We start from the raw sequence: 115,343 nt of genomic DNA on the forward strand, positions 1-115,343 counted from the left end.
AACCTGCACTGGGTGCGCGTGGTGAGAAACGTGTTCCGATGACCCGTCTGCGTAAACGCGTGGCCGAGCGTCTGCTGGAAGCGAAAAACTCCACCGCGATGCTGACGACCTTCAACGAAGTCAACATGAAGCCAATCATGGATCTGCGTAAGCAGTACGGTGATGCGTTTGAAAAACGTCACGGTATCCGTCTGGGCTTTATGTCGTTCTACGTGAAAGCCGTGGTTGAAGCGCTGAAACGCTTCCCGGAAGTCAACGCCTCTATCGATGGCGATGACGTGGTGTATCACAACTACTTTGATGTCAGCATGGCGGTCTCTACGCCGCGCGGCCTGGTGACTCCGGTTCTGCGTAATGTTGACCTGCTGGGTATGGCTGACATCGAGAAAAATATCAAAGAACTGGCAGTGAAAGGTCGCGACGGCAAGTTGACGGTCGAGGATCTGACGGGCGGGAACTTCACTATCACTAACGGTGGTGTGTTCGGTTCCTTGATGTCTACGCCGATCATCAACCCGCCGCAGAGCGCCATCCTGGGTATGCATGCCATCAAAGACAGGCCGATGGCGGTAGACGGCAAGGTTGAAATCCTGCCGATGATGTATCTGGCGCTGTCTTATGACCACCGCCTGATCGATGGTCGTGAGTCAGTGGGCTTCCTGGTGACCATTAAAGAGTTGCTGGAAGATCCAACGCGTCTGCTGTTAGACGTGTAACTATAAAGAGTATCACCTGCCCCGTAGGTCTGCGGTCTTATCAGGCCTACGGGTTATAAGATAACGATTACCTGAAGGATGGACAGAACACATGAACTTACATGAATATCAGGCAAAACAACTTTTTGCCCGCTATGGCTTACCGGCACCGGTGGGTTATGCCTGTACTACTCCGCGTGAAGCCGAAGAAGCTGCCTCTAAAATCGGCGCAGGTCCATGGGTAGTAAAATGTCAGGTTCACGCTGGTGGCCGCGGTAAAGCGGGCGGTGTGAAGGTCGTTAACAGCAAAGAAGACATTCGCGCTTTTGCTGAACACTGGCTGGGTAAACGTCTGGTCACTTACCAGACGGACGCCAATGGCCAACCGGTAAATCAGATTCTGGTTGAAGCTGCGACCGATATTGGTAAAGAACTTTACCTCGGCGCTGTGGTTGACCGTAGCTCCCGTCGCGTGGTCTTTATGGCCTCTACCGAAGGCGGCGTGGAAATCGAAAAAGTCGCGGAAGAAACCCCGCACCTGATCCACAAAGTCGCACTGGATCCGCTGGCGGGCCCAATGCCGTATCAGGGACGTGAGCTGGCATTCAAACTGGGTCTGGAAGGTAAACAGGTTCAGCAGTTCACCAAAATCTTTATGGGTCTGGCGACCATCTTCCTTGAGCGTGACCTGGCGCTGATCGAAATCAACCCGTTGGTTGTCACCAAGCAAGGCGACCTGATTTGCCTCGACGGCAAACTGGGTGCTGACGGCAACGCACTGTTCCGCCAGGCTGACCTGCGCGAAATGCGCGACCAGTCTCAGGAAGATCCGCGTGAAGCGCAGGCAGCACAGTGGGAGCTGAACTACGTTGCGCTGGATGGCAACATCGGTTGCATGGTTAACGGCGCGGGCCTGGCGATGGGCACCATGGACATCGTTAAGCTGCACGGCGGCGAACCGGCTAACTTCCTCGACGTTGGCGGCGGCGCGACCAAAGAGCGCGTGACCGAAGCGTTCAAAATCATCCTTTCTGACGACAATGTTAAAGCCGTTCTGGTTAACATCTTCGGCGGTATCGTACGTTGCGACCTGATCGCTGACGGTATCATCGGCGCGGTAGCGGAAGTGGGCGTTAACGTACCTGTTGTTGTCCGTCTGGAAGGCAACAATGCCGAACTCGGCGCGAAAAAATTGGCTGACAGCGGCCTGAATATTATTGCAGCGAAAAGTCTGACGGATGCAGCTCAGCAGGTTGTTGCCGCAGTGGAGGGGAAATAATGTCCGTTTTAATTAATAAAGATACCAAGGTAATCTGCCAGGGCTTCACCGGCAGCCAGGGGACATTCCACTCAGAACAAGCGATTGCTTACGGTACACAAATGGTCGGCGGCGTTACGCCGGGCAAAGGCGGCACCACCCATCTGGGTCTGCCGGTGTTCAACACCGTACGTGAAGCGGTAGAAGCGACCGGCGCGACTGCGTCAGTTATCTACGTACCGGCACCGTTCTGCAAAGACTCCATTCTGGAAGCTGTCAACGCGGGCATCAAACTGATCATCACCATCACCGAAGGTATTCCGACGCTGGATATGCTGACCGTGAAAGTGGCGCTGGATGAAGCAGGCGTGCGTATGATTGGCCCGAACTGCCCAGGCGTTATCACCCCGGGCGAATGCAAAATCGGTATCATGCCGGGTCACATTCACAAACCGGGCAAAGTGGGCATCGTTTCCCGTTCCGGTACGCTGACCTATGAAGCGGTTAAGCAGACCACTGACTACGGTTTCGGCCAGTCCACCTGTGTGGGCATCGGTGGGGATCCAATCCCTGGTTCTAACTTTATCGACATTCTGAAGCTGTTCCAGGAAGATCCGCAAACCGAAGCGATTGTCATGATCGGTGAGATCGGCGGCAGCGCGGAAGAGGAAGCCGCAGCCTACATTAAAGATCATGTGACCAAACCGGTTGTCGGCTACATCGCTGGCGTGACCGCGCCGAAAGGCAAACGTATGGGCCATGCGGGCGCGATTATCTCTGGTGGTAAAGGGACAGCGGATGAGAAGTTCGCTGCACTGGAAGCCGCTGGTGTGAAAACCGTACGCAGCCTGGCCGATATCGGCGAAGCGCTGAAGACCGTGATTAAGTAATAAGTAAAAAAACAGCCCTGACTATCAATATGGTCAAGGGCTGTTCCCGTTTCGACATGGTTGGCCATCTGATGATGGCCTTTTTTATTTTCTGCAATCCACTATCTTGAAATTTGATCACAATCATCTTCACAAATGAGATTATTTTTTGCGGTCAGCATCATTCTTTCTTTAGACTAAATTCTGCATATTACCGGCTTTAATATCAACATTGCCGGAGGATGGCGTGCCGCTGAAAATTAAGGATGACGACTTACAGTGTTTTTTCTCCATCGCCGATGTTTTTGCCAGAGCGACAGGATTAGCGACGGTAGTGATTGATGTTACAGGCAAGGTGATATCGGATTGCCATAATTTTAACGCATTCTGTACACTCATGCGTACCAATGAACAGTACCGAGCGAGTTGTCAAAAGTGTGATAAGTATTGCGCTTTTGAAGGGTTAAAACAGCTAAAACCAAGAATACTCTGCTGTTATGCAGGATTAAGCCTCTTCTCAATGCCACTCATTAATGAAGGGAATCTTTGCGGTTTTATTATCTGTGGCCAAGTACGAGCCAAATATCAGGAATATAAAACGATAGTTATAGATGAGCAATCACAATGGATGAACGACCCTGAAATAAAGGCTGCATGGGATCGCGTGATTGTTGTAGATAATAATATATTGACCGCGTCGGCAAACTTACTGAACTTTATTGTTAATAATTATGAACGAAAGAATACGGTAGATGAAATGGTTAATACCCCTAAAGTAAGCGCCCCGCAGATTTATTTTACTGAGCTTTCCCGGCATGAAAAGAAACTCATGGAAGCGCTACGTTATATTGATGAGAATTTATATAGTGAGCTATCTCTTGAATCCGTGGCAGCACATGTTTGTTTGAGCGCTAACTATTTTAGCCGCTTCTTTAAGAAACGTCAGGGAGTGAATTTTAAAACATGGGTGAATCAGAAGAAAATGCAAAAAGCGGGCGAATTATTGCATGATCCTGTGCATTCAATAGACAGCATTGCCCGGAAACTTCAGTACGCGCAAACCAGTTACTTTTGCCGTGTTTTCCGGGCGGCGCATCAAACGTCACCCCAGTCTTTTCGTCACGCGAGACTTTCGCAGTAGAAGCTTTCCGGTAGCGTGAGGGCTTCAGGAATAAAAGACAGTCTGTCGCTTAGGGTCACAACCTCACCGATAACGATCAGCGCGGGTGGCACGATGTTCGCTTCCTGCGCTTTGTTCAGTAATGACCCCAATGTACAAGTCAGTCGGCGCTGATTCTCCCGCGTAGCGGACATGATAATAGCGGCGGGGGTGTCGGCAGATTTTCCCCCCATGAGCAACTCTTCACAAATAAACGCCAGATTGGCGATCCCCATCACGATAACCAGCGTACCGTTGAGTTTGGCCAGCTGACGCCAGTCCTGCTGCTGATTTCCTTCACGCGTATGACCGGTGACCACGTGAAATCCTGAAGCATAATCGCGATGCGTGACTGGAATACCGGCGCAGGTCAGGCCGCCAATAGTGGAACTGATGCCGGGTACGACTTCAAAAGGTATGCCGATTTCCACGAGATCCTCAACTTCTTCAGCCCCCCGGCCAAACACGTAAGGATCGCCGCCTTTTAAGCGCACGATGTGGTGATGGGTTTCAGCATACTGGACCAGCAACGCGTTGATTTCATCCTGTGGCACACAATGAAAGCCCGGATTTTTGCCGACATTGATGAGCTGGCAATCAGGTGCCGCCCATTCCAAAATTTTAGGATTGACCAGCCTGTCGTAAATAATGACATCGGCCTGCTTAATGCACATCATTGCTTTGAGGGTGAGTAACGATATATCACCGGGACCGGCGCCAACGAGCCAGACCTTTCCGAAAGTTTTCACATTGTGTCCTTTATCACGTCTAACATTAGAATGGCAGAAACTACATCAAGGAATGATTAAAAGCAGTCGTTTGCCGGGTGGTTATAACACTAAATTATCCTAAAATATCGCAGCAATAATATTGATTAAACTCGCATAGTTTTTTCTGCAATAAACAAGATCATTTGAAAAATTATTAAGAACTTATAAGCACTATTTGTCCATGTTTAACCTTATTTAAATTGTGTTTATTGCCCGGCTTGCGTATTATTGGTTAATATTTATCCGCCTCAGTGTGAGTAAATCATGGATTGGATCAATGACATCAATGGACAAAATAAAATATAACTTTCGATGCTTGTCTGGGTGTAATGAAATTTATTTTATAAATTAAACTTATTTTGTACGCTGCATATGGAAGAGGTTATGAGAGGAAAAATACCGAAGACGGAGTTGCTGGTAACTTTTGAAGTGGTTGCGCGTCACGAAAGTTATACCCGGGCAGCAGAAGAGCTTGCGTTGACACAAAGTGCTGTTTTTCGCCAGGTGAATGCGCTGGAGGACTTTCTAAATACAGCGCTATTTAATCATGCCAAAAAGCGAATTTTCTTAAATGCGGCAGGGAAGCATTATTTAACTATCGTCAAGGAAACGCTTAACAAACTGGAACGTGACACCACCACCATAATGACCTGGCAACCGACCGTGCAGGTTATTGAGTTGGCGGTTAATCCTACGTTTAGTACGCACTGGCTGATTCCTAACTTACGTGAGTTCAATAAACTTAACCCTGATATTATCGTTAATATTCACTCTTTGGCGAATATCGGCGATTTTCTCAATCGTGAATACGACGCGGCAATCATGCGGGAAGATTTTTACTCGCCATGGTCTGGGGTGGAGTACCTTTTCGAAGAGGAAATTTTACCTGTATGCAGCAGATGTTTGCTGAACGAAGCCGATCGCAAGCTGGCGGTAACCGATCTGCTGAATGAGTTTCCTCTGTTGCACCAAAGTACGCGTATCAAAGGCTGGCAGGAATGGTTTGCGTTGTCTGATGTCAGCAGTCCGTTAGTCAATAAAGGTCCGCGCTTTGATTTGCTCTCGATGCTGATCGCGGCGGTACGCTCGAATTTGGGCGTCGCGTTGTTACCCCGATTTGCTATTCAGCACGATCTGGACTGCGGTGATATGGTGATTCCCTGCGATGTCCCGATGCGTACCGGCAACCGGTTCATTATGACGTGGCGTGAAGAGAAGGCGGAATCTCCGCATTTACAGACTTTCCGTAACTGGTTACTCGGTAAATCTGTGGTGTCAGTGACGTGATGACAACGCCGGCCTACAATATTGTAGGCCAGCGTGTTTTTCCTACCAGTCAATCCCAACTTGTGCCTGAATACCGCTATCAAACGCGTGCTTGACCGGACGCATCTCACTGACCGTATCGGCAAGTTCCAGTAAAAGCGTGTGGCATCCGCGGCCCGTGACAATTACGCTCTGTTCGGCTGGACGATTCTCGATGGCAGCGATCACTTCCTGAGTATCCAGATAGTGATACGCCAACATATACGTCAGTTCATCCAGTACGACCAGATCGTAGTGCGCATCGGCGAGCATGCGCTTACTTTCCTGCCAGACCACCGTTGCTGCCGCAATGTCCGCTTCCTTGTTCTGGGTTTCCCAGGTGAAGCCGGTGCCCATAATATGGAATTCAACGCCGAGCGGTTGTAACGTGTTGTATTCGCCATTATCCCACTGGCCTTTAATAAACTGCGCGACGCCAACGGTTTTTCCATGGCCGACCGCGCGCGTCGCGGTACCAAAGGCGGCAGTGGATTTTCCTTTACCGTTGCCGGTGAAGACAATCAAAATCCCTTTCTTTTCCGTTGCCGCCGCCACGCGGGTATCAACCTGATCTTTCAGTTTCTGCTGACGCTGGCGGTGCCTGTCGTCATTGGCTCGCACTTCCATTGTTGCTCCTTAATGTCCTGCAGGGCAGGTTGTGCAGCGATGCTGCTGCTCAAACTGACTAAAGAAGTTGTTGCCTTTGTCATCCACTAATACAAAGGCGGGCATATTTTTCACTTCCATCATCCACACCGCTTCCATACCCAGTTCAGGATATTCAAGACAATGCAGGCTCTTCACATACTGCTGGGCCAGCAGGGCCGCTGCGCCGCCGATGCTGCCAAGGTTAAATCCACCATGCTTCTGACAAGCATCGGTCACCTGCTTGCTGCGATTGCCTTTTGACAACATGATCAAACTGCCGCCTGCTGCCTGGAAAGCATCGACATAACCGTCCATGCGCCCGCCGGTAGTGGGGCCCATTGAACCGCAGGCCAGATTGTTAGGCGTTTTGGCGGGACCGGCGTAATACACAATGTGATTTTTCATGTATTCCGGCATCGGTTCGCCGTTATCCAGACGTTCTTTGATCTTGGCATGGGCGATATCGCGGGCAACGACAATTGGGCCGCTGAGTGACAGTCGGGTGCCAATCGGCAGTGCGGACAGATCCTGCATGATCTCGCGCAGCGGACGATCCAGATTCAGTTGTACGGTCTGACCGCTGTTTTCTACGCGCTGAGAATCGGGAATAAATTTTCCCGGATTATGTTCAAGTTTCTCCAGCCAGATACCGTGCTTATTAATTTTGGCTTTAATATTGCGGTCTGCAGAGCAGGAGAGGGCCATAGCGATAGGGCAGGAGCCACCGTGGCGTGGCAGGCGAATGACGCGAATGTCGTGCGCGAAGTATTTACCGCCAAACTGTGCGCCAATACCAAACTCGCGGCTGGCATTGAGCAACGCCGTCTCCAGTGCGGTATCGCGGAACGCCTGACCCAGTTCGTTGCCGCTGGTTGGCAGGTTATCGTAATATTTTGTTGAAGCCAGCTTCGCCACTTTCAGCGATTGATCGGCAGAGAGCCCGCCCACGACGAACGCAATGTGATACGGCGGACAGGCAGCGGTGCCCAGTGATTTCATTTTCTCGATCAGGAAGGCGGTGAGTTTTTCTGGCTGCAGAATGGACTTGGTTTCTTGATACAGCGCCGCTTTGTTGGCCGAGCCGCCGCCTTTATTGACGAACAGGAAGCGGTATTCGTTACCCGGAGTTGCACTGATGTCGATTTGCGCAGGCAGGTTCGTTTGGGTGTTGACCTCGGTGTACATATCCAACGGGGCATTTTGCGAATAGCGCAGGTTATTTTCCGTGAAGGTGGTATACACGCCTTTGCTTAATGCTTCCGCGTCATCGCCGCCGGTCCAGACCTGCTGTCCTTTGCTGGCAACAATCGTTGCGGTGCCGGTATCCTGGCAGTTGGGCAGTACGCCTTTGGCGGAAACTTCCGCATTGCGCAGCAGTTGGAGTGCGACATATTTATCGTTACTGCTGGCCTGCGGGTCGTGCAAAATGCTGGCTACCTGCTTCAAATGTCCGGCGCGCAGGAAAAAGGACGCTTCATAAAATGCCTGCTGTGCCATCAAGGTTAACGCCTCAGGCGCCACCTTGATCACTTCCTCTCCGTCTAACTCAGTTACCGTAACGTATTGGTTAGTGAGTAATTCATATTCTGTATTATCTTTACTCTGAACAAAGAGTTCCTGCCAGACAAATGGTTTAGACATTTTTACTTCTCACCTTTAGGTTTTTAGGTAACGTCGGTTCCGGCCAACAAAAAAGTAAACTTTGCTGGCCGGAGAAGTTTTAGCGAGGAGGCCGGATACGCGTTAGCGCTATCCGGCACGGGCTTATTTCGCTAAAAAGATGTTGGCTTTTGTCGCTTCGGCGACATATTCGATAGTTTTCTGGGCACGAACGCTGTTACCGGCTTCATCCAGCGGCGGAGAATAAACAGCTATCGCATATTCACCCGGGACGACAGCAACCATTCCGCCGCCAACGCCGCTTTTCGCCGGCAGGCCGACGGTATACAGCCACTTGCCACTGCCGTCGTACAACCCGGCAATCGCCATTTCAGCCAATACTTGCGGCACATATTTTTCGTTCAACAGCTGCTTGCCGTTAAACGGAGACTTTCCTTTGTTGGCGAGGACAGCACCCATTTTGGCCAGTTGCTCAACGGTGATATCGACTGAGCATTGACGGGTATAAATTTCAACGGCTTCGTCGGTGTTGCCATAGAAGCTGTTGTAGGATTCCATCAGCTTCGCCAGCGCCTGGTTGTGCTGGTTGGTATCCATTTCAGATTTGAACACCGGTTCGTTCACGGTCAGTTTGGCATCTGCCCAGACGTTCAGGTTATCGAGGATTTTGTTCCAGCGATCGGTTTTGTCTTTGGCTTCAATCAGGCTAACGGTGCTCATTGCGCCGGCGTTAACCAGCGGGTTTTCCGGTGCGCCTTTGGTCAGTTCAACGGCTAAGCCTGAGTTGAATGGCATGCCGGTGGCATTGGCGCCGAGTTTATCCAGAACCACCTGTGGGCCATGCTGCTCCATAGCCAATGCCATGGTGAAAACTTTGCTCAGGGATTCCATCGGGAAGGGTTTGTTGACATCGCCAACCTGGTAGATTTTGCCGTCAACGGTGGCAATGGTGATGGCAAAATTTTTCGGGCTATAGGTCGCCAGAGCAGGGATATAGTCGGCGACTTTTCCGTCATTGTTACTTTTAAATTTCTGGTGTGCCTGTTCGATCAATTTGGCGTAATCCGGCGTGGTTTGCGCGAACGTGGTTGCGCTAAACAAGACGCTGAAAGAAAAGAGACTTACGCCGAGAAGTGTTTTATTCATTGTGTTTTCCTGGTGGTGTTGTGAAAAAAGATCCGTAGACCGGAAAAACCTTATCGACCTGGTAAGACGCTTCGCGTCGCCATCAGGTGTGGCTCTCTTGTCGGATAGCGGCGTAAACGCCTTACCCGGTCTACAGATCGCAGTTATCAAATGATTAAGACAAAGCAACTTCCGTTTCAGTAACCGGACGATCCTGTTCCGGGGTTTTCACTGGTGCAGTTCCGCGACAACCCTGGCCGTAGTGTTCACCTTCCCAACGACCCACGATGGCAGCACCCATGGCATTACTCATTACGTTAGTGGCAGAACGACCCATATCGAGGAACGGATCGACGCCCATCAGCAGGATCAGACCGGCTTCCGGAATGTTGAATTGGTTCAGCGTAGCGGCGATAACTACCATGGACGCACGCGGTACACCCGCCATCCCTTTAGAGGTCAGCATCAGGATCAACAGCATGGTGATTTGCTCACCCATGCTCAGTTCGATGTTGCACGCCTGGGCAATAAAGACGGTGGCAAAGGAGCAGTAGGCCATGGAGCCGACCAGGTTAAACGAGTAACCGATAGGCAGTACGAAGCTGGCAATTTTGGAAGAGACGCCAAACTTCTCCAGTTTATCCAGCGTGCCTGGGAAGGCCGCTTCAGAACTGGAGGTGGTAAAGGCCAGCAGAGCCGGTTCGAGAATGGATTTGGTCAGACGGCTGATGCAAGGACCAATCAGCAGCGTTGACAGACCAATCAGGATGGCCCACAGCATACCCAGCGTCAGGTAGAACTCACCCATGAAGATCCCGGCGCTCACCATCACACCCAGACCACGTTCGGCAATCAGACCGGAAATCGCAGCAAAAACGGTCAGCGGTGCGAACAGCATGACGTAGCCAGTCAGCTTCAGCATCACGTGTACCAGCGAGTCCAGTACCTTCACGATAGGATCGGCTTTTTCGCCAATGGCGGCCAGGCTGCAACCGAGGAAAATTGAGAACACCACGATCTGCAGGATTTCGTTACGTGCCATCGCGTCAACGATACTGGTCGGTACCGCGTGCGAGATAAATACTTTCAGCGTGAACGGCTCTGACTTAACGGCTGCGACAGCACCGACGTCATGCGGAACAAAGTTGATGCCCGCACCTGGCTGGAAGATGTTAACGATAACCAGACCCAGCGCAATTGACACCAGAGAGGCGCAAATAAACAGGAAAAAGGTTTTAGAAAATATACGTCCCAGCGTTTTGGCATCGCCCATTTTGGCAATACCAACAACCAGTGTGGAGATAACCAATGGCGCGATAATCATTTTCACCATACGTAAGAATATAGTGGTGAAAATAGAAATATCCGCTGCATAAGATTTTGCTGTTTCAGCCGCGGCCATATTATTTATGGCCACCCCGGCAATCATGCCGAGTATCAGGCCTAATATGATCATCTTCGTTAAACTAATTTTCTTCATGTGTACTCCATCGGATAAAGGCTGGTAATGAAAATTGTGTAGGGTGGCGGGCACCTGAGCTGGAACAGTAGCTCAGGCGCACGCCTGTTGTGACCAACCGCATGAATACTTCGAAGCACTGTGATACTGCTGAATTCTGTGCTCCAATGGTTGTTATTTTGTTTTTTATTACAAATCGAACTCAATACTTAATAATGGAGCATGTTGCTGCGCGCCATAAACATCATTGTCACCGACGTTGCCGGAAATAATATCGCGAGGCATGACGATCTTTACCGCATTTGCCGGGTCAAACCAGACAATGTTATGAATAAAGTCAGGCTCGACATTATATAATCCAGCAATCAGTTGCGGTGTTAATTGCTCGGACGCTTTTACTCGTTGATAGTCTTCCTTGGTTTTAAATAAAATATCTAAAACCAGTTCGTACGGTCCGGCATTTTTGGAACGGATGACCTGCGCCAGTGAACAAATTGAGTGTTTCATGCCTGAACTCCTTCTGGCGTGACCTGTTCAATGTGGAAATCAAAACGCAGTGCATCGCTTGCTTCAATCAGGTGATAGATTGAGAACTCATACACCGGACCACTCTGAATATCAGATGGCGAGAACGGGAAAGCGAGGTTGCCCGCAGTCGCAATGCGATTTTCATAGCCGTAGTGCAGCAGGGTAGAGCGCACCAGCGAGCAGACGCTGTTGGCGATATCCTGCGTCGGTGCGACCACGTCCAGTAAAATCCCCAGTTCGTGACCGGCGGTTTTAATCGGCTCATGATTGCCCATCACACCGTTCTTCCCGTACAGGTGGAACGTCATGCGGATACTGTCATCATTCAGTGAAAGGTTACGTGCTACGCTTGCCTGTACCTCTTCAAGAATGGTGTCAATTCCGGCAATCATAATCGGGTCGCGTGTCCCGGCGATGGTCAGGCAGCGGAAGCCAACCTGACGTGCACCTTCCAGTTTCAGCGCATACGGCGTCTCTTCATGACGTGAGCCGCTGACATACACTTCGCCGTCGTTTACCTGCGTGAAGGTACACGCCTTCAGGTTCAGCACGCCGCCCGGTCCCGGCAGGAAGTACGGATCGGACTTCTCATACAGAGTGTGCGCTGCGGCGGACGTTTCAGTGAACTTACGCTTTGGATTGAACGCTTTCAGCGTAAAGCCGTTGTCGTCAATGATCCCCATCGCACAATCTGAGCCGGAGCCCGGGGTGGCGGCAATAGCAGCACACTCAAGGATCTTACCGCAGTGAAGCGCCAGACCTTCATCAAAGCCCTGCATAATCGGCAGTGCGGCGAAGCAGGCCGGATCGTAGGCTCGTCCGCCCAGTACCACCTGCGCACCGGCTTCCAGCGCACGCTGGAAAGGCTCGACGCCCATCTGTGCGACGATGTAGGTGCTCTCTTCAATCGCCTCGTGAGTCAGTTCAGGGACAAAATCCAGGGCGGTGATTTTGCCGTTATCCAGCGCCTGATGAACGACCTCTTTGTCGACATCAGACGGGATCAGCGCCATAGAGAAGGACAGTTTTTCTTCCTGCGCAATCTCATGGATAATCTGGCGACACCACTCCAGATGCGGAGCAGCACCTGAACCACCGGCTGTGCCGATGACCACCGGGATGTTGTTCTTAACGCCTGCTACGATCATATAGCGCAGATCGCGTTTTACGCCGGCCCTGTCGGTAAACGGTTTACCTGCCCCGAGGTAGTGGGGGCCAGGATCGGAGGAACCCGCGTCAACAGCAATAAGATCCGGTGACTCTTCCATGGCTTTACGAAAACTTTCTTCCGGGAAGCCATAACCCAGGATAGCCGTAGGCGATAAGATCTTAAATGTGCGTGCCATCTCTTAATCCTTAGTCTGCAACAGCGCGATGGTGCGGTTCATTTCGTTAAACACGATGTTGAGACCTTCATCGAAACCCATACCCGGTTTGATCAGCATGCGCATTGGACGCGCGGCCAGCGCGACGTGTACGCAGGTACGTGCACTGATCTCGGTTTCGTTACAGGTGCCGCCCTGATAGGCTTCCATTCCGTGTTTGTTGCAATACAGCACTGCATCAACGATGTTGTGAACACCACCCAGATCCGGGGTCTTGATTTGCACCATGTGGCAACTGCCCGCATCGGTGAAGTCGACGATATCCTGATAGGTGTTACACCATTCATCGGCCACGATTTTCACGCCGGAGCCCAGACGAGCCAGCTCGTTGGTGATCTCAGTCAGCATGCGGATCTGATCCGGTTTGTTACCGGCATCAACCGGACCTTCGATGTACAGCGGCAGGCCCTGTGCTTCAACTTCCAGGCTGGCGATGTATTCGGCGCAACGAACCGGATCCATATCGAAAATCAGACCGATGGTGCCGTACACATCAATGTGCAGCGTAGGCTGATACGCTTCGTTGGTGCGCAGGGTTAAGATGCGGTTGGATAACCAGCGCACATACTCACGCAGTTTTTCACCTTTAAAGCCCAGCTTCTGCTCGACGTTGTTGATCAGCGCGTGCGGCAGAACGTCCACACCTTTGAGGATCATTTTGTCTACGGCGATATAACGGTCGTCGCCGCTCTGGCCGAATAAAGGTATCGCTTCCGGAACACATGGCAACTGCCATTCGTCACAAACGACTTCTGCTTTCAGACTACCGGTCGCCAGCGCAGCGGCATCCAGCAGCGCCTGAGACAGGCCGTAGCGAACGGCGGTATGCAGCAGACGACCGTCAATGCTCAGTTCGTCGAAGAAACGGGCGTTTGGCAGGAACGCATCGACATCGCGACCTTCCAGCAGCGGTTTGATGTGATCGTTGAGGAACGGAATGAAGTTCTCTGCCAGGAACAGCGGGTCACGACCGCCCGCACCGGAATACTGTACGGCTGCACAATCACCGACCGCTACCGCGCCGTTTTCCAGAATCAGCTGAACCGAAACGCATTCACCCGCCTGGCGAACAGAAGTAAATCCAGGCGTTACCGGCGTGCCGGTATAGATGAACCCATCGTGACCTGCGCCGTCTTTAATGGCCTGCTGGTCGTCAAAATAAAATGAGGAGTAGCCAGCTGTGAAAAGGGCCTGTTTAATTTTCATTATGGTCTTCCTATTAATTTACTGTGGGATACGGCGTTGATGTCATCAATGACCATCTGGAAAGAAGGCTTGCGGCCTTCAAAGTGGGCGCGCTCTGCGACGTAGTCGTGGTGCAGGGCGAGAATATCTTTCGGCAACGGTACGGAGCCGGCTTCAAGAATACGGATTGCGCCTGAGTTATCGCGAACCGGCAGGATTTTGCCAGCATTACAGGCTGCAGGTGCGAAAGGCACATCCAGTACGCCTGCTTCAAAGGCCAGCACGGTACCGCGTGCAATGTCGCCATTACCCAGTTCGAAGACTTTCTTCAGCACTGCGTGGACTTCGCTCTTAATCAGTTCTACTTCCTGCTCCACGGCTGCGCACTGCGGGAATTTCTGGTCGCTAACCATGTTCAGCATCTGACGTGACGCTTTGAGGCCTTGGGCGTTTGCTGCCGCAGTCGGGATACCAAATGCTTCATGGGGGCTCTTGGTGATCACTTTCGTTGCGCCAGACATGCCAGCCACTGCCGCACCCCAGGCGATGACGGAGAAAGCTTTCGCTTCATCTTCCGGGAATCCGCCCATCCACTGGTGGAATACGGTGCTCAGCTCATAGTCGTCGAAGCCGTAGTTATGGAAGTATTCGTGTGACAGTTCACGCAGCGCTTGAATCGCAGCAATGTCCTGCGTCAGGCTACCGACCTGGCCGTAGCCCACGGTAATGGACTTCACGCCTTGCTCCAGCGCCAGCAGACCTTCGATGATCGCGACGGAGTGAGACATGAATGGCGGGATCAGGGTGCCGGTCAGCGGACCAAAGGGTTCACGGTTAATGCGAATCCCGTTTTCTTCGTACAGTCCCATCAGACGGTCGCAGTACTGCCAGTCACGGATGGATTTTTCCAGGGTGACGCGCTTGGCGTAAGGGATGTTGTAAGAGATACCGCCACCTTCGTAGCTGGTAAAACCACTGGCCATGGCAATTTCTGCCAGCAAGCGCGCATCTGGCGTACCGTGGCGAACCTGGATAGGTTTCTCCAGGGATTCCGTCATCCGGCGGCAGGCAGCAACCCCGTGGTTGACGACCGGTAAACCATTCAGCTTGGACGTACCCGCTTCGATAGATTTCTGGATCCCGACGGCGGCTTCTTCATAACGGTTCAGACGGGTATAAGCATCGATGGTGCTGGGCAGCAGGTCGCACTCTTGCTGCAATGTTTTGAGCAGCGCAATGTGCTCATCCATTAATGCAACGCCTGCACGCGGCTGGCTCAGGGTTTTACCTTCCTGATCGGCCTTCAACAGCGCGAGGGAGAAGCGCTTCTGGTCTGGAATTGTTTGTTGGTACTTCACGCCATCTTCGAAGTTCTCAACGTCTTTGCCGGTTTCCCAGGTTTGTAACACCTGCAGCCTTTCGGTCATAAATTCGTCATGGGTCAGTTTTTTATTTCGAAGTTCCATTCGTAGCTGCCTTAAGTTTTATAGGGTTAAACACTGAATGCTGGTGCGAGCAGCGGCTTGCGGGTACAGCCTGGCGACGTTTGCCAGTAGAGGGAGCAGGCCATGTGAATCGCGGTAATACTCAAACTGATTCGGTAACAGAATTCTTTTACCCTGGTCGTCCAACTCCCGATATTTGAGCCAGTTATGAATATCAAACTGGCTGGCGCGCGAGAGCCATCCCCCTGAACCGACAACTTTGCGTACGGTGGTGAGATCGCGACCCATCTGTAAATCCACGTTACCTACGCAGGTGCAAACCTGCTTTTTAGTGCCCGCGTGGCGCTCAGTGGCATAGCCCACGCACAAACCTGCCAGCAGGGTGTCGAAATATTTCTCTTCCTCGCTGAGTGGCAGGTAATCCGGTTGCCCAACCAGATGGCGCAGATAGCGGTAAAACGCCTCTTCGCGCTGTGGCTGTTGGGCAAAGATAACTTTCACCATTTCCTGCGTGCTTTCTCCGACGACAACGGCGGAAACTCGCATCCCCAGATCGCCTTCAACAGTACGTTTGACGAAGGGTTCTGGGACGCCGTGCAGAACGGTGTCAGGGGAGAGGGTATTCGCGCTGGCTGAATAGACATCCGTGGTGGCGCCGCCCATGTCGATCAGCATGAATTCCTTCCATGCGCTGTCGTAGTCGCTAATCGCTTTTACCAGTTCATACACCGTCCACGGCGTGGGCATCGGCTCTTCGCCGGTTTCACCGACAATAACGTCCAGTCCTTTGCCTTTGACGATACGGGACAAAAACACATCGCAAATGGCCTGACGAGCAGCAAACGGATTAGGGTGGTCGAGATCGGGCAGGATGTTATCTACCGTAGTCAGATCTTTATGTCCCAGGAGAGTTTGCACATCGTCCTGAATGTCGCGGTTACCAGCGTAGATAATGGCGCAATCAAGCTTTGACTCGGCCAGTGCACGCGCATTAGCCAGACCGTAGCTTTCTTCACCGCCATCCGTGCCGCCGGTAAACAACAGGATGTCTGGTGGTGATGATTCCAGCTCCTGAATGTCATGGCGGTTAAGTTTGTACGAATAATATTGCGCGATTTTTGCGCCAGCCGAATGGGCGGTTACTTTGGCCGATTCCAGCGTAATGGAAGGCACCAGCCCCATTGCTGCAACGGCGAGTCCACCTTTGGCTGACGAGGAGTATTTCAACTGCACTTCACCGCTTTTCAGTAACGGGCGAGCATCGGCAACATTTAGCACCTGATTCAGGCTGGCAAAAAAACCGTCTGCCAGATGATGTGTGGTGGTTGGGGTCAGGACATGGTTTACCAGCGTTAATTCTTCACCTTCATGTGCGAAGAGGGCTGCCTTGGTCCATGTCGAGCCGATATCGACAGAAACTGTTTGCATCAGATAGCCTCTTCCAGGCAACGCTGCTCGAGGCCATTGTGTTGGTGAATGTCATTGGTGATAAGCGCACAAACATCTTCCAGGTCGTGGCTTGGTGCAAAGACGCGGTTAAAGCCCATTTCTTTAAACTTCACTTCGACGTCTGCAAAGTCATGTTTACCCACAACCAGGTTGCCGCCGACATAGAGCAGAATATCGCCGAGGCCACGTTCGATGCAGCGCTCACGCAAGCCGAGGCAGTCGATATCACCGTGGCCATAGATAGATGACACCACGATGGCATCCGCGCCTGTTTCAATCGCGGCATCAATATATTCATCCTGACTCACCATCACCCCGAGGTTGATTACGTGAAAATCGTGGGAGGTAAAAACGCGATCCAGAACTTTATTGCCTACTGCATGGCAGTCAGCACCGATAACGCCAATAACAAGTGTAGATTTCTTCATGGGGAATCCTCTGTAGGGCTGATGGTCAATAAGTAAAAATTATTTTTTAATATTTAGAACATGGATTGTGACAACCTCTTAATAGAGTCGGAGTTTCTGTGGAAGCTGAAAAGGAAGCAATTGATCTATTTTCAAAATATCCTGATTAAAATGATTGTTATAATTGCATTTAGCTAAATCTGTGATGATTCAATGAGTTGTGTTGTTGTTTTTGTCGCATTGTCATTTTGTTAGTAATTTCACTAATAAATGACTTGCCATCTTTGTGATCAAAATCTTATTTTGTTATGCGAGGTTTTAATGTGTGATTTTTAATAATATAAAAAGGTAGGTTCACTAAATAACTTGTGAACGACATAACGTTTTTTTATTTATATATCTTATATGGCAGAAATATTTTTTGTTAAATTTAAGATAAAAATGATAATAGATTGTTCGGAACATATTTAATCTTTGCCGCATAAGCATAGAGAAGGAATGACCTATAACTTATAATGATGATTCGGGCGATGATGTTTGGGTTTCGGCGCGCGGCGGTGATCCCGCTTCGTAGAGTCACTGAATGCAGCCGCATTTCACTTCTGATTGAGATAGTTACATCTCGGTGTTAATTATAAGTGAAAATAAAATGAATTATTTGTATAAAATAACAATGTTATGGCTTGCTAAAAAAAAACTGTGAGCTACCCAGCAAGAGTGACTCTTTATCTACCTCCTGACCGTTGCCATCTTGATGGCTTAAAAGATCGTGTGGATTTTAATTAATAATCTATCATTTATGGTAACTATGATTACTTATTGTAAAACAAGAAATTAACATGAAATTCACTAGTCATGTTATCGGTAAACATCATTAACATTAAATCTGTAAATTGATTTAAATCAATGTTTAAAACTTGGTAAACCTCATCAAATGAGGTTAAATTGCTGCAGATCAAATTGGTCTGAAAGTGGTAAATTAGCTATAAATTGATCACTATCGAAAAATGCAAATTTGTCTCGATAAAAACCTGTTTATTGTAAGGATTTTACGGCGTAATATAATTGCGGGATCAATTTGAGTGTTTTATTAACATGTTTGTAACTTTTCATCATTGTCCTTTCTTCAAATGAGAAGAAAGAGCGACGGTGGAAGGACGCAAATAAATTTGTATTGGGGCATGCGTGTGACCCTTTCTAACGGGGTTCACTCTCGGAGTCTTCATGCGATGAGCAAGGAGTCATGATGTTAGATATAGTCGAACTGTCGCGCTTACAGTTTGCCTTGACCGCGATGTACCACTTCCTTTTTGTGCCACTAACGCTGGGTATGGCGTTTTTGTTGGCCATCATGGAAACGGTCTACGTCCTTTCCGGCAAACAGATTTATAAAGATATGACCAAGTTCTGGGGCAAGTTGTTTGGTATCAACTTCGCTCTGGGTGTGGCTACCGGTCTGACCATGGAGTTCCAGTTCGGGACTAACTGGTCTTACTATTCCCACTATGTCGGGGATATTTTCGGTGCGCCGCTGGCGATCGAAGGTTTGATGGCCTTCTTCCTCGAATCCACCTTTGTAGGTCTGTTCTTCTTTGGCTGGGACCGTCTGAGTAAAGTCCAGCATATGTGCGTCACCTGGTTGGTGGCATTGGGTTCTAACCTGTCTGCGCTGTGGATCCTCGTGGCGAACGGCTGGATGCAAAACCCAATTGCAGCGGATTTCAACTTCGAAACCATGCGCATGGAGATGCTGAGCTTCTCTGAACTGGTGCTTAACCCGGTTGCACAGGTGAAATTTGTTCACACTGTAGCGTCTGGTTATGTCTGCGGCGCGATGTTCGTTCTGGGTATCAGCTCTTACTATATGCTGCGCGGTCGTGACTTCGCATTTGCTAAGCGTTCTTTTGCCATCGCTGCCAGCTTCGGTATGGCTGCCATTCTGTCTGTTATCGTTCTGGGTGATGAGTCCGGTTACGAAATGGGCGACGTGCAGAAAACCAAACTTGCCGCGATTGAAGCAGAGTGGGAAACCCAGCCTGCACCGGCATCCTTTACGCTGTTCGGTATTCCGGACCAGGATGCGCAGGAAAACCATTTTGCGATTCAAATCCCTTACGCGCTGGGCATCATTGCCACCCGCTCTGTTGATACGCCGGTCATTGGTCTGAAAGACCTGATGGTGCAGCACGAAGAGCGTATCCGTAACGGGATGAAAGCGTATCAGCTGCTGGAAGAACTGCGTGCGGGTTCCACCGATCAGGCCGTTCGTGACCAGTTCAACAGCATGAAGAAAGACCTGGGATATGGTCTGCTGCTGAAACGCTATACCGACAAAGTGACCGACGCGACCGAAGCACAAATTCAGCAGGCAACGAAAGATTCTATTCCTCGTGTCGCTCCGCTGTACTTTGCGTTCCGTATCATGGTGGCGTGCGGCATTCTGATGCTGGCTATCATCGCGGTTTCCTTCTGGACAGTGATTCGTAACCGTATCGGTGAGAAAAAATGGCTGCTGCGCACGGCGCTGTATGCGCTTCCGCTGCCATGGATTGCGATTGAGTCCGGTTGGTTTGTTGCAGAGTACGGGCGTCAGCCGTGGGCGATAGGTGAAGTGCTACCGACAGCCGTGGCGAACTCGTCACTGACTGCGGGCGACCTGATCTTCTCGATGCTGTTGATTTGCGGCCTGTATACCCTGTTCCTGGTGGCTGAACTGTACCTGATGTTCAAGTTCGCACGCCTTGGCCCGAGCAGCCTGAAAACCGGTCGTTATCACTACGAGCAGTCCACTGTGACTTCTCAGCCGGCACGCTAAGACAGGAGTCGTCAAATGATCGATTATGAAGTATTGCGTTTTATCTGGTGGCTGCTGGTTGGCATTCTGCTGATTGGTTTTGCAGTCACTGATGGTTTCGACATGGGGGTGGGCATGCTCACCCGTTTCCTCGGTCGTAATGATACCGAGCGTCGAATTATGATTAACTCCATCGCCCCACACTGGGACGGTAACCAGGTTTGGCTCATCACCGCGGGCGGCGCATTATTTGCTGCCTGGCCGATGGTGTATGCCGCTGCGTTCTCCGGCTTCTATGTGGCGATGATTCTGGTACTGGCGTCCTTGTTCTTCCGTCCGGTCGGTTTTGATTACCGCTCTAAGATTGAAGACATGCGCTGGCGCAACATGTGGGACTGGGGCATCTTCATTGGTAGCTTCGTACCGCCGCTGGTCATTGGTGTGGCGTTCGGTAACCTGCTGCAAGGGGTTCCGTTCCATATGGATGAGTACATGCGTTTGTACTACACCGGTAACTTCTTCCAGTTACTGAATCCGTTTGGTCTGCTGGCCGGTGTAGTAAGCGTGGGCATGATCATCACTCAGGGCGCGACCTATCTGCAGATGCGTACTGTAGGTGAACTGCACCTGCGTGCACGTGCTACTTCACAGGTTGCCGCGCTGGTTACTCTGGTGTGCTTCGCGCTGGCCGGTGTCTGGGTGATGTACGGTATTGACGGTTATGTTGTGACCTCTGCACTGGATCACCACGCTGCCTCTAACCCGATGACCAAAGAAGTCGCGCGAGTTGCGGGCGCATGGATGGTGAACTTTAACAATGCACCTATCCTGTGGCTGGTTCCGGCTCTGGGTGTAGCCCTGCCGCTGCTGACCATCCTGACGTCTCGTATGGAGAAAGGGGCCTGGGCGTTCGTCTTCTCTTCACTGACGTTGGCCTGCATCATCCTGACTGCGGGTATCGCAATGTTCCCATTTGTGATGCCATCCAGCACCATGATGAATGCCAGCCTGACCATGTGGGATGCTACCTCCAGCCAGAGAACATTGAACCTGATGACCTGGGTTGCGGCGGTGTTTGTACCGATCATTCTGCTCTACACCAGCTGGTGTTACTGGAAAATGTTCGGTCGTATCACCAAAGAAGATATTGAAAACAACACCCACACTCTGTACTAAGTAAGGAGCTTAAAATGTGGTATTTCGCATGGATTTTGGGAACGCTTCTTGCCTGTGCATTTGGGATAATCACAGCGCTGGCGCTTGAGCATGTCGAAGCAGGCAAAGCAGGGCCAGAAGAAAGCTAATGACCAACGTTATCGCGATGTTATATAACGCGATGGATAAGCGCCCCTTGCGGGCGCTTTCTTTAGTCATGGCGTTAGTGTTGGCAGGATGTATTTTTTGGGATCCCTCACGCTTCGCAGCAAAAACCAGCGAGCTTGAAATCTGGCATGGCCTTCTGCTGATGTGGGCGGTCTGCGCTGGCATTATCCATGGCGTCGGGTTTCGTCCTCGCGCGGTGCACTGGCAGGGTATCTTCTGCCCGCTGATAGCCGACATCGTGCTGGTGGTTGGTCTGATTTTCTTCTTCTTTTGAATAAGAAACATCCTTAAATATTTATGGGCTTGCATAAGCCCATAATTTTTTACTCTCCGTTTACTTTCCCCCATTCCAAAGCATCATTCCCGCGCGTATAGTAGCACCGGTTAAAAGCTCTAACTTTTGTTGCATTACCGGGATGTAAAGTGAATACAACGCGATATACAAACGACATTCTTGAAGCATCGCGGCGGCAAGAACGCGAGTCACCTGGCGCTTACAAAAGTAAGTAACCGGTGTGAGTGGGCGAAGCCAACAAAGAGGCAGTAAGAATGAATAAGTATATTTTTCGATGGCCGGTTCGTGTCTATTATGAAGACACCGACGCCGGTGGGGTGGTTTACCACGCCAGTTACGTCGCTTTTTATGAACGAGCACGCACAGAGATGCTGCGTCATCATCACTTTAGTCAGCAAGTGCTGCTGGCCGAACGTGTAGCCTTTGTGGTGCGCAAGATGACCCTGGAATATTTTGCGCCAGCCAGGCTCGACGACATGCTCGAAGTCCAAACCGAAATTACGTCAATGCGTGGCACCTCATTGGTTTTCACGCAACGCATTGTCAACGCAGAGAACACCGTGCTGAATGAAGCCGAAGTTCTGATTGTTTGCGTTGATCCACTCAAGATGAAGCCTCGTGCGCTTCCCAAGTCTATTGTCGCGGAGTTTAAGCAGTGACTGACATGAATATCCTTGATTTGTTCCTGAAGGCAAGCCTTCTGGTTAAACTTATCATGTTGATTTTGATTGGTTTCTCAATCGCATCCTGGGCCATTATTATCCAGCGGACCCGTATACTGAATGCGGCTTCACGTGAAGCAGAAGCGTTTGAAGACAAGTTTTGGTCCGGCATCGAATTATCGCGCCTGTATCAGGAAAGTCAGGGGCGTCGTGATAACCTGACGGGTTCTGAACAAATTTTCTACAGCGGATTCAAAGAATTTGCGCGATTGCATCGGGCTAATAGCCATGCACCGGAAGCGGTGGTTGAGGGGGCATCCCGTGCGATGCGTATCTCCATGAACCGTGAGCTGGAAACACTGGAAACGCATATTCCGTTCCTCGGCACCGTCGGTTCCATCAGTCCGTATATCGGTCTGTTCGGTACCGTTTGGGGGATCATGCATGCGTTTATCGCCCTCGGAGCGGTAAAACAGGCAACCCTGCAAATGGTTGCTCCGGGTATCGCAGAAGCACTGATTGCCACCGCAATCGGTCTGTTTGCGGCAATCCCGGCGGTAATGGCGTACAACCGACTGAATCAGCGTGTGAATAAGCTGGAACTGAATTACGACAACTTCATGGAAGAGTTCACCGCGATTCTGCACCGCCAGGCGTTTACCGTTAGCGAGAGCAACAAGGGGTAAACCATGGCCAGAACGCGTGGACGAGGTCGTCGCGAACTTAAGTCCGAAATCAATATTGTACCGCTGCTCGATGTACTGCTGGTGCTGCTGCTGATCTTTATGGCAACGGCGCCGATCATTACCCAGAGCGTGGAAGTCGATCTGCCGGATGCGACCGAATCGCAGGCCGTCAGCAGTAACGACGAACCACCGGTCATTATTGAAGTTTCCGGTGTTGGACAGTACAGCGTGGTGGTTGAGAAAGACAGAATGGATCAACTGCCGCCGGAGCAGGTTATCGCGGAAGCGAAAAGCCGCCTGCAGACCAATCCGAAAACGGTCTTCTTAATCGGTGGTGCGAAAGACGTGCCTTATGATGAAATAATTAAAGCGCTGAATCTGTTACACAGCGCAGGCGTGAAATCGGTTGGCTTGATGACGCAGCCAATCTGATGTCTGCGTATTCCTGGCTTGAAAGATAGCGCGTAACAGGCGAACAGTTTTTTGGGAACCCAGAGTGTCAAAGGCAACCGAACAAAACGACAAGCTCAAACGGGCGATAATTATTTCAGCGGTGCTGCATGTCATTTTATTTGCGGTACTGATCTGGAGTTCGTTCGATGAGCACATTGATGCTTCAGGCGGCGGTGGCGGTTCGTCTATTGACGCCGTCATGGTCGATCCTGGTGCCGTTGTTCAACAGTACGACAGGCAGCAGCAGCAGCAGGCAAGTGCGAAACGCGCAGAAGAACAGCGTGAAAAGCAGGCGCAGCAGCAGGCCGAGGAACTTCGTGAGAAGCAGGCGGCCGAGCAGGAACGACTGAAGCAGTTAGAGAAAGAACGTTTAGCCGCGCAGGAAAAAGTGCGCGAACAGACGGAACAGCAAAAACAGGCTGAAGCTGCGGCCGCGAAAGCGCAGGAGCAACAGAAGCAGGCTGAAGAAGCGGCGGCGAAGGCTGCTGCAGACGCCAAAGCCAAGGCGGACGCTCAGGCGAAACAAGCTGCAGATTCTGCGAAGAAAGCCGCTGCTGACGCGGCGAAAAAAGCAGAGGCTGACGCCGCAGCAAAAGCCGCCGCTGATGCGAAGAAAGTTGCCGAGGCGCAAGCCGCCAAGGCTGCTGCAGATGCAGCGAAAAAAGCACAAGCAGAAGCCGCTAAGCAAGCTGCTGCCGAGAAGGCCGCAGCAGAGAAGGCCGCTGCAGCTGCAGAGAAAGCTGCAGCCGCGAAAGCTGCCGCCGCTGAAAAGGCCGCTGCTGATAAGAAAGCAGCAGCCGAAAAAGCGGCAGCAGACAAGAAAGCCGCCGCTGCAGAAAAGGCCGCCGCAGACAAGAAAGCGGCTGCTGATAAAGCTGCAGCTGCTAAAAAAGCCGCGGCGGAGAAAGCTGCTGCCGCCTCTGGCGTTGACGATCTGTTAGGTGATTTAAGCTCCGGTAAGAATGCACCGAAATCAGGTGGTGGCGCGAAAGGTAGCGGACAACCGTCGAAAGACAGTGGTACAAGTGGTGCGAATGGTGGCGCAACAGGTGCTGATATCAGCGCTTACGCGAAGCAAATTCAGGTCGCGATTCAGAGCCGTCTGTTTGATGCGGGCCTCTACCAGGGTAAACAATGCGTACTGCACATTAACCTGGCACCAGATGGACGATTAAAGAGTGTGACATCTGAAGGTGGAGATCCTGCACTATGCCAGGCCGCGTTAGCGGCGGCGAGATCGGCAAGTATTCCTAAACCGCCTAACCAGGCTGTTTACGAAAAGATAAAAGACGCCAAACTGGATTTTAAACTGTAACCGTTTTTCCGTATTTTCGGACGAAAACAGTCTAAGGTTGAGACAGAGTTCTGGTAGTTTTGTGTATTTGAGTTTGTTAACATTCTGCTAAATTATCGTGGGCTTTTGGTCCAGATAAGGGAGATATGATGAAGCAGGCATTACGAGTAGCATTTGGTTTTCTGATGCTGTGGGCAGCGGTGCTGCATGCAGAAGTACGTATCGAGATCACCCAAGGGGTGGACTCGGCGCGCCCGATTGGTGTTGTCCCGTTCCAGTGGGCAGGGCCGGGTGCTGCACCTGAAGATATCGGTGGTATCGTGGGCGCTGACCTGCGTAACAGCGGTAAATTCAACCCATTAGACCGGTCTCGTCTGCCTCAGCAGCCGGGCACTGCGGCAGAAGTTCAGCCTGCGGCATGGTCTGCGCTGGGTATTGATGCCGTAGTAGTCGGTAAGGTTACGCCGAATCCGGACGGTTCCTACAGCGTGGCTTATCAGCTGGTGGATACCGGTGGTGCACCGGGTACCGTACTGGCACAGAACACCTACAAAGTGAACAAGCAGTGGCTGCGTTACGCGGGCCATACTGCCAGTGACGAAGTGTTTGAAAAACTGACCGGTATTAAGGGCGCATTCCGTACCCGTATCGCGTACGTTGTTCAGACTAACGGTGGCCAGTTCCCGTATGAATTACGCGTGTCTGACTACGATGGCTACAACCAGTTTGTGGTTCACCGCTCTCCGCAGCCGTTGATGTCTCCGGCATGGTCTCCGGACGGGTCTAAACTGGCCTACGTAACCTTTGAAAGCGGTCGTTCTGCACTGGTTATCCAGACGCTGTCTAACGGCGCAGTGCGTCAGGTTGCGTCGTTCCCGCGTCACAACGGTGCGCCAGCATTCTCTCCGGATGGCAGCAAACTGGCATTTGCCCTGTCTAAAACCGGTAGTCTGAATCTGTATGTGATGGACATTGGCTCTGGCCAAATCCGTCAGGTCACTGATGGTCGCAGCAACAACACGGAACCAACCTGGTTCCCGGACAGCCAAAACCTGGCCTTCACGTCTGACCAGGCCGGGCGTCCGCAGGTATACAAAGTTAATGTCAACGGCGGTGCTCCGCAGCGCATAACCTGGGAAGGTTCGCAAAACCAGGATGCGGATGTCAGCAGCGACGGTAAATTTATGGTAATGGTAAGCTCAAACAGTGGGCAGCAACACATTGCCAAACAAGATCTGGTAGCGGGTGGCGTACAAGTTCTGTCGTCAACGTTCCTGGATGAAACGCCAAGTCTGGCACCTAACGGCACTATGGTAATCTACAGCTCTTCTCAGGGGATGGGATCCGTGCTGAATTTGGTTTCTACAGATGGGCGTTTCAAGGCGCGTCTTCCGGCAACCGATGGTCAGGTTAAATTCCCTGCCTGGTCGCCGTATCTGTGATAATAAATAATTGATTAATAAAGGAATCATTGAAATGCAACTGAACAAAGTGCTGAAAGGGCTGATGATTGCTCTGCCTGTTATGGCTATTGCGGCATGTTCTTCTAACAAGAACGCCAGCAATGACGGCAGCGAAGGCATGCTGGGTGCCGGCACTGGTATGGATGCAAACGGCAGCGGCAACATGTCCTCCGAAGAGCAAGCGCGTCTGCAGATGCAACAGCTGCAGCAGAACAACATCGTTTACTTTGATCTGGACAAGTACGATATCCGTTCTGACTTCGCTGCAATGCTGGATGCGCACGCTAACTTCCTGCGTAGCAACCCGTCTTACAAAGTCACCGTAGAAGGTCATGCGGACGAACGTGGTACTCCTGAGTACAACATTTCCCTGGGTGAGCGTCGTGCGAACGCCGTTAAGATGTACCTGCAGGGTAAAGGCGTTTCTGCTGACCAGATCTCCATCGTTTCTTACGGTAAAGAAAAACCTGCAGTACTGGGTCATGACGAAGCGGCTTACTCCAAAAACCGTCGTGCCGTACTGGTTTACTAAGAGAATTGCATGAGCAGTAACTTCAGACATCACCTGTTGAGTCTGTCGTTACTGGTTGGCATAGCGGCCCCTTGGGCCGCTTTTGCACAGGCGCCAATCAGTAGTGTCGGCTCAGGCTCGGTCGAAGACCGTGTCACTCAACTCGAGCGTATTTCTAACGCTCACAGTCAGCTTTTAACCCAACTCCAGCAACAACTCTCCGATAACCAGTCCGATATTGATTCCCTGCGTGGTCAAATTCAGGAAAGTCAGTATCAACTGAATCAGGTTGTTGAGCGCCAGAAGCAGATTTTGACGCAGATGGACAGTCTTAGCAGCGGTGGTACGCCAGCGGCGCAGCCAGCAGCGGGCGACCAGAGCGGGGCTGCGGCCCCTGCGTCGGGTGCAGGCGCAGCAGCGACGTCAGGCGTTCCAGCAAGCTCTGGCGATGCGAATACCGATTACAATGCGGCAATTGCGCTGGTGCAGGATAAATCCCGCCAGGATGACGCGATTGAAGCATTTCAGAACTTCATCAAAAATTACCCTGATTCCACCTACCTGCCGAACGCGAATTACTGGCTGGGACAGTTGAATTACAACAAGGGTAAAAAAGATGATGCGGCGTTCTATTTTGCATCGGTAGTTAAAAACTTCCCGAAATCACCGAAGGCTGCAGACGCGATGTACAAAGTTGGCGTCATCATGCAGGACAAAGGTGATAAAGAAAAAGCCAAAGCGGTTTATCAACAGGTTATCACTAAATACCCTGGTACTGATGGCGCGAAACAAGCGCAAAAACGCCTCGGCGCGATGTAATGCGCACCATGCGACCAGAAATCGTGTTATTTCTGGTCGCGTCGTGTGATTCCTAAGCAGTTGAGTTATTTACATCGAAATTTTTGTTGCGCTAAAATCTGAAATCAGTAATATATGCCGCCGTTGCCAAGGGATATCAAACAGCCCGAAAGCGGCAAAAAAAGTGGGGCGTTAGCTCAGTTGGTAGAGCAGTTGACTTTTAATCAATTGGTCGCAGGTTCGAATCCTGCACGCCCCACCAATTATTTTTGGTGGTTCCGAGTAAAAAATATTTCAGGCAACACCCGTATGGGGCGTTAGCTCAGTTGGTAGAGCAGTTGACTTTTAATCAATTGGTCGCAGGTTCGAATCCTGCACGCCCCACCAATATTGCGGTGGGTTCCTGAAAAGAGTAAAGCAGTAAACCCCATATGGGGGCGTTAGCTCAGTTGGTAGAGCAGTTGACTTTTAATCAATTGGTCGCAGGTTCGAATCCTGCACGCCCCACCACTAACTTAGCAGTAAGCAGTATCCAGCGTAGTATCGGGTGATTAGCTCAGCTGGGAGAGCACCTCCCTTACAAGGAGGGGGTCGGCGGTTCGATCCCGTCATCACCCACCACTTCGGGGCGTTAGCTCAGTTGGTAGAGCAGTTGACTTTTAATCAATTGGTCGCAGGTTCGAATCCTGCACGCCCCACCAATGTAAAAAGGCGCCCTAAAGGCGCCTTTTTGCTATGTACGGAATTCAAAGATTCGAACCTGCAGCAGGTTCGGGTCGAACGCAGTGAGACAACGGAGCCGTTAACGGCGACGGCCCGGAGGGCGAGCGAAGCGAGTCATCCTGCACGCCCCACCAGTGTAAAAAGGCGCCCTAAAGGCGCCTTTTTGCTATCTGCGATTTATAAGATTCGAACCTACTTTCCTGATGGTGCCGCGCTTATCAGATCTACGAAGCTACAAATCGACACCGTACCTGTAGGCCGGATAAGACGCCAGTCGCCATCCGGCATTGTCCAACGCAATTATTGTGACTTTTTTACGCCAATCCGCTATCTTGTTTAGCATATAAAACAAATCTAACCGATTATGGCGTACGTCACGCTTTTACTCGGTTATTTCGTTAAGCCAGTAAAACGAGAAAGCATGATGAGCGTGATGTTTGACCCTGAAGCCGCAATTTATCCGTTTCCGCCTAAGCCGCTGCCGCTGAGCGAAGATGAAAAACAATTTTATCGCGAGAAAATCAAACGCCTGCTAAAAGAGCGCGATGCTGTGATGGTGGCGCACTATTATACCGACCCAGAGATCCAACAGCTGGCTGAGGAAACCGGTGGATGCATTTCTGACTCGCTGGAGATGGCGCGGTTTGGCTCAAAGCATTCGGCCTCTACGCTGCTGGTGGCTGGGGTCCGATTTATGGGCGAAACGGCTAAAATCCTCAGCCCGGAAAAGACCATTTTGATGCCAACGCTGCAGGCGGAATGTTCCTTAGACCTGGGCTGTCCAATCGACGCATTCAGTGCATTTTGCGATTCGCATCCTGACCGTACCGTCGTGGTGTATGCCAACACGTCGGCGGCAGTGAAAGCGCGTGCGGACTGGGTGGTGACATCCAGCATTGCGGTTGAACTTATTGAGCACCTGGATAGTTTAGGTGAAAAAATCATCTGGGCTCCGGACAAGCATCTGGGCAACTACGTGCAAAAACAGACCGGAGCCGATGTTCTTTGTTGGCAAGGGGCCTGTATCGTCCATGACGAATTCAAAACACAGGCATTAACGCGCATGAAAGGGTTATATCCCGACGCAGCCGTGCTGGTACACCCTGAATCGCCTCAATCAATAGTCGATATGGCCGATGCCGTGGGGTCGACGAGTCAGCTCATCAACGCGGCAAAAACGTTACCGCATAAGCAGCTTATCGTGGCGACTGACCGGGGTATTTTTTACAAAATGCAGCAGGCTGTGCCGGACAAAGAGTTGCTTGAAGCCCCGACTGCCGGCGAAGGGGCAACCTGTCGCAGCTGTGCGCATTGCCCGTGGATGGCGATGAACGGCCTCAAAGCGATTGCAGAGGGCCTTGAGCAAGGTGGGGCAGCCCATGAGATACAGGTTGATGACGCGCTGCGAGAAGGGGCACTATTGCCGTTAAACCGCATGCTGGAATTTGCGGCTACACTACGAGCTTAAATAAATTATTGCTCTGGGGGAAAAGATGGATTTTTTTAGCACGCAGAATATTTTGGTTCATATCCCGATTGGCGCGGGGGGATACGACCTGTCATGGATTGAAGCGGTGGGGACCGTTGCCGGTTTACTGTGCATTGGTTTGGCAAGCCTTGAGAAAATCAGCAACTACGTCTTTGGTCTGATAAACGTCACACTGTTTGCGATCATCTTTTTTCAGATCCAGCTCTACGCCAGCCTGTTATTACAGGTGTTCTTTTTTGCCGCCAATATCTACGGCTGGTATGCCTGGTCCCGACAAACCAGCCAACATGAGGCTGAGCTGAAAATTCGCTGGCTGCCGCTGCCGAAAGCGCTAAGTTGGCTGGCGGCTTGCGTGGTGGCGATTGGTCTGATGACGGTATTTATCGATCCGGTCTTCGCGTTTCTGACCCGTATGGCCGTGAACATTATGCAAGGGCTGGGATTACAGGTTGCCGCACCTGAGTTGCAACCCGATGCATTCCCGTTCTGGGACTCCTGCATGATGGTGCTGTCGATTGCGGCGATGATCCTGATGACGCGGAAATACGTCGAAAACTGGTTGCTGTGGGTGATCATTAACGTCATCAGCGTGGTGATCTTCGCCCTGCAAGGTGTGTATGCGATGTCGCTGGAATACATGATCCTCACCGTTATTGCGCTTAACGGCAGCAGGATGTGGATGAACAGCGCGCGCGAACGTGGCTCACGCGCGCTCTCCCATTAGTGATGGTGATGTGAATGGCCGGACAGTCCCTGATACAGGTGGCAGTCCGGTCCGTTGCATGGCTGATATTCCATCTGGATCGTTGCGTGTTCAATCTGATAATGATGCGTCAGGAAATGTTGAATGCGTTCCAGCAATGCGTCGTGATCGTGCGGGGGAACCACCTGCACATGTAGCGTCATCACCGGTTTCTCACCCACCATCCAGACGTGCACATGGTGCACGTTGCGAACTTCAGGAATATCCCGGCTGAGGTGGCGCTGTAGCGCGGGAATATCCAGTGACAGCGGTGCGCCTTCGAGTAATTCGTTCACGCTATCTTTCAATAACCGCCAGGCGCTACGCAGTACCAGCACGGAAACCAGAATCGACAGGATCGGATCCGCTGGCGTCCAGCCGGTCCAGATGATGATCAACGCCGCGATGATCGCGCCAACCGACCCCAGTAAATCGCCCATTACGTGCAAGGCCGCGGCGCGAACATTGAGGTTCTTCTCCTCGCTCCCGCGATGCAGCACCCAAAAGGCAAGAACGTTAGCCAGTAAACCTGCCACGGCAATCACCATCATCATGCCGCCAGCTACCGGCCGTGGGGTATAGAAGCGCTCTATCGCCTCCCAGACGATTAAAATGGTGATCACCACTAGCGCGATAGCGTTCACAAACGCGGCCAGCGTCGTGAGCCTCAGCCAGCCGAACGTGTGTCGGATGGTCGGCGGTCGGCGAGCAAACCTGACAGCCAGCAGTGCAAAAAGCAGAGCGGCTGCATCTGTCAGCATATGGCCGGCGTCCGCCAGCAGCGCCAGCGAGCCTGACAGGATCCCGCCGACCACCTCCACGAACATAAATCCCGCCGTAATGCAGAAGGCGAACAGCAGTCGACGGGCGTTATTATCTTTGGGCAGGTCAGGGGAAGTGGGGGTATGTGAGTGCGCCATAATGTCATCCCTTTGTTATTCTCATCATTACTGTATGACATCATACCGGGTTTGGGCTGACAAAATTAAAAAGGAGAGCTTTTGCTCTCCCGTTATTAGCCATATTTTTAGCTTTACTGGGTGGTGCCGTCGGTTTTGGTGTCTACGTCATTGTTGATACCGTTTCCGGTCTCTACCTTCTTGTTGATATCCGGACAACGACCGTCTTTGCACATTGAGTTTTTGTGCATCTCGTCTTTGGTCATCCCTTCATGATTCATTGATGAACCGTTCGGATGGAGCATGGTGCCGCCCGAATTAACGTTGTTGTTGTCGACATTATTCGGTGCCACGTTCTCGCGTGCGTCCGGTGCGGTTTGCCCGGCATCCGCCGAAGAATTCGCCTGACCGTTATTTGACTGCGTGTTTGCGTCTGCAGCCAACGCCGCGCCGCTGGCGAGGCTAAGAGTGGCAGTAAGAAAGAGTGAGGCCAGCTTTGTCATTTGCATAATATGCTCCTGTTATGGTCGATATGTCGGATAACCTCTTCCAACAGTGCATGTGCCAGTTAAATCCTCAGAAGGTAGTTAACTATTTCAGTATGAAAATTAAAACCAGCATAGAATATTGAAATTAATAAAAAAATAAGCTGTTGCAGTTATAAATTGTAGTTTGGATCTCGTTTATCGCTACTTTATTGCGTTTTTTTGGCTTATTCCAGGATTAATCCGTCCAAAGTGTAAAACCCCGTTTACACTTTAGAACTGAAGATATAGATTGGAGGGATTGCATTCATTTATATAAGTATGGCAACGCTGGAATAATCATGAATTATCAGAACGACGATTTACGCATTAAAGAGATCAACGAGTTACTCCCCCCGGTCGCACTGCTGGAAAAATTCCCTGCTACTGAAAATGCCGCAAATACGGTTGCTCACGCCCGCAAAGCGATTCATAAAATTCTGAAAGGCAGCGACGATCGCTTACTGGTTGTGATCGGGCCGTGCTCGATTCATGATCCGGCAGCCGCCAAAGACTATGCCGCTCGCCTGCTGGCGCTGCGTGATGAGCTTAAAGACGAGCTTGAAATCGTCATGCGCGTCTATTTTGAAAAGCCGCGTACCACCGTAGGCTGGAAGGGGCTGATCAACGATCCGCATATGGATAACAGCTTCCAGATCAACGATGGCCTGCGCATTGCGCGTAAGTTGCTGCTGGATATTAACGACAGCGGCTTGCCAGCAGCGGGTGAATTCCTTGATATGATCACCCCACAGTACCTGGCCGATCTGATGAGCTGGGGGGCGATCGGCGCACGTACGACGGAGTCCCAGGTTCACCGTGAGCTGGCGTCCGGTCTTTCCTGCCCGGTTGGCTTTAAAAACGGGACCGACGGTACGATCAAAGTGGCCATTGATGCCATCAACGCCGCTGGCGCGCCGCACTGTTTCCTGTCGGTGACCAAATGGGGTCATTCAGCCATTGTGAATACCAGTGGTAATGGCGACTGCCATATCATTCTGCGCGGTGGTAAAGAGCCAAACTACAGTGCTCAGCACGTTGCAGACGTGAAGGAAGGGCTGGTTAAAGCAGGTCTGTCCCCGCAGGTGATGATTGACTTTAGCCATGCAAACTCCAGCAAGCAGTTTAAAAAGCAGATGGATGTCGCGAAAGACGTTTGCGGACAGGTTGCTGGCGGTGAGAAAGCGATTATTGGCGTGATGATTGAAAGTCATCTGGTGGAAGGTAATCAGAATCCGGATAGCGGCGAGCCGCTGACCTACGGTAAGAGCATTACTGATGCCTGCATTGGCTGGGAAGATACTGATGCGGTGTTACGCCAGTTGGCAAACGCGGTCAAAACGCGTCGCGGCTAACCGAGTCTCGTAGGCCTGATAAGCGTAGCGCCATCAGGCTTTTCTGCGCAGACTGCCGGGTAGCGGCGAAATAAAAAAAGCGCGGATAATCCGCGCTTTTTTATATTCAGCGAAGAAATTACTTTGCTTTACCCTGGTTGGCAACGGCGGCCGCTTTTGCCGCGATCTCGTCAGCATTACCCAGATAGTAACGTTTGATCGGCTTGAAGTTTTCGTCGAACTCATACACCAGCGGTACGCCGGTCGGAATGTTCAGTTCCAGAATTTCATCTTCGCCCATGTTATCCAGGTATTTCACCAGCGCACGCAGGGAGTTACCGTGAGCGGCGATAATCACGCGCTCACCGCTTTTCATGCGCGGCAGAATGGTTTCGTTCCAGTAAGGGATAACACGCTCGATGGTCAGCGCCAGGCTTTCGGTAACCGGCAGCTCTTTGTCAGTGAGTTGAGCATAACGCGGATCGTGCCCCGGATAGCGTTCGTCATCTTTGGTCAGTTCCGGCGGTGTTACCGCGAAGCCACGACGCCATTGTTTAACCTGCTCGTCACCGTATTTTTCAGCGGTTTCGGCTTTGTTCAGACCCTGCAGAGCGCCGTAATGACGTTCGTTCAGCTTCCAGGATTTTTCAACCGGAAGCCACGCTTGATCCAGTTCATCCAGTACGTTCCACAGGGTGTGGATGGCACGTTTTAGCACAGAAGTGTAAGCAAAATCGAAGCTGTAGCCTTCCTCTCGCAGCAGTTTGCCCGCCGCTTTTGCTTCGCCTACGCCTTTCTCGGACAGATCAACATCGTACCAACCGGTAAAGCGGTTTTCGTTGTTCCACTGACTTTCACCGTGACGTACCAGAACCAGCTTAGTTACAGCCATACACTCACTCCTATAAACCACATTGAATGATAATAGTTCTCATTATATTGCCGTAATGCGTCAGCGGCAATGCTTACGCATAACCATAGCGAAAATAGCTGCACAGTGTAAGGTTCTTGTGAACTCAAGGTTGCGATTTTGGCTTTTGGTGGTGAGGCTTTGAGCAGATTGGGGGAGGGCAATAAACGACGAGCCCGATACTGGACTCGTCATGGTTAGTCGTCAGGCCGGAATAAACCGGTATTCCGTCACGCTGGCGTACTCTTCGCCCGGGCGCAGGAAGCAGTCCGGTTGCGGCCATTCCGGATGGTTCGGGCTGTCCGGCAGAAACTCGCTTTCCAGCGCCAGACCTTGCCAGTCGGCGTACGCCTCTGGGCCACGGGACGGCGTGCCGCCGAGGAAATTCCCGGAGTAGAACTGCAAAGCCGGGGCCGAGGTGTAGACCTCCATCTGCAATTTTTCATCCTGCGACCACAGCAGCGCGACCGGCTTACGGGCATCACCTTGTGCCTGTAGCAGGAAGGCGTGATCGTAACCTTTTACGTGGCGCTGATCGTCATCGGCCAGAAATTCGCTGGCGATAACTTTTGGCGTACGGAAGTCAAAAGAAGTGCCCGCCACCGGCTTTAGGCCCTCGTGTGGGATACCCATCGCATCAACCGGCAGATACGTGTCGGCGAGGATCTGCAGCTTATGCTGGCGGACATCGGTTTTATCACCGTCGAGGTTGAAATAAACGTGGTTGGTCAGATTCACCGGGCAGGGCTTATCGACCGTCGCGCGATAGGTGATTGAAATGCGATTGTCGTCGGTCAGGCGATACTGCGCTGTCGCGCAAAGGTGGCCAGGGAAACCCTGGTCGCCATCGTCAGAGGTCAGTGCGAACAGCACCTGACGATCATTCTGATTCACTATCTGCCAGCGACGTTTATCGAAACCGTCCGGCCCGCCGTGCAGCTGGTTTTCACCCTGGCTTGGCAGTAATTCAATGGTTTCACCAGCGAAGGTGTAACGGCTGTTGGCGATACGGTTCGCGTAGCGGCCAATCGATGCCCCCAGAAACGCAGCCTGATCAGGATATTGCTCCGGGCTGGCGCAGCCGAGCAATGCTTCACGCACGCTACCATCGCTCAGAGGAATGCGGGCCGACAACAGCGTTGCGCCCCAGTCCATCAGGTTGACCACCATCCCTGCGTCATTACGCAGGGTCAGCAGACGAAACGGCTGGCCATCGGGGGCCATGACGGGAATTTCGTTTAGCACTGTCCGGCTCCTTGTGAAGGTTTACACACATAGAAGGTTTCTTTGATACCGGTTTTCACTTCGTACTGCGCAGCGACAGCCTGCTGTACCGCAGGAACCAACTCTTCAGGGATCAGCGCCACAATGCAGCCGCCGAAGCCGCCGCCGGTCATGCGCACGCCGCCCTGGGAGCCGATGGTCGCTTTGACGATCTCCACCAGGGTATCAATTTGCGGCACGGTAATTTCAAAGTCATCGCGCATGGAGGCGTGAGATTCCGCCATCAACTGGCCCATGCGCAGCAGGTCACCTTTTGCCAGGGCATCAGCGGCTTCCACGGTACGGGCATTTTCGGTGATCACGTGGCGGACGCGTTTGGCGACTATCGGGTCCAACTCATGGGCGACGGCGTTGAATGCCTCAAGGCTGACATCACGCAGCGCGGGCTGCTGGAAGAAGCGCGCGCCGGTTTCGCACTGCTCGCGACGGGTGTTGTACTCACTGCCGACCAGCGTACGCTTAAAGTTACTGTTAATGATCACCACGGCGACGCCTTCAGGCATGGAGACCGCTTTGGTACCCAGCGTACGGCAGTCAATCAGTAGCGCATGATCTTTCTTGCCCAGCGCGGAAATCAGCTGATCCATGATGCCGCAGTTGCAACCGACGAACTGGTTTTCGGCTTCCTGACCGTTCAGGGCAATCTGCGCGCCGTCGAGCGGCAGGTGATAAAGCTGCTGGAACACGGTGCCGACCGCTACTTCCAGCGACGCTGAGGAGCTTAAGCCAGCGCCCTGCGGTACATTGCCGCTGATCACCAGATCGGCACCGCCAAAGGCGTTATTACGCTTTTGCAGGTGTTTTACCACGCCGCGGACATAGTTCGACCACTGCTGGCTGTCATGGGCGATAATCGGCGCGTCGAGAGAAAACTCATCAACCTGATTCTCGTAGTCAGCGGCAATCACGCGCACGATGCGATCGTCACGCGTCGCACAGCTGATCACGGTTTGGTAGTCGATGGCGCAAGGCAGAACGAAGCCGTCGTTATAGTCGGTATGTTCGCCAATCAGGTTGACGCGACCGGGCGCCTGAATCGTATGGGTGGCAGGGTAGCCAAATGTTTCAGCAAACAGAGATTGTGTTTTTTCTTTCAGACTCATTTTTTAAACTCCGGATTCGCGAAAATGGATGTCACTGACCGCACGCAAACGCTCGGCGGCTTGTTCTGCCGTCAGGTCGCGCTGGGTTTCCGCCAGCATTTCATAACCGACCATAAATTTACGCACGGTCGCGGAACGCAGCAGGGGCGGATAAAAATGCGCGTGCAGCTGCCAGTGTTGATTCTCTTCGCCATTAAACGGTGCGCCGTGCCAGCCCATGGAATAAGGGAAAGAACACTGGAACAGATTGTCGTAACGGCTGGTCAGTTTCTTCAGCGCCAGCGCCAGGTCGGCACGCTGCGCGTCGGTTAAATCAGTAATACGCAGCACATGTGCTTTAGGCAGTAGCAGCGTTTCAAACGGCCATGCCGCCCAGTAAGGCACGACCGCCAGCCAGTGCTCGGTTTCCACCACCGTGCGGCTGCCGTCTGCCTGTTCACGCTGGACGTAATCGACCAGCATCGGTTTGCCTTGCTCAGCGAAATACTCTTTTTGCAGGCGGTCTTCACGCTCTGCTTCATTGGGCAGGAAGCTATTGGCCCAAATCTGACCGTGCGGATGTGGGTTCGAGCACCCCATCGCTGCGCCTTTATTTTCAAACACTTGTACCCAGGGATAGGTTTTCCCCAGATCGGCCGTTTGCATCTGCCACGTTTTCACAATCTCCGTCAGCGCAGGCACGCTGAGTTCCGGCAGCGTTTTGCTGTGATCGGGTGAGAAGCAAATGACACGGCTGGTTCCACGTGCGCTCTGACAGCGCATCAACGGATCGTGACTGTCCGGTGCGTCCGGGGTGTCGGACATCAGCGCGGCAAAATCATTGGTAAAGACGTAGGTGCCGGTGTAATCCGGGTTTTTATCACCGGTTACGCGCGTGTTACCTGCACACAGGAAGCAGTCCGGGTCATGTGCAGGGAGAACCTGCTTAGACGGTGTCTCCTGCGCCCCTTGCCAGGGGCGTTTGGCGCGATGTGGTGAGACGAGGATCCACTGCCCGGTAAGCGGGTTAAAGCGGCGGTGTGGATGATCGACAGGATTGAATTGCGTCATGACGTGTCCTTAATCCGAATATCCTTGCGGATGGCGTGACTGCCAGTGCCAGGTGTCTTGTGCCATTTCGTCCAGCGTGCGGGTTACGCGCCAGTTTAATTCGCGATCGGCTTTGCTGGCATCTGCCCAGTAGGCGGGAAGATCGCCGTCACGACGCGGTGCAAAATGGTAGTTAATCGGTTTACCACAGGCTTTACTGAAGGCGTTGACCACGTCCAGTACGCTGCTGCCGACGCCCGCGCCGAGGTTATAAATATGCACACCTTGTTTACCCGCCAGTTTTTCCATAGCGACAACGTGCCCGTCGGCGAGATCCATCACGTGGATGTAATCGCGAACGCCGGTACCATCTTCGGTAGGGTAGTCGTTGCCAAATACCGCAAGCGACTCGCGGCGGCCAACGGCAACTTGAGCAATGTAAGGCATCAGGTTGTTGGGAATGCCCTGCGGATCTTCGCCCATATCGCCTGACGGATGTGCGCCAACCGGGTTGAAGTAGCGCAGCAGCGCGATGCTCCACTCTGGCTGGGCTTTTTGCAGATCGGTTAGGATCTGCTCGACCATCAGTTTGCTTTTGCCGTACGGGCTTTGCGGGGTTCCGGTTGGGAAGCTTTCAACGTAAGGAATTTGCGGCTGATCGCCATAGACTGTGGCTGAGGAGCTGAAGATGAAGTTCTTGACGTTGGCGGCGCGCATCGCGTTTACCAGACGCAGGGTACCGTTGACGTTGTTGTCATAGTATTCCAGCGGTTTGGCAACAGACTCACCCACGGCCTTCAGACCGGCAAAGTGAATGACCGTATCAATGGCGTGATCGTGGAGAATTTCGGTGATCAGCGCTTCGTTGCGGATATCCCCTTCAATGAAGGTCGGATGCTTCGTGCCTAAACGCTCGATAACGGGCAGTACGCTGCGCTTACTGTTGCAGAGGTTATCAAGGATCACTACGTCGTGACCGTTTTTCAGTAACTGCACGCACGTGTGGCTTCCGATGTAACCGCTACCACCTGTAACCAATACTCTCATAATTCGCTCCGTTAAGCCTATGGTATGGAATGATCCTAGCATAACAAAGATGCGAAAAGTGTGACATGGAATAAATTAGTGGAATCGTTTACACTTCAGTGTTTTCACCGTTTAGCGTCTTTTTTTTAATTGTAAATCATAGGTTTTGTTCACGACTGCGCCATTTATCCGAAAAAGCAGGTAAAAAAATGGGCGTCCAATGCGTACAGCACGTCAGTTAGACATGTATGGAAAATGTATTAGCCCGAAGCAGGATGTCGCTTCAGCGCTCTGACTTTCAGTCAAATTAATTTCTCTGTTCAGGTAAGTTCAAATAACAACACCGGTGGTTAGGTGTGGGCTGGTCCGGCTGAAAATTGCCGACGAGTTTCCGTAAGGCCGGGAGAACCCGCAGGGATGCGGGTTCAGGGCGCGTTTTGCATGGACGCTTCCTCGCGCCCGGCCCGGTAGCCTGGAGGAATTAGCGGAGGGGACCACGAAGTGGCAATTTTCCCGCCGGGAGCCGGGATTGTAAAGGGCGTGGCGGAGAACGCCCTTTACCCGTTCACGGGTAGTGTGGCATCGGAGAAGCTATATACATGAGGTGAACGGAACAGCTTGCCTGAAATAACATGTTTATTATTCCAGGGACGTTTGTCGATAGCCATAGATCTCGCCGTCAGGCACAAACTCCAGTCGATGCGTAATACAGGCTGGCGCATCCTCGGCGTGGTGAGAAACGAACAGCAGCTGGGTATCACCTTCGCCGATCAGCACATCAACAAAACGGCGGATCAACTGGCGATTCAGCGGATCCAGCCCCTGCAAGGGTTCATCGAGGATTAACAGAGTAGGGTGCTTAACCAGCGCGCGAACAATCAGCGCCAGTCGCTGCTGACCCCAGGAAAGGCTGTGAAACGGCGCGTCGGCAGTACGCTTATCGATGCCCAGAATGTCTAACCACTGCTGTACCAGCTTACGCTGCCGGTCAGAAACCGCCTGGTAGATACCGATCGAATCAAAATAACCAGAGAGGATCACGTTGCGTACCGTGGTACTGACGCGGTACTCGAGGTGCAGGCTGCTGCTGACATAGCCAATGTGTTTTTTAATATCCCAGATGGTTTCACCGCTGCCGCGACGACGACCAAACAGCGTCAGTGCGTTGCTGTAACCCTGTGGGTGATCGCCGGTGATTAAGCTGAGCAGGGTGGATTTCCCCGCGCCATTTGGGCCGACAATTTGCCAGTGTTCGCCTGGATTCACCTGCCAGCTCAAGTGATGCAGAATAGGGCGATCGTTATACGAGACCACGCCATCGTTGAGCACAATACGCGGCTCGTGATCGGCCAACGTACGGCGAACAGAGGGTTCATCGGGTTCGGGTAATGTAATCCCGGCCAGTTGTTCGCTATGCGCAAGCTGGGCTATCAATGCCTGTTGCAGTAAACCGGCTTTCTCGCCGGTTTCAGTCAGGGTGCAATCCGCGAGGACGCCAGCAAACTGCACGAATTCTGGAATCTCATCAAAGCGGTTGAGGACCAGCACCAGCGTAATACCTGCCTGATGCAACGTGGCGAGCAAATCCGCTAACTGATGACGTGACGCAACGTCCAGTCCGTCAAACGGTTCATCCAGGATCAGCAATTCCGGTTCCGACATCAGCGCCTGACAAAGCAGGGTTTTACGTGTTTCGCCGGTAGAGAGGTATTTGAAACGCCTGTCGAGCAGATGCGTAATGCCAAACTGCTGCGCCAGCGCTTTGCATCGCGCTGGATTTTTGATTTCATCGAGAATGATTTCTGCCGTCGTGCGTCCGGTGTCGTCTTCGCCGGGGCTGAGGAGATCGGTGTTATTACGCTGCCATTCGTCGCTGACCAGTTGTTGCAACTGCTCAAAGGAGAGTCGGGTGATACGCGTGAACTGACAGCGGCGCTCGCCTTTTAACGGCGGCAACTCCCCCGCCAGCGCACGCGCTAACGCGGATTTCCCACTGCCGTTAGAACCGACAAACGCCCAGCTATCCCCCGCGTTCAACGTCAACGTATTCAACTGGAGCGTTTTTGTGTCGCTCAGACGAAACGTGCCTTGCGAAATTTGCAACGATGACATTTTATATCCCATGTTTTGCAGCAATGAACAACAGGGATACGTGTTCTGCGAGCCGATGTCAATCGACTCAACACAACGTGGCGATAATCACTCTGTCGGCGTTGAAATACGCGGTGACGTTAGCACCTTCTTGCAGCGTCGCGACGTCTTCCGACGGAACCGTGGCGCACAGCGTCTGGCCATCGGGCAGCGCCATTAACACTTCGCACTGTTCGGCGCCGCGCTCAATATGGCTGATGGTCCCCTGTAGTTGGTTATCAGCCGCCTGGGCGATAGCGTCGTCCTGGGTGATCCCCGCCCATGGTGCCTTCAGCAGGACCAGCACTTCTTTACCCTCATCCAGCCCTAAACGTTCGCCACTTTGCGCCGTCAACGCGACTTTCAGCCGCGTTTCGCCATCGGCCAGCAGGACATCAACATGCTGCTGAACCTGAGAGTGGTCGCGTGCGGTAATGGTGCCAAACCACTGGTTACGGGCGCTGGTTTGCAGTGAAAAACGGGAGATGGCTGCCAGCAAACTGTTCAGCGGCAGGGCGTCGTCGTCGCTCAGGACATCAAACGCTTTCTGCTGAATTTGTGCCAGCAAATCGTAAAGTTGGATTAGGCGCTGGCCATAGCGGGTTAATACCGCGCCGCCGCCGCCTTTGCCGCCGGTGGCGCGCTCTACCAGCGTTTGCTCACTGAGCTGGTTCATCTCATTGATGGCATCCCAGGCGCTTTTATAACTGATGCCCGCATCCTTCGCGCCCTGACTAATAGAGCCGGAAAGCGCAATGTGCTTAAGCAGCGAAATGCGGCGGGGATCGGCAAACAGCTTTTGCTGAAGTTTCAGGGTAAGAAGGATTTCGGCCTGCATATCAAGCTCCTGGCAAAAGGGATATTGTGACGGAAAACCGCGCGCGCGCAAAGTCGACCGCACAAAAGGGGAGTGCAATTCTGCGTTATGGGGTTAAAATACAGCTAAGGACTATATCTGGAGTTGATCATGTTAGAGTTATTGAAAAGTCTGGTATTCGCCGTAATCATGGTTCCTGTGGTGATGGCCATCATTCTGGGGCTGATTTACGGACTGGGTGAAGTGTTCAACATTTTCTCCGGTATCGGTCAGAAAGATCAGTCCAAACAGAACCATTGATTCCCCAAACGCCCGCTCAGTCGGGCGTTTATATTTCTCGCCTCCCAGCTCGCTTTCTGTACCTATAGTTTCTCAAGATCCTGCTTTTCCTGCCGATAATTTCTTTATATAACCTTTGATGGGTACGAATAACCACTGGGAAAATCCTGAATTAATCGTTATATTGCTGCGTACATAACGAAACGCAAAGGAGTTACAGATGGCACGTACATGGTTACGCTTGTTTGCAGGGGCAACACTCTCTCTTTCTGTTGCCGGGCATGCATTGGCGGATGAAGGCAAAATTACGGTGTTCGCCGCGGCGTCGCTGACAAATGCGATGCAGGACATTGCAGCCCAGTATAAAAAAGAGAAGAACGTGGACGTCGTCTCCTCTTTTGCCTCGTCTTCTACGTTGGCGCGCCAAATTGAAGCCGGTGCACCCGCCGATCTGTTTATTTCTGCCGACCAGAAATGGATGGATTATGCGGTAGACAAAAAGTCTATCGACACCGCATCACGTAAAACGCTGCTCGGTAACAGCCTGGTGGTCGTGGCGCCAAAAGCGAGCGAGCAGAAAGCGTTTGCCATCGACAGTAAAACCAACTGGACCAACCTGTTGAACGGCGGGCGTCTGGCGGTCGGTGACCCGGAACATGTTCCGGCGGGCATTTATGCCAAAGAAGCGCTGCAAAAACTGGGCGCATGGGATACTCTGGCGCCGAAACTGGCCCCAGCTGAAGACGTACGCGGCGCACTGGCGCTGGTCGAACGTAACGAAGCGCCGCTGGGGATTGTTTACGGTTCCGATGCCGTCGCCAGCAAAGGCGTCAAAGTGGTCGCCACGTTCCCGGAAGATTCACACAAAAAAGTCGAATACCCTATCGCGATTGTTGATGGGCATTCTAACGCCACGGTCAGCGCGTTCTATGATTACCTGAAAGGACCGCAGGCTGCTGAAATCTTTAAACGTTATGGATTTACGACCAAGTAATGATACTCAGCGATCCTGAATGGCAGGCCGTTATACTGAGCCTGAAAGTTTCTTCCCTGGCCGTGCTGTTCAGCCTGCCGTTTGGGATCTTCTTTGCCTGGCTGCTGGTGCGCTGCACGTTTCCAGGTAAAGCTCTGCTCGACAGCGTGCTGCACTTGCCACTGGTACTGCCACCGGTGGTGGTCGGTTATCTGCTGTTAGTGGCCATGGGGCGACGCGGATTTATCGGCGAGCGGCTGTACGACTGGTTTGGTATTACGTTTGCCTTCAGCTGGCGCGGCGCGGTGCTGGCGGCGGCGGTGATGTCTTTCCCGCTGATGGTGCGGGCCATCCGTCTGGCGCTTGAAGGCGTGGACGTCAAGCTGGAACAGGCCGCCCGTACGCTGGGGGCCGGTCGCTGGCGCGTATTCCTGACCATCACCTTGCCGCTGATGCTACCGGGCATTATTGTCGGCACGGTGCTGGCATTTGCCCGCTCGCTCGGCGAGTTCGGCGCGACGATCACCTTTGTTTCCAATATTCCTGGCGAAACCCGCACTATCCCTTCGGCGATGTACACCCTGATCCAGACTCCTGGCGGTGAAAGCGCGGCGGCGAGACTTTGCATGATTTCTATTGTGCTGGCGTTAATTTCGCTACTGATTTCTGAGTGGCTGGCGCGCATCAGCCGCGAACGGACGGGGCGATAATCATGCTGGAACTGAATTTCACCCAGACGTTAGGCACGCACTGTCTGACGCTCAACGAAACGTTACCCGCCACTGGCATTACCGCGATTTTTGGCGTGTCCGGGGCGGGCAAAACCTCGCTGATTAACGCCATTAGCGGACTGACGAAGCCGCAGTCCGGGCGCATTGTGCTCAACGGTCGGGTGTTGAACGATGTAGAAAATGGCATCTGCTTAACCCCTGAAAAACGCCGGGTCGGCTACGTTTTTCAGGATGCGCGCCTGTTCCCGCATTATAAAGTGCGCGGTAACCTGCGCTACGGCATGGCGAAAAGCATGGCCGGGCAGTTTGATAAGCTGGTGACGTTGTTAGGGATTGAACCGCTACTCGAGCGCCTGCCTGGTAGCCTTTCCGGCGGTGAAAAACAGCGCGTGGCCATTGGTCGGGCGCTGCTGACCGCGCCTGAGTTGCTGCTGCTTGACGAGCCGCTGGCGTCACTGGATATTCCGCGTAAGCGTGAACTGCTACCCTACCTGCAACGCCTGGCGCGCGAAATCAACATCCCGATGCTGTATGTCAGCCATTCGCTGGATGAGATTTTGCATCTGGCCGATAAAGTGATGGTGCTGGAGAACGGCCAGGTAAAAGCGTTTGGCTCGCTGGAGGATGTCTGGGGCAGCAGCGTGATGCACCCCTGGCTACCGAAAGAACAGCAAAGCAGCATCCTCAAAGTCAGCGTGCTGGAACATCATCCGCATTATTCAATGACCGCGCTGGCGCTGGGCGATCAGCATCTGTGGGTTAATAAACTGGAGCAGCCGCTGCAAACCGCGCTGCGTATTCGTATTCAGGCCTCGGATGTATCACTGGTATTACAACCGCCGCAGCAGACCAGTATTCGCAACGTGTTGCGCGCCAAGGTCGCGCAGTGCTATGACGACAATGGGCAGGTGGAAGTGCAGCTTGAGGTCGGCGGTAAAACGCTGTGGGCGAGGATCAGCCCGTGGGCCAGGGATGAACTGGGCATCAAACCTGGCCTGTGGCTGTACGCGCAAATTAAGAGCGTGTCGATAACCGCCTGATTACAGCAGGTGAGAATAAATAAATTTGGCGATGCTGTCGGTGGTGTTGTCACCAATCACGATATTGGCGCGGGCTTTGACCGCGTCGTCTGCATTGCCCATCGCCACGCCGGTGCCTGCGGCTTCCAGCATACTGATATCGTTAAAGTTGTCGCCAAAGGCGATGACATTCTCCATTGACCCGCCCTGCGCTTCAATCCACTGGGTCAGGCGTTTTCCTTTGCTGTTGCCTTTGCGGGCCACGTCGACCTGATCGTGCCATGACCATTCGCACTCCAGCCCCAGCTGTTGCTCAACGTGCTTGCCAAACTGCTGCAGCTTAGGAATATCTTCGTCGGTAAGGGCAAATTTCCAGACGGCGTTAACGTCCTGTGCGGCCTGCGCCAGTGAGGGGACCTGGGTAAAGGTGGGACGCTGCTCCGGCGGCAGGGTTTGCGCCCAGTTTGCGGTACGTACCACATGCCCGGTCGGGCGCTCATACAGCATGGCATCGTCTACATACATCAGACCGTGGATCTGATGTGCCTCCAGCAGATCGATCAGTTGCAGCGCCTGATCAACGGGAAGGGGATCGGATTGCAGAACCTTTTTTGCCTGATAATCATACAAGTAAGTGCCATTACAGCAAATTGCAGGTGTATCCAGCGCCAGTGCCTGATAAAAAGGATGAATAGCAACGTGATGGCGACCTGTGACAATGATAAGTTGGTAGCCGGCTTCTCTGGCGCGCGAGAGCGCTTCGAGAGAAGAGGGCAGTAAGGTTTTTTTCGGGGTCAGCAACGTACCGTCTAAATCCAGGGCAATCACGCGAGTGGTCATCAGTTATTCCAGATTAAGGTTGAGAATTGTGTCTTTGGGCATGGTACACCGAGTCGGCAACCGGACAAAATTCTGAGTCTTAATTAAGCATTCACCGTTAAAAGCGTCTACCTTAGGCGTGTGTCAGGCAATTGCAGCCACTTGCCAAAAAGTAAAAGGAGCATTCATGAAGCAAACCGTTTATACCGCCAGCCCTGAAAGTCAGCAGATCCACGTCTGGAGCCTGAACCACGACGGTTCACTGACGCTGACGCAGGTGGTTGATGTACCGGGTCAGGTGCAGCCGATGGTCGTCAGCCCGGATAAGCGCTATCTGTATGTTGGCGTGCGTCCTGAGTTTCGCGTGCTGGCCTACCGTATTGCGCCGGATGACGGTGCGCTGACCTTTGCCGCAGAATCTGCGCTGCCGGGCAGCCCGACGCATATTTCGACCGATCATCAAGGTCGTTTTGTGTTTGTCGGATCGTACAACGCAGGCAGCGTGAGCGTGACGCGTCTGGAGGATGGCCTACCGGTTGAGCTGGTGGACGTAGTAGAAGGTATGGACGGGTGCCACTCGGCCAATATCTCTCCGGATAACCGCACGCTGTGGGTTCCCGCACTGAAGCAGGATCGTATCTGTCTATTTGGCCTCAGTGATGATGGCAAGCTGATCGCACAGGATCCGGCGGAGGTGACGACCGTAGAGGGCGCGGGACCGCGTCATATGGCGTTCCATCCGAATCATCAGTACGCCTATTGCGTCAATGAGCTGAACAGTTCGGTTGATGTCTGGGAACTGAACGATCCGCACGGCAAAATTGAGTGCGTACAAACGCTGGATATGATGCCAGCTGATTTCTCCGACACCCGCTGGGCGGCAGATATTCATATCACGCCTGATGGTCGTCATCTGTATGCCTGTGACCGTACCGCCAGCCTGATTACGGTGTTTAGCGTGTCAGAAGACGGCAGCGTGCTGACCAAAGAGGGCTTCCAGCCTACCGAAACCCAGCCGCGTGGTTTTAATATCGACAGCCGCGGAAAATACCTGATTGCCGCCGGGCAGAAATCGCACCACATTGCGGTGTATGACATTGCGGGTGAGCAGGGACTGCTGACCGAGAAAGGTCGCTATGCGGTCGGACAAGGCCCGATGTGGGTCGTGATCAACGCATACTAAGACTTTATGCCAAATGGCCTACGATAAGCACACGCTTCGTAGGCCTGATAAGGCATTAGCCGCCATCAGGCACTCTGTTTCCCTTGGAGATCGGAAATCGGTCGCCACAAGTTGTCCTTCTCTTCGGCCCACAGATTTAACAGCAGAGAAAAAAAGCGTTCAGCGGGAGGAGAGAGCACCGCATCTTTACGCCGAATAACGCCTAACGTGCGCCTAATCACGGGCTCAACCAGCGGGATGCCGATCAGCGTTGGATGCGACGTGTGCGGCATGGCCAACCCTGGCAACGCGGAAACCCCCAGCCCAGCCTCCACCAGGCCAAGCGAGGTGGATAAATGGCGAACCTCGTAAAACCAATCCAGCTTCCACGGTTTGTCTGCCAGGTGTTGCTCAATCAGCAATCGGTTACCGCTCGACGAACGCACGCCTATTAATTTGCAATTCACCAGTTCTTGCCATTCGACCAGCTGTTTATGGGCGAGCGGATGATCGCGCCGACATGCCAGAACAAAGGGTTCGTTAACCAGCGGGGTGAATTCAATGGAAGAATTTGTGATGTTGTTCATGTTTATGCCAAAATCAGCCTCGTTGCAAAGTACGGATTCCATACAATTATTCGTACCTTGTTCAATAATTCGCACCTTAATATTGGGATATAGCTCATTAAATTTGCCGATCGCCAACGGTAAAAAATAGAAAACGGCGGTAGGGATACAGGATAACGTTACCATCCCGTGATAATGTGTATTCATTTTGCTGATATTAAAGATTGTTTCATCTAGGGTTCTAATTAATTCACGGGCTTCTGGTAATAACAACTGGCCTGCTTTTGTTAATGTGACTTTGCGGGTTGTTCTCTCAAATAGTTGAGTGTGTAAATACTCTTCCATTTTCTTTATTCTACGTGTTAATGCAGGTTGCGTAATATTAAGTAACTTAGCCGCATTGTTAAAAGAATTGGACTCTGCCAGCGTGACAAATGCTTTCATGCTCGATAATTCATGTTTCATTCCGACTCCAGACAAGGTTAAGGGACGTTCTGTCCTGATAGAGCGACCAGTTTACCTGCCATTGTTAATCTTGAATTAATAAAAAAAAGTCACTAATCACGACAACAAAGTCATTAGCCAGCGTATTTCACGCATGTAATCCTGTCTTTAATATGAATAATATAGTTGAGGGCATTGGCGTGAAAAAAATACCTTGCGTTATGATGCGTGGAGGAACCTCCAGAGGCGCATTTTTATTAGCAGAACATCTACCACAAGAGAAAACGCAGCGTGATGATGTATTGATTAAAATTATGGGTTCCGGGAATGCGCTGGAAATCGACGGTATTGGTGGGGGCAATCCGCTAACCAGTAAAGTGGCGATTATCAGTCGTTCAACCGACCCGCAGGCAGATATTGATTATTTATTTGCTCAGGTTTTGGTGCATGAACAACGTGTCGATACCTCGCCAAATTGCGGAAATATGCTTTCCGCCGTCGGGGGATTCGCCATCGAAAATGGGCTGATTGCCGCCACAGCGCCGACGACGCGCGTACGGATTCGCAATATAAACACCAATACATTTATTGAAGCCGATGTGCAGACGCCGCAAGGTGTTGTTGAATATGAAGGCCCGGTAAAAATAGACGGCGTACCGGGTACGTCAGCGCCTGTGGCACTCACGTTCCTGAATGCTGCGGGATCCAAAACAGGACGTATTTTCCCAACGGGGAACCATCGTGATTATTTTGATACCGTTCCGGTGACCTGTATAGATATGGCGACACCGGTGGTGATTATTCCCGCTGAATATCTGGGCAAAACCGGTTATGAATCACCGGAAGAACTGGATGCTGACTCAGAATTATTAGCACGTATGGAATCTATTCGCTGTCAGGCAGGGCTGGCTATGGGGTTAGGGGATGTTTCCAATATGGTCATTCCTAAACCTATCCTTATTTCAGCGCCGCAGCAGAGTGGTGCAATTACTGTGCGCTATTTTATGCCTCACGCTTGCCATAAAGCGCTGGCGATCACTGGCGCTATTGCCATTGCCAGCAGTTGCGTGATTGCTGGGACGGTAACTCAGCAGGTAGCACCGGGGGTAGGGTATGGAAATATCAGCATTGAACACCCCGGTGGCTCACTGGATATTTATTTGAGTAATGAAAGTGATGATGCTACGGCTATTCGCGCCTCGGTGATTCGCACCGCCCGGAAAATATTTTCTGGTGAGGTTTACCTTCCCGCATAACGTTAATTAAAACGGTTATGCATCGCGGATACTGGATTTATTTCGCGAGATTGCCTGTACGTATAAATCAGGAATACCACATGAATGTGAAATCATTATGGAAGCTAATCGTTATATTGGCGATCCCCTGTATTATTGGCATTATTCCTGCACCAGCAGGATTAACGGAACTTGCCTGGGTTCTTTTCGGTATTTATCTTGCCGCTATTGTCGGGTTGGTGATCAAACCTTTTCCTGAGCCGGTAGTGTTGTTGATTGCCGTCGCGGCATCAATGGTCGTTGTCGGTAATTTAGGTCACGGCGTACTAAAAACCAGCAGCGTTCTCAGCGGTTATGCGTCAGGCACCACGTGGCTGGTTTTCTCTGCATTTACGCTAAGTGCCGCGTTTGTGACTACCGGTCTGGGCAAGCGAATTGCCTATATTTTGATCGGCAAAATCGGGAATACCACACTGGGGCTAGGCTACGTCACTGTTTTTCTGGACCTGGTTTTGGCGCCAGCAACACCATCTAACACCGCGCGAGCGGGAGGGATTGTGCTGCCAATCATCAATAGCGTGGCGGTGGCATTGGGGTCTGAACCAGACAGAAGCCCACGCCGTGTTGGCCACTACCTGATGATGACGGTCTATATGGTCACCAAAACCACCAGCTATATGTTTTTTACCGCCATGGCAGGCAACATCCTGGCATTGAAAATGATTAACGATATCTGTCACCTGCAGTTAAGTTGGGGCGGATGGGCGCTGGCGGCGAGTTTACCTGGTATTGTGATGTTGCTCCTGACTCCGTTAGTTATCTACTTTATGTATCCGCCTGAAATTACCAAAGTGGATAACAAAACCATCGCCAAAGCTGGACTCCAGGAACTGGGGCCGATGAAAGGGCGAGAAAAAATGCTGTTGGGCATTTTTGTTCTTGCACTATTAGGGTGGATCTTCAGTAAAAGCCTCGGCGTTGATGAATCAACGGTGGCCATTGTAGTGATGGGCGCGATGCTCCTCTTGGGCGTAGTGACCTGGGATGATGTGGTAAAAAATAAAGGGGGCTGGAATACCTTAATTTGGTACGGCGGAATTATTGGCCTGAGTTCTTTATTATCGAAAGTGAAGTTTTTTGACTGGTTAGCTGAACTGTTCAAAAATAACCTCTCTTTTGACAATCATAGCAATGTAGCCTTCTTCGTTATTTTGTTCCTGAGTATTATTGTCCGCTATTTCTTCGCTTCCGGTAGCGCTTATATTGTGGCGATGATGCCCGTCTTTGCCATGTTAGCGAATGTCTCTGGTGCACCACTGATGTTAACGGCTCTGGCATTACTGTTCTCTAACTCATATGGCGGAATGGTAACCCATTATGGCGGCGCGGCGGGTCCGGTTATTTTCGGTGTGGGCTATAACGACATTAAATCGTGGTGGCTGGTTGGCGGTATGCTGACATTCTTAACTTTTATTGTGCATATCACCCTGGGCGTATGGTGGTGGAGCATGTTGATTGACTGGAATATGTTGTAAATAACACGTCAATCTTCAGTCTATTAAATTTATTGATTAACAATGCCTTTGTGCACGGTATTTGTGCGGGCGTTGTACCATGGAGTATGTGATGATTAAATTATATGAGAAAGGCGTCTTTCTCTCCGAAAACAATGAACTGTTAACCGAGGAACATTGTTCCGGGCATATCGAAAAAGATCACGCGAAAAAAGGGACTATCGCCTGGTCGATTCTGTCGGCACACAATACGTCGGGAGATATGGACAAGCTTAAAATTAAGTTTGACTCATTAGCGTCACACGATATTACCTTTGTCGGCATTATTCAGACAGCGAAAGCTTCAGGCATGGAGCGTTTCCCGTTGCCTTACGTGTTGACCAACTGCCATAACGCATTATGTGCGGTAGGCGGGACCATTAACGGTGACGATCATCTGTTCGGGCTGTCCGCGGCGCAACGCTATGGGGGCATTTTTGTGCCTCCACATATTGCGGTGATCCATCAATATATGCGTGAGATGATGGCCGGCGGCGGAAAAATGATCCTCGGCTCAGACAGCCATACGCGCTATGGCGCACTGGGCACAATGGCAGTCGGTGAAGGTGGCGGCGAGCTGGTCAAGCAACTGTTAAACGATACCTGGGATGTTGATTATCCTGACGTTGTTGCGGTCTATCTGACCGGAAAACCGGCACCTGGCGTGGGGCCGCAGGATGTCGCGCTAGCTATTATCGGCGCGGTGTTTAAAAACGGCTACGTCAAAAATAAAGTGATGGAGTTTGTCGGTCCGGGTATTAAGTCTCTCTCCACAGATTTTCGCAACAGCGTTGATGTGATGACGACAGAAACCACCTGTCTGAGCTCCGTCTGGCAAACGGATGACGAAACCCGCAGTTGGCTGGCGCTACATGGCCGTGAGCAAGACTATCGCCCGCTGAACCCGCAGCCGATGGCGTATTACGATGGCTGTATTTATGTTGATCTGAGCGCCATCAAGCCGATGATCGCGCTGCCTTTCCACCCCAGCAATGTCTATGAAATTGACACCCTCAATGAGAATCTCACCGATATTCTTCGCGGGATCGAAATTGAATCTGCGCGTATCGCGCAAGGGAAAGCCAGCCTCTCACTGCTCGACAAAGTTGAGAATGGGCGTTTAAAAGTACAGCAGGGGATCATTGCCGGGTGCTCGGGCGGCAACTACGAAAACGTGATTGCCGCCGCCAGTGCGCTACGCGGTCAATCCTGCGGTAGCGACACCTTCTCGCTGGCGGTCTACCCCTCATCACAGCCGGTGTTTATGGACTTAGCGAAGAAAGGCGTGGTGGCGGATTTGATGGGCGCGGGTGCCATTATCCGAACTGCGTTCTGTGGCCCTTGCTTCGGCGCGGGTGACACACCAGTCAATAACGGGCTGAGCATTCGCCATACCACACGTAATTTCCCTAACCGCGAAGGCTCGAAGCCGGGCAACGGGCAAATGTCAGCCGTGGCGCTGATGGACGCGCGTTCCATAGCCGCAACAGCGGTAAACGGCGGATTCCTGACCCCGGCAACCGACCTGGACTGTTGGGACGAAATTCCGGCCTATGCATTTGACCCTGCGCCTTATAAAAGTCGTGTGTATCAGGGCTTTGTGAAAGGTGCCACGCAGCAGGCGTTAATCTATGGTCCCAATATTAAAGACTGGCCGGAGCTTGGCGCACTGACTGACAATATTTTGTTGAAGGTCGCCTCGAAAATTCTTGATGAAGTGACGACGACCGACGAGCTGATCCCATCCGGGGAGACGTCGTCCTATCGCTCAAATCCTTTAGGATTGGCGGAATTTACGCTTTCACGGCGGGATCCCGGTTATGTGGGGAGGAGTAAAGCTACTGCTGAGCTGGAAAAACAGCGACGGGCTGGTGGTGTGAACAGCGCATTGTCACCCATCTTCGACCGTATTCGTCAGATTGCCGGTCAGGAAGATGTTGTGCCACTGGAAACGGGGATTGGCAGCATGATTTATGCCGTCAAACCGGGAGATGGTTCCGCGCGTGAGCAGGCGGCAAGCTGCCAGCGCGTGATTGGTGGGCTGGCGAATATCACCGAGGAATATGCCACCAAGCGTTACCGTTCCAACGTCATCAACTGGGGGATGCTGCCGCTGCAAATGAGCGGGAAGCCGTCTTTCGAGGTGGGTGATTATATTTACATTCCCGGTATTCGCCGCGCGCTGGACGCATGCAGTCGCGAGATTACCGCATACGTACTGTATGAGAATGGGTCGGTCAGTGAAATTAGCCTGTATATGGAAAGTCTGACGGCGGAAGAGCGTGAAATCATCAAGGCAGGAAGTTTGATTAACGCGAATAAAGCGCGTTTGATGTAAGGCTTACTGTAGGCCGGATGGCGGTTTTCGTCGCCATCCGGCACATTGCCCGGTGGCGCATGCGCTTACCGGGCCTACATAAGAGAATGACGTTTACTGCTTCGGCTCGGCAACCACTTTGCTACCCACACCGCGGTTGTTGTATTCCCACATGCGGTTAAAGTTGGTGTCGTTCAGGTTACGCTGGATTTCACCTTTGTCGTCTTCCGCACCGGTGTTGCCGGTAAACGGATGCTTACCGATTACGCTGTCACCCCATGGCTTCGCCATGTTAAAGCCTTCGTTGATCACGCTGTCGCGGATCACCACCTGACCGTTGGTGTTAGCATCGACATCCAGTGAGCGGCCTAACTGCGCCACGCCATCACCGGCAGCCGTAAAGCGGCTGTTGACGGCAAGGAAACCGTAATAAATGTTCGACAGCGTGGCAGGTGCGAACACGTAGGCTTCCTGCTGGGTGCGAGAATTGACGACGCGGAAATCGGTGTTTTCGAATACCACCGCGCCGCGACCAGAAACAATATCCACATCGCCTTCAATGTAGCTGTTTGTCACCAGCGTACGCGGTTGACGATCGTTTTCCAGACGGTTTTGTACACCGCTGTTGGTTACGAAGAAGGTGTTCTGACGACCCAGAATGTTGACGTTGTTGATCTGTACTTTATCGCCATCGGTACGCAGAGCAACGGCCGGATGGTTACCTGCATCCACGCTGTCGCCGAGGTTGTTTTCGATGGTCAGGTTCTGTAACTGCAGACCGTTGTTTTGTGACCAGACGACTGCAGAACACAGTACGCCAATGTTGGTACCGCGCTTGCTCTGGCAATTATCAAACATATACCACGCAGGTTTACCCGGCATATATTTGCCGCCTGGGTTGACCGTACGACGCCAGTCAGCGGTGCTCATCTCTCCGTCAATTGCCTGGCCAATTTTCACATCAAGCGGTTTTTCGCCCATGCCGTACAGCGTCAGGCTGCCCGTTGCTGCCGGGATATAAACCGTGCCCTGATATTCACCCGGCATGATCGCAATATATTGACGCTTGTTGGTGCGTTTAATGATTGCTGCATCCACCGCCGCCTGAATGGTGGTGTGGGTGACGCCCTGAGTCCCTGCCGGGCCGACAACAAAATCAGGCTGTGCGGGCAGAGAAATCGCAGAAGGGGACCACGGCGCGGTGTTTGGCGTCAGTGCAGAAAAATAATGAGCCGCGACAAAATTGCTGGCTTCATTTGCCGACAGAATCGGGCGCGAGGAGGTGCCTGGCGCGGTCTGGTCGGAAGGAATTTGATCGGGCGAGGTTGCGCTACAGGCGGTCAGCGTCACGCCAAAAGCCATTACCAGCGCCAGACGGGAAACTGATGAAATGTTCACAGGTTGCTCCGGGCTTTGAAATTTATCCATTGAAGCCTGCTTTTTTATACTAAGTTGAGCGAAACGGAAAGGCGAAAAGGTAAAAAGTTGTTTTTTATAGCAGCAATGTCGGATGCAGAACGTCCTGATATCACAATTAAATAACAATTATCGCCCTTCAGGTTGACAACATCCGCAGGATCTCAATAAATGTCTATACAACCTATGACAAGTGGTGAGTGGAATGCAGCAATTTTTCCCTGATGATGCCATCTGGCGTAACGTCCGCCTGGCGACCATGGATCCTGAACGTAATACCCCGTATGGGCTGGTGGACGGTCACGCGCTGATTATTCGACAGGGCAAGATTCGCGCCATCGTGCCTGAATCCTCGTTATACCGCACACATGACAATACCTTTGATATGCAGGGTCGGCTGGTTACGCCAGGTTTGATTGATTGCCACACGCATCTGGTTTTTGGCGGAAATCGTGCAGGCGAGTGGGAGCAGCGGCTGAATGGTGTGTCTTACCAGCAAATCAGCGCCCAGGGTGGGGGCATAAACGCCACCGTGTCGGCGACCCGCCGCGCATCTGACGATCAGCTCCTTGCCGTGGCGCGCGCGCGCATGGAACGGCTGATAAAAGAAGGCGTCACGTTGCTGGAAGTGAAATCAGGCTATGGTCTGGATTTGGCGACAGAAGAGAAAATTTTGCGCGTGGTCTCTGCGCTGGCGGCGGAAAATACCCTTGAAATCAGCCCCACGCTGCTGGCCGCGCACGCGACACCGGCGGAATACCGTGACGATCCTGACGGCTATATTACGCTGGTGTGCGAGACCATTTTGCCGCAGCTGTGGGAACAGGGACTGTTTGAGACTGTCGACCTGTTTTGTGAAAGCGTTGGGTTTAGCCTGGCACAAAGTGAACGGGTATTTCAGGCCGCTCAGGCGTTGGGCATTCCGGTTAAGGGCCACGTTGAACAGCTGTCGTTGCTCGGTGGCGCGCAGTTGGTGAGTCGCTATCACGGATTATCGGCCGATCATATTGAATATCTTGATGAAGCGGGCGTGGCGGCGATGAGCCACAGCGGCACGGTAGGGGTCCTGCTACCCGGTGCCTTTTATTTTCTTAAAGAGAAACAGCGCCCGCCGGTGGAGTGGCTACGTCAATATAACGTGCCAATGGCGGTGGCGACGGATTTCAACCCTGGTACCAGTCCGTTTATCAGTTTGCACTGGGCGATGAACATGGCCTGCGTGCAGTTTGGCTTAACGCCGGAAGAAGCGTGGGCGGGCGTCACGCGTCATGCGGCGCAAGCCCTTGGTCGTCAGGCGACCCATGGGCAATTGAGGGCCGGGTTCGTGGCGGACTTTGTGGTGTGGGACGCCCACCTTCCGGTTGAGATCCTGTATGAACCTGGCCGCAACCCGCTGTATCAACGCGTATTCCGAGGACAACCATCATGAGTCACTGGCATCCCGCATCTCCCGCGCTTTGGCAAGGTCGCGATGATCGCGCTGAGTCACCCAACGCGCTGCGCCTGTTTCAGACCATCACGCTCAGTGCAGCGTTTAGCCCGGAAAACTATCGTGAACAGATAGCGCTGCTGGGATTCGCCTGCGATGAAGGCGTAAAGCGTAATCAGGGACGCACGGGGTCGGCTGGCGCACCTGATGCACTGCGTAAAGCGCTGGCGAATTTAGCCAGCCACCAAGGCCATGACCGGCTGGTGGATCTGGGCAACATTGTGGCGCAAGCCCCCGATCTCGAAGGGGCGCAGCAGGCGTTACGCCATGCGGTACAGCGTTGTCAGCAGGCTGAGATGCGCACTTTCGTGCTGGGGGGCGGGCACGAAACCGCCTTTGCCCACGGTGCAGGTGTGCTGGATGCGTTCCCACGCTTAACCGTGGGCATCGTCAATCTCGATGCCCACCTCGACTTACGCCATGCCGATCGGGCCACCTCCGGTACGCCGTTTCGCCAGTTGGCGCAGCTTTGCGACGTGCAGCAGCGTGAATTTCATTACGCCTGCTTTGGTGTTAACCGGGCGGCTAACACCCAGGCGCTGTGGGATGAAGCGCAGCGGCTTGGGGTTACAGTGGTGGAGGATCTGCACTGTCAAAACGCGCAGGCACAGATGGCGCAGTTTATTTCCAGCGTAGACGTCATCTATCTGACCATCGACCTCGACGTTCTACCGGTCTGGGAAATGCCCGCTGTGTCCGCACCCGCCGCGCTGGGCGTGCCGTTGTCGACGCTGCTGAGGCTGATTGAGCCCCTGTGCCGCTGCGGTAAGCTGCAGGCGGTAGACATGGTTGAATTTAATCCCCGTTTTGACGATGATGGCAACGCGGCGCGCGTTGCGGCGCGTCTTGGCTGGCAAATCGCACACTGGTGGCACTGACGTGTCGAATAGCGTTACGCCGCCATTTTTCCACTCTCATTTTTCAGCGTAAGGAAGGCTAACGCATGCTCCCATCCCACTCCCGTTCTGCCCCGGCACCTTTTTACGAAAAGGTAAAACAGGAGATCAGTGAAAAGATTGCCAGCGGTATCTGGCAACCTCACGATCGCATCCCGTCGGAAGCGGAGTTGGTCGCGCAGTATGGTTTTAGCCGTATGACTATTAATCGGGCGCTGCGTGAGCTTACTGACGAGGGGCTGCTGGTGCGTTTGCAGGGCGTCGGTACGTTTGTCGCCGAGCCGAAAGGTCAGTCCGCGTTGTTTGAAATTCGCAGCATTGCCGATGAAATTATCGCCCGCCAGCATCAGCATCGGTGCGAGGTGCTGAAGCTGGAAAGCACACGCGCGAACGCGCAGCAGGCCACGGCGCTGAACGTTAAAGAAGGTACCTTTATTTATCACTCGATCATGGTGCACTTTGAAAACTCCCTACCTGTACAAATTGAAGATCGCTGCGTCAATGCGGAGATTGTGCCGGAGTACCTGACACAGGATTACAGTCAGACCACGCCGCACGCCTATCTGTCGCTGATCGCCCCGTTGACCGAAGGCGAGCATATTGTCGAAGCGGTTCGCGCCAGCGCGGAAGAGTGCGCGCTGCTGAACATTAAAGAACACGATCCCTGCCTGCTGATCCGTCGCAAGACCTGGTCCGCGTCATCCATTGTCTCTCATGCTCGTTTGCTTTTTCCGGGTTCCCGCTATCGTCTGCAAGGGCGCTTCATGTCCTGAAAATCGTGATTGCTGCCGCAGTATGACGAAAATGTAGATTACTTGTTAACTATAATCTTGCGTTTGATTGTATAGACAAGTATATACTTTTAACCAATGTGACCGTTCATCGTAGGCCTGATTAGACGCGTTAGCGTCGCCATCAGGCGCTGTGCCGGATGGCGGCGTATACGCCTGATCCGGCCTACATTCAGTCTGAGGAGTTTCCGTCATGTCTCACAGCAAGTATCGTCAGCAGGATATTCGTGCCCCACGCGGCACCACCTTAACGGCCAAAAGCTGGCTGACCGAAGCGCCGCTGCGCATGTTAATGAACAATCTCGATCCTGATGTGGCGGAAAATCCCCATGAGCTGGTGGTGTACGGCGGGATCGGTCGCGCCGCGCGTGACTGGGAATGCTATGACGCCATCGTCAAGGCGCTGACCAAACTGGAGGCCGATGAAACGCTGCTGGTCCAGTCGGGTAAACCAGTCGGCGTCTTCAAAACCCACGACAATGCGCCACGCGTGCTGATTGCCAACTCCAACCTGGTCCCGCACTGGGCGACCTGGGAACACTTCAACGAACTGGATGCGAAAGGGTTGGCGATGTACGGCCAGATGACCGCCGGGAGCTGGATTTATATCGGCAGTCAGGGCATTGTGCAGGGGACGTATGAAACCTTCGTTGAAGCCGGACGTCAACATTATCAGGGTAGCCTGAGTGGACGCTGGGTACTGACCGCTGGTCTTGGCGGAATGGGCGGGGCGCAGCCGTTAGCCGCGACGCTGGCGGGCGCGTGTTCGCTGAACATTGAATGTCAGCAAAGCCGTATCGATTTCCGTCTGCGTACCCGCTATGTGGATGAGCAGGCCACAACGCTGGATGACGCGCTGGCGCGTATCGACAAATACACCCGTGAGGGTAAAGCCGTTTCTATTGCGCTGTGCGCGAACGCGGCCGACGTTGTTCCGGAACTGGTGAAGCGTGGTGTGCGTCCGGATATGGTCACCGATCAGACCAGCGCGCATGACCCGCTACACGGTTATCTGCCGTCCGGCTGGAGCTGGGAAGAGTACCAGGCAAAAGCGGTATCCGATCCGCAGGGTACGGTGCAGGCGGCGAAACGTTCCATGGCCACACACGTACAGGCAATGCTGGACTTTAGCAAAATGGGTGTGCCGACGTTTGATTACGGTAATAACATTCGCCAGATGGCCAAAGAGATGGGCGTGGAAAATGCCTTTGATTTCCCTGGCTTTGTACCCGCCTATATTCGTCCACTGTTCTGTCGCGGCATTGGTCCCTTCCGCTGGGTGGCGCTTTCCGGCGATCCGCAGGATATTTATAAGACCGATGCCAAAGTAAAAGAAATTGTTGCCGACGATAAACACCTGCACCACTGGCTGGATATGGCACGTGAGCGGATTAACTTCCAGGGCTTGCCAGCCCGTATCTGCTGGGTTGGTCTGGAGTGGCGGCAAAAACTGGGGCTGGCGTTTAACGAAATGGTGCGCAGCGGTGAAGTCTCCGCGCCTATCGTCATTGGACGTGACCATCTGGACTCTGGCTCTGTTGCCAGCCCAAACCGTGAAACCGAAGCCATGCGCGACGGTTCTGACGCCGTGTCCGACTGGCCGCTGCTGAACGCGCTGCTCAATACCGCCAGCGGGGCAACCTGGGTGTCGCTGCACCACGGCGGCGGGGTCGGCATGGGCTTCTCGCAACATGCGGGGATGGTGATTGTGTGTGACGGCACCGATGAAGCTGCCGCACGTATTGCTCGGGTTTTGCATAACGATCCGGCCACGGGCGTCATGCGTCACGCAGACGCCGGGTATGACATCGCGGTGGAATGTGCCGTTGAGCAAGGATTGAATTTACCGATGATTGCTGGGACGCAGGGGAAAGACTGAAATGACTAAGCTTACGTTAACACCAGGTCATCTGAGTTTTACGCAGCTACGGGAGATCTGGCAGCAGCCGGTACAACTGAGTCTGGACCCCAGCGCGGTTGATGCCATCAACGCCAGCGTGGCCTGCGTGAATAATATTGTTGCCGAAGGGCGAACGGCCTACGGCATCAATACGGGATTTGGCCTGCTGGCCCAGACCCGTATCGCCACGGAAGATCTGCAAAATCTTCAGCGCTCACTGGTGCTTTCACATGCTGCTGGCGTTGGCAACGCGCTGGATGATGCCATGGTACGTCTGATCATGGTGCTGAAAATCAACAGCCTGGCGCGCGGTTTCTCCGGTATTCGCCTGAGCGTGATTGAAGCGTTAATTGCGCTGGTGAACGCCGAAGTTTACCCGCTGATCCCAGCGAAAGGTTCTGTCGGCGCATCGGGCGATCTGGCCCCGCTGGCGCACATGTCGCTGACTTTGCTAGGTGAGGGGAAAGCACGCTGGCAGGGGGAATGGCTCCCGGCGACGCAGGCATTGAAAAAAGCCGGACTGGAGCCGATTACGCTGGAGGCAAAAGAGGGGCTGGCGCTGCTGAACGGGACTCAGGCGTCCACCGCCTTTGCTCTGCGTGGGGTGATTGAAGCCCAGGAGCTGTTTGCTTCAGCGACGGTGTGCGGCGCGCTGACGACCGAAGCGGTGCTGGGCTCACGTCGTCCGTTTGACCCTCGCATTCATGCCGCGCGCGGACAGCGCGGGCAGATTGACGCCGCTATGTTGTATCGTCATGTGCTGACCGACGCCAGTGCGCTGTCGCAATCCCATCATAACTGTGAAAAAGTGCAGGATCCGTATTCCCTGCGCTGTCAGCCGCAGGTGATGGGCGCGTGCCTGACGCAAATGCGCCAGGTGATGGACGTACTGTTAGTTGAAGCCAACGCTGTGTCGGACAACCCGCTGGTGTTTGCCGAAGAAGGGGATGTGATTTCCGGCGGTAACTTCCATGCCGAGCCGGTGGCGATGGCGGCGGATAATCTGGCGCTGGCGATCGCGGAAATTGGTGCGCTATCAGAGCGGCGTATTGCGCTGATGATGGATAAACACATGTCGCAGTTGCCGCCATTCCTGGTCAAAAATGGTGGGGTTAACTCTGGCTTTATGATTGCGCAGGTCACTGCCGCCGCGCTGGCCAGTGAAAACAAAGCGCTGGCACACCCGCACAGCGTAGACAGCCTGCCCACGTCGGCCAACCAGGAAGATCATGTTTCCATGGCACCTGCGGCTGGTCGCCGACTGTGGGAGATGGCGGCAAATACGCGCGGTGTGATAGCCGTGGAGTGGCTGGCGGCCTGTCAGGGGATCGATTTACGTGAAGGACTGACCTCAAGCCCGCTGCTGGAACAGGCGCGTCAGGCCTTGCGCGAACAGGTTTCACATTATACCCAGGACCGTTTTTTCGCTCCGGATATCGAGTGTGCGACCGAGCTGTTAGCGCAAGGAACGCTGTTGAAATTGTTGCCTGAATTTCTGTAGCAAATTGCCTGATGGCGACGCTGATGCGTCTTATCAGGCCTACGGTCTGCCTGGTAGGCCGGATGAGGCGAAGCCGACATCCGGCACTGCGCTTAACTGAACATCGCGGTAATTGACGCGCTGGCGAGCGAATGGAAATGGACGTTAAATCCGACCATCGCGCCGCTGGCGCCCTCATCGACATCAAGACGCTCCACATCCAGCGCGTGAAGCGTAAAGATATAGCGATGCGTTTCCCCTTTTGGCGGTGCCGCGCCGCCGTAGCCAGCTTTACCAAAGTCCGTGCGCGTTTGCAGCACGCCCTCCGGCAACGCAACCAATCCGGAGCCGTACCCTTGCGGCAGAACCCGGGTATCTGCAGGTAGGTTAACCACCACCCAGTGCCACCAGCCGGAGCCGGTTGGTGCATCAGGATCGTAACAGGTCACGACAAAACTTTTGGTCCCGGCGGGCACATCGTCCCACGCCAGATGCGGGGAAATATTGTCCCCGTCATACCCCATGCCGTTTAAAACGTGGCGATGCGGAAGTTTGTCCCCGTCGCGCAGATCGTTACTGATAAGTTTCATGCCGACTCCTCTCGTTAGCCAAAAAGTGTAGCCAGAAAACGCACAGTTTACCGCCGATTAATCGCTAAAAAATGTTGCATTGCGCACGGCGTCGTTCACCGCCTGGGTCAGACGACGCAGTTGTTCGGGCTGGATAATATACGGTGGCATCAGGTAGATAAGCTTGCCAAACGGTCTGACCCATACGCCCTGATCGACAAAGAACTTCTGCAACGCCGCCATCTTCACCGGGTGGGTGGTTTCTATCACGCCGATGGCACCGAGAACGCGCACGTCGGCGACATACGTCGAATCCGCCGCCGGTGCCAGTTCGCGGCGCAGTTGCGCTTCGATTGCAGCCACCTGTGAGCGCCACTCGCCCGACTCCAGCAGAGACAAACTGGCGGAGGCGACGGCACAGGCCAGCGGATTGCCCATAAACGTCGGACCGTGCATAAAGCAGCCCGCTTCGCCGTTACTGATGGTTTCCGCTACCTGGCGAGTGGTCAGGGTGGCAGAAAGGGTCATTGTCCCGCCGGTTAACGCTTTGCCGAGACATAAAATATCCGGCGTAATGTCGGCGTGTTCACAGGCAAATAGCTTACCGGTGCGGCCAAAGCCGGTGGCGATTTCGTCGGCAATCAGCAGAATACCTTCGCGATCGCACATCTTACGGATGCGCTTTAACCACTCGGGATGGTACATGCGCATGCCGCCTGCACCCTGAACGACAGGCTCCAGGATCACTGCCGCAATCTCGTGGCGATGGGCCGCCATCAGACGGGCAAAGGGCACCATATCCAGCTCATCCCACTCGCCGCCCATCCGGCTTTGCGGGGCTGGGGCGAACAGGTTTTCCGGCAGATACCCTTTCCACAGACTGTGCATTGAGTTGTCAGGATCGCAGACCGACATCGCCCCGAAGGTGTCACCGTGATACCCGTTACGGAACGTCAGGAAACGCTGGCGAGATTCGCCTTTTGCCTGCCAGTACTGCAGCGCCATTTTCATCGCTACTTCCACGGCAACGGAGCCTGAGTCCGCGAGGAAAACGCATTCCAGTGGTTCTGGCGTCATGGCAACCAGCTGGCGGCACAGTGCAATGGCCGGGGCATGGGTAATACCGCCAAACATCACGTGTGACATGGCGTCGATTTGCGTTTTCATCGCGGCGTTCAGCTGCGGGTGATTGTAACCGTGGATCGCCGCCCACCAGGACGACATCCCGTCAATCAGTCTCTCGCCGCTGGCTAAAATCAGTTCACAACCTTCAGCGCGCGCTACCGGATACACCGGCAGCGGGGAGGTCATCGAGGTGTAAGGGTGCCAGATATGGCGTTGGTCAAAGGCAAGATCGTCCGTTGTCATAATCGACTTGTAAACCAAATTAAAAAGATTTAGGTTTACGAGTCTACACGAAACTCAAAATGAAACGAACACCAATATGGCTCATTCTTCTCGCTGGACAATGTCGCAAGTTACCGAATTATTTGAAAAACCACTGCTGGATCTGCTGTTTGAAGCGCAACAGATCCACCGTCAGCACTTTGACCCGCAGCAGGTACAGGTCAGTACGTTGTTGTCGATAAAAACCGGCGCTTGTCCGGAAGACTGCAAATATTGCCCACAAAGTTCCCGCTATAAAACCGGTCTGGAAACCGAGCGTTTAATGGAAGTTGAGCAGGTACTGGACTCTGCGCGTAAGGCCAAACAAGCCGGTTCAACGCGTTTCTGCATGGGCGCTGCGTGGAAGAATCCACACGAGCGCGATATGCCTTACCTGGAACAAATGGTGCAGGGCGTGAAAGAACTGGGGCTGGAAGCCTGTATGACGCTGGGTACGCTGGATGAAACGCAGGCGCAGCGTCTGGCCAGCGCGGGTCTCGACTACTACAACCACAACCTCGACACCTCGCCGGAGTTTTACGGCAATATCATCACTACCCGTTCATATCAGGAACGCCTGGATACGCTGGATAAAGTGCGTGAAGCCGGAATTAAAGTCTGCTCTGGCGGCATTGTCGGCTTAGGCGAAACGGTCACTGACCGCGCCGGGTTGCTGCTGCAGCTGGCAAACCTGCCCACTCCGCCGGAAAGCGTCCCCATCAATATGCTGGTGAAGGTGAAGGGCACGCCGCTGGCGGATAATGACGATGTGGATGCGTTTGATTTTATCCGCACCATCGCCGTGGCGCGCATCATGATGCCGACCTCGTATGTCCGTCTGTCTGCAGGACGCGAACAAATGAACGAACAGACCCAGGCCATGTGCTTTATGGCCGGGGCTAACTCGATTTTCTACGGCTGTAAACTGCTGACCACGCCGAACCCGAACGAAGATAAAGACCTGCTGCTGTTCCGCAAGCTGGGCCTGAATCCCCAGCAAACGGCGGTGCTGGCGGGCGATAACGAACAGCAGCAGCGTCTGGAACAGGCCCTGCGCACTCCAGACACTGACGATTACTACAACGCGGCAACTGTATGACCTGGCAGCAAAAAATTGACGATGCGCTTGCGGCGCGTCGTTCTGCCGATGCTCTGCGCCGTCGTCATGCGGTGACGCAGGGCGCCGGGCGTTGGTTGCAGGCAGATGGTCGTCAATATCTGAATTTTTCCAGTAACGATTACCTTGGGCTAAGCCACCATCCGCAGATCGTCTGTGCGTGGCAGCAAGGGGCCGACCGATTTGGCGTCGGCAGCGGCGGATCAGGGCATGTCAGCGGTTATTCCATAGCGCATCAGGCGCTGGAAGACGAACTGGCACAATGGCTGGGTTATTCACGCGCGCTGCTGTTTACCTCCGGGTTTGCCGCCAATCAAGCGGTGATTGCCGCGCTGATGGGTAAACAGGATCGCATTGTTGCAGACCGACTCAGCCACGCTTCGCTGCTGGAGGCCGCCAGTCTGAGCCCGGCCATGCTGCGCCGCTTTACCCATAACGACACTCAGCATTTAGCTCGTCTGCTGGCGGCTCCCTGTCCGGGGCAACAGCTGGTGGTCACCGAAGGTGTATTCAGCATGGACGGCGACAGCGCGCCGCTGGCGCAAATCCACGCCGAGGCGCAGCGCCAGGAGGCGTGGCTGCTGGTGGATGATGCTCACGGTATTGGCGTCACTGGTGAGGAAGGACGCGGTTCGTGCTGGCAGCAGCAGGTCAAGCCCGAGCTGCTGGTGGTGACCTTCGGCAAAGGCTTTGGCGTCAGCGGGGCGGCCATTCTCTGCTCTGACAGCGTGGCCGATTATCTGCTGCAGTTTGCTCGCCATCTGATTTACAGCACCAGTATGCCCCCGGCACAGGCTCAGGCGTTGCGCGCCGCACTGGCGGTGATCCGCAGCCCTGAAGGCGACGAGCGCCGGGAAAAGCTGGCGATGCTTATCCAGCGTTTTCGTGCCGGTATGACGAACCCTGATTTGCTGCTGGCACAGTCAGACAGCGCCATTCAGCCACTGATCGTCGGCGATAACCAAAAAGCGTTGCAGCTGGCGCAGACGTTACGCGATCGGGGTTGCTGGGTGACGGCAATCCGGCCACCTACCGTGCCGGTTGGTACTGCCAGACTGCGACTAACGCTGACTCAGGCGCATGAAGCTCAGGATATCGACCGCTTGCTGGAGGTGCTGCATGACGCAGGTTGATAAGCAGGCCATTGCCGCCGCGTTCGGACGCGCTGCCTCCCACTACGAACAACACGCTGAATTACAGCGTCAAAGCGCCGATGCGTTACTGGCGCGGCTGGCGGGGCGGCAGTATGCCCGCGTGCTGGATGCCGGCTGCGGGCCAGGTCGCATGAGTCGCTACTGGCGAGAGCAGGGGAGCGAGGTCAGCGCCCTGGATTTGTCTGCGCCTATGCTGGCGCAAGCCCAGCGGCACGATGCGGCGCACCATTATCTGCTGGCCGATATTGAGGCCATTCCGCAAGATACCGCGACGTTTGACCTGGCCTGGAGCAATCTTGCCGTGCAATGGTGTGGCGATTTACGCCACGCATTAGGCGAACTCTACCGCGTCGTGCGCCCCGGCGGGACGGTGGCCTTCAGCACCCTGGCGCATGGCTCGATGCCGGAACTGCGTCAGGCGTGGCAGGCGGTGGATAACCGGGCGCACGCCAACCGTTTTTTATCCGTCGAACAGCTGGAAAACGCGCTGCACGGCTGGGAGGTTGAGTATCAGATGCAGGCCGTCACGCTGTGGTTTGACGATGCGCTGAGCGCCATGCGTTCGCTCAAAGGCATTGGCGCGACGCATTTGCATGAAGGTCGCGAACAGCGCGTGCTGACCCGCTCACAGCTGCAACAGTTACAGTTAGCCTGGCCCCAGAAACAGGGGAAATACCCGCTGACGTACCATCTTTTTTGGGGAGTGATTCAACGTGACTAAAACGTATTTTGTCACCGGGACGGACACCGAGGTCGGTAAAACCATCGCCAGCTGTGCATTGTTACAGGCGGCAGGACAGTTGGGCTACCGGACCGTGGGCTACAAGCCGGTCGCCTCGGGCAGTGAAATGACGGCAGACGGCCTGCGTAACAGCGATGCCCTGGCGTTGCAGCGGAACAGTACGTTGGCAGTGGACTATGCGGCCATCAATCCGTATACCTTCGCCGAACCCACGTCACCGCATATTATCAGCGCCGATGAAGGGCGACCGATTCAGGCCCCGGTGATGTCTGCCGGTTTACGCGCCCTGGAGAAACAGGCCGACTGGGTGCTGGTCGAAGGGACCGGGGGATGGTTGACCCCGCTTTCGCCGACGCTGAGCTTTGCCGACTGGGTGCAAACGGAACAATTGCCGGTGATTCTGGTGGTGGGCGTGAAGCTCGGCTGTATCAATCATGCCCTCCTGACCGCGCAGGCGATACGCCAGGCCGGGCTGACGCTGGTCGGCTGGGTTGCCAATGACGTAACCCCGCCAGGGAAGCGTCACGCTGAATACATGGCGACGCTGAGGCGCACACTTGCGGCACCGCTGCTGGGCGAGATCCCGTGGCTGTCAGCGACGCCGGAGCGGGCAGAGACCGGACGCTATATCGATCTGAGCACGCTGCCTTAGGCGCCATTTTGGTGCGGATAGGCTGCTGTGGCCTGCCCGTGTTAACGCCCTGGGCAGGCAAAAAAATGATGAAAATGCGAGCAGGATCTCGACTGCTCCAGCCCGCTTCGTTAGCTGATAAATATCAAAATTTAGCGATAATTTTTTTTTATTCGACCAAAAAAGGACATCGATACGTTTCTGCCAGGCGGCAGTCAGCACGGGCTGGAGACAGTTATCCACTATTCCTGTGGATAACCTTGTGCATTAGAGTTAGAAAACACTATGTAAGCGAGAGAAGACGCGGCCTGCGACTAAATTGCTGCGAAAGACGGCTTGAGAAAATAGTTATTCAAATACAGATTGTTAGATAAAAGCAATGGCTGTCGCGGAAGTGTCATCTGTTGCCATAAAACTTTCATCTCCTGGCTTGACAAATGTTAAAAAAGTCATAGGTCTGGGGATAACACATTTTTGCTGGTGTTTTATCTTGCCTGCGGTCAAATTTTAGCCCGCCGTGATGGGGGTTAAGGGGGCGTAACAGAAATATTGTGGTGTGTTACTGTTTTTTCATCCAGTATATTTTACTGGCAAAATCTACTGCTGCGAGTAAAATTAGACACCTGCCCGCCCATTGCTTCAGGTAGCTGCTCATGAGTAAACCGTTCAAACTGAATTCCGCTTTTAAACCCTCTGGCGATCAGCCTGAGGCGATTCGTCGCCTGGAAGAAGGGCTGGAGGATGGTCTGGCGCATCAGACGCTGCTGGGCGTAACGGGTTCGGGGAAAACGTTCACCATCGCCAACGTCATTGCGGACCTCCAGCGGCCAACCATGGTGCTGGCACCCAACAAGACGCTGGCGGCCCAGCTTTATGGCGAGATGAAAGAATTCTTCCCGGATAACGCGGTAGAGTATTTTGTCTCCTACTACGACTATTACCAGCCGGAAGCGTACGTACCGAGTTCTGATACATTCATCGAGAAAGATGCGTCGGTCAACGAACACATCGAGCAAATGCGACTATCGGCGACCAAGGCGCTGCTGGAGCGTCGGGATGTCATTGTGGTGGCCTCGGTTTCCGCGATCTATGGTCTGGGCGACCCGGACCTGTATTTGAAAATGATGCTGCACCTGACGGTCGGCATGATCATCGACCAGCGCGCCATTTTGCGGCGGCTGGCGGAGCTGCAATATACCCGCAACGATCAGGCATTTCAGCGCGGGACGTTCCGTGTGCGCGGTGAAGTGATAGACATCTTCCCGGCAGAATCTGACGACATTGCGCTGCGCGTGGAGCTGTTTGATGAAGAAGTGGAGCGTTTGTCACTGTTTGACCCGCTGACCGGGCAGGTTGAATCCAGCATTCCACGCTTTACCGTCTACCCTAAAACGCACTACGTTACGCCACGCGAACGCATTGTGCAGGCGATGGAAGACATTAAGGTCGAGCTTGCCGAGCGGCGTAAAAACCTGCTGGCGAACAACAAGTTGCTGGAAGAACAGCGCTTAAGCCAGCGTACGCAGTTCGATCTGGAGATGATGAACGAGCTGGGCTACTGTTCGGGCATTGAAAACTATTCCCGCTATCTCTCCGGGCGCGGGCCTGGCGAGCCGCCGCCGACGCTGTTTGACTATCTGCCAGCCGATGGCCTGCTGGTGGTCGATGAATCCCACGTGACTATTCCGCAAATCGGCGGTATGTATCGCGGCGACCGGGCGCGAAAAGAGACGCTGGTCGAGTACGGTTTTCGTCTGCCGTCAGCACTGGATAACCGCCCGTTGAAGTTTGAAGAGTTTGAGGCGCTGGCCCCGCAAACCATCTATGTTTCCGCCACGCCGGGCAACTATGAGCTGGAGAAATCCGGCGATGACGTCGTTGATCAGGTAGTACGACCGACCGGCCTGCTGGATCCAGTGATTGAAGTGCGCCCGGTGGCAACACAGGTCGATGACCTGCTGTCTGAAATTCGTATCCGCGCGGCGATCAACGAACGTGTACTGGTGACGACGCTAACCAAGCGGATGGCGGAAGACCTCACGGAATACCTCGAAGAGCACGGCGAGCGGGTGCGCTATCTGCACTCGGACATCGACACCGTGGAACGTATGGAAATCATTCGTGACCTGCGTCTGGGCGAGTTTGACGTGCTGGTGGGTATCAACCTGTTACGAGAAGGTCTGGACATGCCAGAGGTCTCTCTGGTGGCGATTCTGGACGCCGACAAAGAAGGGTTCCTGCGTTCTGAGCGATCGCTGATCCAGACTATCGGCCGTGCGGCACGTAACATCAACGGTAAAGCGATCCTCTACGGCGATAAAATTACGGCCTCAATGGCAAAGGCGATCGGCGAAACCGAACGGCGTCGTGAGAAGCAGCATCAGTACAACGAAGAGCATGGTATTACGCCGCAGGGGCTGAACAAGAAGGTGGTCGACATTCTGGCGCTGGGGCAAAATATTGCCAAGACCAAAGCCAAGGGCCGAGGCAAGTCGCGTTCCGGCGCGAAGTCCGAGGTGGTTGAATTGGATATGACGCCGAAGGCGCTGCAGCAGAAAATCCATGAACTGGAAGGGCAGATGATGAAGCACGCGCAGAACCTGGAGTTTGAAGAAGCTGCTCAAATCCGCGATCAGCTGCACCAGCTGCGCGAGCTGTTTATCGCGGCATCGTAAGTGGGTGCCGGATGCGGGATAAATCCCTTATCCGGCCTACGGGATAGAGCGCGTTGGTAGGCCTGATAAGCGCAGCACATCAGGCAGTGTTTGGTGCCGGATGGCGGAACAGAACGCTTCGGTAGGCCTGATAAGCGTAGCGCCATCAGGCAATTCCACCTAGCCTAACGCTTGCACCGCTTTTTCCAGCGCGTCGTGCAACAGCTGACGGTCGTGGCGATACGGAATATCGCTGGCTTCCAGCACGTCCTGAATCACAATGCGGTCACTCACGGCTGAAGCATTCACTTTTGGCCCGACAACCACCGCATCAATCACTTTTTTCCCGACATATTGTTCGATGATAGTCAGCTTATCGTTAAGCGTCAGACTGGCGGCAGGGAGGCTTAGTTCACGCCCCAGATTGCCGATGTAGACCATCGGAGCCGGTGTGCGACGTAAGGCCTGCGCCAGTTCGTCGAGCAGCAGGATAGGCATCAGGCTGGTGTAAAAACTGCCCGGCCCAATCAGAATCAAATCGGCTTCAGCGATAGCCTCTACCGCTTCGCGCGTGGTCGGCACCTTTGGCGACAGCATCAGTTCCTGAGGCGGGATAGTGAGCTGATCGATATTCACCTCGCCATAAATCTCATGTCCCTGATCGTCGATAGCCATTAAATCGACCGGCAGCTCGGACATCGGAATTAAATGCGCGTCAACTTTCAACAGGCTGCGAATTAAATTGATCGCTTCCAGAGGCCGTACGCTGAGGTGATCTAATGCCTTTAACATCAGATTTCCGAGGTTATGCCCGGAAAGTTCGCCATTACCGCCAAAACGATACTCAAACATCGCGGATGCGACGCTGGGCTGGGTAATTAACTGGTTCAGACAGTTACGCATATCTCCCCAGGCAATACCTCCCTCGGAGCGGCGAATTCGACCGGTAGAGCCGCCGTTATCGGTGGTGGTGACAATGCCCGTCAGGCGTGAACCTAAAGGAGAAAGTGAAGAGAGGACGCGTCCCAATCCATGCCCTCCGCCGAGAGCGACAACGCGATCCAGATCCGCCAACGTGCGAGTGCGCATAGTTATTCCTGATATCAATTGATCGCCGTTACAGTAGCGTAAATTGCAGGTTTTCAGCAATTATCTGGTGGGGGGGTGTGAAAATAAATTTAGGCGATCTACCTCTTTTTGACGACATCCACCTGATAGCAAGATGATGTATATCAATGCAAAACTGTGATTTTTGCTTATTCTGTAGCGAAATTGCACGATCATGTCGCTATGTATAGGATTATATAGCGAAAGTGTACATGGCAAAACTGTTATTTACACGCTAGTATCGGCATAACCAACATGTACTCGACGTATGACGAGTATAAACACTCTAGCCTCTGCACCTGGGTCAAATGATACGGTGCTTTGGCCGTGACAAGGCTTACATCAGATTGTCACCAGGGCGCAGGAAGAAATGACTCCGCCTCCCGTATTTGGAAAGGTGTACATGGGCTCTCAACTTACCGATGCTTTCGCACGTAAGTTTTACTACTTACGTTTGTCGATTACCGATGTGTGTAACTTTCGTTGCACCTACTGCCTGCCGGATGGCTACAAGCCCGGTGGGGTCACCAATAACGGTTTTTTGACCGTTGATGAAATTCGTCGTGTCACGCGTGCGTTCGCCAATCTGGGAACGGAAAAAGTGCGTCTGACCGGGGGCGAACCGTCATTGCGTCGCGACTTTACCGACATCATCGCCGCCGTGCGAGAAAATGACGCCATCCGCCAGATAGCGGTGACCACCAACGGTTATCGTTTGGCACGGGATGCCGCCACCTGGCGTGAGGCGGGGCTCACGGCGCTGAACGTCAGCGTCGACAGCCTTGACGCCCGTCAGTTTCATGCCATTACCGGGCAGGATAAATTTCAACAGGTGATGGCGGGCATTGATGCCGCCTTTGATGCCGGTTTTGAGAAAGTCAAAGTGAACACCGTGCTGATGCGCGATGTAAACCACCATCAACTGGACACCTTTCTCGCCTGGATCCAGCCACGTCCGATTCAATTACGCTTTATTGAGCTGATGGAAACCGGCGAAGGCAGTTCTCTCTTCCGTAAACACCATATCTCCGGCCAGGTACTGCGCGATGAACTGCTGCGTCGCGGCTGGATCCATCAGCTACGCCAGCGCAGCGACGGTCCGGCGCAGGTTTTCTGTCATCCCGATTATGCGGGTGAAATCGGTCTGATCATGCCGTATGAGAAAGACTTCTGCGCCACCTGCAACCGTCTGCGCGTCTCTTCTGTCGGCAAACTGCATCTGTGCTTATTCGGTGAAGGCGGGGTCAGCCTGCGTGATTTGCTGGAAGATGACGCTCAGCAGTCTGCGCTGGAAGAACGTATCTCAAGCGCGTTGCTGGAGAAAAAGCAGACCCACTTCCTGCATCAGAACAATACCGGTATTACGCAAAACTTATCTTACATTGGCGGCTGATCGCTAAAAGGAGTTTTTCATGAGTCAGGTAAGCGCTGAATTTATCCCGACACGCATTGCTATTCTTACTGTTTCTAGCCGTCGTGGCGAAGAGGACGATACCTCCGGCCATTATCTGCGCGACAGTGCGCTGGAGGCGGGTCATCAGATTGTAGACAAGGCGATTGTTAAAGAGAACCGCTATGCCATCCGCGCCCAGGTTTCCGCCTGGATTGCCAGTGACGATGTGCAAGTGGTGCTGATTACCGGCGGTACCGGTTTGACCGAAGGCGACCAGGCACCAGAAGCGCTGTTGCCGCTGTTCGACCGTGAAGTCGAAGGGTTTGGCGAAGTGTTCCGCATGCTCTCCTTTGAAGAGATTGGCACCGCGACGTTGCAATCACGCGCGATTGCCGGTGTAGCCAATAAAACGCTGATTTTTGCCATGCCGGGGTCGACCAAAGCGTGTCGCACTGCCTGGGAAAATATCATTGCGCCGCAGCTCGATGCCCGTACGCGTCCGTGTAACTTCCACCCCCATTTGAAGAAATAAGTATGTCGCAACTGACTCATATTAACGCCGCTGGCGAAGCGCACATGGTGGATGTTTCCGCCAAAGCCGAAACCGTACGTGAAGCGCGCGCCGAAGCCTTCGTCACTATGCGTAGCGAAACCCTGGCGATGATTATCGACGGCAGCCACCATAAAGGCGATGTTTTCGCGACCGCACGTATTGCCGGTATCCAGGCCGCCAAGCGTACCTGGGATCTTATCCCGCTATGTCACCCGCTGATGCTCAGCAAGGTTGAAGTTAATCTGCGCGCCGAGCCGGAACACAACCGTGTGCGCATTGAATCGCTGTGCCGACTGACCGGGAAAACCGGCGTCGAAATGGAAGCGTTAACCGCAGCATCGGTGGCGGCGCTGACCATCTACGACATGTGCAAAGCGGTTCAAAAGGATATGGTGATTGGTCCGGTACGTCTGCTGGCGAAAAGCGGCGGCAAGTCGGGTGATTTTAAGGTGGATGCAGATGATTAAGGTGCTTTTCTTTGCCCAGGTGCGAGAACTGGTGAACGCAGATACGTTAGAAGTCGCGGCAGATTTTCCCACGGTGGAAGCCTTGCGCCAGCATCTGGCTGCGCAAAGCGATCGTTGGGCGCTGGCTTTAGAAGATGGCAAGCTGCTGGCGGCCGTCAACCAAACGCTGGTGAGCTTCGACCATCCCCTCAACGCAGGTGATGAAGTGGCCTTCTTCCCACCGGTAACCGGAGGCTGAGATGGCTGAAACGCGAATTGTTGTTGGGCCTGCGCCGTTTAGCGTTGGGGAAGAATATCCCTGGCTGGCAGAGCGCGATGAAGACGGCGCGGTGGTCACGTTTACCGGTAAAGTGCGTAATCACAATCTCGGGGACAGCGTGCAGGCATTGACGCTGGAACATTACCCGGGCATGACCGAAAAAGCGCTGGCGGAAATCGTCGATGAGGCGCGTGAACGCTGGCCGCTGGGCCGCGTGACGGTTATCCACCGTATTGGTGAGCTGTGGCCGGGAGATGAGATAGTCTTCGTTGGCGTGACCAGCGCGCATCGCAGCAGTGCCTTTGACGCCGGACAGTTTATTATGGATTATCTTAAGACCCGCGCGCCGTTCTGGAAACGCGAGGCCACGCCGGAAGGCGACCGTTGGGTTGATGCCCGCGACAGCGATAAGCAAGCAGCAAAACGCTGGTAGAGTACAATTGGTTTAGGTACATACTGACTCAGGAGATTGTCATGGACCGATTCCCACGAACCGATTCTATTGTGCAGGCCCGTTCCGGTCTGCAAACCTATATGGCGCAAGTCTACGGCTGGATGACCTGCGGGTTGTTACTGACGGCGTTTATTGCCTGGTATGCGGCGAACACGCCGGCGGTGATGATGTTTGTCTTTTCCAGCAAAATCACCTTCTTTGGGCTGATCATCGCCCAACTGGCGCTGGTGTTTGTCCTTTCCGGCATGGTGCAGAGGCTCAGCGCCGGTATGGCCACCACGCTGTTTATGCTCTATTCGGCATTAACCGGGCTGACGCTGTCGAGCATCTTTATCGTCTATACCTACTCGTCTATCGCCAGCACGTTTGTGGTCACTGGCGGGATGTTCGGTATCATGAGCCTGTACGGGTACACCACCAAGCGCGATCTCAGTGGTTTTGGCAACATGCTGTTTATGGCGTTGATCGGCATCGTGCTGGCTTCGCTGGTTAACTTCTGGCTGAAGAGCGAAGCGCTGATGTGGGCGGTGACCTACATTGGGGTGATTGTGTTTGTCGGCCTGACCGCTTATGACACGCAGAAGCTGAAAAACATCGGCGAGCAAATCGATCTGCGCGACAGTTCTAACCTGCGTAAATACGCGATCCTTGGGGCGTTAACGCTGTATCTGGACTTTATCAACCTGTTCCTGATGCTGCTGCGTATTTTCGGCAATCGTCGTTAATTTCTGCTGCCGGATGGCGCTGCGCTAATCCGGCCTACCGTGTTGCGTAGAAAGTAGGCCGGATAAGGCGTTACGCCGCATCCGGCAATAACCTTCACGGTTATTTCGCCATTGCCTTCTCGTTTTTTGCCCGCAGTTTTTTCGCCCGGCTCTCCAGCAGCAAATAGCACATCAACGCCAGCAGCAGCGGGATAAAATAATACAGTACGCGATACGCGAGCAGGGCGGCGATGATCGTGCCTTGCGAGGTATTTTCGCCCGCCAGCAGTGCCATGAATACCGCTTCCAGCACGCCGATACCCGCCGGAATATGTACGATAACCCCGGCGATACTGCTGACCAGTAGCACGCCCAGCACGAAGAAATAATGGATATCCTGGCCTAATAACAGCCAGATAATCGCTCCCATCACCATCCAGTTTGCTCCGGAGATGGCCATCTGCGCCAGCGCGAATTTCCACGATGGCAGCACCAGTTTTTGCCCTTTAATCGTGATATGCCGATGTTTAGCGAAGGCGCAACACCACAGATAAATGACAATAATCAGCAGCAGTACGATACCCAGAATGCGCAGTGTGGCCTCGTCGATATACCAGTGTGCGGGCAGTTGAACGACGCCGAAGGTAAAAATAAACCCGCCGAGCAGAATATAGCCCAGCCAGTTGGTGGTAATGCTGAGTGAGAAAATGCGCGTGATCGTGCTGCCCGGTAATCCGAGGCGGGAATAGAGTCGATAGCGCATGCCAATGCCGCCCACCCAGGTGCTTAACGTCAGGTTGAAGGCGTAGCAGATAAACGACACCAGCATCACCTGACGTTTTGCCAGCTTGTGTCCGCAATAATAGCGTCCGAGCAGGTCATAACAGCCGTACAGCAGATAGCTGACGATGACCAGACCAATGGCGCTGAGCAGGGCGAGGCGGTTGTAATCCCGGATAACCGACCAGACCTCTTCCCAGTTGACCTTGCTGGCATACACCACCAGCAGTACGATCACCGCGATAAAAAACAGCCAGGTGAGGATCTTTTTTGCTAACCGCCAGCGGGGAGATGCTTTCGCCATCAGGGTTCCCCTCCTGCATCTTCAGCCTGAATGCGGTCCTGCGTTTCCAGAGTCGGCTGCGCGGGAGGCGCGACTTCGGTAAGGTGCGGCGTGTGCGCCGGTAGCCAGCCGACCAGCGCCGGAAAGTGGCGTAAAAAGTGGAACGCCAGCACGCTCTTGGTCAGGTTCCACCAGGTGCGTCTGGGCAGCATCGATTCATCTACCTGCTGGCAATCCTCGGTAATAATGGGATGCAGATTGTCCCGCAGGACCTGGTTAAATGCGCGATCATGGATAATGATGTTGGCCTCCAGATTCAGCGACAGGCTGAGCGGGTCGAGGTTGCTGGAGCCCACCGTCGCCCAGTGATCGTCCATTAGCGCGACTTTGCCGTGCAGGGGTCTGCGACGGTATTCATACACCTGGACGCCGCCTTTCACCAGATAGTTGTACAGCAGGCGAGCGCCGACTTTCACAATCGGCATATCCGGTTCACCCTGCACTATCAGTTTGACCCGCACGCCGCGTCGCGCCGCTTTGCGCAGCGCATGCAGCAGGCGATAGCCGGGAAAGAAATAGGCGTTGGCAATGATCACTTCGCGTTTGGCCTGGGTGAGCATTTTCAAATAATGGCGTTCAATATCATCACGATGTTCTTCGTTATCGCGCCAGACAAACAGCGCCTGCGCCTCGCCGGGCTGGCGATTTTCGATTGCCCGATGATGACGTCGCCACCAGCGGCGCACGGCGCTTTGCCCCGGCAGGTTTTCCAGCACGAAGGTCAGGATGTCTGCCACGATGGGACCTTCAATTCGCACGGCGTAGTCCTGCTTGGCCTCTGGGCCGTAATCGGACATATGCTCGGCGGAATAGTTAATCCCGCCGACGAAAGCGACACGGTCGTCAATCACCACAATTTTGCGGTGCATGCGGCGAAAAAGGTTGGTCCGCATGCCGAACAACCGCGGGCGTGGGTCGTAATAGCGGAAAACCACGCCCGCGGTGGTGAGTTCGCTGACAAACTCCTCGCTGAGATCCGGTGACCCGTAGCCGTCGAGCAGCACTTCGGCTTTAACACCACGCTGTGCCGCACTGAGCAGTGCCGCATGCAATTGTTTCCCGACAGCATCTTCAAACCAGATAAAAGTCTCAAGGATGATTTTTTGCTGCGCCTGTTCAATGGCCTTAAACACGGCAGGGTAGTACTGGTCGCCGTTTTCCAGCAGCTGAATTTGATTGCCTTCACGCCAGCCATATTTCATAAATGAATCTCCGCGCTCAGGGGGGCATGGTCGGACAAATGTCGCCAGTGACGTAGCGCCAGCGCCGTCGGAATACTGGCATTGGCGTTTTTCACATAGATCCTGTCGAGGCGCAGCAGCGGCAAACGTACCGGAAAGGTACGCGCCGGGCGTCCGTGGGCGCGGGTAAAAATCTCGTCAAGACCGGCCTGCGTTTTCAAAGGATGATTGGCCTTTTGCCGCCAGTCGTTGAAATCCCCGGCCACCACCACGGGTTCCGTTTCAGGCAGGGCATTGACCCAATCCGCCAGCATGGTCAATTGCGCCTGGCGGTGGGCTTCACGCAAACCAAGATGTACACACATCACATGGATGGGGTGAGGGAGCATCGGCGGCACGATGCGGCAGTAAAGCACACCGCGCTTTTCACTGCTGCCGACGGATACATCACGATTCTCATAATGTTCAATGGGATAGCGCGACAGCACCGCGTTACCGTGATGCCCCTGCGGATACACGGCATTGCGTCCGTAGGCGAAGTCGCTCCACATGGTATCTGCGAGAAATTCATAGTGCGTGGTATCTGGCCAGTTCTCCACGTGCAGAGGGTGAACCTCGTGCGCACCCATCACTTCCTGCAGGCACACAATGTCCGCACCGACCGTTCTGACGGCATCGCGTAGCTCAGGCAAAATAAATCGCTTATTAAAGGCGGTAAAACCTTTGTGAGTATTAATTGTGAGCACATTGAATGAAAATCGAACTGTTTGTCCGCTCATGATTCTCCTGTCGGCGTCATTTTTCCTTTAAATAGTGTAGTCGGCGTCACAAAAGGATGCGGTGTTACGGAATTTTCCGTAAAGTCCGGTACTCTGAACAATTAGTTAAAGATCCTTCAGGAGAAAAGCCATGAGGTGGCAACAACGTGTTCGTGTCGCAACAGGTCTTAGTTGCTGGCAGATTGTGTTGCATTTACTGGTAGTGGCATTGCTGGTAATGGGCTGGATGAGCGGCACGCTGGTGCGCGTCGGCCTGGGATTATGCGTCGTTTATGGCGTCACGGTTTTATTAATGCTGGCGCTGCAGCGTCATCATGAACAGCGCTGGCGTGATGTCGCCGACGTACTGGAAGAGCTGACCACCACGTGGTATTTCGGTGCGGCGATGATCGTACTGTGGCTGCTGTCCCGCGTGCTGCAAAACAACGTCTTACTGGCGTTAGCGGGACTGGCGATCCTTGCCGGACCCGCAGTGATTTCGCTGCTGGCGAAAGACAAAAAACTACATCACTTTGCGTCTAAACATCGCATACGCCGCTGATCCGGTCGTGGCCGCTATCACCAACAGTGGCCACAAACTTCCCCAGACAATCTTCAGGCTCGCATCCTTCAGGTAAATCTGTTTCGTGATGTCCGTAAAGTGACGGATTGGGTTTATCCACGTCAGATTCTGCAGCCAGACCGGCATGTTTTCGACCGGAGAAACGTACCCTGACAGTAAAATTGCCGGCATCATAAAGACGAACACGCCGATAAACGCCTGCTGCTGGGTTGAACACAGCGATGAAATCAGCAGACCAAAGCCCACCAACGACAACCCGTAAATCACCATCGTGAAGTAAAACAAGCCCAGCGAACCGGCAAACGGAATGTGATAGGCCCAGATGCCAATAGCCAGCACGATAGTAGCCTGAAAGGTAGCCACGATCAGCGCAGGCACCGCTTTGCCAATGAAAATTTGCCAGGTGGTGAGCGGAGAGACCAGCAGCTGATCCAGCGTGCCCTGCTCACGTTCACGGGCTACCGACAGCGAGGTGACGATCATCACACCGATGGTGGTGATCATGGCGATCAGCGACGGAACGACAAACCATTTGTAATCCAGATTCGGGTTATACCAGTTACGCACCATCAGTTCGCTGTTGTTCGGCTTCGCTTTGCCGTCCATCAACTCCTGCTGGTATTCCTTAACGATCTGTTGCAGATAATTCGCTGCGATCTGCGCGCTGTTTGAGTTGCGCCCGTCAAGGATCAGCTGCATAGGTGCTTGTTGGAAGGTATCCAGATTACGCGAAAAGTCGGCCGGGAAGCGCACCAGCAAAAGGGCTTTTTGCGTGTCGATGGTCGGTTGGATCTCCTGCGGGCTTTTCAGCAGCAGGATATGGGTAAAGGCGCTGGCGCGGGCAAAGCGCTGTGTTAATTCCACTGAATGCTTGCCGTTGTCTTCGTTATAGATGGCGATAGTGGCGTTGGTCACTTCTAACGTGGCTGCAAACGGAAACAGGATCACCTGAATCAGCACCGGTAAAATCAGGATCGCCCGCGTCTGCGGCTCGCGTAACAGCGACTGCAGCTCTTTGCGAATTAATGTCCATAAACGATGAAACATGGCTGTCCCCTCAATCCAGCCGACGTTTGGTTTTAAGCCACGTCAGACCAATAAACATCACCGCCGAAGCGATTAAAAACAGCACGTTGATGATCAACACTACCGGAATATTTCCCGCCAGAAACAGGCTTTGCAGGGTGCTGACGAAATAACGTGCGGGAATGATATACGTCACCGCGCGAATAATGGCGGGCATGCTGTCTATCTGGAAGATAAAGCCCGACAGCATAATAGATGGCAGGAAAGCGGCGTTGAGCGCCACCTGCGCGGCGTTAAACTGGTTGCGGGTGATGGTGGAGATCAGCAATCCCATGCCAAGCGTACTGAGCAGAAACAGGCTGGTGATAAAAAACAGGATCAGCAGAGAACCGCGATAGGGCACGCCAAGAATAAACACCGACACCAGCATACACAGCAGCATCGCCAGCATGCCGAGAAAATAATAGGGGATCAGTTTACACAGCAGCAATTCGACGCGGGTGACTTCGGTCGACAGCAGCGCTTCCATGGTACCGCGCTCCCATTCACGTGCGACCACTAATGAGGTCAGGATCGCGCCGATGACCGTCATAATAATGGTCACCGCTCCTGGAATAATAAAATGCTGGCTGATCGCCGCCGGGTTGAACCAGTAGCGGGTCTGCACGTCGATCAGCGGTTCGAACGATTCGCCGCGGTCTTCTGCCCGCTGCTTTTGCCAAATCTGCCAGATGCCTTCCACATAGCCTTGCACAAAGTTGGCGGTGTTCGGTTCGCTGCCATCGGTGATCACCTGAATGGGCGCAATATCGTTTGGCCGCGCCATCTGCTGGGCAAAATCCACCGGGATCACCACCAGTCCGCGAATACGCCCGGCCTGCATTTTCTCAACTAACTCCTGGCGGTTGTCGCTGATGGTGGCGTCAATATACGGCGAGCCGGTCATGGTATGGGTAAAATCCAGCGCCTCTTCGCTCTGTTGCTCGAGCAAAATCCCCACCCGCAGCTTGCTGGAATCGAGGTTAATCCCGTAGCCGAAGATAAACAGCAACAGTAATGGGATCACCACGGCAATCAGCCAGCTACTGGGATCGCGCACGATCTGCCGCGTTTCTTTAATGCACAGCGCGCGCACGCGTCGCCATGAAAGCGCGTGATTACTCATGTGCGTGCTCCTTATCCCAGTCATTGATAAGCGTGATAAACGCCTGCTCCATAGTCGGGTCCGGCGTGTCGTTATCGGCCGCCTGCGCTTTCAGGTCGTCCGGCGTGCCGCTGGCGATTAGCTTACCGCGGTACACCAGCCCGATACGGTCGCAATATTCCGCCTCGTCCATAAAGTGGGTCGTGACCATTACCGTCACACCTTTTTCTACCATGCTGTTGATATGCAGCCAGAACTCGCGACGGGTGAGGGGATCAACCCCGGAGGTCGGTTCATCGAGGAACAGGATGTCGGGTTCATGCATCAGCGAACAGGCCAGCGCCAGACGCTGCTTAAAGCCTAGCGGCAGTTCGTCGGTGGCATGAGAGGCTATGCTCTTCAGGCCGAACGCCTCGCTCATACGATCGATTTTTTCTTTCTGTGCGCGTCCGCGCAGGCCGTAGACGCCGGAGAAAAAGCGCAGATTCTGCTCCACCGTCAGGTTACCGTACAGGGAGAATTTCTGCGCCATATAACCCAGATGCTGGCGTGCTTTTCCGGAACTGACCTTCAGGTCCATGTCCAGCACCAGCGCTTTACCTGAGGTGGGAACCAGCAGGCCGCACATCATTTTAAACGTGGTCGATTTACCCGCCCCGTTGGGGCCTAACAGGCCAAAAATCTCACCGCGTTGGACGGCAAAGTCCACATGGTCGGTGGCGGCAAAATCACCGAATTTTTTGGTCAGCGCTTTGGCTTCAATCACCGTTTCACCGGCGGTACCTTCTACGGTGTGCAGGATAGCGCCCAGCGGCGATTCAGAGGTTCCCGCGCCGCCGAGTAAATCGATAAACGCATCTTCAAAGCGCGGGGCTGTACTGGTGATGGTGATTTCCGGCATGCCTTCAGCTTTGCGAATATCGTCCGCCGTGGCCGCTTTTTTCAGAATCAGGCGCACGGATTTCCCCTGAATCATGCCGTCGCTGACCTGCGGTAACTTGAGCGCGCGTTGTAGCAGTTTGCGGTTATTTTCCTGCGGGCTGCTCATTAAAAAACTGCGTCCGGCCATGGTTTGCGTCAGCTGAGTCGGATCGCCTTGATAGAGCAATTCACCTTCGTTCATCAGCAGCACATCGCGGCACTGCTCGGCCTCGTCCAGATACGAGGTGCTCCAGAGGATCAACATGCCATCCCCGGCCAGTTCATGCACCATTTGCCACAATTCGCGGCGGGATATTGGGTCTACGCCCACGCCGGGCTCATCCAGCAGCAGCACTTTGGGTTCGCCGACCAGCGTACAGGCAAGGCCCAGTTTCTGCTTCATGCCGCCGGAGAGTTTCCCCGCCAGACGTCCGGTAAACGGCCCCAGCGAGGTAAACTCCAGCAGACGGGCAAAGGTTTTCTCCCGCGCTTCACCGGTAACGCTGCGTAAATCGGCATAGAGATTGAGGTTCTCCATGACGGTCAAATCTTCATACAGGCCGAATTTCTGTGGCATATAGCCCAGCACCGCATGCAGGGCGCTGTCGTTGATGATGGGGTCAAAGCCAATCACCGTCGCGCTGCCGCCATCCGGCTTCAACAGGCCCGCCAGCATCCGCATCAGCGTGGTTTTCCCTGCGCCGTCGGGACCTACCAGACCGGTGACATAACCTGCGTGAATCGTGCAGTCGAGCGGGGCGACCGCCGGTTTTTCCATCCCGGCAAAGCGCTTAACCAGCCCGTTGAGGGTAATGACTGCGTCATTCATGCCGCGCCTCGTCACCGAACTTCACCGTCACCGGCATTCCCTGACGCAGCGCATCGTCGGCATCGGTCACGACAATACGCAGGCGGTAGACCAGGTCGGTACGCAGGTCCGGGGTCTCTACCGTTTTCGGTGTAAACTCTGCTGTTGGCGACACAAAGCCGATTTTGCCGTGGTACGGTTTATCCGGGCGGCCATCGGTATAAAGCAGAATTTCACGTCCTGGCTGCGCCTGGCTCAGATTGCGTTCGTCCACATAGGCGCGGACCCACACCGGCCGGGTAAGCGACAGCGTCAGCACCGTGCCGCCCGCGTTCAGCATACTGCCGGGCTCGACCGCACGGGTAAGCAGTGTGCCGTCAGACGGGGAGGTCAGCGTGGTGTCATGCAAATCGAGTTCAGCCTGCGCCAGCTGCGCCTGAGCCTGTTCGAGCGTCGCTTTCGCCTGGGCGATATCCTGCGGACGATTACCGCTGCGGTATTGACTGAGTTTATCCTGCGCGGATTTCAGCGTTGCCAGCGCCTGGTCGCGTGAAGAACGGGCGTTTTCCAGATCGTTGGCTGAGATAGTGCGGCTTTTCCATAATCCGAGCTGGCGATTATAAAAGTTCTGCGCGTAGTCATACGCTGCCTGGGCCTGCTTCACGGCCGCCGCGGTTTGTGCGATTTCTTCTTCCCGATACCCGGCCAGCATCAGGTCGTACTGCGCCTGCGCGGCGGCAACGTTAGCCTTCGCCTGCATCAGCGCGTTTTCGTAGGGGGCGTGGTCCAGTTCGCCCAGTACCTGACCGGCAGTAATCGCATCACCTTCGTCAACCGCCAGCGAGGCCAGCCTGCCGCCTACGCGAAAACTTAAATTGACGCTGCGGATATCGACGTTGCCGTACAGGGTCAGGCCGTTATCTTGTTGGCTTTGATACCACCACGTTCCACCAGCAATCACGGCAACGAGGGCCGCGATAACCAGCCCGAGAACGACAGGTTTTTTCATAACTCCAGACTCCTTTGCGTTAAACCTTGCAGAATAAGATCGATGTGACAGGTGATCGTATGTTCAATTAGCGCGGTTTTATCCGCATCAAATTGTGACCAACCCGTGCGCAACAGAATAGTTTCTTTACCCAAACGGAAGGCCAGCACTTCACCCAATATGGCGTGGGTATGCAGGATCATTTGGGTGTCATTGGCATCGCGACCCGTATAAGCGGCAATTAAGCGGGTCAGGTGGCTATGCAGCGGGTTGATCACCTGGTCATGCACCAACTGATAGGCTGCAGTGGGGGAGAGCTGTTCGCGCGAAATAAATTTGCTCAGGTTAACCGTGTCATCCTGGGTTAACAGCATGATCATGTTTTTGCAGGCACGCAGGATCAGTTCGCGCATGGCGGCCCGATCCGGCTCGGGTTGGGTAAACAGACGCTCGGCTTCTTCAGCATGAGGGCGAAACTGTGAACCGATAAAATCCGCGATCCACTGGGCGCAGGCGAGATATAAATCCTCTTTTGAACCAAAATAGTAGGTAATTGCGGCGATGTTTTGTCCAGCCTGAGCGGCAATATCGCGCGTAGTGGCATGCAGTCCGTACTCACCAAATTGTGCGAGCGCGGCGGCAATCAGCTGGTTCTTTGCCTGTTCACCTTTAATTGTCATGGTGGATGTATTCATGGCATGCCTAAATTATTAATCAATCGATTGATTAAGATTATGACTGATTTCTGCACTTGTCTAGTCTGGTGGTTTATTTTGTTTTTCGCGGCTGGCGGGATAATTTATGCGGTACATCACAAAAACTGCTACACTCCGCCCCTTCATGACATTGTGGTTTTTGTCATCTCTTTTGCGAGTATCGTCCTGAAAACGACACCGGTAACGGTCAGGGCGGTTCGGAGTAGTTATGTCTTTTGATTCCCTTGGTTTAGATCCTGAAATCTTGCGCGCCGTTGCCGAGCAGGGTTACCGTGAACCTACCCCTATTCAGCAGCAGGCAATCCCCGCCGTGCTGGAAGGCCGTGATCTGATGGCCAGCGCCCAGACCGGCACGGGGAAAACGGCAGGTTTTACCCTGCCGCTGTTACAACACCTCATTACCCATCAGCCGCATGGCAAAAGCCGTCGTCCGGTGCGTGCGCTGATCCTGACGCCAACCCGCGAGCTGGCAGCACAAATTGGTGAAAACGTCCGCGATTACAGCAAGTATCTGAACGTTCGCTCGCTGGTGGTTTTCGGCGGCGTGAGCATTAACCCGCAGATGATGAAACTGCGCAGTGGCGTAGATGTGCTGGTGGCAACGCCGGGCCGTTTGCTCGATCTGGAACATCAAAACGCGGTGAAACTGGATCAGGTTGAGATCCTGGTACTGGATGAAGCGGACCGTATGCTGGATATGGGCTTTATCCATGATATTCGTCGTGTACTGGCTAAACTGCCCGCTAAACGTCAAAACCTGCTGTTCTCCGCAACGTTTTCTGACGACATTAAGTCGCTGGCAGAAAAACTGCTGCATAACCCGCTGGAAATTGAAGTTGCGCGTCGTAATACCGCGTCTGAGCAGGTCAGCCAGCTCGTTCACTTTGTGGATAAAAAACGTAAACGTGAATTGCTGTCACAGATGATTGGCCAGGGTAACTGGCAGCAGGTGCTGGTCTTTACCCGTACCAAACATGGTGCCAACCACTTGGCAGAACAGCTGAATAAAGACGGTATTCGCAGCGCGGCGATCCACGGTAATAAATCGCAGGGTGCGCGTACGCGTGCGCTGGCCGATTTTAAATCCGGCGATATTCGCGTGCTGGTGGCGACCGACATCGCGGCTCGCGGGCTCGACATTGAAGAGCTGCCGCACGTGGTGAACTATGAGCTGCCAAACGTCCCGGAAGACTATGTTCACCGCATCGGACGTACCGGTCGTGCTGCGGCTACCGGTGAAGCGCTGTCTCTGGTGTGTGTTGATGAGCACAAGCTGCTGCATGACATCGAAAAACTGCTGAAAAAAGAGATCCCGCGTATTGCGGTTGATGGCTATGCGCCGGACCCGTCGATTAAAGCCGAGCCAATCCAGAACGGACGCCAGCAGCGTGGCGGCGGCGGTGGTCGTGGGCAAGGTGGAGCAGGCCGTGGTCAGCAGCCGCGTCGCCAGGACGGTGGTGCGCCAAAAGCGAAACCACGTAACAGTGAAGGCAAACCGGCAGGCGACAAACCGCGTCCACCGCGTCGTCCTCGCAGACCGTCTTCTGCACAGTAATTGCGAGCCCGGCCGAATAGCCGGGCTTTTTTTTTGCGACGCGTATCAGAAAGTGCCACAATAGTGGCTGTTTATACAGTATTTCAGGTTTTCTCATGGCATTAACCGCAGCGTTGAAAGCGCAAATTGCCGCCTGGTATAAGGCGCTTCAGGAACAGATCCCCGACTTTATCCCCCGTGCACCGCAGCGGCAGATGATTGCTGATGTCGCGAAAACGCTGGCTGGGGAAGACGGGCGACATCTGGCTATCGAAGCGCCGACCGGCGTCGGGAAAACGCTGTCCTATTTAATTCCGGGGATTGCCATTGCCCGTGAAGAACAAAAAACGCTGGTGGTCAGTACCGCCAACGTCGCGTTGCAGGATCAGATCTATAGTAAAGACCTGCCGCTGCTGCGCAAAATTATCCCTGATCTGCGATTTACCGCCGCGTTTGGGCGAGGGCGCTATGTCTGCCCGCGTAATTTAGCGGCCTTGGCCAGTACCGAACCCAATCAGCAGGATTTGCTGGCGTTTCTCGACGATGATCTGACGCCCAACAACCAGGAAGAACAAAAACGTTGCGCCAGGCTCAAAGGCGACCTCGACACTTACAAATGGGATGGGTTGCGCGATCACACCGATATCGCCATTGATGACGGGCTCTGGCAGCGTCTGAGCACTGATAAAGCCAGCTGTCTGAACCGTAACTGTCATTACTACCGTGAATGCCCATTTTTTGTTGCCCGCCGTGAGATCCAGGAAGCCGAAGTGGTGGTGGCAAACCACGCGTTAGTTATGGCGGCCATGGAGAGCGAAGCGGTGTTACCGGAACCGAAAAATTTGCTGCTGGTGCTTGATGAAGGCCACCATCTGCCGGACGTCGCGCGCGATGCGCTGGAAATGAGCGCCGAGATTACCGCGCCCTGGTATCGGCTGCAGCTGGATTTATTCAGCAAACTCGTGGCGACCTGCCTGGAGCAGTTTCGCCCGAAAACCACGCCGCCGCTGGCTAATCCAGAGCGCCTGAACGCCCACTGTGAAGAGCTGTATGAGCTGATCGCCTCACTAAACAACATCCTCAATCTGTACCTGCCCGCCACGCAGGAAGCCGAACACCGCTTTGCAATGGGCGAGCTGCCTGCGGAAGTGATGGAGATTTGTCAGCGTCTGGCGAAGCTCACCGAGATGCTACGCGGTCTGGCGGAACTGTTCCTCAACGATCTCAGCGAAAAAACCGGCAGCCACGATATCGTTCGTCTGCATCGGGTTATTTTGCAGATGAACCGGGCGCTGGGTATGTTTGAAGCGCAAAGTAAACTGTGGCGGCTGGCTTCACTGGCGCAGTCATCAGGCGCGCCGGTGACCAAATGGGTGACGCGTGACGTGCGTGACGGACAGATGCATGTCTGGTTTCACTGCGTGGGGATCCGCGTCAGCGATCAGCTTGAACGCCTGCTGTGGCGCAGCGTGCCGCATATTATCGTCACCTCTGCCACCTTACGCTCGCTCAACAGTTTCTCGCGCCTGCAGGAGATGAGCGGCCTGAAAGAAAAAGCAGGGGACCGTTTTGTTGCGCTGGACTCGCCGTTTAATCATGTCGAGCAAGGCAAAATTGTCATTCCGCAGATGCGTTACGAACCGTTGATGGAGAACGAAGAGCAGCATATTGCCGAAATGGCGGCTTATTTCCGCGAACAGGTGGAAAGTAAAAAACATCAGGGCATGCTGGTGCTCTTTGCCAGCGGTCGGGCAATGCAGCGTTTTCTTGAGCACGTAACCGATCTGCGTCTGCTGTTGCTGGTGCAGGGCGATCAGCCGCGCTACCGACTGGTGGAACTGCACCGCAAGCGGGTGCAAAACGGTGAGCGTAGCGTGCTGGTTGGGCTGCAGTCTTTTGCCGAAGGCCTCGATTTGAAAGGCGACCTGTTGACTCAGGTTCATATTCACAAAATTGCGTTTCCGCCCATCGACAGCCCGGTGGTGGTGACTGAGGGCGAATGGCTGAAAAGCCTGAATCGCTATCCCTTTGAGGTGCAGAGTTTACCTGCGGCATCGTTCAATTTGATTCAGCAGGTTGGGCGACTCATTCGTAGTCACGGTTGCTGGGGCGAAGTGGTGATTTACGATAAGCGTTTATTGACCAAAAACTATGGTCAGCGTTTACTGAATGCGTTACCCATATTTCCGATAGAGCAACCTGGTGTGCCAGACGTTATAGTAAAACCAAAAGAAAAAGCGAAACCCACACGCCGCCGTCGGCGTTAACGATGTGAGCAACAGGCAAGGAGTTATCGATGGATTACCGCAAAATCATCAAAGAGATTGGGCGAGGTAAAAATCACGCGCGTGACCTGGACCAGGATACCGCTCGTGGACTGTATACCCACATGTTAAACGGCGACGTGCCTGACCTTGAGATGGGCGGCGTACTGATTGCGCTGCGTATTAAAGGGGAAGGTGAGGCAGAAATGCTGGGCTTTTATGAGGCGATGCAAAACCATACCCTTCGCCTGACGCCGCCCGTTGCCAAACCGATGCCTATCGTCATTCCCAGCTACAACGGTGCGCGCAAGCAGGCTAACCTGACGCCGCTGCTGGCTATTTTGCTGCATAAGCTGGGTTTCCCGGTCGTGGTGCACGGGGTGAGCGAAGATCCAACCCGCGTGCTGACGGAAACCATTTTTGACCTGATGGGGATTGCACCTACCCTGCATGCCGGACAGGCACAGGCGAAACTTGAGGGACATGAGCCGGTGTTTATCCCAGTGAGCGCGCTGTGCCCGCCGCTGGAGAAACAGCTGGCGATGCGCTGGCGGATGGGCGTACGCAACAGTGCGCATACGCTCGCGAAATTAGCCACGCCGTTTGCTGAAGATGCCGCACTGCGTCTTGCCAGCGTTTCGCACCCGGAGTACGTGTCGCGGGTAGCGAAATTCTTTGGTGATATCGGCGGGCGCGGCCTGCTGATGCACGGCACGGAAGGGGAGGTGTACGCCAACCCACAGCGTTGCCCGCAGATCAGCCTGATAGACCATTCTGGTGTACGAGTGCTGCAGGACCGCCAGAGCGAGATGCCTGACGAGCCAGTGCCGCTGCCGGTGGCAAAAGATCCGGAAACCACCGCGCGCTGGATAGAGCGTTGTCTGGCCGGAAGTGAGCCGGTACCGGCCTCGTTGAGGATTCAGATGGCCTGCTGCCTGGTGGCAACCGGCGAAGTCGCTACGCTGGCTGAAGGATTTACCCGCGTCGACCAGTGCTTCTGATGTACTCATCTCCCCGGCGGGCCTGATTTACAGGTCTGCCCGTTCCCGCCTTTCTGCTATTCCTGCTATTTCTGCAATGTGAAATTTCTGCACGTTTATTGACCTCCTGAGCGTCGTGGCGCAGCATAGTTTGTTGAAAAATAAGAAACACAACAAACACGCAACATAACAGGAGATAACCATGAACAGTGGACACCGCTTTCATGCGCCTACGCTGCACGCCTTTATTCAGGCCGTTTTTCGTCAGATGGGCAGCGAAGAACAGGAAGCGCGCTTAGTTGCCGATCATCTGATCGCCGCGAACCTTGCCGGGCACGATTCTCACGGCATTGGCATGATCCCAAGCTATGTTCGTTCCTTTTCGCAGGGACATTTGCAGCTAAACCGCCACGCGAAAGTGGTGAAAGACGCAGGGGCGGTGGTAACGCTTGACGGTGACAGTGCGTTTGGTCAGGTTGCGGCACATGAAGCTATCACGCTGGGAATCGAGAAAGCCCGTCAGTTCGGTATTGCCGCGGTGGCGCTACACAATTCCCATCACATCGGACGCATTGGCTATTGGGCAGAGCAATGTGCAGCCGCAGGCTTTGTTTCCGTTCACTTTGTGAATGTGGTCGGCATCCCGATGGTTGCGCCTTTTCAGGGGCGTGACAGCCGGTTTGGCACTAACCCTTTCTGCGCCGTGTTTCCGCGTAAGAATGATTTCCCCCTGCTGCTGGACTATGCGACCAGCGCCATTGCTTTTGGCAAAACGCGCGTTGCGTGGCATAAGGGTGAGCCAGTGGCGCCAGGATGTCTGATTGATGCTGACGGCGTTCCGACTACCGATCCCGCCGTGATGCAGGTGTCTCCGCTGGGCTCGCTGCTTACCTTCGCTCAGCATAAAGGCTATGCGCTGGCGGCAATGTGCGAAATTCTGGGCGGTGCGCTTTCCGGGGGGAAAACTACGCACGAAGACAGTTTGCAGGACAGCGCTGACGCCATCATTAACTGCATGACGACGATCATTCTAAACCCGGAATTATTTGGCGCGCCGGATTGTGACCATCAGGTTGCCGCATTTGCGAAATGGGTCAAAGCGTCGCCGCATGGCGAGGACGCCCCGGTTCTGCTACCGGGTGAGTGGGAAGTGAATACGCGTGAGGCGCGACTGGCGCAGGGCATCCCGCTGGATATAGGAAGCTGGCAGGCAATTTGTGAGGCGGCGCAGTTCGTGGGGATGCCGGAGACGGTGTTGCAAGAATTCCGTCATCGGTTGGAACAGTAAGCAAAAAAAAGCCCGTCCAGTGAACGGGCAAACAAAGGGTAACAAACAGGGTCAATGAGGGTTGGAGCATTGGGTCTTGCAGGTAATTCGTCGGTTATTTGTAGATAACCGCAGTGCCGCTCATTTTGTCTTTGCCGACAGCGGACGTAATGCTGTAGCCACTTGCACCTGCAGCGGCAGCTTTTTCAGCCAGTTTGGCTTCCAGTCCGTCCAGCGTGCTGGCGCCATCAGCAGATACCACGCCCACTTTATTCATGCTCTGTGCCTGAGTGGAAGTAACAGGCTCGGCAGCGAAAGCGCCAAATGACAGGGTAGACAGGGCGATGGCAGCAACAGCATATTTGATATTTTTCATGATTAATCTCTCGCAGGTTATTCTGTTAGTCAGTGTTTTGTTCGGTAGACGTTGTTTTGTCGATGTGAGAAGTATCACGTTTTTTTAGGTGAGAGAAAATCGAATAGAATTGACGACATCAATCAAAAAAATTGAATGACAAATAACTTATTGAATATTAATAAATTCGGAAGGCGGATTTACAGTTCTTGTCATTGCGATTTACAGAGCCAGCGACAACGGCACATTTTGCTACACTCATTGCAAAAAACCGTGCTCGTAAAGGAAATCGTATGCGCTGAAACTTTTGGTAAAGAAGGGTCAACGTAGCTGGCTGTCTTTCGATCCTCTACGATTATATCCTGAGTATGCGGTGTTATGTGAATCTTTATCCTGCTGGCAGGCGATGCATAAACGTACCCCAGGTACCGCTTCGCGCCGGGCCTGAGGGATAGGATTGCCACATTCTTCGCATTCATACAGACTTTCACCCGTGGGTAACTCACCACGGGCGCGGGCGACAGCATCTTCAATAGTATTGTTGATCTGTTCGTTCACCGCGTCGTCATTTGCCCATCCGGATGCCATAGCCCCTCCGTACATTCAGTTTGTATAATAATTATAGTGAATGATATGGATGAAAAACGAACGCACAAGCGCACCGTCAGATTTCAGACCATTCGCGCAGCAGATTATGGTAGAGATTGAGCAGCGATGGGATCTCGGCGTTTTCACCGTGGCGTGCCTTCAGGGACTGGATGTTCTTATCCAATTCAAAGAGCATGGCGCGTTTTTTATCGTCGCGGATCATCGACTGGATCCACATAAACGACGCTATACGAACGCCGCGCGTCACCGGTGTAACGCAATGCAGACTGCTGGAAGGGTAGAGCACCAGGTCGCCAGCCGGGAGTTTGACCGCATGCTGACCGTAAGTGTCATTGACCCGCAACTCTCCCCCCTCATAGCTGTCGGGGTCACTTAAGAATAATGTGGCGGAAAGGTCGGTACGCATCCAGCCGCTTTCCGGGTGGCTACGCACCGCGCCATCAACGTGAAAGCCGTAGGTCTCTGCGTTCTGATAACGATTGAACAACGGCGCGGAGATTGTTTTTGGCAATGCTGCAGCAAAGAACAGCGCGCTGCTGTTCACGGCGGCCAGCACCTCTTTATGTAACGCAACATAGCGCTCGCTCTGCGTATCAACCTGCTGGTTATTTTTGACCTGAGCGCCCTGAGCGCCAGTGGTAGCACGGCCATCTATCCACTCGGCTGAATCCAACTGTTCGCGAAACCAGGCAACGTCCTGCGGCGATAAGACGCCAGGAATGTGGTACATCATCAGTGTTTCTCCTGAAAGTGGGGCTTGCGCCCCACGTGATACATCAGAAATGCATATTGGCGGTGAGCAGGAAGGTTCTCGGCTCACCCGGATGGTAACGGTATCCGCTCTTGTTGATCGAGGAGACATAATCGGTGTCAAACAGGTTATAGACGTTAAGCTGGAAATCGAGGTTGCGGTTTACGCGATATCCCAGTTTGGCATCCGCGACCCAGTAGCTTTCAGTAAAGGATGGCGTGCCCACCGCGCCGTCCGCGCCGCGATGCATACTGCCCACGTAGCGTGCGCCTGCGCCAACGGAGATATCATCCGTTGCCTGATACTGACTCCACAGGGTGAATGCATGTTCCGGTGTATACGGCAGGGAGGATGAACCATCCTGAGCGACGTCTTTACCGTTATGGACCGTGGCGCGCTGCTGGGTGTATCCGCCAATCACCTGCCATGCCGGGGTAATGTTGCCGGCTACCGACAGTTCGTACCCTTCAACGCGTTTCTCCCCATACTGGGACCAGGTACCGTCATCGTTCTGCTCGACCTCGTTCTCAATGTCGGTGCGGAAAATCGCAGCGGTTAACAGCAGGCGCTTATCCAGTACTTCCCATTTGGTGCCAATTTCGCTGGTCTTTGCTTTTTGCGGTTTAAAATCAGTACGGTTGGCGCTGTTGCCGGTACCGCTCTGGGCGAGGGCAAAATTGCTGCCACCCGGCGGTTGCTGAGAGACCGCATAGTTAATGTAAATGTTGCCGTTATCTGTCAGATGATAAAGCGCACCCGCTTTCCAGTTCACCAGATTACCAGACTTAGCGGTATCGACGGTGGTGACCGGCGATCCTTTGGCTACGCCTGCCGGGCAGGCGACAGCACCGCGCCCGGATGCACCGCATGCAGTGGCGCTGTCATACTCGGTGCGATAGTTATCGAGACGAATGCCGCCGTTCAGCTCAAACTCACGGGTAATTTGCAAGGTGTCAAATGCATAAATGCCGAAGGTGTCGGTCTGGCCGTTGGCGTTGGCACCGTTACGGTTTAATCCACCCACGCTGACGTTGCTGTTGGGATGGTAAATATTCACCGGCGGTGGCGTGATCGGCACTACGCCGTAGTTGGTCTGCGTTTCACGCGTAAACTCTACGCCGGTGCTGATGTCATGGCCAATGGCGCCGGTATAAAATTTTGAGGTCAGGTTGGTCTGGTTGGTGAGGATTTTGTTGCTGACATCTTTGGTATTGGCCAGACGCGACCAGGTCCAGGTGTCTACGCTGCTGGTTGGCTGCGTGATATTTGACGCGCCGCCCATCACCGCCGTCATCAGGTAATCTTGTTTGACTCGTGACCAGCGCGTGGTATTGCGCACGGTGGTGCTGTCGCTCAGATCATGCTCAAAGCGCATCGTCGCGGTATCGGTCGTCGAGTCGTCGTAATCCGAATCGGTGCCATAGAAATTATGCGTATCCACTTTCCCTGAATGATTCAGGGCAGAAGTCCCCGCAGAAGGTGCAGAGTACCCCGGCAGGCCGATGGTGGGAACACCGCCGTCCGGCGTGTTGTGCTGGGTGACATGCAAGTAGTTCAGATACAGACGATTTTCAGTGCCTAAACCAAAGGCGATGGACGGGGCCACGCCGTAACGTTCATTTTTAACGCTATCGCGTCCGGCATCGTGCGTCTTTTCGCCCATCAGGTTTAATCGTGCGGCGGTGGTCTCGCCAATTACCTGATTGATGTCCAGCGTACCGCGGCGGAACCAGGCGCTGCCGACGCTGGCAGAGGCATCAATGCCGGAGTCAGTGCGCGGTTGCTTGCTGATCATGTTGATAGAGCCGGTCGGCGCGCTGCGGCCATAATCGGTACCGGAAGGACCTTTAATTACTTCAACTTGTTCTGTATTGAAGGTATCGCGCGTCACGCTGCCAATATCGCGAACGCCGTCGATGTAAATGCTGTTCGACGTATCGGCCCCACGCATATAAATCGCGTCACCGGTGGTGGAGTTGCCGTTTTCACCGGCGAAAAATGCGCCTACGCCCGGCACGTTCTTTAGGGCATCGGTCAGATTTGTTGCCCCTTGATCCTTAATGACCTGCTCAGAAATCACCGTCATGGTGCGCGTCGTATCAGCAACAGGACGGGAGAATTTCGGATCGGCAGAGTGGGTGGGGGCGTACAGCGACGGTTTGGCGGCTTCTACGACCAGCGTATCTTCTTGTTTCTTATCCTGATCGCCTGCAGCGACTGCCTGAGCGACCGGAGACAGGCCGATGCACAGACCGGCAAAAAAGGTGAGTGAATGGAAACTACTGGACGGCAGGTTGCGATTTTTATCCATGTTAATGAGTAGCTTATTATTTTTTGAGTAGAAGGTTTCACTCGTGCGAAGGGACATCTCTTTGGATGTTACGCCTGCAGGTCTCGCCGTAATGAAATGCGTAATTGATAATGATTTTGATAAGCATTATTAATCAGTGCGACTTTTTAGCATTCATTAATTCAAAAATAAATACATTTATTTACATTGGATTCAAAATTCCAACATGATGGTTACAAATTGTGCAGGGAGTACGGAGAGCAAAAAAGAAAACTGCATTCAGGACGAATGCAGTTAGGCTGAGGGAGATTACTTGTAGATAGTTGCGGTACCGTACATCTGATTTTTACCGCCAGCAGCATTAACCACAAAGCCTTTTGCGCCTTGCTCTTTCGCTTTTTCCGCCAGCTTGTCTTCAAGATCGGTCAGGCTTGACGCGCCGGTAGCCGACACGGTTCCGGAAGCCTGTAGCGGGCCGGTGGCAGGACTGGTGTTAGGCGGTGCAGCAAAAGACGCAAATGTCATGCCGGTGAGTACGGTAGCGGCAAGGAGTGTGAGGCATTTCTTCATAATGATATCCTCTGAGAAACAACGGGTAGTGCCTGATAAGTTTAGGACGTCATTGCCGGACGTTTACCGCAAAAAATTGATGGACAACCGAGTGTTTTTTGAACGATTTGTTTTGTGGAAATCCAGCACAAATTATCGATTTTCCGTGCCATGCGTGTTTACCGCGTGGCGTTATGCGGGTATCTTACGCCGCTGTTAATAGGAGAATGTTATGCCCCCCCAGAAACCGGGATTACACCCACGCAACCGCCACAATGGCCGTTACGATCTTGCCACGTTATGCCAGGTTACGCCCGAATTGACGCAATTCCTCACCATTACGCCAGGCGGCGAGCAGAGCGTTGATTTTGCTAACCCATTGGCTGTGAAGGCGCTGAATAAAGCCCTGCTGGCGCATTACTATGCGGTGGCTAATTGGGATATTCCGCAAGGTTACCTGTGCCCACCGGTACCGGGTCGGGCGGATTACATTCATCATCTGGCCGATCTGTTGGGCGAAACGACGGGAACTATCCCGGCGAATGCGAGCGTGCTGGACGTCGGCGTTGGGGCAAACTGTATTTATCCGCTGATTGGCGTGCACGAATATGGCTGGCGGTTTACCGGCAGTGAGACCAGCCAGGAAGCATTGAGCAGCGCACTGGCGATCGTTAACGGTAATCCTGGGTTAACCCGTGCTATTCGCCTGCGCCGTCAGAAAGATTTGTCGTCTATCTTCAACGGAATTATTCATAAGAATGAACAGTTCGAAGCGACACTGTGCAATCCGCCGTTCCATGATTCAGCGGCTTCTGCCCGCGCCGGAAGTGAGCGTAAACGTCGTAACCTGGGACAGGACAAAGACGATGCGCTGAACTTTGGTGGGAAACAGGAGGAGCTCTGGTGTGAAGGTGGCGAAGTGGCGTTTATCAAAAAAATGATCGCCGAAAGCCAGGCCTTTGGTCGCCAGGTGATGTGGTTCACCACGCTGGTTTCACGCGGTGAAAATCTGCCACCGCTGTACCACGCCCTGACGGATGTGGGGGCGGTGAAAGTGGTCAAAAAAGAGATGGCCCAGGGGCAAAAGCACAGCCGCTTTATTGCCTGGACCTTTATGGATAACGATCAGCGTCGCCGTTTTATGGCGCGTCAGCGCTAAATCGTCGGTTCTGTCGGCGGCAGCGGATCGGCTGCTGCCGTGGGGCCATTCACCGGTGCGGGCAAAACCTGGTAGGTCTGTACCGGCGCGCGCACGTTGGCCAAATCAAAGTATTTTTTCACCTGACTGTCGAGTGCAAAGCGTACCGCCCACTGCTTCAGCGGTAAGGTGGTGAACGACACCCGCAGCGTAAACGCCGTATTGGTTAACCCGACAATGCCCGCGAATGACGGCTCGCCAATAATGAATCCGCGAATATCTTCTCGTTCCATCACCGCCGTAACGGCATCCTTCAACGCCTGATTGGCTTTATCGGCATCCTCATGGCGGTCCACGTCGTAATTGGCGACGACCGATCCAATGCCCCGTACAAAGTTGGCGAAGGTGGTTATCGATGACCACGGGATAATATGGTACGCCCCGGTGTCCTGGCGCACACCGACTGAGCGAATCGACATGCGCTCAACCGTGCCGGTTAGCGGACCGATGGTAACCAAATCACCGGTGTTCATGCCATTTTCAAACTGGATAAAGATCCCGGTAATAATATCTTTTACCAGCGTCTGCGAGCCGAAGGAGATAGCCAGCCCCAGCGCGCCCGCGCCTGCCAGTAACGGGGCAATATTGACCCCAATTTCCGACAACACGATCATGATAGTGATGGTGCTGATAATCACCGCCAGCGCGTTGCGAAACAGTGTCAACAGTGTACGGGTACGTGCGCTGGGCAGGGGCCGGCCGTGGATATCCGAGGTCAGGCGGTTTTCAATCAGGCTGGCGAGCAGGGTCCAGCCGATAGCGGAGAAGAATAAAATCAGCGCGATACGGATCAGAATATCCACCGTTTTTTCTCCCGCGCCGTAATGCAGCCAGTTCCAGAAGTCGAACAGCCCCCAGGCGTTGAGCAGCAACATGATGGCGACACAGACCGTCAGGATCCGCGCGATGCTTAACGCCGTCGACAGCCAACCATTCAGGCGTTTTTGCAATTCCGGATAAATGCGCTGGGTGTGTGGTGAAAGCGTAATGGTTTTGGCGATCCAGCGGGAAAACATGCCAGAAATAAAGGCGGCGATGCCGATAATCACCAGGCTGCGCAGCGTTGCCCCCATCATAAACTTCAGGCTGTTGCCCGGATCAAACAGCGAGAAGAAAAACAGCACGATGAAATAGGCGCTGGCCAGCCAATGCCAAACCAGCGCAAAGGCGCGGATAAACAGGCTGAAAAAAGCCAGCGACCTTTCTGCCAGACTTTGCAAATGCTCGGTGATCTCTTTCTTGTTCCTGAAGATCAGATACAGCGCCCACAACGTAATGCACAGCATGATGATAACGTTAGCCATGGCGCCAACCTGTACATTGACCTGATTCGAGACGATGGGCACCACCACGATCAGCCCGTAGCCAATCAGGCTGCTGAGTGAGCTCAGGCGACGATTCCAGTAGCGTGCGCTTGCAGTCTGAATGTTGAACGGACGCAACTCGGCCACCGTCGGGCAAAATATCAGGCGTAAAATGGCCTTAAAGAACTCAATCAACGCGAAGGCATTAAGAAACAAACTTTGCTGGAAAGCGATGGTGCGGCTGCCGGCGTTCATGCGATCGCTTAAGATCTGCCCAACAAACAGCGTCAGGGCCAGCAGCAATAAATCGATGATGAATGCGCCAATAATCATGGCGGGAAGCTGTAACCAGTTGCTGCGGTCACGATTTTTTTGCCGCGCCCATTGCCCCATTTTGCGATACAGCGGCAGCGCATATAAGCGTACCAACCAGTAAAATCCGAACACGGATACCGCCAGCATAAAAAAGTGAGTCAGGGCATTGGTGAACGATTGCGGATTAAAGGTTTTGTGCGGAGCATCGGTGATATTACGATAAAGCTGGGCGAATCGGCTGGAGAGAGCTTCCCCGTAGTGGCGACTGACATCGGTCACGTTCTCGAGTACCGTTTTTTCTTCCGTCAGCGTGGGAGGGACGATAGTGGGGACCGGTGCAGGAGGCGGCGTTGCCGCTACTTTACGCAGTTGACCTATCAACTCCTGGCGTGAGGCATTATTCTCCAGCACGTCTGCCAGGGCACCGTAGGCGGCTTTTTTTTGCTCAACGTCAGGTTCAGCAGCGGGCTCCGCTGGTGGGCTGGCGGAGGCGGTGGACGTTACGCCGGGTATCGTGACCGCCTGAACGGGGACGCTCAGTAGAAAAAAACAGATGAATAAGATCCACCGCATGACTCCTCCCATGAGAAACAAACACAAAAGGATAAGTATAGATGCCCGGACGGGAGGGGCATGAAATCAGAACATTCTGGGGGAGAACCTCCCTTCGGGGAGAAGGGAGGTGTCAGCATCAGGAAACGTGCTGTAAAAATTCCTGCAGACGCTGGCTGGGCGGATTTTCAATCAAGGTTTGCGGATTACCGTCTTCGGCAATACGGCCCTTATCAATGAAGATCAGGCGTGAGGCCACTTTTTCGGCAAAGCCGATTTCGTGGGTCACAATCACCATCGTCATACCTTCTTCCGCCAGATCCTGCATGACTTTCAGCACTTCGTGACGCAGTTCCGGGTCAAGGGCTGAGGTCGGCTCATCAAACAGCATCATTTTTGGCTTCACCGCCAGCGCACGGGCGATCGCCACACGCTGTTGCTGGCCGCCTGAAAGCTCAGAAGGGTAGTGATGCGCACGCTCGGCGAGGCCCACTTTAGCCAGTAACTCTTTGGCCTGTTTCTCAGCCTGATCTTTCTTCGCCCCGCGCACGCGCAGCGGCCCAAACATGACATTCTCCAGCGCGGTCAGGTGTGGGAACAGATAGAACTGCTGGAATACCATCCCGGCTTCCTGGCGTATTAACCGCTCGTCGACCTTCGGATCGTTGACCTTCAGACCATCGACAATCAGTTCGCCGGAGGTTATCTCTTCCAGCTTGTTAATGCAGCGCAGCAGGGTCGACTTACCGGAGCCGGAAGGCCCGATAATCACCACGACTTCGCCCTGACCAATATTCAGATCGATGTTATGCAGCACCTGGGTAGGACCAAAATGCTTAGAGACGTTTTTAAATTCAATCACAGGATTTTCATCCTTCTTTCCAGACGACGCAGAACGAAGCTCAGCACCAGCGTAATAATCAGATAGAACACCGCAACGGCGCTCCAGATTTCCAGTGCGCGGAAGTTACCGGCAATGATTTCCTGACCCTGACGGGTCAGTTCAGCGACGCCAATGACAATAAACAGTGAGGTATCTTTAATGCTGATGATCCACTGGTTACCCAGCGGTGGCAGCATACGACGCAGCGCGAGCGGTAAAATGACGTGACGAATAGTCTCTGTGCGTGAGAGACCCAGCGCCAGCCCGGCTTCGCTGAAACCTTTATGAATTGAGAGCACTGCGCCACGGGTGATTTCCGCGATGTAGGCACCGGAGTTAATCATGATGGTGACGACGGCGGCGCTGAAAGGATCAATGCGTAAGTCGTTAAACGCCATCGGCAGGGCGAAGTAAATAAACATCACCTGCACAACAATGGGGGTGCCGCGGATGACTTCGATAAATACCAGCGCAACGTGGTTGGCTATCCAACCGCCGAAGGTACGTGCAAAACCTGCTGCCAGCCCGATTACCAGGCCGCCAGCCAGACCGAGGACCGAAATCCACAGGGTCATTTTGGCGCCTTCAATCAAGAGCGGAATGGCGGGCCAAATGGCACTCCAGTCAAACTGCATATGTCGTTCCTGTTACCGTGGTGTAAATATTCAAATGCCTGTTTTGCCGGATGCGCCAGGCTTATCCGGCCTACAGGTCTCAAATCTGCTGGTGTAGGCCCGGTAAGCTTCGCGCTACCGGGCAACATCGCGAGTTATTATTTAGGTTCAGTACCGAACCATTTTTTGTAGATTTCGTTGTATGTGCCGTTCTCTTTCAGCGTTTTCAGCGCGCCGTTCACTTTCTCACGCAGTTCGTCGCTGCCTTTCGGGAAGGCAATACCGTACTGTTGGGCTTCCAGAGAATCGCCTACGGCTTTGAACTGGCCGTTGCCCGCAGTTTTGATGAAGTAAAGAATGTTTGGTGTGTCGTGCAGGACGGCATCTGCGCGGTTAGTGCCCAGTTCCATATACGCGTTATCGATGTTCGGGAACTGACGCAGATCTTTGGTTTTGATGTTTGCTTTCGCGTAATCGACAGAACCGGTTCCGCCTTTAACCGCAACCACTTTGCCATCCAGATCTTTCACGCTTTTCACGTCGTTATTGTTGGCTTTAACCATCACTAACAGGCCGCTTTTGTAGTAGCCGTCAGAGAAGTCGATCGCTTTTTTACGTTCTTCGGTGATGGTGATACCTGCCAGCGCCAAATCGATATTTTTGGTTTGTAGCGCAGGGATGATGCCGCTGAAATCCATCGGTTTCAGTTCATAATCCAGCTTCAGCTCTTTGGCCACGGCAGCCCACAGATCCACATCAAAACCGACGTATTTGTCACCCTGCTTGAATTCAAACGGAACAAAAGCGGTGTCAGTTGCGACAACGAGTTTCTTATCCGCGGCATGAGAAGACACCGCAAAAGCCAGGGTAAGTGCAGCCAGTGAAACTTTTAATACAGACTTCATAGGATTTCCTTTTATATCCACGGGGCGATCCCCTGCGAGAACATATGTCTTAATGAAATAATCGTGCCAATTTTGCAACTTATTGTTTTAACAAGAAGGTGTTACGTTTTGCTGCACAATAAGTAGGGCAAAGTGGGCAGCCTGCACCGTTTCGGGGCACTCATTTGGTGCGTGAAGGGGGCGGCACAAACGATATGACTATTTAGCGTAAAAATTGTTGATAAAACAATCTTTCGTTAACGATTGTGTGAGGTGATTATTACAAATATTTTACTTTACAGTGATAATCGATCAATGTTATGCACTAAAAAAGTGCAAAACCCCCGCCGGAGCGAGGGTTATATAGGAATTTCTTATCATGACCGTTATTCGATGTTGGCTTCGATAAACCACAAGAATTTGTCGAGATCGCGTGACGCAGCGGTGAAAATATCGGCGGTATCTTCATCTTTGGCTTCACTAATAGCTTTACGCACGCTGTTAGCGACCACGGCATAGCGTTCAGCCAGCTCTTTTAAGTGATCCTGCACGCTGTGAATATCCAGCGGGTAACTTTTCAGCGACGTTTTGCTGTTAATAACCTGCGTTGTCCCCAGCGCTACGCCACCTAACTGCACGGCGCGCTCGGCCATGGTGTCGAGGTGGTCGGTTAACGCGGTACGAAAGCCATCCAGCATTTCATGTACGGCAATAAAATTAGCGCCGCGCATGTTCCAGTGCGCTTGTTTGGTGATGAGTGACAGGTCGATGAACTGGATCACCTGCTGATTCAACAGCTCCACGGTCGCTTTCTTATCACTGTCGGATACATCGTTACGGGTATAAAGAAGGGGGGATGCTTTTGCTTTTACCAGTTTTGCGGTACTCATAATCTCATATCCTCTTGATATCTATGTTCCAGGTCATTCAACGAGAGTAAGTATAGACCTAAAATTAGTTTTAATTTTCTGGCCTTACCTATCACTTTAATAGTGAACAGGATGCGAAATATAAATATTCAATTGGATCATATGCATAAGTGCAATTGTAATCTGTTGTCAGCTATTTTTTCTGGATGTTTATATTCGTAGGAAATAGGAATTGAGAAACAATGGCGCTATAAGAATAATAATCACTGAGATAAACAAAAGGCTATTCTGCATGATTATGCAAACCATGCAGAATAACGGCAGGTTAATTCACGTCAAGTTGCTTAATTTGCGGCTCTTTACGGATGGTGAGCGTAGAGCCCATTGACGCGGCAATAATGGCTCCCAGCGCCAGCATTTGTACCATCGTCAGCGTTTCTCCGAGGAAGATCATGCCCGAAACAGCCGCCAGCGCAGGCTCCATGCTCATCAGCGTGCCAAAAGTGCGCGTAGGCAGGCGCGTTAAGGCGATCATTTCCAGCGAATAGGGCAGCGCCGTAGAGAGGACGGCGACCGCTAAGCCCAATGGCAGAATCGACCAGTGCCACAGCGCATCTCCGGCCTGAATCGCGCCCAGCGGCACGAAAATGATCGCTGCAATCAGCGACCCTACCGCCACGGTTGCCGGGCCATGCTCTTCACCAGCACGCTGGCCGGTAAGAATATAGACTGCCCAGCAGGCACCTGCGCCCAGCGCCAATGCGGCTCCGGTTAAGTCGACGTGCGACACGTCCTGACCCAACGGCAGCAGGAACCAGAGCCCGAGTACGGCCAGTGCGACCCAAATGAAATCCACTGGGCGTCGGGAAGAGAACAGCGCGACTGCCAGCGGTCCGGTGAACTCCAGCGCCACGGCAATACCGAGCGGGACGGTCTGAATCGACAGGTAGAAGAGATAGTTCATCCCACCCAGCGACAGACCATAAAACAGCAGAGGAAGACGCTGCTCTTTGGCAAAGCGTAACCGCCAGGGTTTAAAGAATGCGATGAGGATTAGCGTTCCCAGTGCCAGACGTAGCGCGGTAACGCCTGGTGCGCCGACAACAGGGAATAGCGACTTCGCCAGTGATGCTCCGCTTTGTATAGAGGACATTGCAATCAGCAGAACCAAAATAGGTAACCAGACTGGCGTTTTACGTGACGACCCCAGCATCCTTTCTCCTGTCAATTTAAGTAAAAGAGCGAGTGTACTGGAAATACACGCAGGTGGTTGAGTATTCGTTGAAAAAAAAACTGCACAGATCCGTACAATGGCCTGAAAGTGATGGATTAATAATCTGCGTGATTAGGAATTTTCCGGATGAATGTGCCGTATTGTGCGCGCAATAATGGCATTATTCGTTATAAAAGTGATGTTAATTGAAAGAGATAGTGGGTGTTTGAAATGTTCTGTTACATGAAAACCCCCGTTAGACATCGCTAATCGCAAAGAGTTTCCCATCAATTTTTGGTATATTTAAAACTTAAGATTTACTTGAAGCACATTTGAGGTGGTTATGAAAAAAATTGCATGTCTTTCAGCACTGGCCGCTGTTCTGGCTTTCTCCGCAGGTTCCGCTGTTGCGTCTACTTCTACCGTGACCGGTGGTTATGCTCAGAGCGATGCTCAGGGCGCTGCGAACAAAATGAACGGTTTTAACCTGAAGTATCGCTACGAGCAGGACAACAACCCGCTGGGCGTAATCGGTTCTTTCACTTACACTGAAAAAGATCGTACCGATGCTTCTGGCGACTACAACAAAACCCAATACTACGGCATCACTGCAGGTCCTGCTTACCGTCTGAACGACTGGGCAAGCATCTACGGCGTTGTTGGTGTTGGCTACGGTAAATTCCAGAACGCAGCATCTCCTGCTGACAACCACAGCACCAGCGACTACGGTTTCTCTTACGGTGCGGGCCTGCAGTTCAACCCGATCGAAAACGTTGCTCTGGACTTCTCTTACGAGCAGAGCCGTATTCGTAGCGTTGACGTTGGCACCTGGATTGCTGGCGTGGGTTACCGCTTCTAATCACTTCGGTGATATGAAAAATCCGCCTCGAGGGGCGGATTTTTTTTGTCTGTGATTTGCACGGTTAGCGTGATTTGGTCTCGAAGATATCGGTACCAAGATGGTTGTAGTCCACCTTCTGTAATTTAAAGTTGGTGATATACACCGGTCCGGCTTTTTTCTCCGAGATAAAGCGGTAGCGGTTGGTAATTTCTTTCGCGCTGATCCCGGTCCACTGCGAGAAAAAGCTCAGGAAGTCATTCGCGGAACGACGGGCTTTAATCACTCGGTGTGCTTTATCGTCGCTGGATATCACCATAAACGGCACCTGGAAATTCTGCTGGAACTGATCGTCGTGTGCCAAATACTGCACTTCTTTACCGCGTTCTTTAAAGGCGAGCCCATGATCGGAGAAGTAAACCATCGAGAAGCTGTCGCCGCTGTTACGCAGCTGATCGTAGAGCTGGCGCAGCAGGTCGTCGGTCTGCTTCATGGTGTACAGATAACACGATGTCTCTCTCGACTGAACGAAGGTCTCGTATTTTCCCTGGGTACGATCGCAGGCCTGCGGATGCGAACCCATCAAGTGCAGCACGATGAGCTGGGGTTGAGTTCGCTCCGTTTCTAACACCTGAGCAGTCATCTTCAACAGCGCTTCATCGCGGGTGTTCTTATCGGCTTCGAAGTCACCGTTTTTCAGGAAATGAACTTCGTCAGCGCGTTTGGCGATACTGGCGATTGCCGTATCGTATTCACCGATCTGTCCCTGGTTAGAGAACCACCATGTCTGGAATCCGGCGCGGTTGGCGAGGGTGACAAAGTTATCCTGGAACTGCGGCTTATCATCGACCACCCGATTCAGCGTTAAGCCAAGTGATTTCTGCGTTGATCCGCTGGCCGCGATGTAATCTGCAAAAATATAGCCGTTAACGCTGCTGGCAAACGGTGTGTTGTCCCAGTGGCCGCCAAACGCGCCTAGCGCATCACGACGGGCGCTTTCACCAATCACCACGACATAGGTGTGGTACTTAGGTTTCACCGCCGTCACAGTCCAGGTGTCTTTAACGCTCGCCAGCTTCGCCATGCGGTCTTGTTCATCAAGAACCTCGTAATTATTGACGATAACGTCCTTGGCAAAGCGAAACACCGGATAGCCGGTATCTTTTAATTTGAAGACGCCGCCCCAGGCGAGGTTTTGCACCGGCGTCACAAAAAACGCCACGATGCTGACCAGCAAACACAGACTGTCGAATTTGTTCCAGCGGCGTTGCGTCGCGACTTTTTTACGCCGTACGGCGAGCACGCCGAGGGCAAAGATAAACACGCCAACCAGGTAGTTGTACCAGGGGAAGATGGTCAGGATTTCGGTGGACTCTTCCATGTTGGTCGAGTGCAGCGCCAGCAGGGTATTGAAGTTGGGCGAGCCGTAAGCCTGACCAAATGGAAAATACATTGCTGCAATCAGTGAACAAATGCCGATCAGCGTTTTTTGCGTGCGCGGTGCATATTGCCACAACAGCAGCAGTATGCAGGTAAAGGCGACGCTATAAAGCAGGCTAAGCGGGTAGCCCAGTGCGAGGTTGATCAGCAGAGACTGTAAGAAATAAAAGCCAGTCCACGGGCTTAGCACCCGGCTACGAGCAATAAGCGAATCTTTGAGGGTTAAATTCATATGCCACTGTTGCAAAAACGCCATGTGCTTACCCTGGCGCAAAGGGTCATTGCCTGCCTGAGAGAGCGAGAAGAGGGATGAGGTCCGCATCTGCGAGCCGCAATATACGCAGGGCTGCGAAAAGATAGAGTGTGTACGGGAGAAGGTCAACTACTACAAAGAAAATGTTTTGCGAAGGGGATGGCAAAACGGACAAAAAGAAGGGTTATTGGGAGAAAAACTGACCACCGTATCGACGAGACGGCAGGAAAAAGAAGCGGCGTACCGCGACGCCGCATTATTTTCCGGAAGGTTTATCCTGCTCCGGTTTGCCGTTGATCATGTCGCACAGCATCGCGATCAGCATTAACCGTACTTTAAAGGGAGAGTGACTAAACACGCGCATACACCTCTTGAATTCATTCATATGAACCTCCTGACTTCACATTCCCATCAGTCCTTGAGGGATGTCTTTATTATATACAGATATAGCACAGGCTATATTATATAGCTATTGCTAAAACGTTAAATTTTTGTGCCCAAGCAACTCTGGTTTACAATGGCCGCTCTCTAATCAGATGCTGTTAACGCGTCACAGGAACGAGGAAGCAGAATGAGTCGTCGCGCAGGTATGCCAACAACAAAAAAAGTGACGCAATTGGTGAATGTTGAGGAACATGTTGAAGGGTTTCGTCAGGTCAGGGAGGCACACCGACGTGAACTGATCGATGATTACGTGGAGCTGATTTCCGATCTCATTATTGAGGTGGGAGAAGCGCGTCAGGTGGATATGGCCGCCCGGCTTGGCGTTTCCCAGCCCACCGTTGCTAAGATGCTCAAGCGTCTTGCTTCTGTGGGGTTGATTGAAATGATCCCATGGCGTGGGGTGTTCTTAACCGCAGAAGGCGAGAAGCTGGCGCAGGAGAGTCGCGAGCGTCATCAGATCGTCGAAAATTTCTTGCTAATGTTAGGCATCAGCCCGGAAATCGCCCGCCGCGATGCGGAAGGGATGGAACACCACGTGAGCAAGGAAACGCTGGAGGCGTTTAGCCGGTTTACCCAACAGCAAGGCACCGACTCTGAATGAGTTTTCCTTTATTACGCGCATTGCAGCGCGATCGTTTTTTCCAGCTACTCATTATTACCGGGTGTGTACTGAGTCTGTTCGCGCCGTTTGCGCCCCGGAACTGGCCGGGGGCCATTGACTGGCACACGATTATTACGCTCGCAGGGCTGATGCTTCTGACCAAAGGTGTGGAGCTAAGCGGTTATTTTGATGTGCTAGGCCGCAAGATGACCCGCCGCTTTAAAACAGAACGTCAGCTGGCGATATTTATGGTGCTGGCGGCGGCGTTACTGTCGACGTTTCTGACCAACGATGTTGCCCTGTTTATTGTGGTTCCGCTCACCATCACCCTGAAAAAACTGTGCGTGATCCCGGTGAATCGTCTGATTATTTTTGAGGCACTGGCGGTCAACGCTGGATCGCTGCTGACGCCGATCGGTAATCCGCAGAACATCCTGATGTGGGGGCGATCCGGGCTGTCATTTACCGCGTTTACCTGGCAAATGGCGCCGCTCGCCGGTGCGATGATGCTAACGCTGGTGGCGCTGTGCTGGTTTAGTTTTCCGCGTAAAACGTTGCACTATCATACCGGCACGTCTGCACCTGACTGGCAACCCCGACTGGTGTGGAGTTGCCTGGCATTGTATCTGGTCTTTTTAACGGCGCTGGAACTCAAGCTTGAGCTTTGGGGGCTAGGGATTGTCGCTGCGGGCTTTATGGTGCTGGCTCGCCGTGTGATCTTAAGTGTGGACTGGACGCTGCTGCTGGTGTTTATGGCGATGTTTATCGATGTGCATCTGTTGACACAGTTACCTGTACTCGAGGGCATTTCGGGCCACGTTGGTACGCTTTCGCAACCCGGTCTATGGTTGACGGCAATCGGCCTGTCGCAATTTATCAGTAATGTGCCCAGCACTATTTTGCTGCTGAACTACGTCCCGCCAACGGTATTACTGGCTTGGGCGGTCAATATTGGTGGTTTTGGACTGTTACCGGGATCGCTGGCGAACCTTATTGCCTTACGCATGGCAAACGATCGACGGATCTGGTGGCGTTTTCATTGGTATTCGGTGCCGATGCTGAGCTGGGCGGCGCTGGTGGGATATGGTTTGCTGCAGATGATGTGAGGATTATGCCCGATGGCGCTAGCGCTTATCGGGCCTACTTAATCTGTAGGCCGGATAAGGCGACAGCCGCCATCCGGCATTTTTTGATGCTTAGTTCAGACGAACCGGCATACCAGAACGGTTCTGGACTGCCTGCTCAACGACGGCCTGGTCGACATCCGGCTGAGCGGTGATGCTCTTAATGCTCTTGGTCAGCGTAATCGGTACGATTTCCCCGCCTTCGAACTGTTCTTCGGTAGTAGACAGTGGGTTATGCACCTCAATGTAGCGACTGCCGTCTGGCTCGGTCGTCGCTTTTACCGGTTCATCGATAAACTGGACGCGCGTGCCGACTGGAACGTTTTCAAACAGGAACTTGATATCTTCATTACGCAGACGCACGCAGCCGTGGCTGACGCGTAAGCCAACACCGAAGTTCGCGTTGGTCCCGTGGATGGCATACAGGCGACCGATATACAGTGCGTACAGACCCATCGGGTTATCCGGACCGGCCGGAACAACGGCTGGCAGCGGTTCGCCCGCAGCGCGGTATTCTGCGTGCATCTTGGCGGTTGGCGTCCAGGTCGGACCGGCTTTCTTACGTTCAACTTTGGTGGTCCAGTTAACCGGCGTGTCTTTACCTAACTGGCCGATACCAATCGGTAAAACGATCACGGTGTTGGTGCCTTTCGGGTAGTAGTACAGACGCATTTCAGCGCTGTTGATAACAATACCTTCATGCACGGTATCCGGCAGGATCAGCTGCTGAGGAATGTTCAGCACGGTGCCGCCCTTCGGCAGGAAGGTATCCACGCCCGGGTTGGCTTCCAGCATGTTGGACAGACCCATCTGGTATTCAGCCGCATAGTACTCCAGCGGTTGGGTGTTGCCTTCAGGAATGGTGATGACCTGGTTCTGGCCAATCAAACGGCTACCATCGGTAGGCAGCGGGTACGTGACGGCTGAGGCAGTGTTACAAAAACCAACTACTGCGAGCGCCGCCGCGAAAAGCGTTGTCAATTTCATATTCATTTTTGCGAGATTCTGAAGCCAAGCAGGCTAGTGGGTTGAGATTTATGTAGTGTTGGGCACGCATTATATGTGCATTCGGAGCAACAAGGAATTCGGATGTGTACTAAATCACATTTTTTTCCCTTTGCTTTCATTTTAACCCTCACGCACGAGAGGCGCGATCTTATTCCAGACTTATGGCATAATAAGCGGTTCGTCACATATTTCTTCTTTCAGGATACGCCAGTGTTAGTTTCCAGCAACGTCACCATGCAGTTCGGCAGTAAGCCGCTGTTTGAAAATATTTCCGTCAAATTTGGCGGCGGCAACCGTTACGGCCTGATTGGCGCCAACGGTAGCGGTAAATCCACTTTTATGAAAATTCTCGGCGGCGACCTCGAACCGACGCTGGGTAACGTTTCCCTCGATCCGAACGAACGCATTGGTAAGCTGCGTCAGGATCAGTTCGCTTTTGAAGAGTTCACCGTTCTGGACACCGTTATTATGGGTCACGCTGAACTGTGGGAAGTGAAACAGGAACGTGACCGTATCTATGCGCTGCCGGAAATGAGCGAAGAAGACGGCTACAAAGTTGCCGATCTTGAAGTTAAATACGGCGAGATGGACGGCTATTCGGCGGAGTCCCGCGCCGGTGAACTGCTGCTGGGCGTCGGTATTCCGGTAGAACAACATTACGGTCCGATGAGCGAAGTGGCACCAGGCTGGAAGCTGCGTGTGCTGCTGGCGCAGGCGCTGTTCTCTAACCCGGACATCCTGCTGCTCGATGAACCGACCAACAACCTGGACATTGATACCATTCGTTGGCTGGAGCAGACGCTGAACGAGCGTGACAGCACCATGATCATCATTTCGCACGACCGTCACTTCCTGAACATGGTCTGTACGCATATGGCGGATCTGGACTACGGTGAGCTGCGTGTTTATCCGGGTAACTATGATGAATACATGACGGCAGCAACCCAGGCACGTGAGCGTCTGTTGGCCGATAACGCCAAGAAAAAAGCGCAAATTGCCGATCTGCAATCCTTCGTCAGCCGCTTTAGCGCCAACGCTTCGAAATCTCGTCAGGCGACTTCTCGTGCGCGTCAGATTGATAAAATCAAGCTCGACGAAGTGAAAGCATCCAGCCGTCAGAACCCGTTTATCCGTTTCGAACAGGATAAGAAACTGTTCCGTAACGCGCTGGAAGTCGAAGCACTGACCAAAGGTTTTGATAACGGCCCGCTGTTTAAAAACTTCAATCTGCTGTTGGAAGTGGGCGAAAAGGTTGCCATCATCGGGGCTAACGGCGTGGGTAAATCGACCATGCTGAAAGTGCTGGTCGGCGACATGGAGCCGGATAATGGCACCGTTAAGTGGTCTGAGAATGCGCAAATCGGCTACTACGCGCAGGATCACGAATATGAGTTCGAAAACGATATGACCGTTTTCGAATGGATGAGCCAGTGGAAACAAGAAGGCGATGACGAGCAGGTTGTTCGCAGCTTCCTTGGTCGTCTGCTGTTCAGCCAGGACGATATCAAAAAGCCTGCTAAAGTGCTGTCCGGTGGTGAAAAAGGGCGCATGCTGTTCGGTAAGCTGATGATGCAGAAACCGAATATTCTGGTGATGGATGAACCTACCAACCACCTGGATATGGAATCTATCGAATCGCTGAACATGGCGCTGGAAATGTATCAGGGCACGCTGATCTTTGTTTCTCACGACCGCGAATTCGTCAGCTCGCTGGCCACCCGCGTGATTGAGATTACGCCGGAACGCGTGATCGACTTCACCGGTAACTACGAAGACTATCTGCGTAGCAAAGGCGTCGAATAATTATTCCGTCGTCTTTCGTGTTACAGGTGTGTTGGCTGCACCTGTTCACCCCGGTCACTTACTTATAATTCCACCCCCGCACTTTTCTGAAAAAAAGTTCTGCTGATTAATCTTAGCCACAATTGTGGCTAAGATACTTTCCATAACTACCTACACAAGGAAAGGAAATGAGTCAGATGGAACCGCTTTCTTTAGCCAATCTTAAATTAAAATTACTGAGTTTAAACAACAACAACGAGCATCCTTTCATTTTATGTGAAGATGGCGATGATATCGTTGCATCCTGGAATATCGTAGATGCTGAGTGGAAAGATTATTTCAGTCAATACGGATTGCAAAAACAATATGAGCTAAGACTGTTTTTCAATGAAAGTAAAAATCAGATTAGCTATCGGGAAAAAACTACCGATGTTGAGTGGGATGCAGATTTGGGTGGGTTCAGATTGAGCAAATCTGTCCAAATCGGGAAACGTCTTGAGTTTTCTGCTGGGGGATCCTGGGGTAAAAAAGAAGACGGTAGCTTCGGTAAAATTGACAGCTATAAATTTGCATCAACGGAAATTACGGACCCTATTTTTGATATGGCTCGTGATGCGGGATGGCAGGTTCGTGGTCTGTTAGCAGACAAGAAAAAAAGAAAATTTGTTATTGCGGGAGCGGTGATTGCCGCACTGATTATTTTTATTGGCTTGGGTACTTTCCTCTTTTCTTCGATGGGTGAATTGAAGGATGCTGCGCGATCAGAGATAGACTTGCTCCGTGATGGACAATATGTTCAGGCTTATCAGGCAAGCTCTTCTTCTCTGCAAAGACAAATGGACAGTGAGGATTTTAAGCTTGTAACCGAGTCTATTCATTTTGATGATATTAGTGAATACAGTTTTGATAGTTTCAACGTAGAAAATGATGTTGGTTCTTTGTCTGGAAGCGTTGTTTTTAAAAATGGAGAATCCGGCGAGATTAACGTTACTATGCTCAAAGAAAATGATAAATGGAAACTGGTTGCAGTATCAGTAGAATAAAAAAATATCCGGTTTTTATCACGTAATGAAGAAAACCGGACTGTTTTAAAGGCGTTGAAAGGGGAAGGATTATTCCATCCCCAGCGCGCGCTTACCGTGGATATTCAAATCCCCCAGGGTAAAGCGTCCTTCCCAGTTTGTTTCATAGTCTTCACGCGGGAAATCCCCCGGTGAGGCACCTTTCTCCAGCGCGGCCTTCACCTTGTGGGCATAGGCGAGATTTTTTTCGCACATTGGTGCGGCGGGAATATACATCACGTTGCCCCAGCCTTGTTGGTCCTCCACCGGCGCAACGGCGTGGATCACATCACAATGCCACCATACGGAATCGCCGGCTTCCAGTTGCGGAATGCTGGTTAACGCCTCGATGAGTAAGGGATGCCATTGCGCTGAAACCGGCAGTACTCTTCCTGGTGCGACGCCGCACAGCTCATCTTCCGGAACATCATCCAGCAGTGGGCGTAACAGCACATAAGCCATCGCTTCAGGAATGGGAACCACATGTAGCAACCCCTGGCCCGGTAACATATCGGAAAGCGCCGTCCAGCCCTGGAAGGTGCGAAACACCGAACATTTGGTGGTGTTATCGACCGTATACTCTTCGACGTCAGTGCGATGCGCCGCCTGCCACGGATCGTAATCGGCCAGATTGCCGTTAAAAACAGAAGCAAAAACGCGCTGATATGCCGGAAGCAACCAGCGCTCCAGTGCGCCGGAATCTGTATGTGCGCCGAGCCCTTTGGAGGTGGTTCCCGGCGGGCGGCGACGAATACGGTCAGGATAGATCACGCTGACGTCCGGGTTAAACCACTGCTTACCTTCGCTTTCAAAAGTCCACAGGCGATTAAGAAACGACTGTGCGTTAGCCATCTCTTCACTCTGGCGGGCCTGCATTTGTGCCTGTGACCAGTAGATCGGAAAGATTTCAGGACGCGATGCACTCAGGGTGCCGAAAAAATTGTCCCCCGGTCCTTTGTAGACCTCGTCAAAGCGGTTGCGGTCGAGATAATCGAGCATTGAGCGATCCCAACCCAGCGCCTGCTCGCGGGGGAAATGACCCTTAATGACCGCACATCCACGACGTTTAATCAGTTCTCGCTGCACAGCGGTGACGGTGCCCGCCTGAATATCGGCGTATGGCAGTACCGGCCAGACCGCGTCACTCTGTGCTTTAAGCGCGTTGATCTCCGCCACGCGGGTGGCGATGGTCTCGCTAAGCTGGCTGAAGATCTGCTGGACGTCGCCAAGCTGCGCCCGCAGTTCCCGCTTCATCTGACGGATTGCCGCTTTGTGATCGGCAGGCAACGTGTCGCTGGTAAAAGTAAGAGCCATAACCACCTCGCATGAACTTTCATTCGAAACTAATTTAACTTGCAAATGATAATATAAGTTAAAAGTAAGTTAATGCAAGTTTAAAAATCAGTAAGGCGCGCGGATGGGTAAGTGAGCGTTGGGCTGACCTATCGATAAAATGGGGGCTGGTGGATAAAAACGTTAACCGGCAACAAGTGGGACTATCTATACTTCTTTGCTCTGGGAGATTTTGCCCGCTAAAGGCCAGCACTAAGAGGGCGGTGCCGGTTGATAAAAGGATATTTTTCAATGGAAAGAAAAGGCACGCTTCATCTCTTCACTGTTCCAGTCTGCATTCTTAGTTATGCGCTATGGCAGTACTGGCGGGTAGCCGATGTTCTCGAAGGCGATGCTGAGGGGCTGCTCCGACAGACGCTAGCGATGTTGGCGATAGCGCTTGGCGGTGCGGCTTTGCTTGTTGTGGAGGCGGCAGTGGGGCTATGTACAACCAGCGCCCGCGCTTCGCGCCATTCCCAAAGCATCTTGATTCGCACATTTACGCGTTGCCGTCGCCTGTTGCCTTTTATGATGGCCGCTGAAATTATGACCTGCGGACTGGCGGCGATTTGTCTGGCGTTATCGGAAGTTACCTGGCTGATGTCGCATTTTGGCGGGGCGGGTGGGTTCAAACTGGCGGCGGTAATCCTGGTCGCCGTCGGTGCGATCCTCTGGATGCTATTAAAAAGTCTGACTTCCATCAGACGCTGTTTCGCTCTCTTTCAACCTGACGATACGGAGATTTACGGGGTGAATGTCACCGTCGCGAATAACCCGGCGCTCTGGCAATGGATACGTGACGTCACCCGGCGTGCAGAGTTGACGCTGCCTGACAATATCGTGGTCGGATTTTTTGACGGCTTCTTTGTCACCGCCAATACCGTACAAATTGAAGAGGGCAAACGACTCACGGGTAATACGCTCCACTTGCCGCTAACCTATATGGCATTGCTGGATGACGCGGAAGCGGCAGCGGTGATTGGCCATGAGCTGGGACATTTTACCGGCGAGGATACGCAATACAGCCTGCGCTTCGTTCCTCTGTATGCCGGGATGCAAAACAGTCTTGAACAGATGGCGAACAGCTCGCAGGGGTTTTCCTGGCTTGACCGCATCGTACTGCGCCCGTCGCTGGATATGGGGCTATGGTTTTTGCAGACCTTCCATGAAGCGGTCAGTGACTGGGCCAGGATCCGTGAATATGCGGCGGATAATATGGGTGCAAAAGTCTCATCTCCAGCGGCGTTCGCGTCGGCGTTACTGCGGATATCGGTGCTGGATGTTCCGGTTTCCCGATTTCTGGGGGAGCTTTTGCATGGGCGTGTGACCAGCACCAACTGGCTTGTCGATCTGCTTGTCGCGTTACAGAAAATCGGACCGTTTGCGCTGCAGAACAGTCTCGATAATGAAATAGCGCATCCAATGGATAGCCATCCGACGACGCGTGAACGTATTGCGGCACTGACAGTACCGCTCGATAGTGAACTTCTGGCGCGGGCTTTACGCCCGGTTGCCGCAGGTGATAACGCTTTTTTCGGTGGTCTATTCGCCGATGCGGATGCGTTGAGCCTATCGCTTTCACGCACCCTGTCGACAAAAATCACCGCGCAACGTAAGGTCTATCGCCAGACACTTGAAGCCGAAGCCGGGCTGGTAACAGGCTCGGTGGCGCTGTGGGTGAGTGCGAAAGTGGCATGGTATATGATAATTGCGGGCCTGGTAATGCTGTTGGGCGGTGGGGCTTTGCTGCTGTTCAAAACGGTCAGCCCTTGGTGCGGGTTGATTCCTTTCGGCGGAATTACCTTTGGGCTGTTGGGCATTATCACCTTACGACGAACGCGACAGCCGCTGCTGGTGCTGACGCAGGACGCGATCGCCAGCCCGTGGTTGCCTCAGCCGCTACCGCTAAAAAATATTGCCGACTATAACCTGACGATTATTTCCAGTTCGATGACGATTGAACTCTTCATGGACGATGATTATCAACCGACTCTCACCACCAAACGGTTTATGCAGGTTATTCGCTTTAACCCGCGAAAACATGCGGTTGCAATCGTGGTGGCCGGTGATGTGTTACGCCAGCAGGAAAATGGAAAGGTTAAGCTGGATGCGCAAGCGCTGCTGACGCTTATCGGGCAATACATTGTTTCTGCCCACGCTCGCGCTGAGCTGGAGGATTTCTGATGGGGATGTAAAACCCGGAGTACGGACTCCGGGTTTATGTCAGCCGTTAAACGGTGAGGTGTTGTCGAGTACGGCCTGAATCACGTTCAGTGCGCCCTGATGATTGTTGTCATCGGTCTGGTAGCGGGCAATTGCTTTAATGCTGTCGGCGGCATTAGCCATGGCAAAGGAATAGTGTGCCATTTTCAGCATTTCCGCATCGTTGCCGCTATCACCAATGGCAACTACATTCTGCGGTGACAGGTTCCAGCGTTTAAGCAGGCGGCTGATACCGTTGGCTTTATGTAAACCTGGGATTATCAGATCGATAAAGCCAAACCCGCTGGTCACCGGCTTCATGATACCGTCGAGGGCTGTATGCAAATGGTCAATAACCAACGGGATTTGCCCATCAGGTAAATTCAGTGAGAACTTGAACAGCACATCATCGATGTCCTGAAAGTCCTTAACCGGTTTCAGACGATGGTAGTGTTTTGACATCAGCGCCACAAACGCCTCCGGGGCATTTTCGCTGATGTAGGCGCTTTGCAGTCCGCAGGCGACAAAATTCAGCTGCTTATCCTTCAATAACTCGCCGATGATAATACGGGATTCGTGGCGGGTAAGCTCACCATGAAAAAGTTGTTTGCCGTGTTCATACACCAGCGCGCCGTTCTCTGCGACAAAAGAGATTTCGTCTTTGAGTTCAGGGAAAAAGGAGATCAACTGGTAATACTGGTTGCCGCTGGCCACGACAAATTCAATATCTCGTTTTTTCAATTGCTGATACTGCGCCATAAATCGCTGGCGATCGTACTGCTTGGCATCGTCGAGAAAAGTGCCGTCCATGTCGGTGACGATAACGTTGATGGTCATATATGCTCCTGGCTTTCACTGCAACCAGAAACATTCTAATAACAATGTGACCTGTAGCACAAATTTAATTTCGAATGAAAGTTTCCCCGTCGTCTATTACAGCACAGTTGTAGGCCGGATAAGCGTCAGCGCCATCCGGCATTGAGGCGGTATCGCTGCCGGATAGCGACGCGAAAACGTCTTATCCGGCCTACGGGAAATTACAGCATATGCTCTGTTCGGGCGATGATATCGTCCTGCGCATCCGGAGACAGGGCAGTGAAGAAGGCGGAGTAGCCAGCTACACGCACCACCAGGTCACGGTACTGATCTGGGTGTTTTTTCGCTTCCAGCAGCGTTTCACGAGAGACGATGTTGTACTGAATATGCCAGCCTTTGTGCTCTTCAAAGAAGGTACGCAGCAGGATCATTAACTTCTGCTTATCGGACTCATTTTCCAGTGTAGCCGGATTCAGCTTCTGGTTTAACAGCACCCCGCCGAGGATCGCGCCGGTCGGCAACTTGCCCACTGAGCCAATCACCGCCGTTGGACCGAGATGGTCGGTACCGGAGGCCGGGCTGGCGCCTTCTGCCAGTGGGGTATGCGCTTTACGGCCATCCGGCGTTGCCATTGTTGCCGCGCCAAACGGTACGTTTGCCGAGATGGAGGAAGTTCCGGCGTAATAGTTACCACCGATCGGACCGCGACCGTAACGCGGATTATGATATTGCTTCAGTTCGTCGATATAGGTCTGGTAAGCGCGGGCCAGCAGGGTGTCGACGCTGTCATCATCGTTACCGTACTTCGGTGCGCCGTTGATCAGACGCTGGCGTAATTGTTCATGCGTGAGGCCTGCAAAGTCATCTGCCAGGGCTGCCGCCAGCTGCTGCTGACCGATAACACCCT

General features: G+C 53.2%; 106 protein-coding genes, 5 tRNA genes, 1 other RNA gene and 1 riboswitch (1 of these 113 running past the window's edge). Of the genes, 61 read left to right on the forward strand and 51 right to left on the reverse strand.

The window, feature by feature from the left end; translation table 11 throughout:
- The 4 genes from sucB to FDX01_RS19355 form a co-directional block, all read left to right on the forward strand.
- Positions 1 to 716, forward strand: a 716-nt coding sequence (gene sucB / locus FDX01_RS24030; protein WP_249361027.1) for a dihydrolipoyllysine-residue succinyltransferase, incomplete at its 5' end; no start/stop codon positions are given.
- Positions 717 to 807: 91 nt separating this feature from the next.
- The gene (sucC, locus tag FDX01_RS19345) at positions 808 to 1,974 is read left to right on the forward strand and encodes an ADP-forming succinate--CoA ligase subunit beta (protein WP_096757838.1); all 1,167 of its coding nucleotides are present in this window, start codon (positions 808 to 810) and stop codon (positions 1,972 to 1,974) included.
- Positions 1,974 to 2,843 (forward strand): succinate--CoA ligase subunit alpha, encoded by an 870-nt coding sequence (gene sucD / locus FDX01_RS19350; protein WP_115259045.1) that lies wholly within the window; start codon positions 1,974 to 1,976, stop codon positions 2,841 to 2,843. Before sucC ends, sucD begins: the two co-directional genes overlap by 1 nt.
- 226 nt (positions 2,844 to 3,069) lie before the next feature.
- On the forward strand, positions 3,070 to 3,963 hold the full coding sequence (locus tag FDX01_RS19355; protein ID WP_137400308.1) for a PocR ligand-binding domain-containing protein: 894 nt from the start codon (positions 3,070 to 3,072) through the stop codon (positions 3,961 to 3,963).
- Here the strand turns inward: FDX01_RS19355 and cobA are convergent.
- Positions 3,942 to 4,730: a uroporphyrinogen-III C-methyltransferase gene (gene cobA / locus FDX01_RS19360; protein WP_137400309.1), complete on the reverse strand. Its 789-nt coding sequence runs from the start codon at positions 4,728 to 4,730 to the stop codon at positions 3,942 to 3,944. The two genes, FDX01_RS19355 and cobA, sit on opposite strands and share 22 nt — an antisense overlap.
- A 405-nt stretch (positions 4,731 to 5,135) precedes the next feature.
- Here cobA and FDX01_RS19365 point away from each other — a divergent pair, with 405 nt between their 5' ends.
- The gene (locus FDX01_RS19365; RefSeq protein ID WP_117342257.1) at positions 5,136 to 6,038 is read left to right on the forward strand and encodes a LysR substrate-binding domain-containing protein; all 903 of its coding nucleotides are present in this window, start codon (positions 5,136 to 5,138) and stop codon (positions 6,036 to 6,038) included.
- Positions 6,039 to 6,080: 42 nt separating this feature from the next.
- Here FDX01_RS19365 and cobO read toward each other — a convergent pair whose 3' ends face one another.
- From cobO to glmS, 10 genes are all read right to left on the reverse strand, one after another.
- Positions 6,081 to 6,683 carry a cob(I)yrinic acid a,c-diamide adenosyltransferase gene (gene cobO, locus FDX01_RS19370; protein ID WP_137362413.1) on the reverse strand — a complete coding sequence of 201 codons (603 nt, stop codon included), beginning with the start codon at positions 6,681 to 6,683 and terminating at the stop codon, positions 6,081 to 6,083.
- A 9-nt stretch (positions 6,684 to 6,692) separates the two neighbouring features.
- A complete protein-coding gene (locus FDX01_RS19375; RefSeq protein WP_137400310.1) occupies positions 6,693 to 8,345 on the reverse strand; it encodes a class I fumarate hydratase in 1,653 nt (550 codons plus the stop codon).
- 123 nt (positions 8,346 to 8,468) lie between these two features.
- Positions 8,469 to 9,470 carry a glutaminase A gene (gene glsA / locus FDX01_RS19380; protein ID WP_137400311.1) on the reverse strand — a complete coding sequence of 334 codons (1,002 nt, stop codon included), beginning with the start codon at positions 9,468 to 9,470 and terminating at the stop codon, positions 8,469 to 8,471.
- Positions 9,471 to 9,624: 154 nt separating this feature from the next.
- Positions 9,625 to 10,929 (reverse strand): dicarboxylate/amino acid:cation symporter, encoded by a 1,305-nt coding sequence (locus tag FDX01_RS19385; RefSeq protein ID WP_137362410.1) that lies wholly within the window; start codon positions 10,927 to 10,929, stop codon positions 9,625 to 9,627.
- A gap of 168 nt (positions 10,930 to 11,097) precedes the next feature.
- Positions 11,098 to 11,415 (reverse strand): DUF4387 domain-containing protein, encoded by a 318-nt coding sequence (locus FDX01_RS19390; protein WP_115259037.1) that lies wholly within the window; start codon positions 11,413 to 11,415, stop codon positions 11,098 to 11,100.
- Positions 11,412 to 12,782, reverse strand: a complete 1,371-nt coding sequence (locus tag FDX01_RS19395; protein WP_096757828.1) for an acyclic terpene utilization AtuA family protein — start codon at positions 12,780 to 12,782, stop codon at positions 11,412 to 11,414. Before FDX01_RS19395 ends, FDX01_RS19390 begins: the two co-directional genes overlap by 4 nt.
- Before the next feature lie 3 nt (positions 12,783 to 12,785).
- On the reverse strand, positions 12,786 to 14,027 hold the full coding sequence (locus FDX01_RS19400) for a methylaspartate ammonia-lyase (RefSeq protein ID WP_137400312.1): 1,242 nt from the start codon (positions 14,025 to 14,027) through the stop codon (positions 12,786 to 12,788).
- Positions 14,027 to 15,472: a methylaspartate mutase subunit E gene (locus FDX01_RS19405; RefSeq protein ID WP_096757826.1), complete on the reverse strand. Its 1,446-nt coding sequence runs from the start codon at positions 15,470 to 15,472 to the stop codon at positions 14,027 to 14,029. Before FDX01_RS19405 ends, FDX01_RS19400 begins: the two co-directional genes overlap by 1 nt.
- A gap of 18 nt (positions 15,473 to 15,490) precedes the next feature.
- Positions 15,491 to 16,879 carry a methylaspartate mutase accessory protein GlmL gene (gene glmL / locus FDX01_RS19410; RefSeq protein ID WP_115259035.1) on the reverse strand — a complete coding sequence of 463 codons (1,389 nt, stop codon included), beginning with the start codon at positions 16,877 to 16,879 and terminating at the stop codon, positions 15,491 to 15,493.
- Complete coding sequence (glmS, locus tag FDX01_RS19415; protein ID WP_096757824.1) at positions 16,879 to 17,328, reverse strand: methylaspartate mutase subunit S; 450 nt, start codon at positions 17,326 to 17,328, stop codon at positions 16,879 to 16,881. The genes glmL and glmS overlap by 1 nt, the downstream gene beginning before the upstream one ends.
- A gap of 1,225 nt (positions 17,329 to 18,553) precedes the next feature.
- On the opposite strand from glmS, the gene cydA reads away from it, so the two are divergent.
- From cydA to pnuC, 19 genes are all read left to right on the forward strand, one after another.
- Complete coding sequence (gene cydA, locus FDX01_RS19420; protein ID WP_096757823.1) at positions 18,554 to 20,122, forward strand: cytochrome ubiquinol oxidase subunit I; 1,569 nt, start codon at positions 18,554 to 18,556, stop codon at positions 20,120 to 20,122.
- 15 nt (positions 20,123 to 20,137) lie between these two features.
- A complete protein-coding gene (cydB, locus tag FDX01_RS19425; protein WP_137400313.1) occupies positions 20,138 to 21,277 on the forward strand; it encodes a cytochrome d ubiquinol oxidase subunit II in 1,140 nt (379 codons plus the stop codon).
- Between the two features lie 14 nt (positions 21,278 to 21,291).
- Positions 21,292 to 21,405 carry a cytochrome bd-I oxidase subunit CydX gene (gene cydX / locus FDX01_RS19430; RefSeq protein WP_096757821.1) on the forward strand — a complete coding sequence of 38 codons (114 nt, stop codon included), beginning with the start codon at positions 21,292 to 21,294 and terminating at the stop codon, positions 21,403 to 21,405.
- Positions 21,405 to 21,698, forward strand: coding sequence for a cyd operon protein YbgE (gene ybgE / locus FDX01_RS19435; RefSeq protein WP_096757820.1), 294 nt, complete (start codon positions 21,405 to 21,407; stop codon positions 21,696 to 21,698). The genes cydX and ybgE overlap by 1 nt, the downstream gene beginning before the upstream one ends.
- Before the next feature lie 275 nt (positions 21,699 to 21,973).
- On the forward strand, positions 21,974 to 22,378 hold the full coding sequence (gene ybgC / locus FDX01_RS19440; protein ID WP_045441116.1) for a tol-pal system-associated acyl-CoA thioesterase: 405 nt from the start codon (positions 21,974 to 21,976) through the stop codon (positions 22,376 to 22,378).
- Complete coding sequence (gene tolQ, locus FDX01_RS19445; RefSeq protein WP_096757819.1) at positions 22,375 to 23,067, forward strand: Tol-Pal system protein TolQ; 693 nt, start codon at positions 22,375 to 22,377, stop codon at positions 23,065 to 23,067. Before ybgC ends, tolQ begins: the two co-directional genes overlap by 4 nt.
- Before the next feature lie 3 nt (positions 23,068 to 23,070).
- Positions 23,071 to 23,499, forward strand: a complete 429-nt coding sequence (gene tolR / locus FDX01_RS19450) for a colicin uptake protein TolR (RefSeq protein ID WP_005125437.1) — start codon at positions 23,071 to 23,073, stop codon at positions 23,497 to 23,499.
- Between the two features lie 64 nt (positions 23,500 to 23,563).
- Positions 23,564 to 24,835 (forward strand): cell envelope integrity protein TolA, encoded by a 1,272-nt coding sequence (gene tolA / locus FDX01_RS19455; RefSeq protein WP_117342263.1) that lies wholly within the window; start codon positions 23,564 to 23,566, stop codon positions 24,833 to 24,835.
- Between the two features lie 128 nt (positions 24,836 to 24,963).
- Entirely contained in the window at positions 24,964 to 26,256 is a 1,293-nt protein-coding gene (gene tolB / locus FDX01_RS19460; RefSeq protein WP_096757817.1) for a Tol-Pal system beta propeller repeat protein TolB, read from the forward strand.
- Between the two features lie 34 nt (positions 26,257 to 26,290).
- On the forward strand, positions 26,291 to 26,809 hold the full coding sequence (gene pal / locus FDX01_RS19465; RefSeq protein ID WP_006685431.1) for a peptidoglycan-associated lipoprotein Pal: 519 nt from the start codon (positions 26,291 to 26,293) through the stop codon (positions 26,807 to 26,809).
- A gap of 9 nt (positions 26,810 to 26,818) precedes the next feature.
- Positions 26,819 to 27,607: a cell division protein CpoB gene (gene cpoB / locus FDX01_RS19470; RefSeq protein WP_096757816.1), complete on the forward strand. Its 789-nt coding sequence runs from the start codon at positions 26,819 to 26,821 to the stop codon at positions 27,605 to 27,607.
- 165 nt (positions 27,608 to 27,772) lie between these two features.
- A tRNA-Lys gene (locus FDX01_RS19475) sits at positions 27,773 to 27,848 on the forward strand.
- A gap of 49 nt (positions 27,849 to 27,897) precedes the next feature.
- A tRNA-Lys gene (locus FDX01_RS19480) sits at positions 27,898 to 27,973 on the forward strand.
- A 47-nt stretch (positions 27,974 to 28,020) separates the two neighbouring features.
- Positions 28,021 to 28,096 (forward strand) — tRNA-Lys (locus FDX01_RS19485).
- A gap of 35 nt (positions 28,097 to 28,131) precedes the next feature.
- Positions 28,132 to 28,207, forward strand: a tRNA-Val gene (locus FDX01_RS19490).
- Between the two features lie 4 nt (positions 28,208 to 28,211).
- Positions 28,212 to 28,287, forward strand: a tRNA-Lys gene (locus FDX01_RS19495).
- A 22-nt stretch (positions 28,288 to 28,309) separates the two neighbouring features.
- Positions 28,310 to 28,443, forward strand: a non-coding RNA gene (locus FDX01_RS19500) — RtT sRNA.
- A 290-nt stretch (positions 28,444 to 28,733) separates the two neighbouring features.
- Entirely contained in the window at positions 28,734 to 29,777 is a 1,044-nt protein-coding gene (gene nadA / locus FDX01_RS19505) for a quinolinate synthase NadA (protein ID WP_117341645.1), read from the forward strand.
- Positions 29,778 to 29,802: 25 nt separating this feature from the next.
- Positions 29,803 to 30,522, forward strand: a complete 720-nt coding sequence (pnuC, locus tag FDX01_RS19510) for a nicotinamide riboside transporter PnuC (RefSeq protein ID WP_096757814.1) — start codon at positions 29,803 to 29,805, stop codon at positions 30,520 to 30,522.
- Here pnuC and zitB read toward each other — a convergent pair.
- Positions 30,519 to 31,460, reverse strand: a complete 942-nt coding sequence (gene zitB / locus FDX01_RS19515) for a CDF family zinc transporter ZitB (protein WP_115259031.1) — start codon at positions 31,458 to 31,460, stop codon at positions 30,519 to 30,521. The genes pnuC and zitB overlap by 4 nt on opposite strands.
- 113 nt (positions 31,461 to 31,573) lie before the next feature.
- The gene (locus FDX01_RS19520) at positions 31,574 to 31,948 is read right to left on the reverse strand and encodes a YbgS-like family protein (protein ID WP_117341648.1); all 375 of its coding nucleotides are present in this window, start codon (positions 31,946 to 31,948) and stop codon (positions 31,574 to 31,576) included.
- Positions 31,949 to 32,265: 317 nt separating this feature from the next.
- Between FDX01_RS19520 and aroG the strand changes: the two genes are divergently transcribed.
- Positions 32,266 to 33,318, forward strand: a complete 1,053-nt coding sequence (gene aroG, locus FDX01_RS19525; RefSeq protein WP_115259029.1) for a 3-deoxy-7-phosphoheptulonate synthase AroG — start codon at positions 32,266 to 32,268, stop codon at positions 33,316 to 33,318.
- A 118-nt stretch (positions 33,319 to 33,436) separates the two neighbouring features.
- On the opposite strand, the gene gpmA is transcribed toward aroG, so the two are convergent.
- From gpmA to modE, 7 genes are all read right to left on the reverse strand, one after another.
- Complete coding sequence (gene gpmA / locus FDX01_RS19530; protein ID WP_096757810.1) at positions 33,437 to 34,189, reverse strand: 2,3-diphosphoglycerate-dependent phosphoglycerate mutase; 753 nt, start codon at positions 34,187 to 34,189, stop codon at positions 33,437 to 33,439.
- A 222-nt stretch (positions 34,190 to 34,411) separates the two neighbouring features.
- The gene (gene galM, locus FDX01_RS19535) at positions 34,412 to 35,452 is read right to left on the reverse strand and encodes a galactose-1-epimerase (RefSeq protein ID WP_096757805.1); all 1,041 of its coding nucleotides are present in this window, start codon (positions 35,450 to 35,452) and stop codon (positions 34,412 to 34,414) included.
- Positions 35,446 to 36,594, reverse strand: a complete 1,149-nt coding sequence (gene galK, locus FDX01_RS19540; RefSeq protein ID WP_137400314.1) for a galactokinase — start codon at positions 36,592 to 36,594, stop codon at positions 35,446 to 35,448. Before galK ends, galM begins: the two co-directional genes overlap by 7 nt.
- A 3-nt stretch (positions 36,595 to 36,597) precedes the next feature.
- Positions 36,598 to 37,644 (reverse strand): galactose-1-phosphate uridylyltransferase, encoded by a 1,047-nt coding sequence (galT, locus tag FDX01_RS19545; protein ID WP_117341651.1) that lies wholly within the window; start codon positions 37,642 to 37,644, stop codon positions 36,598 to 36,600.
- A gap of 9 nt (positions 37,645 to 37,653) precedes the next feature.
- Positions 37,654 to 38,670, reverse strand: a complete 1,017-nt coding sequence (gene galE, locus FDX01_RS19550; protein WP_096757802.1) for a UDP-glucose 4-epimerase GalE — start codon at positions 38,668 to 38,670, stop codon at positions 37,654 to 37,656.
- A gap of 618 nt (positions 38,671 to 39,288) precedes the next feature.
- Entirely contained in the window at positions 39,289 to 40,761 is a 1,473-nt protein-coding gene (modF, locus tag FDX01_RS19560) for a molybdate ABC transporter ATP-binding protein ModF (RefSeq protein WP_135912372.1), read from the reverse strand.
- 67 nt (positions 40,762 to 40,828) lie between these two features.
- On the reverse strand, positions 40,829 to 41,617 hold the full coding sequence (gene modE, locus FDX01_RS19565; RefSeq protein ID WP_137400315.1) for a molybdenum-dependent transcriptional regulator: 789 nt from the start codon (positions 41,615 to 41,617) through the stop codon (positions 40,829 to 40,831).
- A gap of 129 nt (positions 41,618 to 41,746) precedes the next feature.
- Here modE and FDX01_RS19570 point away from each other — a divergent pair, with 129 nt between their 5' ends.
- The 4 genes from FDX01_RS19570 (at position 41,747) to modC (ending at position 44,619) form a co-directional block, all read left to right on the forward strand.
- On the forward strand, positions 41,747 to 41,896 hold the full coding sequence (locus tag FDX01_RS19570; RefSeq protein ID WP_085047482.1) for an AcrZ family multidrug efflux pump-associated protein: 150 nt from the start codon (positions 41,747 to 41,749) through the stop codon (positions 41,894 to 41,896).
- Positions 41,897 to 42,095: 199 nt separating this feature from the next.
- Positions 42,096 to 42,869: a molybdate ABC transporter substrate-binding protein gene (gene modA / locus FDX01_RS19575; protein ID WP_137400316.1), complete on the forward strand. Its 774-nt coding sequence runs from the start codon at positions 42,096 to 42,098 to the stop codon at positions 42,867 to 42,869.
- Positions 42,869 to 43,558: a molybdate ABC transporter permease subunit gene (gene modB / locus FDX01_RS19580; protein ID WP_117341655.1), complete on the forward strand. Its 690-nt coding sequence runs from the start codon at positions 42,869 to 42,871 to the stop codon at positions 43,556 to 43,558. The genes modA and modB overlap by 1 nt, the downstream gene beginning before the upstream one ends.
- Positions 43,559 to 43,560: 2 nt before the next feature.
- Entirely contained in the window at positions 43,561 to 44,619 is a 1,059-nt protein-coding gene (gene modC, locus FDX01_RS19585) for a molybdenum ABC transporter ATP-binding protein ModC (RefSeq protein ID WP_117341656.1), read from the forward strand.
- Here modC and FDX01_RS19590 read toward each other — a convergent pair whose 3' ends face one another.
- Positions 44,620 to 45,438: a pyridoxal phosphatase gene (locus FDX01_RS19590; RefSeq protein WP_115259019.1), complete on the reverse strand. Its 819-nt coding sequence runs from the start codon at positions 45,436 to 45,438 to the stop codon at positions 44,620 to 44,622.
- A gap of 166 nt (positions 45,439 to 45,604) precedes the next feature.
- On the opposite strand from FDX01_RS19590, the gene pgl reads away from it, so the two are divergent.
- Positions 45,605 to 46,600, forward strand: coding sequence for a 6-phosphogluconolactonase (pgl, locus tag FDX01_RS19595; RefSeq protein ID WP_115259018.1), 996 nt, complete (start codon positions 45,605 to 45,607; stop codon positions 46,598 to 46,600).
- Positions 46,601 to 46,665: 65 nt separating this feature from the next.
- On the opposite strand, the gene FDX01_RS19600 is transcribed toward pgl, so the two are convergent.
- Complete coding sequence (locus tag FDX01_RS19600; RefSeq protein WP_115259017.1) at positions 46,666 to 47,610, reverse strand: LysR family transcriptional regulator; 945 nt, start codon at positions 47,608 to 47,610, stop codon at positions 46,666 to 46,668.
- A gap of 179 nt (positions 47,611 to 47,789) precedes the next feature.
- Here FDX01_RS19600 and FDX01_RS19605 point away from each other — a divergent pair, with 179 nt between their 5' ends.
- The 3 genes from FDX01_RS19605 (at position 47,790) to FDX01_RS19615 (ending at position 52,715) form a co-directional block, all read left to right on the forward strand.
- Positions 47,790 to 48,845: a 4-oxalomesaconate tautomerase gene (locus FDX01_RS19605; protein WP_137400317.1), complete on the forward strand. Its 1,056-nt coding sequence runs from the start codon at positions 47,790 to 47,792 to the stop codon at positions 48,843 to 48,845.
- An 80-nt stretch (positions 48,846 to 48,925) separates the two neighbouring features.
- A complete protein-coding gene (locus FDX01_RS19610) occupies positions 48,926 to 50,359 on the forward strand; it encodes an anion permease (protein WP_117341659.1) in 1,434 nt (477 codons plus the stop codon).
- A gap of 91 nt (positions 50,360 to 50,450) precedes the next feature.
- Positions 50,451 to 52,715, forward strand: coding sequence for a hydratase (locus FDX01_RS19615; protein ID WP_137400318.1), 2,265 nt, complete (start codon positions 50,451 to 50,453; stop codon positions 52,713 to 52,715).
- Positions 52,716 to 52,808: 93 nt separating this feature from the next.
- Here FDX01_RS19615 and FDX01_RS19620 read toward each other — a convergent pair whose 3' ends face one another.
- Positions 52,809 to 54,092 (reverse strand): putative acyl-CoA thioester hydrolase, encoded by a 1,284-nt coding sequence (locus FDX01_RS19620; RefSeq protein ID WP_115259975.1) that lies wholly within the window; start codon positions 54,090 to 54,092, stop codon positions 52,809 to 52,811.
- Positions 54,093 to 54,315: 223 nt separating this feature from the next.
- On the opposite strand from FDX01_RS19620, the gene hutI reads away from it, so the two are divergent.
- The 5 genes from hutI to hutH all read left to right on the forward strand — a co-directional run bounded on the left by hutI (position 54,316) and on the right by hutH (position 60,687).
- Positions 54,316 to 55,539: an imidazolonepropionase gene (hutI, locus tag FDX01_RS19625; protein WP_137400319.1), complete on the forward strand. Its 1,224-nt coding sequence runs from the start codon at positions 54,316 to 54,318 to the stop codon at positions 55,537 to 55,539.
- Complete coding sequence (hutG, locus tag FDX01_RS19630) at positions 55,536 to 56,477, forward strand: formimidoylglutamase (protein WP_137400320.1); 942 nt, start codon at positions 55,536 to 55,538, stop codon at positions 56,475 to 56,477. Before hutI ends, hutG begins: the two co-directional genes overlap by 4 nt.
- Before the next feature lie 65 nt (positions 56,478 to 56,542).
- Positions 56,543 to 57,268 (forward strand): histidine utilization repressor, encoded by a 726-nt coding sequence (locus FDX01_RS19635; protein ID WP_096757790.1) that lies wholly within the window; start codon positions 56,543 to 56,545, stop codon positions 57,266 to 57,268.
- A gap of 211 nt (positions 57,269 to 57,479) precedes the next feature.
- The gene (hutU, locus tag FDX01_RS19640) at positions 57,480 to 59,165 is read left to right on the forward strand and encodes a urocanate hydratase (protein WP_096757789.1); all 1,686 of its coding nucleotides are present in this window, start codon (positions 57,480 to 57,482) and stop codon (positions 59,163 to 59,165) included.
- A gap of 1 nt (position 59,166) precedes the next feature.
- Positions 59,167 to 60,687, forward strand: a complete 1,521-nt coding sequence (hutH, locus tag FDX01_RS19645; protein WP_137400321.1) for a histidine ammonia-lyase — start codon at positions 59,167 to 59,169, stop codon at positions 60,685 to 60,687.
- A gap of 92 nt (positions 60,688 to 60,779) precedes the next feature.
- On the opposite strand, the gene FDX01_RS19650 is transcribed toward hutH, so the two are convergent.
- Positions 60,780 to 61,256 (reverse strand): kinase inhibitor, encoded by a 477-nt coding sequence (locus FDX01_RS19650; RefSeq protein WP_137400322.1) that lies wholly within the window; start codon positions 61,254 to 61,256, stop codon positions 60,780 to 60,782.
- Between the two features lie 57 nt (positions 61,257 to 61,313).
- Positions 61,314 to 62,603: an adenosylmethionine--8-amino-7-oxononanoate transaminase gene (bioA, locus tag FDX01_RS19655; protein ID WP_137400323.1), complete on the reverse strand. Its 1,290-nt coding sequence runs from the start codon at positions 62,601 to 62,603 to the stop codon at positions 61,314 to 61,316.
- A 76-nt stretch (positions 62,604 to 62,679) separates the two neighbouring features.
- Between bioA and bioB the strand changes: the two genes are divergently transcribed.
- From bioB to uvrB, 5 genes are all read left to right on the forward strand, one after another.
- A complete protein-coding gene (bioB, locus tag FDX01_RS19660) occupies positions 62,680 to 63,720 on the forward strand; it encodes a biotin synthase BioB (protein ID WP_096757785.1) in 1,041 nt (346 codons plus the stop codon).
- Positions 63,717 to 64,871 (forward strand): 8-amino-7-oxononanoate synthase, encoded by a 1,155-nt coding sequence (gene bioF / locus FDX01_RS19665; RefSeq protein WP_137400324.1) that lies wholly within the window; start codon positions 63,717 to 63,719, stop codon positions 64,869 to 64,871. The genes bioB and bioF overlap by 4 nt, the downstream gene beginning before the upstream one ends.
- The gene (gene bioC / locus FDX01_RS19670; protein ID WP_137400325.1) at positions 64,858 to 65,613 is read left to right on the forward strand and encodes a malonyl-ACP O-methyltransferase BioC; all 756 of its coding nucleotides are present in this window, start codon (positions 64,858 to 64,860) and stop codon (positions 65,611 to 65,613) included. The genes bioF and bioC overlap by 14 nt, the downstream gene beginning before the upstream one ends.
- Positions 65,606 to 66,286, forward strand: a complete 681-nt coding sequence (gene bioD / locus FDX01_RS19675) for a dethiobiotin synthase (protein ID WP_137400326.1) — start codon at positions 65,606 to 65,608, stop codon at positions 66,284 to 66,286. The genes bioC and bioD overlap by 8 nt, the downstream gene beginning before the upstream one ends.
- A 632-nt stretch (positions 66,287 to 66,918) precedes the next feature.
- Positions 66,919 to 68,940, forward strand: a complete 2,022-nt coding sequence (uvrB, locus tag FDX01_RS19685; protein WP_115259005.1) for an excinuclease ABC subunit UvrB — start codon at positions 66,919 to 66,921, stop codon at positions 68,938 to 68,940.
- Between the two features lie 159 nt (positions 68,941 to 69,099).
- Here uvrB and yvcK read toward each other — a convergent pair whose 3' ends face one another.
- Entirely contained in the window at positions 69,100 to 70,008 is a 909-nt protein-coding gene (yvcK, locus tag FDX01_RS19690) for a uridine diphosphate-N-acetylglucosamine-binding protein YvcK (protein ID WP_137400327.1), read from the reverse strand.
- 288 nt (positions 70,009 to 70,296) lie between these two features.
- Positions 70,297 to 70,442, forward strand: a riboswitch (molybdenum cofactor riboswitch).
- Here yvcK and moaA point away from each other — a divergent pair.
- The 6 genes from moaA (at position 70,430) to FDX01_RS19720 (ending at position 73,877) form a co-directional block, all read left to right on the forward strand.
- Positions 70,430 to 71,419: a GTP 3',8-cyclase MoaA gene (moaA, locus tag FDX01_RS19695; RefSeq protein WP_096757779.1), complete on the forward strand. Its 990-nt coding sequence runs from the start codon at positions 70,430 to 70,432 to the stop codon at positions 71,417 to 71,419. (Overlaps the previous riboswitch by 13 nt.)
- 19 nt (positions 71,420 to 71,438) lie before the next feature.
- Positions 71,439 to 71,951, forward strand: coding sequence for a molybdenum cofactor biosynthesis protein B (gene moaB / locus FDX01_RS19700; RefSeq protein ID WP_096757778.1), 513 nt, complete (start codon positions 71,439 to 71,441; stop codon positions 71,949 to 71,951).
- Between the two features lie 2 nt (positions 71,952 to 71,953).
- Entirely contained in the window at positions 71,954 to 72,439 is a 486-nt protein-coding gene (gene moaC / locus FDX01_RS19705; RefSeq protein ID WP_096757777.1) for a cyclic pyranopterin monophosphate synthase MoaC, read from the forward strand.
- Positions 72,432 to 72,677 carry a molybdopterin synthase sulfur carrier subunit gene (gene moaD / locus FDX01_RS19710; protein WP_096757776.1) on the forward strand — a complete coding sequence of 82 codons (246 nt, stop codon included), beginning with the start codon at positions 72,432 to 72,434 and terminating at the stop codon, positions 72,675 to 72,677. Before moaC ends, moaD begins: the two co-directional genes overlap by 8 nt.
- 1 nt (position 72,678) lies before the next feature.
- Entirely contained in the window at positions 72,679 to 73,131 is a 453-nt protein-coding gene (gene moaE / locus FDX01_RS19715) for a molybdopterin synthase catalytic subunit MoaE (RefSeq protein WP_115259002.1), read from the forward strand.
- A 41-nt stretch (positions 73,132 to 73,172) separates the two neighbouring features.
- Entirely contained in the window at positions 73,173 to 73,877 is a 705-nt protein-coding gene (locus FDX01_RS19720; RefSeq protein WP_137400328.1) for a Bax inhibitor-1/YccA family protein, read from the forward strand.
- A gap of 100 nt (positions 73,878 to 73,977) precedes the next feature.
- On the opposite strand, the gene FDX01_RS19725 is transcribed toward FDX01_RS19720, so the two are convergent.
- The 3 genes from FDX01_RS19725 to FDX01_RS19735 are packed head-to-tail and all read right to left on the reverse strand — an operon-like array spanning position 73,978 to position 76,939.
- Entirely contained in the window at positions 73,978 to 74,940 is a 963-nt protein-coding gene (locus FDX01_RS19725; protein WP_096757773.1) for a YbhN family protein, read from the reverse strand.
- Positions 74,940 to 76,181 carry a cardiolipin synthase ClsB gene (gene clsB / locus FDX01_RS19730; RefSeq protein ID WP_137400329.1) on the reverse strand — a complete coding sequence of 414 codons (1,242 nt, stop codon included), beginning with the start codon at positions 76,179 to 76,181 and terminating at the stop codon, positions 74,940 to 74,942. Before clsB ends, FDX01_RS19725 begins: the two co-directional genes overlap by 1 nt.
- On the reverse strand, positions 76,178 to 76,939 hold the full coding sequence (locus tag FDX01_RS19735) for an endonuclease/exonuclease/phosphatase family protein (protein WP_115259000.1): 762 nt from the start codon (positions 76,937 to 76,939) through the stop codon (positions 76,178 to 76,180). The genes clsB and FDX01_RS19735 overlap by 4 nt, the downstream gene beginning before the upstream one ends.
- 130 nt (positions 76,940 to 77,069) lie before the next feature.
- Here FDX01_RS19735 and FDX01_RS19740 point away from each other — a divergent pair, with 130 nt between their 5' ends.
- The gene (locus FDX01_RS19740) at positions 77,070 to 77,480 is read left to right on the forward strand and encodes a YbhQ family protein (protein WP_115258999.1); all 411 of its coding nucleotides are present in this window, start codon (positions 77,070 to 77,072) and stop codon (positions 77,478 to 77,480) included.
- Here FDX01_RS19740 and FDX01_RS19745 read toward each other — a convergent pair.
- Genes FDX01_RS19745 through cecR form a run of 5 tightly spaced genes read right to left on the reverse strand, consistent with a single transcriptional unit; the run spans position 77,442 to position 83,083 of the window.
- On the reverse strand, positions 77,442 to 78,548 hold the full coding sequence (locus FDX01_RS19745; RefSeq protein WP_137400330.1) for an ABC transporter permease: 1,107 nt from the start codon (positions 78,546 to 78,548) through the stop codon (positions 77,442 to 77,444). The genes FDX01_RS19740 and FDX01_RS19745 overlap by 39 nt on opposite strands.
- Before the next feature lie 10 nt (positions 78,549 to 78,558).
- Positions 78,559 to 79,692 (reverse strand): ABC transporter permease, encoded by a 1,134-nt coding sequence (locus FDX01_RS19750; RefSeq protein ID WP_115258998.1) that lies wholly within the window; start codon positions 79,690 to 79,692, stop codon positions 78,559 to 78,561.
- Complete coding sequence (locus tag FDX01_RS19755) at positions 79,685 to 81,421, reverse strand: ATP-binding cassette domain-containing protein (protein ID WP_117341670.1); 1,737 nt, start codon at positions 81,419 to 81,421, stop codon at positions 79,685 to 79,687. Before FDX01_RS19755 ends, FDX01_RS19750 begins: the two co-directional genes overlap by 8 nt.
- A complete protein-coding gene (gene hlyD / locus FDX01_RS19760) occupies positions 81,414 to 82,409 on the reverse strand; it encodes a secretion protein HlyD (RefSeq protein ID WP_096757766.1) in 996 nt (331 codons plus the stop codon). Before hlyD ends, FDX01_RS19755 begins: the two co-directional genes overlap by 8 nt.
- Positions 82,406 to 83,083 carry a transcriptional regulator CecR gene (cecR, locus tag FDX01_RS19765; protein ID WP_137400331.1) on the reverse strand — a complete coding sequence of 226 codons (678 nt, stop codon included), beginning with the start codon at positions 83,081 to 83,083 and terminating at the stop codon, positions 82,406 to 82,408. The genes hlyD and cecR overlap by 4 nt, the downstream gene beginning before the upstream one ends.
- Positions 83,084 to 83,312: 229 nt before the next feature.
- Here cecR and rhlE point away from each other — a divergent pair, with 229 nt between their 5' ends.
- The 4 genes from rhlE (at position 83,313) to FDX01_RS19785 (ending at position 89,170) form a co-directional block, all read left to right on the forward strand.
- Entirely contained in the window at positions 83,313 to 84,659 is a 1,347-nt protein-coding gene (gene rhlE / locus FDX01_RS19770) for an ATP-dependent RNA helicase RhlE (RefSeq protein ID WP_096757764.1), read from the forward strand.
- Between the two features lie 95 nt (positions 84,660 to 84,754).
- A complete protein-coding gene (gene dinG, locus FDX01_RS19775) occupies positions 84,755 to 86,905 on the forward strand; it encodes an ATP-dependent DNA helicase DinG (RefSeq protein ID WP_096757763.1) in 2,151 nt (716 codons plus the stop codon).
- Between the two features lie 29 nt (positions 86,906 to 86,934).
- Positions 86,935 to 87,903 (forward strand): DNA-binding protein YbiB, encoded by a 969-nt coding sequence (gene ybiB / locus FDX01_RS19780; RefSeq protein ID WP_117341672.1) that lies wholly within the window; start codon positions 86,935 to 86,937, stop codon positions 87,901 to 87,903.
- A 181-nt stretch (positions 87,904 to 88,084) separates the two neighbouring features.
- Positions 88,085 to 89,170, forward strand: a complete 1,086-nt coding sequence (locus FDX01_RS19785; protein WP_137400332.1) for a malate/lactate/ureidoglycolate dehydrogenase — start codon at positions 88,085 to 88,087, stop codon at positions 89,168 to 89,170.
- 94 nt (positions 89,171 to 89,264) lie between these two features.
- On the opposite strand, the gene ybiJ is transcribed toward FDX01_RS19785, so the two are convergent.
- The 5 genes from ybiJ to mcbA form a co-directional block, all read right to left on the reverse strand.
- On the reverse strand, positions 89,265 to 89,525 hold the full coding sequence (ybiJ, locus tag FDX01_RS19790) for a DUF1471 family protein YbiJ (RefSeq protein WP_096757760.1): 261 nt from the start codon (positions 89,523 to 89,525) through the stop codon (positions 89,265 to 89,267).
- A 300-nt stretch (positions 89,526 to 89,825) separates the two neighbouring features.
- Positions 89,826 to 90,092, reverse strand: a complete 267-nt coding sequence (locus tag FDX01_RS19795) for a DksA/TraR family C4-type zinc finger protein (protein ID WP_115258991.1) — start codon at positions 90,090 to 90,092, stop codon at positions 89,826 to 89,828.
- Positions 90,093 to 90,168: 76 nt separating this feature from the next.
- Positions 90,169 to 90,846, reverse strand: a complete 678-nt coding sequence (gene ybiX / locus FDX01_RS19800; RefSeq protein ID WP_137400333.1) for a PKHD-type hydroxylase YbiX — start codon at positions 90,844 to 90,846, stop codon at positions 90,169 to 90,171.
- 43 nt (positions 90,847 to 90,889) lie between these two features.
- Positions 90,890 to 93,175 carry a catecholate siderophore receptor Fiu gene (locus tag FDX01_RS19805; protein ID WP_137400334.1) on the reverse strand — a complete coding sequence of 762 codons (2,286 nt, stop codon included), beginning with the start codon at positions 93,173 to 93,175 and terminating at the stop codon, positions 90,890 to 90,892.
- A gap of 288 nt (positions 93,176 to 93,463) precedes the next feature.
- Positions 93,464 to 93,724, reverse strand: coding sequence for a DUF1471 family periplasmic protein McbA (gene mcbA, locus FDX01_RS19810; protein WP_096757757.1), 261 nt, complete (start codon positions 93,722 to 93,724; stop codon positions 93,464 to 93,466).
- Positions 93,725 to 93,935: 211 nt separating this feature from the next.
- Here mcbA and rlmF point away from each other — a divergent pair, with 211 nt between their 5' ends.
- Positions 93,936 to 94,862 (forward strand): 23S rRNA (adenine(1618)-N(6))-methyltransferase RlmF, encoded by a 927-nt coding sequence (rlmF, locus tag FDX01_RS19815; protein ID WP_096757756.1) that lies wholly within the window; start codon positions 93,936 to 93,938, stop codon positions 94,860 to 94,862.
- Here the strand turns inward: rlmF and ybiO are convergent.
- The 6 genes from ybiO to rhtA all read right to left on the reverse strand — a co-directional run bounded on the left by ybiO (position 94,859) and on the right by rhtA (position 101,535).
- Complete coding sequence (gene ybiO / locus FDX01_RS19820) at positions 94,859 to 97,093, reverse strand: mechanosensitive channel protein (RefSeq protein WP_137400335.1); 2,235 nt, start codon at positions 97,091 to 97,093, stop codon at positions 94,859 to 94,861. The genes rlmF and ybiO overlap by 4 nt on opposite strands.
- A gap of 118 nt (positions 97,094 to 97,211) precedes the next feature.
- Positions 97,212 to 97,934, reverse strand: a complete 723-nt coding sequence (gene glnQ, locus FDX01_RS19825; protein WP_115258988.1) for a glutamine ABC transporter ATP-binding protein GlnQ — start codon at positions 97,932 to 97,934, stop codon at positions 97,212 to 97,214.
- Positions 97,931 to 98,590 (reverse strand): glutamine ABC transporter permease GlnP, encoded by a 660-nt coding sequence (glnP, locus tag FDX01_RS19830; protein WP_096757753.1) that lies wholly within the window; start codon positions 98,588 to 98,590, stop codon positions 97,931 to 97,933. Before glnP ends, glnQ begins: the two co-directional genes overlap by 4 nt.
- Before the next feature lie 137 nt (positions 98,591 to 98,727).
- Positions 98,728 to 99,474 carry a glutamine ABC transporter substrate-binding protein GlnH gene (glnH, locus tag FDX01_RS19835; RefSeq protein WP_096757752.1) on the reverse strand — a complete coding sequence of 249 codons (747 nt, stop codon included), beginning with the start codon at positions 99,472 to 99,474 and terminating at the stop codon, positions 98,728 to 98,730.
- A gap of 365 nt (positions 99,475 to 99,839) precedes the next feature.
- Complete coding sequence (gene dps / locus FDX01_RS19840) at positions 99,840 to 100,343, reverse strand: DNA starvation/stationary phase protection protein Dps (protein ID WP_117341677.1); 504 nt, start codon at positions 100,341 to 100,343, stop codon at positions 99,840 to 99,842.
- A gap of 304 nt (positions 100,344 to 100,647) precedes the next feature.
- On the reverse strand, positions 100,648 to 101,535 hold the full coding sequence (rhtA, locus tag FDX01_RS19845; RefSeq protein ID WP_096757750.1) for a threonine/homoserine exporter RhtA: 888 nt from the start codon (positions 101,533 to 101,535) through the stop codon (positions 100,648 to 100,650).
- A gap of 343 nt (positions 101,536 to 101,878) precedes the next feature.
- Between rhtA and ompX the strand changes: the two genes are divergently transcribed.
- A complete protein-coding gene (ompX, locus tag FDX01_RS19850; protein WP_096757749.1) occupies positions 101,879 to 102,394 on the forward strand; it encodes an outer membrane protein OmpX in 516 nt (171 codons plus the stop codon).
- A 64-nt stretch (positions 102,395 to 102,458) separates the two neighbouring features.
- Here ompX and FDX01_RS19855 read toward each other — a convergent pair whose 3' ends face one another.
- The gene (locus FDX01_RS19855) at positions 102,459 to 104,045 is read right to left on the reverse strand and encodes a phosphoethanolamine transferase (protein ID WP_115258987.1); all 1,587 of its coding nucleotides are present in this window, start codon (positions 104,043 to 104,045) and stop codon (positions 102,459 to 102,461) included.
- Positions 104,046 to 104,322: 277 nt separating this feature from the next.
- Complete coding sequence (mntS, locus tag FDX01_RS19860) at positions 104,323 to 104,451, reverse strand: manganase accumulation protein MntS (RefSeq protein WP_096757748.1); 129 nt, start codon at positions 104,449 to 104,451, stop codon at positions 104,323 to 104,325.
- A 186-nt stretch (positions 104,452 to 104,637) separates the two neighbouring features.
- On the opposite strand from mntS, the gene mntR reads away from it, so the two are divergent.
- Together mntR and FDX01_RS19870 are read left to right on the forward strand one after the other, a co-directional pair.
- Positions 104,638 to 105,111 carry a manganese-binding transcriptional regulator MntR gene (mntR, locus tag FDX01_RS19865; protein ID WP_096757747.1) on the forward strand — a complete coding sequence of 158 codons (474 nt, stop codon included), beginning with the start codon at positions 104,638 to 104,640 and terminating at the stop codon, positions 105,109 to 105,111.
- Positions 105,108 to 106,217: an anion transporter gene (locus FDX01_RS19870; protein ID WP_137400336.1), complete on the forward strand. Its 1,110-nt coding sequence runs from the start codon at positions 105,108 to 105,110 to the stop codon at positions 106,215 to 106,217. The genes mntR and FDX01_RS19870 overlap by 4 nt, the downstream gene beginning before the upstream one ends.
- A gap of 90 nt (positions 106,218 to 106,307) precedes the next feature.
- On the opposite strand, the gene ldtB is transcribed toward FDX01_RS19870, so the two are convergent.
- The gene (ldtB, locus tag FDX01_RS19875; protein ID WP_115258985.1) at positions 106,308 to 107,228 is read right to left on the reverse strand and encodes a L,D-transpeptidase; all 921 of its coding nucleotides are present in this window, start codon (positions 107,226 to 107,228) and stop codon (positions 106,308 to 106,310) included.
- A gap of 225 nt (positions 107,229 to 107,453) precedes the next feature.
- Here ldtB and FDX01_RS19880 point away from each other — a divergent pair, with 225 nt between their 5' ends.
- Together FDX01_RS19880 and FDX01_RS19885 are read left to right on the forward strand one after the other, a co-directional pair.
- Positions 107,454 to 109,046 carry an ABC-F family ATPase gene (locus tag FDX01_RS19880; RefSeq protein ID WP_115258984.1) on the forward strand — a complete coding sequence of 531 codons (1,593 nt, stop codon included), beginning with the start codon at positions 107,454 to 107,456 and terminating at the stop codon, positions 109,044 to 109,046.
- 167 nt (positions 109,047 to 109,213) lie between these two features.
- Positions 109,214 to 110,068 (forward strand): hypothetical protein, encoded by an 855-nt coding sequence (locus FDX01_RS19885; protein WP_246864796.1) that lies wholly within the window; start codon positions 109,214 to 109,216, stop codon positions 110,066 to 110,068.
- A 69-nt stretch (positions 110,069 to 110,137) separates the two neighbouring features.
- Here FDX01_RS19885 and FDX01_RS19890 read toward each other — a convergent pair whose 3' ends face one another.
- Complete coding sequence (locus tag FDX01_RS19890; protein ID WP_137400337.1) at positions 110,138 to 111,400, reverse strand: DUF1479 domain-containing protein; 1,263 nt, start codon at positions 111,398 to 111,400, stop codon at positions 110,138 to 110,140.
- Between the two features lie 270 nt (positions 111,401 to 111,670).
- Here FDX01_RS19890 and FDX01_RS19895 point away from each other — a divergent pair, with 270 nt between their 5' ends.
- Positions 111,671 to 113,602, forward strand: a complete 1,932-nt coding sequence (locus FDX01_RS19895; RefSeq protein ID WP_137400338.1) for a M48 family metallopeptidase — start codon at positions 111,671 to 111,673, stop codon at positions 113,600 to 113,602.
- A gap of 39 nt (positions 113,603 to 113,641) precedes the next feature.
- Here the strand turns inward: FDX01_RS19895 and FDX01_RS19900 are convergent, their stop codons facing one another.
- On the reverse strand, positions 113,642 to 114,457 hold the full coding sequence (locus FDX01_RS19900) for a Cof-type HAD-IIB family hydrolase (protein WP_115258981.1): 816 nt from the start codon (positions 114,455 to 114,457) through the stop codon (positions 113,642 to 113,644).
- 200 nt (positions 114,458 to 114,657) lie between these two features.
- Positions 114,658 to 115,343: the 3' end of a formate C-acetyltransferase/glycerol dehydratase family glycyl radical enzyme gene (locus FDX01_RS19905; RefSeq protein WP_137400339.1), read on the reverse strand. Its footprint extends 1,747 nt past the window's final position; the window shows 686 of its 2,433 coding nt (coding positions 1,748-2,433); the start codon falls outside the window, past its right edge; its stop codon occupies positions 114,658 to 114,660.

The organism is Citrobacter sp. wls613 (assembly GCF_005281195.1).
In the GTDB taxonomy this organism is placed as follows: Bacteria; Pseudomonadota; Gammaproteobacteria; order Enterobacterales; family Enterobacteriaceae; genus Citrobacter; species Citrobacter gillenii.

Coding starts and splice junctions, on each gene's coding strand:
- sucC (WP_096757838.1), top strand. CDS start 808: ATGAACTTACATGAATATCAGGCAAAACAACTTTTTGCCCGCTATGGC.
- sucD (WP_115259045.1), top strand. CDS start 1,974: ATGTCCGTTTTAATTAATAAAGATACCAAGGTAATCTGCCAGGGCTTC.
- FDX01_RS19365 (WP_117342257.1), top strand. CDS start 5,136: ATGAGAGGAAAAATACCGAAGACGGAGTTGCTGGTAACTTTTGAAGTG.
- cobO (WP_137362413.1), bottom strand. CDS start 6,683: ATGGAAGTGCGAGCCAATGACGACAGGCACCGCCAGCGTCAGCAGAAA.
- FDX01_RS19375 (WP_137400310.1), bottom strand. CDS start 8,345: ATGTCTAAACCATTTGTCTGGCAGGAACTCTTTGTTCAGAGTAAAGAT.
- glsA (WP_137400311.1), bottom strand. CDS start 9,470: ATGAATAAAACACTTCTCGGCGTAAGTCTCTTTTCTTTCAGCGTCTTG.
- FDX01_RS19385 (WP_137362410.1), bottom strand. CDS start 10,929: ATGAAGAAAATTAGTTTAACGAAGATGATCATATTAGGCCTGATACTC.
- FDX01_RS19390 (WP_115259037.1), bottom strand. CDS start 11,415: ATGAAACACTCAATTTGTTCACTGGCGCAGGTCATCCGTTCCAAAAAT.
- FDX01_RS19395 (WP_096757828.1), bottom strand. CDS start 12,782: ATGGCACGCACATTTAAGATCTTATCGCCTACGGCTATCCTGGGTTAT.
- FDX01_RS19400 (WP_137400312.1), bottom strand. CDS start 14,027: ATGAAAATTAAACAGGCCCTTTTCACAGCTGGCTACTCCTCATTTTAT.
- FDX01_RS19405 (WP_096757826.1), bottom strand. CDS start 15,472: ATGGAACTTCGAAATAAAAAACTGACCCATGACGAATTTATGACCGAA.
- glmL (WP_115259035.1), bottom strand. CDS start 16,879: ATGCAAACAGTTTCTGTCGATATCGGCTCGACATGGACCAAGGCAGCC.
- glmS (WP_096757824.1), bottom strand. CDS start 17,328: ATGAAGAAATCTACACTTGTTATTGGCGTTATCGGTGCTGACTGCCAT.
- cydA (WP_096757823.1), top strand. CDS start 18,554: ATGTTAGATATAGTCGAACTGTCGCGCTTACAGTTTGCCTTGACCGCG.
- cydB (WP_137400313.1), top strand. CDS start 20,138: ATGATCGATTATGAAGTATTGCGTTTTATCTGGTGGCTGCTGGTTGGC.
- cydX (WP_096757821.1), top strand. CDS start 21,292: ATGTGGTATTTCGCATGGATTTTGGGAACGCTTCTTGCCTGTGCATTT.
- ybgE (WP_096757820.1), top strand. CDS start 21,405: ATGACCAACGTTATCGCGATGTTATATAACGCGATGGATAAGCGCCCC.
- ybgC (WP_045441116.1), top strand. CDS start 21,974: ATGAATAAGTATATTTTTCGATGGCCGGTTCGTGTCTATTATGAAGAC.
- tolR (WP_005125437.1), top strand. CDS start 23,071: ATGGCCAGAACGCGTGGACGAGGTCGTCGCGAACTTAAGTCCGAAATC.
- tolB (WP_096757817.1), top strand. CDS start 24,964: ATGAAGCAGGCATTACGAGTAGCATTTGGTTTTCTGATGCTGTGGGCA.
- pal (WP_006685431.1), top strand. CDS start 26,291: ATGCAACTGAACAAAGTGCTGAAAGGGCTGATGATTGCTCTGCCTGTT.
- cpoB (WP_096757816.1), top strand. CDS start 26,819: ATGAGCAGTAACTTCAGACATCACCTGTTGAGTCTGTCGTTACTGGTT.
- nadA (WP_117341645.1), top strand. CDS start 28,734: ATGAGCGTGATGTTTGACCCTGAAGCCGCAATTTATCCGTTTCCGCCT.
- pnuC (WP_096757814.1), top strand. CDS start 29,803: ATGGATTTTTTTAGCACGCAGAATATTTTGGTTCATATCCCGATTGGC.
- zitB (WP_115259031.1), bottom strand. CDS start 31,460: ATGGCGCACTCACATACCCCCACTTCCCCTGACCTGCCCAAAGATAAT.
- FDX01_RS19520 (WP_117341648.1), bottom strand. CDS start 31,948: ATGCAAATGACAAAGCTGGCCTCACTCTTTCTTACTGCCACTCTTAGC.
- aroG (WP_115259029.1), top strand. CDS start 32,266: ATGAATTATCAGAACGACGATTTACGCATTAAAGAGATCAACGAGTTA.
- gpmA (WP_096757810.1), bottom strand. CDS start 34,189: ATGGCTGTAACTAAGCTGGTTCTGGTACGTCACGGTGAAAGTCAGTGG.
- galK (WP_137400314.1), bottom strand. CDS start 36,594: ATGAGTCTGAAAGAAAAAACACAATCTCTGTTTGCTGAAACATTTGGC.
- galT (WP_117341651.1), bottom strand. CDS start 37,644: ATGACGCAATTCAATCCTGTCGATCATCCACACCGCCGCTTTAACCCG.
- galE (WP_096757802.1), bottom strand. CDS start 38,670: ATGAGAGTATTGGTTACAGGTGGTAGCGGTTACATCGGAAGCCACACG.
- modF (WP_135912372.1), bottom strand. CDS start 40,761: ATGTCATCGTTGCAAATTTCGCAAGGCACGTTTCGTCTGAGCGACACA.
- modE (WP_137400315.1), bottom strand. CDS start 41,617: ATGCAGGCCGAAATCCTTCTTACCCTGAAACTTCAGCAAAAGCTGTTT.
- FDX01_RS19570 (WP_085047482.1), top strand. CDS start 41,747: ATGTTAGAGTTATTGAAAAGTCTGGTATTCGCCGTAATCATGGTTCCT.
- modA (WP_137400316.1), top strand. CDS start 42,096: ATGGCACGTACATGGTTACGCTTGTTTGCAGGGGCAACACTCTCTCTT.
- modB (WP_117341655.1), top strand. CDS start 42,869: ATGATACTCAGCGATCCTGAATGGCAGGCCGTTATACTGAGCCTGAAA.
- modC (WP_117341656.1), top strand. CDS start 43,561: ATGCTGGAACTGAATTTCACCCAGACGTTAGGCACGCACTGTCTGACG.
- FDX01_RS19590 (WP_115259019.1), bottom strand. CDS start 45,438: ATGACCACTCGCGTGATTGCCCTGGATTTAGACGGTACGTTGCTGACC.
- pgl (WP_115259018.1), top strand. CDS start 45,605: ATGAAGCAAACCGTTTATACCGCCAGCCCTGAAAGTCAGCAGATCCAC.
- FDX01_RS19600 (WP_115259017.1), bottom strand. CDS start 47,610: ATGAAACATGAATTATCGAGCATGAAAGCATTTGTCACGCTGGCAGAG.
- FDX01_RS19610 (WP_117341659.1), top strand. CDS start 48,926: ATGAATGTGAAATCATTATGGAAGCTAATCGTTATATTGGCGATCCCC.
- FDX01_RS19615 (WP_137400318.1), top strand. CDS start 50,451: ATGATTAAATTATATGAGAAAGGCGTCTTTCTCTCCGAAAACAATGAA.
- hutI (WP_137400319.1), top strand. CDS start 54,316: ATGCAGCAATTTTTCCCTGATGATGCCATCTGGCGTAACGTCCGCCTG.
- hutG (WP_137400320.1), top strand. CDS start 55,536: ATGAGTCACTGGCATCCCGCATCTCCCGCGCTTTGGCAAGGTCGCGAT.
- FDX01_RS19635 (WP_096757790.1), top strand. CDS start 56,543: ATGCTCCCATCCCACTCCCGTTCTGCCCCGGCACCTTTTTACGAAAAG.
- hutU (WP_096757789.1), top strand. CDS start 57,480: ATGTCTCACAGCAAGTATCGTCAGCAGGATATTCGTGCCCCACGCGGC.
- hutH (WP_137400321.1), top strand. CDS start 59,167: ATGACTAAGCTTACGTTAACACCAGGTCATCTGAGTTTTACGCAGCTA.
- FDX01_RS19650 (WP_137400322.1), bottom strand. CDS start 61,256: ATGAAACTTATCAGTAACGATCTGCGCGACGGGGACAAACTTCCGCAT.
- bioA (WP_137400323.1), bottom strand. CDS start 62,603: ATGACAACGGACGATCTTGCCTTTGACCAACGCCATATCTGGCACCCT.
- bioB (WP_096757785.1), top strand. CDS start 62,680: ATGGCTCATTCTTCTCGCTGGACAATGTCGCAAGTTACCGAATTATTT.
- bioF (WP_137400324.1), top strand. CDS start 63,717: ATGACCTGGCAGCAAAAAATTGACGATGCGCTTGCGGCGCGTCGTTCT.
- bioC (WP_137400325.1), top strand. CDS start 64,858: ATGACGCAGGTTGATAAGCAGGCCATTGCCGCCGCGTTCGGACGCGCT.
- uvrB (WP_115259005.1), top strand. CDS start 66,919: ATGAGTAAACCGTTCAAACTGAATTCCGCTTTTAAACCCTCTGGCGAT.
- yvcK (WP_137400327.1), bottom strand. CDS start 70,008: ATGCGCACTCGCACGTTGGCGGATCTGGATCGCGTTGTCGCTCTCGGC.
- moaA (WP_096757779.1), top strand. CDS start 70,430: ATGGGCTCTCAACTTACCGATGCTTTCGCACGTAAGTTTTACTACTTA.
- moaB (WP_096757778.1), top strand. CDS start 71,439: ATGAGTCAGGTAAGCGCTGAATTTATCCCGACACGCATTGCTATTCTT.
- moaC (WP_096757777.1), top strand. CDS start 71,954: ATGTCGCAACTGACTCATATTAACGCCGCTGGCGAAGCGCACATGGTG.
- moaD (WP_096757776.1), top strand. CDS start 72,432: ATGATTAAGGTGCTTTTCTTTGCCCAGGTGCGAGAACTGGTGAACGCA.
- moaE (WP_115259002.1), top strand. CDS start 72,679: ATGGCTGAAACGCGAATTGTTGTTGGGCCTGCGCCGTTTAGCGTTGGG.
- FDX01_RS19720 (WP_137400328.1), top strand. CDS start 73,173: ATGGACCGATTCCCACGAACCGATTCTATTGTGCAGGCCCGTTCCGGT.
- FDX01_RS19725 (WP_096757773.1), bottom strand. CDS start 74,940: ATGGCGAAAGCATCTCCCCGCTGGCGGTTAGCAAAAAAGATCCTCACC.
- clsB (WP_137400329.1), bottom strand. CDS start 76,181: ATGAAATATGGCTGGCGTGAAGGCAATCAAATTCAGCTGCTGGAAAAC.
- FDX01_RS19735 (WP_115259000.1), bottom strand. CDS start 76,939: ATGAGCGGACAAACAGTTCGATTTTCATTCAATGTGCTCACAATTAAT.
- FDX01_RS19740 (WP_115258999.1), top strand. CDS start 77,070: ATGAGGTGGCAACAACGTGTTCGTGTCGCAACAGGTCTTAGTTGCTGG.
- FDX01_RS19745 (WP_137400330.1), bottom strand. CDS start 78,548: ATGTTTCATCGTTTATGGACATTAATTCGCAAAGAGCTGCAGTCGCTG.
- FDX01_RS19750 (WP_115258998.1), bottom strand. CDS start 79,692: ATGAGTAATCACGCGCTTTCATGGCGACGCGTGCGCGCGCTGTGCATT.
- FDX01_RS19755 (WP_117341670.1), bottom strand. CDS start 81,421: ATGAATGACGCAGTCATTACCCTCAACGGGCTGGTTAAGCGCTTTGCC.
- hlyD (WP_096757766.1), bottom strand. CDS start 82,409: ATGAAAAAACCTGTCGTTCTCGGGCTGGTTATCGCGGCCCTCGTTGCC.
- cecR (WP_137400331.1), bottom strand. CDS start 83,083: ATGAATACATCCACCATGACAATTAAAGGTGAACAGGCAAAGAACCAG.
- rhlE (WP_096757764.1), top strand. CDS start 83,313: ATGTCTTTTGATTCCCTTGGTTTAGATCCTGAAATCTTGCGCGCCGTT.
- dinG (WP_096757763.1), top strand. CDS start 84,755: ATGGCATTAACCGCAGCGTTGAAAGCGCAAATTGCCGCCTGGTATAAG.
- ybiB (WP_117341672.1), top strand. CDS start 86,935: ATGGATTACCGCAAAATCATCAAAGAGATTGGGCGAGGTAAAAATCAC.
- FDX01_RS19785 (WP_137400332.1), top strand. CDS start 88,085: ATGAACAGTGGACACCGCTTTCATGCGCCTACGCTGCACGCCTTTATT.
- ybiJ (WP_096757760.1), bottom strand. CDS start 89,525: ATGAAAAATATCAAATATGCTGTTGCTGCCATCGCCCTGTCTACCCTG.
- FDX01_RS19795 (WP_115258991.1), bottom strand. CDS start 90,092: ATGGCATCCGGATGGGCAAATGACGACGCGGTGAACGAACAGATCAAC.
- ybiX (WP_137400333.1), bottom strand. CDS start 90,846: ATGATGTACCACATTCCTGGCGTCTTATCGCCGCAGGACGTTGCCTGG.
- FDX01_RS19805 (WP_137400334.1), bottom strand. CDS start 93,175: ATGGATAAAAATCGCAACCTGCCGTCCAGTAGTTTCCATTCACTCACC.
- mcbA (WP_096757757.1), bottom strand. CDS start 93,724: ATGAAGAAATGCCTCACACTCCTTGCCGCTACCGTACTCACCGGCATG.
- rlmF (WP_096757756.1), top strand. CDS start 93,936: ATGCCCCCCCAGAAACCGGGATTACACCCACGCAACCGCCACAATGGC.
- ybiO (WP_137400335.1), bottom strand. CDS start 97,093: ATGCGGTGGATCTTATTCATCTGTTTTTTTCTACTGAGCGTCCCCGTT.
- glnP (WP_096757753.1), bottom strand. CDS start 98,590: ATGCAGTTTGACTGGAGTGCCATTTGGCCCGCCATTCCGCTCTTGATT.
- glnH (WP_096757752.1), bottom strand. CDS start 99,474: ATGAAGTCTGTATTAAAAGTTTCACTGGCTGCACTTACCCTGGCTTTT.
- dps (WP_117341677.1), bottom strand. CDS start 100,343: ATGAGTACCGCAAAACTGGTAAAAGCAAAAGCATCCCCCCTTCTTTAT.
- rhtA (WP_096757750.1), bottom strand. CDS start 101,535: ATGCTGGGGTCGTCACGTAAAACGCCAGTCTGGTTACCTATTTTGGTT.
- ompX (WP_096757749.1), top strand. CDS start 101,879: ATGAAAAAAATTGCATGTCTTTCAGCACTGGCCGCTGTTCTGGCTTTC.
- FDX01_RS19855 (WP_115258987.1), bottom strand. CDS start 104,045: ATGAATTTAACCCTCAAAGATTCGCTTATTGCTCGTAGCCGGGTGCTA.
- mntS (WP_096757748.1), bottom strand. CDS start 104,451: ATGAATGAATTCAAGAGGTGTATGCGCGTGTTTAGTCACTCTCCCTTT.
- mntR (WP_096757747.1), top strand. CDS start 104,638: ATGAGTCGTCGCGCAGGTATGCCAACAACAAAAAAAGTGACGCAATTG.
- FDX01_RS19870 (WP_137400336.1), top strand. CDS start 105,108: ATGAGTTTTCCTTTATTACGCGCATTGCAGCGCGATCGTTTTTTCCAG.
- ldtB (WP_115258985.1), bottom strand. CDS start 107,228: ATGAATATGAAATTGACAACGCTTTTCGCGGCGGCGCTCGCAGTAGTT.
- FDX01_RS19885 (WP_246864796.1), top strand. CDS start 109,214: ATGAGTCAGATGGAACCGCTTTCTTTAGCCAATCTTAAATTAAAATTA.
- FDX01_RS19890 (WP_137400337.1), bottom strand. CDS start 111,400: ATGGCTCTTACTTTTACCAGCGACACGTTGCCTGCCGATCACAAAGCG.
- FDX01_RS19895 (WP_137400338.1), top strand. CDS start 111,671: ATGGAAAGAAAAGGCACGCTTCATCTCTTCACTGTTCCAGTCTGCATT.
- FDX01_RS19900 (WP_115258981.1), bottom strand. CDS start 114,457: ATGACCATCAACGTTATCGTCACCGACATGGACGGCACTTTTCTCGAC.